139 protein-coding genes and 1 tRNA gene (2 of these 140 cut by a window edge) are annotated in these 107491 nt (G+C 69.8%); 26 read left to right on the forward strand and 114 right to left on the reverse strand.

Going from position 1 to position 107491, the window contains the following annotated elements; genetic code table 11:
* Positions 1–430 carry the 5' portion of a M50 family metallopeptidase gene (locus ACFZA2_RS01425; RefSeq protein WP_391399631.1) on the reverse strand. Its footprint begins 887 nt before the window's first position, so 430 of the gene's 1317 nt are visible here — the first part of the coding sequence; its start codon is at positions 428–430; the stop codon falls past the left edge of the window.
* An 88-nt stretch (positions 431–518) separates the two neighbouring features.
* On the opposite strand from ACFZA2_RS01425, the gene ACFZA2_RS01430 reads away from it, so the two are divergent.
* Entirely contained in the window at positions 519–2183 is a 1665-nt protein-coding gene (locus ACFZA2_RS01430; protein WP_391399634.1) for a Mur ligase family protein, read from the forward strand.
* 180 nt (positions 2184–2363) lie between these two features.
* Here the strand turns inward: ACFZA2_RS01430 and dxr are convergent, their stop codons facing one another.
* Both dxr and ACFZA2_RS01440 read right to left on the reverse strand, forming a co-directional pair.
* The gene (gene dxr / locus ACFZA2_RS01435) at positions 2364–3446 is read right to left on the reverse strand and encodes a 1-deoxy-D-xylulose-5-phosphate reductoisomerase (RefSeq protein ID WP_391399637.1); all 1083 of its coding nucleotides are present in this window, start codon (positions 3444–3446) and stop codon (positions 2364–2366) included.
* Positions 3447–3526: 80 nt separating this feature from the next.
* Positions 3527–4486, reverse strand: a complete 960-nt coding sequence (locus ACFZA2_RS01440; RefSeq protein ID WP_391399640.1) for an FKBP-type peptidyl-prolyl cis-trans isomerase — start codon at positions 4484–4486, stop codon at positions 3527–3529.
* A 205-nt stretch (positions 4487–4691) separates the two neighbouring features.
* Between ACFZA2_RS01440 and ACFZA2_RS01445 the strand changes: the two genes are divergently transcribed.
* From ACFZA2_RS01445 to dhaM, 4 genes are all read left to right on the forward strand, one after another.
* Positions 4692–5393, forward strand: coding sequence for a lysophospholipid acyltransferase family protein (locus ACFZA2_RS01445; protein ID WP_315994577.1), 702 nt, complete (start codon positions 4692–4694; stop codon positions 5391–5393).
* Between the two features lie 89 nt (positions 5394–5482).
* A complete protein-coding gene (gene dhaK / locus ACFZA2_RS01450) occupies positions 5483–6478 on the forward strand; it encodes a dihydroxyacetone kinase subunit DhaK (RefSeq protein WP_391399643.1) in 996 nt (331 codons plus the stop codon).
* Entirely contained in the window at positions 6475–7119 is a 645-nt protein-coding gene (gene dhaL / locus ACFZA2_RS01455; RefSeq protein ID WP_391399646.1) for a dihydroxyacetone kinase subunit DhaL, read from the forward strand. Before dhaK ends, dhaL begins: the two co-directional genes overlap by 4 nt.
* A complete protein-coding gene (dhaM, locus tag ACFZA2_RS01460; protein WP_391399649.1) occupies positions 7116–7865 on the forward strand; it encodes a dihydroxyacetone kinase phosphoryl donor subunit DhaM in 750 nt (249 codons plus the stop codon). The genes dhaL and dhaM overlap by 4 nt, the downstream gene beginning before the upstream one ends.
* Before the next feature lie 36 nt (positions 7866–7901).
* On the opposite strand, the gene ACFZA2_RS01465 is transcribed toward dhaM, so the two are convergent.
* The gene (locus ACFZA2_RS01465; protein WP_315993161.1) at positions 7902–8867 is read right to left on the reverse strand and encodes a sugar-binding domain-containing protein; all 966 of its coding nucleotides are present in this window, start codon (positions 8865–8867) and stop codon (positions 7902–7904) included.
* Between the two features lie 112 nt (positions 8868–8979).
* Between ACFZA2_RS01465 and ACFZA2_RS01470 the strand changes: the two genes are divergently transcribed.
* From ACFZA2_RS01470 to glpK, 3 genes are all read left to right on the forward strand, one after another.
* Positions 8980–10719: an FAD-dependent oxidoreductase gene (locus tag ACFZA2_RS01470; protein ID WP_391399652.1), complete on the forward strand. Its 1740-nt coding sequence runs from the start codon at positions 8980–8982 to the stop codon at positions 10717–10719.
* Positions 10720–10840: 121 nt separating this feature from the next.
* Positions 10841–11596 (forward strand): MIP/aquaporin family protein, encoded by a 756-nt coding sequence (locus ACFZA2_RS01475; RefSeq protein WP_315993163.1) that lies wholly within the window; start codon positions 10841–10843, stop codon positions 11594–11596.
* 84 nt (positions 11597–11680) lie between these two features.
* Complete coding sequence (gene glpK, locus ACFZA2_RS01480) at positions 11681–13192, forward strand: glycerol kinase GlpK (RefSeq protein WP_363392738.1); 1512 nt, start codon at positions 11681–11683, stop codon at positions 13190–13192.
* A 231-nt stretch (positions 13193–13423) separates the two neighbouring features.
* Here the strand turns inward: glpK and ACFZA2_RS01485 are convergent, their stop codons facing one another.
* Both ACFZA2_RS01485 and ACFZA2_RS01490 read right to left on the reverse strand, forming a co-directional pair.
* Entirely contained in the window at positions 13424–13903 is a 480-nt protein-coding gene (locus ACFZA2_RS01485) for a hypothetical protein (protein WP_391399657.1), read from the reverse strand.
* A 46-nt stretch (positions 13904–13949) separates the two neighbouring features.
* Positions 13950–14420 carry an OsmC family protein gene (locus tag ACFZA2_RS01490; protein WP_391399660.1) on the reverse strand — a complete coding sequence of 157 codons (471 nt, stop codon included), beginning with the start codon at positions 14418–14420 and terminating at the stop codon, positions 13950–13952.
* 136 nt (positions 14421–14556) lie between these two features.
* On the opposite strand from ACFZA2_RS01490, the gene ACFZA2_RS01495 reads away from it, so the two are divergent.
* Positions 14557–15540, forward strand: a complete 984-nt coding sequence (locus ACFZA2_RS01495) for an asparaginase (protein WP_391399663.1) — start codon at positions 14557–14559, stop codon at positions 15538–15540.
* A gap of 70 nt (positions 15541–15610) precedes the next feature.
* Here ACFZA2_RS01495 and ACFZA2_RS01500 read toward each other — a convergent pair whose 3' ends face one another.
* The 17 genes from ACFZA2_RS01500 to prmC form a co-directional block, all read right to left on the reverse strand.
* Positions 15611–17143, reverse strand: coding sequence for an APC family permease (locus tag ACFZA2_RS01500; RefSeq protein ID WP_391399666.1), 1533 nt, complete (start codon positions 17141–17143; stop codon positions 15611–15613).
* 46 nt (positions 17144–17189) lie between these two features.
* Positions 17190–17963, reverse strand: coding sequence for a PP2C family protein-serine/threonine phosphatase (locus ACFZA2_RS01505; RefSeq protein ID WP_391399668.1), 774 nt, complete (start codon positions 17961–17963; stop codon positions 17190–17192).
* Positions 17964–18081: 118 nt separating this feature from the next.
* Entirely contained in the window at positions 18082–19062 is a 981-nt protein-coding gene (locus tag ACFZA2_RS01510; RefSeq protein ID WP_391399671.1) for an aldo/keto reductase, read from the reverse strand.
* A gap of 77 nt (positions 19063–19139) precedes the next feature.
* Positions 19140–19829: a DUF5684 domain-containing protein gene (locus ACFZA2_RS01515; protein WP_391399674.1), complete on the reverse strand. Its 690-nt coding sequence runs from the start codon at positions 19827–19829 to the stop codon at positions 19140–19142.
* Between the two features lie 110 nt (positions 19830–19939).
* A complete protein-coding gene (locus ACFZA2_RS01520; RefSeq protein WP_391399677.1) occupies positions 19940–20689 on the reverse strand; it encodes a YaaA family protein in 750 nt (249 codons plus the stop codon).
* 68 nt (positions 20690–20757) lie between these two features.
* Complete coding sequence (locus tag ACFZA2_RS01525; protein ID WP_391399680.1) at positions 20758–21018, reverse strand: F0F1 ATP synthase subunit epsilon; 261 nt, start codon at positions 21016–21018, stop codon at positions 20758–20760.
* 1 nt (position 21019) lies between these two features.
* Positions 21020–22468, reverse strand: coding sequence for a F0F1 ATP synthase subunit beta (gene atpD, locus ACFZA2_RS01530; protein ID WP_391399683.1), 1449 nt, complete (start codon positions 22466–22468; stop codon positions 21020–21022).
* A gap of 22 nt (positions 22469–22490) precedes the next feature.
* A complete protein-coding gene (locus ACFZA2_RS01535; protein WP_391399686.1) occupies positions 22491–23393 on the reverse strand; it encodes a F0F1 ATP synthase subunit gamma in 903 nt (300 codons plus the stop codon).
* A gap of 26 nt (positions 23394–23419) precedes the next feature.
* Positions 23420–25051, reverse strand: a complete 1632-nt coding sequence (atpA, locus tag ACFZA2_RS01540; protein ID WP_136587853.1) for a F0F1 ATP synthase subunit alpha — start codon at positions 25049–25051, stop codon at positions 23420–23422.
* A gap of 62 nt (positions 25052–25113) precedes the next feature.
* Positions 25114–25902, reverse strand: a complete 789-nt coding sequence (locus tag ACFZA2_RS01545) for a F0F1 ATP synthase subunit delta (protein WP_391399689.1) — start codon at positions 25900–25902, stop codon at positions 25114–25116.
* Entirely contained in the window at positions 25902–26459 is a 558-nt protein-coding gene (locus tag ACFZA2_RS01550) for a F0F1 ATP synthase subunit B (RefSeq protein WP_315993177.1), read from the reverse strand. Before ACFZA2_RS01550 ends, ACFZA2_RS01545 begins: the two co-directional genes overlap by 1 nt.
* Positions 26460–26493: 34 nt before the next feature.
* A complete protein-coding gene (gene atpE, locus ACFZA2_RS01555) occupies positions 26494–26727 on the reverse strand; it encodes a F0F1 ATP synthase subunit C (RefSeq protein WP_043360904.1) in 234 nt (77 codons plus the stop codon).
* A gap of 44 nt (positions 26728–26771) precedes the next feature.
* Positions 26772–27584, reverse strand: coding sequence for a F0F1 ATP synthase subunit A (gene atpB / locus ACFZA2_RS01560; RefSeq protein ID WP_391401482.1), 813 nt, complete (start codon positions 27582–27584; stop codon positions 26772–26774).
* Positions 27585–27796: 212 nt separating this feature from the next.
* Positions 27797–28285 (reverse strand): hypothetical protein, encoded by a 489-nt coding sequence (locus tag ACFZA2_RS01565; RefSeq protein ID WP_391399694.1) that lies wholly within the window; start codon positions 28283–28285, stop codon positions 27797–27799.
* A complete protein-coding gene (locus ACFZA2_RS01570) occupies positions 28282–29457 on the reverse strand; it encodes an MraY family glycosyltransferase (protein ID WP_391399697.1) in 1176 nt (391 codons plus the stop codon). The genes ACFZA2_RS01565 and ACFZA2_RS01570 overlap by 4 nt, the downstream gene beginning before the upstream one ends.
* Positions 29454–30212 carry an L-threonylcarbamoyladenylate synthase gene (locus tag ACFZA2_RS01575; RefSeq protein ID WP_315993180.1) on the reverse strand — a complete coding sequence of 253 codons (759 nt, stop codon included), beginning with the start codon at positions 30210–30212 and terminating at the stop codon, positions 29454–29456. Before ACFZA2_RS01575 ends, ACFZA2_RS01570 begins: the two co-directional genes overlap by 4 nt.
* Positions 30213–30263: 51 nt before the next feature.
* Entirely contained in the window at positions 30264–31157 is an 894-nt protein-coding gene (prmC, locus tag ACFZA2_RS01580; protein WP_391399701.1) for a peptide chain release factor N(5)-glutamine methyltransferase, read from the reverse strand.
* Positions 31158–31319: 162 nt separating this feature from the next.
* On the opposite strand from prmC, the gene cysK reads away from it, so the two are divergent.
* From cysK to ACFZA2_RS01595, 3 genes are all read left to right on the forward strand, one after another.
* Positions 31320–32258, forward strand: coding sequence for a cysteine synthase A (cysK, locus tag ACFZA2_RS01585; protein ID WP_315993182.1), 939 nt, complete (start codon positions 31320–31322; stop codon positions 32256–32258).
* 1 nt (position 32259) lies between these two features.
* The gene (gene epsC / locus ACFZA2_RS01590) at positions 32260–32829 is read left to right on the forward strand and encodes a serine O-acetyltransferase EpsC (RefSeq protein ID WP_391399705.1); all 570 of its coding nucleotides are present in this window, start codon (positions 32260–32262) and stop codon (positions 32827–32829) included.
* 192 nt (positions 32830–33021) lie between these two features.
* Complete coding sequence (locus ACFZA2_RS01595; protein WP_391399707.1) at positions 33022–34422, forward strand: amidase; 1401 nt, start codon at positions 33022–33024, stop codon at positions 34420–34422.
* A 3-nt stretch (positions 34423–34425) separates the two neighbouring features.
* Here ACFZA2_RS01595 and ACFZA2_RS01600 read toward each other — a convergent pair whose 3' ends face one another.
* The 14 genes from ACFZA2_RS01600 to ACFZA2_RS01665 form a co-directional block, all read right to left on the reverse strand.
* Positions 34426–35022, reverse strand: a complete 597-nt coding sequence (locus tag ACFZA2_RS01600) for a GrpB family protein (RefSeq protein ID WP_391399710.1) — start codon at positions 35020–35022, stop codon at positions 34426–34428.
* Between the two features lie 64 nt (positions 35023–35086).
* Positions 35087–36163: a peptide chain release factor 1 gene (gene prfA, locus ACFZA2_RS01605; RefSeq protein ID WP_391401485.1), complete on the reverse strand. Its 1077-nt coding sequence runs from the start codon at positions 36161–36163 to the stop codon at positions 35087–35089.
* 32 nt (positions 36164–36195) lie between these two features.
* Positions 36196–38424 (reverse strand): transcription termination factor Rho, encoded by a 2229-nt coding sequence (gene rho / locus ACFZA2_RS01610; RefSeq protein ID WP_391399713.1) that lies wholly within the window; start codon positions 38422–38424, stop codon positions 36196–36198.
* A gap of 153 nt (positions 38425–38577) precedes the next feature.
* Complete coding sequence (gene thrB / locus ACFZA2_RS01615; protein ID WP_391399716.1) at positions 38578–39510, reverse strand: homoserine kinase; 933 nt, start codon at positions 39508–39510, stop codon at positions 38578–38580.
* Positions 39507–40589 (reverse strand): threonine synthase, encoded by a 1083-nt coding sequence (gene thrC, locus ACFZA2_RS01620; RefSeq protein ID WP_315993188.1) that lies wholly within the window; start codon positions 40587–40589, stop codon positions 39507–39509. Before thrC ends, thrB begins: the two co-directional genes overlap by 4 nt.
* Position 40590: 1 nt before the next feature.
* The gene (locus ACFZA2_RS01625; protein WP_391399719.1) at positions 40591–41913 is read right to left on the reverse strand and encodes a homoserine dehydrogenase; all 1323 of its coding nucleotides are present in this window, start codon (positions 41911–41913) and stop codon (positions 40591–40593) included.
* Complete coding sequence (gene lysA / locus ACFZA2_RS01630; protein WP_391399722.1) at positions 41910–43340, reverse strand: diaminopimelate decarboxylase; 1431 nt, start codon at positions 43338–43340, stop codon at positions 41910–41912. The genes ACFZA2_RS01625 and lysA overlap by 4 nt, the downstream gene beginning before the upstream one ends.
* Before the next feature lie 173 nt (positions 43341–43513).
* The gene (locus ACFZA2_RS01635; RefSeq protein ID WP_391399725.1) at positions 43514–45745 is read right to left on the reverse strand and encodes a M60 family metallopeptidase; all 2232 of its coding nucleotides are present in this window, start codon (positions 45743–45745) and stop codon (positions 43514–43516) included.
* Positions 45746–45946: 201 nt separating this feature from the next.
* On the reverse strand, positions 45947–46723 hold the full coding sequence (locus tag ACFZA2_RS01640; protein WP_391399728.1) for a DUF2993 domain-containing protein: 777 nt from the start codon (positions 46721–46723) through the stop codon (positions 45947–45949).
* Between the two features lie 3 nt (positions 46724–46726).
* Positions 46727–48391, reverse strand: a complete 1665-nt coding sequence (locus tag ACFZA2_RS01645; protein WP_391399730.1) for an arginine--tRNA ligase — start codon at positions 48389–48391, stop codon at positions 46727–46729.
* Positions 48392–48467: 76 nt separating this feature from the next.
* Entirely contained in the window at positions 48468–49277 is an 810-nt protein-coding gene (locus tag ACFZA2_RS01650) for a transglutaminase family protein (protein WP_391399733.1), read from the reverse strand.
* 78 nt (positions 49278–49355) lie between these two features.
* The gene (locus tag ACFZA2_RS01655; RefSeq protein ID WP_391399736.1) at positions 49356–49823 is read right to left on the reverse strand and encodes a hypothetical protein; all 468 of its coding nucleotides are present in this window, start codon (positions 49821–49823) and stop codon (positions 49356–49358) included.
* Complete coding sequence (locus tag ACFZA2_RS01660) at positions 49820–50968, reverse strand: serine/threonine-protein kinase (protein ID WP_391399739.1); 1149 nt, start codon at positions 50966–50968, stop codon at positions 49820–49822. Before ACFZA2_RS01660 ends, ACFZA2_RS01655 begins: the two co-directional genes overlap by 4 nt.
* Before the next feature lie 33 nt (positions 50969–51001).
* Positions 51002–51256, reverse strand: coding sequence for a DUF6458 family protein (locus ACFZA2_RS01665; protein WP_108319361.1), 255 nt, complete (start codon positions 51254–51256; stop codon positions 51002–51004).
* A gap of 172 nt (positions 51257–51428) precedes the next feature.
* On the opposite strand from ACFZA2_RS01665, the gene ACFZA2_RS01670 reads away from it, so the two are divergent.
* The 3 genes from ACFZA2_RS01670 to ACFZA2_RS01680 all read left to right on the forward strand — a co-directional run bounded on the left by ACFZA2_RS01670 (position 51429) and on the right by ACFZA2_RS01680 (position 54428).
* Positions 51429–52538: an ATP-binding protein gene (locus ACFZA2_RS01670; RefSeq protein ID WP_391399742.1), complete on the forward strand. Its 1110-nt coding sequence runs from the start codon at positions 51429–51431 to the stop codon at positions 52536–52538.
* 167 nt (positions 52539–52705) lie between these two features.
* Positions 52706–52903, forward strand: a complete 198-nt coding sequence (locus ACFZA2_RS01675; RefSeq protein WP_315993198.1) for a DUF2188 domain-containing protein — start codon at positions 52706–52708, stop codon at positions 52901–52903.
* Between the two features lie 325 nt (positions 52904–53228).
* Positions 53229–54428, forward strand: a complete 1200-nt coding sequence (locus tag ACFZA2_RS01680; protein ID WP_391399745.1) for a tyrosine-type recombinase/integrase — start codon at positions 53229–53231, stop codon at positions 54426–54428.
* Here ACFZA2_RS01680 and ACFZA2_RS01685 read toward each other — a convergent pair.
* Entirely contained in the window at positions 54413–54631 is a 219-nt protein-coding gene (locus ACFZA2_RS01685) for a DUF3263 domain-containing protein (protein WP_391399748.1), read from the reverse strand. The genes ACFZA2_RS01680 and ACFZA2_RS01685 overlap by 16 nt on opposite strands.
* A 71-nt stretch (positions 54632–54702) precedes the next feature.
* Here ACFZA2_RS01685 and ACFZA2_RS01690 point away from each other — a divergent pair, with 71 nt between their 5' ends.
* The 4 genes from ACFZA2_RS01690 to ACFZA2_RS01705 all read left to right on the forward strand — a co-directional run bounded on the left by ACFZA2_RS01690 (position 54703) and on the right by ACFZA2_RS01705 (position 56427).
* Positions 54703–55134 (forward strand): hypothetical protein, encoded by a 432-nt coding sequence (locus tag ACFZA2_RS01690; RefSeq protein ID WP_391399751.1) that lies wholly within the window; start codon positions 54703–54705, stop codon positions 55132–55134.
* 55 nt (positions 55135–55189) lie between these two features.
* A complete protein-coding gene (locus ACFZA2_RS01695) occupies positions 55190–55471 on the forward strand; it encodes a hypothetical protein (RefSeq protein WP_391399754.1) in 282 nt (93 codons plus the stop codon).
* A gap of 237 nt (positions 55472–55708) precedes the next feature.
* On the forward strand, positions 55709–55984 hold the full coding sequence (locus ACFZA2_RS01700; RefSeq protein WP_391399756.1) for a hypothetical protein: 276 nt from the start codon (positions 55709–55711) through the stop codon (positions 55982–55984).
* Positions 55981–56427 (forward strand): hypothetical protein, encoded by a 447-nt coding sequence (locus tag ACFZA2_RS01705; RefSeq protein ID WP_391399759.1) that lies wholly within the window; start codon positions 55981–55983, stop codon positions 56425–56427. The genes ACFZA2_RS01700 and ACFZA2_RS01705 overlap by 4 nt, the downstream gene beginning before the upstream one ends.
* Positions 56428–56549: 122 nt before the next feature.
* Here the strand turns inward: ACFZA2_RS01705 and ACFZA2_RS01710 are convergent, their stop codons facing one another.
* The 12 genes from ACFZA2_RS01710 to ACFZA2_RS01765 all read right to left on the reverse strand — a co-directional run bounded on the left by ACFZA2_RS01710 (position 56550) and on the right by ACFZA2_RS01765 (position 63621).
* Complete coding sequence (locus ACFZA2_RS01710; protein WP_391399762.1) at positions 56550–57200, reverse strand: serine O-acetyltransferase; 651 nt, start codon at positions 57198–57200, stop codon at positions 56550–56552.
* A 97-nt stretch (positions 57201–57297) separates the two neighbouring features.
* A complete protein-coding gene (locus ACFZA2_RS01715) occupies positions 57298–58692 on the reverse strand; it encodes a hypothetical protein (protein ID WP_391399765.1) in 1395 nt (464 codons plus the stop codon).
* Entirely contained in the window at positions 58689–59123 is a 435-nt protein-coding gene (locus tag ACFZA2_RS01720; protein WP_391399768.1) for a hypothetical protein, read from the reverse strand. The genes ACFZA2_RS01715 and ACFZA2_RS01720 overlap by 4 nt, the downstream gene beginning before the upstream one ends.
* Position 59124: 1 nt before the next feature.
* The gene (locus tag ACFZA2_RS01725; RefSeq protein WP_391399771.1) at positions 59125–59688 is read right to left on the reverse strand and encodes a hypothetical protein; all 564 of its coding nucleotides are present in this window, start codon (positions 59686–59688) and stop codon (positions 59125–59127) included.
* Positions 59681–59866: a hypothetical protein gene (locus ACFZA2_RS01730; protein ID WP_391399773.1), complete on the reverse strand. Its 186-nt coding sequence runs from the start codon at positions 59864–59866 to the stop codon at positions 59681–59683. Before ACFZA2_RS01730 ends, ACFZA2_RS01725 begins: the two co-directional genes overlap by 8 nt.
* Positions 59867–59877: 11 nt before the next feature.
* The gene (locus tag ACFZA2_RS01735; RefSeq protein WP_391399776.1) at positions 59878–60774 is read right to left on the reverse strand and encodes a hypothetical protein; all 897 of its coding nucleotides are present in this window, start codon (positions 60772–60774) and stop codon (positions 59878–59880) included.
* Positions 60771–61208 (reverse strand): hypothetical protein, encoded by a 438-nt coding sequence (locus ACFZA2_RS01740; RefSeq protein WP_391399779.1) that lies wholly within the window; start codon positions 61206–61208, stop codon positions 60771–60773. Before ACFZA2_RS01740 ends, ACFZA2_RS01735 begins: the two co-directional genes overlap by 4 nt.
* 135 nt (positions 61209–61343) lie before the next feature.
* Positions 61344–61616, reverse strand: a complete 273-nt coding sequence (locus tag ACFZA2_RS01745; RefSeq protein WP_391399781.1) for a hypothetical protein — start codon at positions 61614–61616, stop codon at positions 61344–61346.
* Positions 61617–61658: 42 nt separating this feature from the next.
* Entirely contained in the window at positions 61659–61940 is a 282-nt protein-coding gene (locus tag ACFZA2_RS01750) for a hypothetical protein (RefSeq protein WP_391399784.1), read from the reverse strand.
* The gene (locus ACFZA2_RS01755) at positions 61940–62434 is read right to left on the reverse strand and encodes a hypothetical protein (RefSeq protein WP_391399787.1); all 495 of its coding nucleotides are present in this window, start codon (positions 62432–62434) and stop codon (positions 61940–61942) included. Before ACFZA2_RS01755 ends, ACFZA2_RS01750 begins: the two co-directional genes overlap by 1 nt.
* A 3-nt stretch (positions 62435–62437) precedes the next feature.
* Positions 62438–62848 (reverse strand): hypothetical protein, encoded by a 411-nt coding sequence (locus tag ACFZA2_RS01760; RefSeq protein WP_391399790.1) that lies wholly within the window; start codon positions 62846–62848, stop codon positions 62438–62440.
* Positions 62848–63621, reverse strand: a complete 774-nt coding sequence (locus ACFZA2_RS01765; protein ID WP_391399792.1) for a hypothetical protein — start codon at positions 63619–63621, stop codon at positions 62848–62850. Before ACFZA2_RS01765 ends, ACFZA2_RS01760 begins: the two co-directional genes overlap by 1 nt.
* Before the next feature lie 67 nt (positions 63622–63688).
* On the opposite strand from ACFZA2_RS01765, the gene ACFZA2_RS01770 reads away from it, so the two are divergent.
* A complete protein-coding gene (locus ACFZA2_RS01770) occupies positions 63689–64099 on the forward strand; it encodes a DUF732 domain-containing protein (RefSeq protein ID WP_391399795.1) in 411 nt (136 codons plus the stop codon).
* On the opposite strand, the gene ACFZA2_RS01775 is transcribed toward ACFZA2_RS01770, so the two are convergent.
* The 54 genes from ACFZA2_RS01775 to ACFZA2_RS02040 form a co-directional block, all read right to left on the reverse strand.
* Positions 64096–64779, reverse strand: a complete 684-nt coding sequence (locus tag ACFZA2_RS01775) for a hypothetical protein (RefSeq protein WP_391399797.1) — start codon at positions 64777–64779, stop codon at positions 64096–64098. The two genes, ACFZA2_RS01770 and ACFZA2_RS01775, sit on opposite strands and share 4 nt — an antisense overlap.
* On the reverse strand, positions 64779–65885 hold the full coding sequence (locus ACFZA2_RS01780) for a hypothetical protein (RefSeq protein ID WP_391399800.1): 1107 nt from the start codon (positions 65883–65885) through the stop codon (positions 64779–64781). The genes ACFZA2_RS01775 and ACFZA2_RS01780 overlap by 1 nt, the downstream gene beginning before the upstream one ends.
* 8 nt (positions 65886–65893) lie before the next feature.
* A complete protein-coding gene (locus ACFZA2_RS01785; RefSeq protein ID WP_391399802.1) occupies positions 65894–66664 on the reverse strand; it encodes a hypothetical protein in 771 nt (256 codons plus the stop codon).
* Complete coding sequence (locus ACFZA2_RS01790) at positions 66664–69345, reverse strand: phage tail tape measure protein (RefSeq protein WP_391399805.1); 2682 nt, start codon at positions 69343–69345, stop codon at positions 66664–66666. Before ACFZA2_RS01790 ends, ACFZA2_RS01785 begins: the two co-directional genes overlap by 1 nt.
* 15 nt (positions 69346–69360) lie before the next feature.
* Positions 69361–69699: a hypothetical protein gene (locus ACFZA2_RS01795; protein WP_391399808.1), complete on the reverse strand. Its 339-nt coding sequence runs from the start codon at positions 69697–69699 to the stop codon at positions 69361–69363.
* Between the two features lie 26 nt (positions 69700–69725).
* Entirely contained in the window at positions 69726–70325 is a 600-nt protein-coding gene (locus tag ACFZA2_RS01800) for a hypothetical protein (protein WP_391399811.1), read from the reverse strand.
* Between the two features lie 85 nt (positions 70326–70410).
* Complete coding sequence (locus ACFZA2_RS01805) at positions 70411–70917, reverse strand: hypothetical protein (protein WP_391399814.1); 507 nt, start codon at positions 70915–70917, stop codon at positions 70411–70413.
* A gap of 44 nt (positions 70918–70961) precedes the next feature.
* Positions 70962–71165, reverse strand: a complete 204-nt coding sequence (locus ACFZA2_RS01810) for a hypothetical protein (RefSeq protein ID WP_391399817.1) — start codon at positions 71163–71165, stop codon at positions 70962–70964.
* Between the two features lie 11 nt (positions 71166–71176).
* Positions 71177–71581 (reverse strand): hypothetical protein, encoded by a 405-nt coding sequence (locus tag ACFZA2_RS01815; protein WP_391399820.1) that lies wholly within the window; start codon positions 71579–71581, stop codon positions 71177–71179.
* An 11-nt stretch (positions 71582–71592) separates the two neighbouring features.
* Positions 71593–72042 carry a hypothetical protein gene (locus tag ACFZA2_RS01820; RefSeq protein ID WP_391399823.1) on the reverse strand — a complete coding sequence of 150 codons (450 nt, stop codon included), beginning with the start codon at positions 72040–72042 and terminating at the stop codon, positions 71593–71595.
* Positions 72035–72460, reverse strand: coding sequence for a DUF6093 family protein (locus tag ACFZA2_RS01825; RefSeq protein WP_391399826.1), 426 nt, complete (start codon positions 72458–72460; stop codon positions 72035–72037). The genes ACFZA2_RS01820 and ACFZA2_RS01825 overlap by 8 nt, the downstream gene beginning before the upstream one ends.
* Positions 72457–72843, reverse strand: coding sequence for a hypothetical protein (locus tag ACFZA2_RS01830; protein WP_391399829.1), 387 nt, complete (start codon positions 72841–72843; stop codon positions 72457–72459). Before ACFZA2_RS01830 ends, ACFZA2_RS01825 begins: the two co-directional genes overlap by 4 nt.
* Before the next feature lie 2 nt (positions 72844–72845).
* On the reverse strand, positions 72846–73220 hold the full coding sequence (locus ACFZA2_RS01835; RefSeq protein ID WP_391399832.1) for a hypothetical protein: 375 nt from the start codon (positions 73218–73220) through the stop codon (positions 72846–72848).
* Between the two features lie 69 nt (positions 73221–73289).
* On the reverse strand, positions 73290–74303 hold the full coding sequence (locus ACFZA2_RS01840; RefSeq protein WP_391399835.1) for a major capsid protein: 1014 nt from the start codon (positions 74301–74303) through the stop codon (positions 73290–73292).
* 12 nt (positions 74304–74315) lie between these two features.
* Positions 74316–74705 carry a hypothetical protein gene (locus tag ACFZA2_RS01845; protein WP_391399837.1) on the reverse strand — a complete coding sequence of 130 codons (390 nt, stop codon included), beginning with the start codon at positions 74703–74705 and terminating at the stop codon, positions 74316–74318.
* Positions 74706–74707: 2 nt separating this feature from the next.
* Entirely contained in the window at positions 74708–75373 is a 666-nt protein-coding gene (locus ACFZA2_RS01850; protein WP_391399840.1) for a hypothetical protein, read from the reverse strand.
* A 133-nt stretch (positions 75374–75506) separates the two neighbouring features.
* On the reverse strand, positions 75507–76796 hold the full coding sequence (locus tag ACFZA2_RS01855; RefSeq protein WP_391399842.1) for a hypothetical protein: 1290 nt from the start codon (positions 76794–76796) through the stop codon (positions 75507–75509).
* Positions 76777–78195: a phage portal protein gene (locus ACFZA2_RS01860; RefSeq protein ID WP_391399845.1), complete on the reverse strand. Its 1419-nt coding sequence runs from the start codon at positions 78193–78195 to the stop codon at positions 76777–76779. Before ACFZA2_RS01860 ends, ACFZA2_RS01855 begins: the two co-directional genes overlap by 20 nt.
* Positions 78196–78205: 10 nt before the next feature.
* On the reverse strand, positions 78206–78724 hold the full coding sequence (locus ACFZA2_RS01865; protein WP_391399848.1) for a terminase: 519 nt from the start codon (positions 78722–78724) through the stop codon (positions 78206–78208).
* A 148-nt stretch (positions 78725–78872) separates the two neighbouring features.
* Positions 78873–79931 carry a terminase gene (locus ACFZA2_RS01870; RefSeq protein ID WP_391399851.1) on the reverse strand — a complete coding sequence of 353 codons (1059 nt, stop codon included), beginning with the start codon at positions 79929–79931 and terminating at the stop codon, positions 78873–78875.
* Complete coding sequence (locus ACFZA2_RS01875; protein ID WP_391399853.1) at positions 79912–80247, reverse strand: hypothetical protein; 336 nt, start codon at positions 80245–80247, stop codon at positions 79912–79914. Before ACFZA2_RS01875 ends, ACFZA2_RS01870 begins: the two co-directional genes overlap by 20 nt.
* A 319-nt stretch (positions 80248–80566) precedes the next feature.
* Entirely contained in the window at positions 80567–80809 is a 243-nt protein-coding gene (locus ACFZA2_RS01880) for a hypothetical protein (protein ID WP_391399856.1), read from the reverse strand.
* 533 nt (positions 80810–81342) lie between these two features.
* The gene (locus ACFZA2_RS01885; RefSeq protein WP_391399859.1) at positions 81343–81501 is read right to left on the reverse strand and encodes a hypothetical protein; all 159 of its coding nucleotides are present in this window, start codon (positions 81499–81501) and stop codon (positions 81343–81345) included.
* Positions 81502–82151: 650 nt separating this feature from the next.
* Entirely contained in the window at positions 82152–82499 is a 348-nt protein-coding gene (locus tag ACFZA2_RS01890) for a hypothetical protein (RefSeq protein WP_391399862.1), read from the reverse strand.
* A 147-nt stretch (positions 82500–82646) separates the two neighbouring features.
* Entirely contained in the window at positions 82647–82913 is a 267-nt protein-coding gene (locus tag ACFZA2_RS01895; RefSeq protein WP_391399865.1) for a hypothetical protein, read from the reverse strand.
* Complete coding sequence (locus tag ACFZA2_RS01900) at positions 82910–83185, reverse strand: hypothetical protein (RefSeq protein ID WP_391399868.1); 276 nt, start codon at positions 83183–83185, stop codon at positions 82910–82912. Before ACFZA2_RS01900 ends, ACFZA2_RS01895 begins: the two co-directional genes overlap by 4 nt.
* Positions 83178–83669 (reverse strand): HNH endonuclease, encoded by a 492-nt coding sequence (locus ACFZA2_RS01905; protein ID WP_391399871.1) that lies wholly within the window; start codon positions 83667–83669, stop codon positions 83178–83180. The genes ACFZA2_RS01900 and ACFZA2_RS01905 overlap by 8 nt, the downstream gene beginning before the upstream one ends.
* The gene (locus ACFZA2_RS01910) at positions 83666–84298 is read right to left on the reverse strand and encodes a hypothetical protein (protein WP_391399874.1); all 633 of its coding nucleotides are present in this window, start codon (positions 84296–84298) and stop codon (positions 83666–83668) included. The genes ACFZA2_RS01905 and ACFZA2_RS01910 overlap by 4 nt, the downstream gene beginning before the upstream one ends.
* The gene (locus tag ACFZA2_RS01915; protein WP_391399877.1) at positions 84295–86013 is read right to left on the reverse strand and encodes a DNA cytosine methyltransferase; all 1719 of its coding nucleotides are present in this window, start codon (positions 86011–86013) and stop codon (positions 84295–84297) included. Before ACFZA2_RS01915 ends, ACFZA2_RS01910 begins: the two co-directional genes overlap by 4 nt.
* Positions 86010–86456 (reverse strand): hypothetical protein, encoded by a 447-nt coding sequence (locus tag ACFZA2_RS01920; protein ID WP_391399879.1) that lies wholly within the window; start codon positions 86454–86456, stop codon positions 86010–86012. Before ACFZA2_RS01920 ends, ACFZA2_RS01915 begins: the two co-directional genes overlap by 4 nt.
* Positions 86453–86938 carry a hypothetical protein gene (locus ACFZA2_RS01925; RefSeq protein ID WP_391399882.1) on the reverse strand — a complete coding sequence of 162 codons (486 nt, stop codon included), beginning with the start codon at positions 86936–86938 and terminating at the stop codon, positions 86453–86455. The genes ACFZA2_RS01920 and ACFZA2_RS01925 overlap by 4 nt, the downstream gene beginning before the upstream one ends.
* Positions 86935–87300: a hypothetical protein gene (locus tag ACFZA2_RS01930; protein ID WP_391399884.1), complete on the reverse strand. Its 366-nt coding sequence runs from the start codon at positions 87298–87300 to the stop codon at positions 86935–86937. The genes ACFZA2_RS01925 and ACFZA2_RS01930 overlap by 4 nt, the downstream gene beginning before the upstream one ends.
* On the reverse strand, positions 87297–87530 hold the full coding sequence (locus ACFZA2_RS01935) for a hypothetical protein (RefSeq protein ID WP_391399887.1): 234 nt from the start codon (positions 87528–87530) through the stop codon (positions 87297–87299). The genes ACFZA2_RS01930 and ACFZA2_RS01935 overlap by 4 nt, the downstream gene beginning before the upstream one ends.
* Positions 87531–87540: 10 nt before the next feature.
* Positions 87541–88821, reverse strand: coding sequence for a DnaB-like helicase N-terminal domain-containing protein (locus ACFZA2_RS01940; RefSeq protein WP_391399890.1), 1281 nt, complete (start codon positions 88819–88821; stop codon positions 87541–87543).
* The gene (locus tag ACFZA2_RS01945) at positions 88818–90308 is read right to left on the reverse strand and encodes a DNA methyltransferase (protein ID WP_391399892.1); all 1491 of its coding nucleotides are present in this window, start codon (positions 90306–90308) and stop codon (positions 88818–88820) included. Before ACFZA2_RS01945 ends, ACFZA2_RS01940 begins: the two co-directional genes overlap by 4 nt.
* Entirely contained in the window at positions 90305–90787 is a 483-nt protein-coding gene (locus ACFZA2_RS01950) for a hypothetical protein (protein WP_391399894.1), read from the reverse strand. The genes ACFZA2_RS01945 and ACFZA2_RS01950 overlap by 4 nt, the downstream gene beginning before the upstream one ends.
* Positions 90784–91074 carry a glutaredoxin family protein gene (locus tag ACFZA2_RS01955; RefSeq protein ID WP_391399897.1) on the reverse strand — a complete coding sequence of 97 codons (291 nt, stop codon included), beginning with the start codon at positions 91072–91074 and terminating at the stop codon, positions 90784–90786. Before ACFZA2_RS01955 ends, ACFZA2_RS01950 begins: the two co-directional genes overlap by 4 nt.
* Complete coding sequence (locus ACFZA2_RS01960) at positions 91071–91313, reverse strand: hypothetical protein (RefSeq protein ID WP_391399900.1); 243 nt, start codon at positions 91311–91313, stop codon at positions 91071–91073. The genes ACFZA2_RS01955 and ACFZA2_RS01960 overlap by 4 nt, the downstream gene beginning before the upstream one ends.
* Positions 91255–92121: a hypothetical protein gene (locus tag ACFZA2_RS01965; RefSeq protein ID WP_391399902.1), complete on the reverse strand. Its 867-nt coding sequence runs from the start codon at positions 92119–92121 to the stop codon at positions 91255–91257. The genes ACFZA2_RS01960 and ACFZA2_RS01965 overlap by 59 nt, the downstream gene beginning before the upstream one ends.
* Positions 92118–92552 (reverse strand): hypothetical protein, encoded by a 435-nt coding sequence (locus ACFZA2_RS01970; RefSeq protein WP_391399905.1) that lies wholly within the window; start codon positions 92550–92552, stop codon positions 92118–92120. Before ACFZA2_RS01970 ends, ACFZA2_RS01965 begins: the two co-directional genes overlap by 4 nt.
* The gene (locus ACFZA2_RS01975; protein ID WP_391399908.1) at positions 92552–93013 is read right to left on the reverse strand and encodes a hypothetical protein; all 462 of its coding nucleotides are present in this window, start codon (positions 93011–93013) and stop codon (positions 92552–92554) included. The genes ACFZA2_RS01970 and ACFZA2_RS01975 overlap by 1 nt, the downstream gene beginning before the upstream one ends.
* Positions 93014–93179: 166 nt before the next feature.
* Positions 93180–93494 (reverse strand): hypothetical protein, encoded by a 315-nt coding sequence (locus tag ACFZA2_RS01980; protein ID WP_391399910.1) that lies wholly within the window; start codon positions 93492–93494, stop codon positions 93180–93182.
* Positions 93491–94051, reverse strand: coding sequence for a hypothetical protein (locus ACFZA2_RS01985; RefSeq protein WP_391399913.1), 561 nt, complete (start codon positions 94049–94051; stop codon positions 93491–93493). Before ACFZA2_RS01985 ends, ACFZA2_RS01980 begins: the two co-directional genes overlap by 4 nt.
* The gene (locus tag ACFZA2_RS01990; protein ID WP_391399915.1) at positions 94048–95073 is read right to left on the reverse strand and encodes a hypothetical protein; all 1026 of its coding nucleotides are present in this window, start codon (positions 95071–95073) and stop codon (positions 94048–94050) included. Before ACFZA2_RS01990 ends, ACFZA2_RS01985 begins: the two co-directional genes overlap by 4 nt.
* On the reverse strand, positions 95073–95933 hold the full coding sequence (locus ACFZA2_RS01995) for a PD-(D/E)XK nuclease-like domain-containing protein (RefSeq protein WP_391399917.1): 861 nt from the start codon (positions 95931–95933) through the stop codon (positions 95073–95075). Before ACFZA2_RS01995 ends, ACFZA2_RS01990 begins: the two co-directional genes overlap by 1 nt.
* On the reverse strand, positions 95930–96205 hold the full coding sequence (locus ACFZA2_RS02000) for a hypothetical protein (protein ID WP_391399919.1): 276 nt from the start codon (positions 96203–96205) through the stop codon (positions 95930–95932). Before ACFZA2_RS02000 ends, ACFZA2_RS01995 begins: the two co-directional genes overlap by 4 nt.
* Positions 96205–96504 (reverse strand): hypothetical protein, encoded by a 300-nt coding sequence (locus ACFZA2_RS02005; RefSeq protein WP_391399922.1) that lies wholly within the window; start codon positions 96502–96504, stop codon positions 96205–96207. Before ACFZA2_RS02005 ends, ACFZA2_RS02000 begins: the two co-directional genes overlap by 1 nt.
* 5 nt (positions 96505–96509) lie before the next feature.
* The gene (locus ACFZA2_RS02010; protein ID WP_391399925.1) at positions 96510–97142 is read right to left on the reverse strand and encodes a hypothetical protein; all 633 of its coding nucleotides are present in this window, start codon (positions 97140–97142) and stop codon (positions 96510–96512) included.
* On the reverse strand, positions 97139–97651 hold the full coding sequence (locus tag ACFZA2_RS02015) for a hypothetical protein (protein ID WP_391399928.1): 513 nt from the start codon (positions 97649–97651) through the stop codon (positions 97139–97141). The genes ACFZA2_RS02010 and ACFZA2_RS02015 overlap by 4 nt, the downstream gene beginning before the upstream one ends.
* Before the next feature lie 85 nt (positions 97652–97736).
* A complete protein-coding gene (locus ACFZA2_RS02020; RefSeq protein ID WP_391399931.1) occupies positions 97737–97877 on the reverse strand; it encodes a hypothetical protein in 141 nt (46 codons plus the stop codon).
* Positions 97878–98015: 138 nt separating this feature from the next.
* Positions 98016–98291, reverse strand: coding sequence for a hypothetical protein (locus tag ACFZA2_RS02025; RefSeq protein ID WP_391399934.1), 276 nt, complete (start codon positions 98289–98291; stop codon positions 98016–98018).
* Positions 98291–98566, reverse strand: a complete 276-nt coding sequence (locus ACFZA2_RS02030; protein WP_391399936.1) for a hypothetical protein — start codon at positions 98564–98566, stop codon at positions 98291–98293. Before ACFZA2_RS02030 ends, ACFZA2_RS02025 begins: the two co-directional genes overlap by 1 nt.
* Entirely contained in the window at positions 98563–98775 is a 213-nt protein-coding gene (locus ACFZA2_RS02035) for a hypothetical protein (RefSeq protein WP_391399939.1), read from the reverse strand. The genes ACFZA2_RS02030 and ACFZA2_RS02035 overlap by 4 nt, the downstream gene beginning before the upstream one ends.
* Positions 98772–98945, reverse strand: coding sequence for a hypothetical protein (locus ACFZA2_RS02040; protein ID WP_391399942.1), 174 nt, complete (start codon positions 98943–98945; stop codon positions 98772–98774). The genes ACFZA2_RS02035 and ACFZA2_RS02040 overlap by 4 nt, the downstream gene beginning before the upstream one ends.
* A 93-nt stretch (positions 98946–99038) precedes the next feature.
* Between ACFZA2_RS02040 and ACFZA2_RS02045 the strand changes: the two genes are divergently transcribed.
* Both ACFZA2_RS02045 and ACFZA2_RS02050 read left to right on the forward strand, forming a co-directional pair.
* Positions 99039–99446, forward strand: a complete 408-nt coding sequence (locus ACFZA2_RS02045; RefSeq protein ID WP_391399945.1) for a helix-turn-helix domain-containing protein — start codon at positions 99039–99041, stop codon at positions 99444–99446.
* Positions 99447–99459: 13 nt separating this feature from the next.
* Positions 99460–99897 (forward strand): ImmA/IrrE family metallo-endopeptidase, encoded by a 438-nt coding sequence (locus tag ACFZA2_RS02050; protein ID WP_391399948.1) that lies wholly within the window; start codon positions 99460–99462, stop codon positions 99895–99897.
* Positions 99898–100006: 109 nt separating this feature from the next.
* Here the strand turns inward: ACFZA2_RS02050 and ACFZA2_RS02055 are convergent.
* From ACFZA2_RS02055 to ACFZA2_RS02065, 3 genes are all read right to left on the reverse strand, one after another.
* Positions 100007–100079 (reverse strand) — tRNA-Arg (locus tag ACFZA2_RS02055).
* A 124-nt stretch (positions 100080–100203) separates the two neighbouring features.
* Positions 100204–100374 carry a hypothetical protein gene (locus ACFZA2_RS02060; RefSeq protein WP_391399952.1) on the reverse strand — a complete coding sequence of 57 codons (171 nt, stop codon included), beginning with the start codon at positions 100372–100374 and terminating at the stop codon, positions 100204–100206.
* 80 nt (positions 100375–100454) lie between these two features.
* Positions 100455–100904, reverse strand: a complete 450-nt coding sequence (locus ACFZA2_RS02065) for a hypothetical protein (RefSeq protein WP_391399955.1) — start codon at positions 100902–100904, stop codon at positions 100455–100457.
* Positions 100905–101004: 100 nt separating this feature from the next.
* On the opposite strand from ACFZA2_RS02065, the gene ACFZA2_RS02070 reads away from it, so the two are divergent.
* On the forward strand, positions 101005–101400 hold the full coding sequence (locus ACFZA2_RS02070) for a DUF5684 domain-containing protein (RefSeq protein ID WP_363392803.1): 396 nt from the start codon (positions 101005–101007) through the stop codon (positions 101398–101400).
* A gap of 55 nt (positions 101401–101455) precedes the next feature.
* On the opposite strand, the gene ACFZA2_RS02075 is transcribed toward ACFZA2_RS02070, so the two are convergent.
* From ACFZA2_RS02075 to ACFZA2_RS02090, 4 genes are all read right to left on the reverse strand, one after another.
* Entirely contained in the window at positions 101456–101758 is a 303-nt protein-coding gene (locus ACFZA2_RS02075) for a hypothetical protein (RefSeq protein WP_391399958.1), read from the reverse strand.
* 263 nt (positions 101759–102021) lie between these two features.
* Positions 102022–102378 (reverse strand): hypothetical protein, encoded by a 357-nt coding sequence (locus ACFZA2_RS02080; RefSeq protein WP_391399961.1) that lies wholly within the window; start codon positions 102376–102378, stop codon positions 102022–102024.
* A 69-nt stretch (positions 102379–102447) separates the two neighbouring features.
* Positions 102448–102585: a hypothetical protein gene (locus tag ACFZA2_RS02085; RefSeq protein WP_315993204.1), complete on the reverse strand. Its 138-nt coding sequence runs from the start codon at positions 102583–102585 to the stop codon at positions 102448–102450.
* Between the two features lie 38 nt (positions 102586–102623).
* Entirely contained in the window at positions 102624–103178 is a 555-nt protein-coding gene (locus tag ACFZA2_RS02090; RefSeq protein WP_391399964.1) for a MarR family winged helix-turn-helix transcriptional regulator, read from the reverse strand.
* 114 nt (positions 103179–103292) lie between these two features.
* Between ACFZA2_RS02090 and ACFZA2_RS02095 the strand changes: the two genes are divergently transcribed.
* The 3 genes from ACFZA2_RS02095 to ACFZA2_RS02105 all read left to right on the forward strand — a co-directional run bounded on the left by ACFZA2_RS02095 (position 103293) and on the right by ACFZA2_RS02105 (position 104348).
* Positions 103293–103670 (forward strand): hypothetical protein, encoded by a 378-nt coding sequence (locus ACFZA2_RS02095; protein ID WP_391399967.1) that lies wholly within the window; start codon positions 103293–103295, stop codon positions 103668–103670.
* A 1-nt stretch (position 103671) separates the two neighbouring features.
* Positions 103672–104013 (forward strand): hypothetical protein, encoded by a 342-nt coding sequence (locus ACFZA2_RS02100; protein ID WP_391399970.1) that lies wholly within the window; start codon positions 103672–103674, stop codon positions 104011–104013.
* A 170-nt stretch (positions 104014–104183) separates the two neighbouring features.
* Positions 104184–104348, forward strand: a complete 165-nt coding sequence (locus ACFZA2_RS02105) for a hypothetical protein (protein ID WP_391399973.1) — start codon at positions 104184–104186, stop codon at positions 104346–104348.
* Positions 104349–104408: 60 nt separating this feature from the next.
* On the opposite strand, the gene ACFZA2_RS02110 is transcribed toward ACFZA2_RS02105, so the two are convergent.
* The 3 genes in view from ACFZA2_RS02110 to ACFZA2_RS02120 are tightly spaced (at most 9 nt apart) and all read right to left on the reverse strand, a layout consistent with a single transcriptional unit that may run on beyond the window.
* The gene (locus ACFZA2_RS02110; protein WP_391399976.1) at positions 104409–105479 is read right to left on the reverse strand and encodes a spore photoproduct lyase family protein; all 1071 of its coding nucleotides are present in this window, start codon (positions 105477–105479) and stop codon (positions 104409–104411) included.
* A 9-nt stretch (positions 105480–105488) separates the two neighbouring features.
* The gene (locus tag ACFZA2_RS02115; protein ID WP_391399979.1) at positions 105489–106313 is read right to left on the reverse strand and encodes a DNA-formamidopyrimidine glycosylase family protein; all 825 of its coding nucleotides are present in this window, start codon (positions 106311–106313) and stop codon (positions 105489–105491) included.
* A 2-nt stretch (positions 106314–106315) separates the two neighbouring features.
* On the reverse strand, positions 106316–107491 hold the 3' portion of the coding sequence (locus ACFZA2_RS02120) for a phytoene desaturase family protein (RefSeq protein ID WP_391399982.1). It continues 306 nt past the right edge of the window; 1176 of the gene's 1482 nt are visible here — the last part of the coding sequence; its start codon lies beyond the right edge, outside the window; the stop codon is at positions 106316–106318.

A 107491-nucleotide genomic window follows, 5' to 3' on the forward strand; every position in this document is an offset into this window, starting at 1 on the left:
ACAGCACGAACGCCAGCAGGAGGTTCATGATCGGGCCGCCGAGCATGACGATGATGCGCTTGTACACGGGCAATTTGTAGAAGACGCGGTCGTCGGCGGCGATGAGCGTCTCGGCGTTGGCGTCGCGGGCGTCCTGCACCATGGTGGCGAAGAAGCGCGAGCGCTTGGTGCCGGGCTCGGCGTCGTCGGGCGCCGGCGGATACATGCCGGCCATCGAGATGAACCCGCCGAGCGGCAGCAGTTTGAAGCCGTACTCGGTCTCGCCGATCCGCTTGGACCACAGTGTCGGTCCGAACCCGATCATGTACTGCCCGACGCGCACGCCGAAGAGCTTGGCGGGCAGCAGATGCCCGATCTCGTGCAGCGCGATCGAGATCGCGAGGCCGATCACGAGCACGAGCACGCCGATGAGGAAGGCGATCGCGGTCACCTTCGTGACGATACCGTCGGCAGCCTTTGAACGGCCCGTGCGGCCGCGATGCGGTGTCTGTGCGGCACCGGATGCGACAATGGATGCGATGCCCAGCGACGCCCCCTCGAACCTGCCCCCCGTCCTCCGTCCGGAGCGTCCGCCCCGCCGCGACCTCGCGGAACTGGCCCGCCGCTGGGGCGTGCGCACGGTCGGCGACGTCGACGGAACCGTCCTGACCGGCATCACGCTGGCCACCGCCGACCTGCGCGCGGGAGAGGCCTTCGTCGCGATCCGCGGAGTGAACCGGCACGGCGCCGAATTCGCGGCCACCGCGGCCGAGCGCGGCGCGGTCGCGGTCATCACCGACGACGCGGGCGCCGACATCGCCGCCCCCACCGGGTTGCCGATCGTCGTGGTCGACGACCCTCGCGCCCTGTTGGGCGACCTCTCGGCATGGGTCTACGGCACCGGCCCCGATGACGACCTCCCCCGCCTGCTGGCGACCACGGGGACCAACGGCAAGACGAGCGTCTCGCATTTGCTCGAGGGCATCCTCGGTCAGCTCGGCGTGGTGACGGGCCTGTCCTCCACCGCCGAGCGCCACATCGCGGGAGACGTGATCGTCTCGCGCCTCACCACCCCCGAAGCCTCGGAGTTCCACGCCCTGCTCGCGCTCATGCGCGAGCGCGGGGTCGAGGCGGTCGCCGTCGAGGTGAGCGCGCAGGCCCTCACCCGACACCGCGTCGACGGGCTGGTGTTCGACGTCGCCGGGTTCACCAACCTCACGCACGACCACCTCGACGACTACGCCGACATGCGCGAGTACTTCGAGGCCAAGCTGCCGCTGTTCCGCCCCGACCGCGCACGACGCGGCGTGGTGTGCCTCGACTCTCCCGCGGGTGCGGAGATCGCGGCGCGCGCCGAGATCCCGGTCGTGACCATCGCGACGCCCGCGATCGCGCACGACCCCGCGGCGGTGGCATCCGCCGACTGGACGGTCGACATCGTCGACGAGCGTCAGGAGGGCACCGAGTTCACACTGTCCGACGGCAAGGGACGCTCGCTCACCACGGTCGTGCCCGTGATCGGTCGCCACATGGCCGCCAACGCCGGCCTCGCGATCGTCATGCTGCTCGAGACCGGCTACACGTGGGAGCACCTGTTCAGCACCCTCGACGGCGAGCGGATCGACGCCGCCCTCCCGGGCCGCACGCAGCTGGTCTCGGGGGCGGACGGCCCCGCCGTCTACGTCGACTTCGGTCATTCCCCCGACGCGTTCGAGAAGACGCTCGCCGCGGTGCGACGCGTCACGCCGGGAAAGGTCGTCATGCTCTTCGGCGCCGACGGCGACCGCGACGCGACCAAGCGCCACGACATGGGACGCACGGCCGTTGAAGGCAGCGACATCCTCGTCGTCACCGACCACCACCCCCGCCACGAGAACCCGGATGCCATCCGCGCGGTGCTCGTCGAGGGCGCGCGGCGCGCGCGACCCGACGCCGAGATCCACGAGTTCACCCCTCCGGAGCGGGCGATCCTCGAGGCCGTGAAGCTCGTCGGCGAGGGCGACGCGATCCTGTGGGCAGGGCCCGGACACCAGGACTACCGCGACGTCCGCGGCGTCCGCACGCCCTACTCGGCCCGCGAGCTGTCACGACGCGCCCTGCGCGCGGCCGGTTGGGCCGTGCCCGACCCGCAGTGGCCCGTCCCCTACCCGGCCGACAGCACGCCGTCGTCCGACCCCGAGCGCCCGGTCGACTTCCCCGCCTGACCGGGCGACGGCAGCTCATCGCCTCCCACCCGCCCCGAGGGGGCCGAGCCCGTCGGAGCCACCGGAACCCGCGCAACGCCCTGCCCGACGCCAGGTGGCTGAGCCCGCCGAAGCCACCGGAACCCGCGTCACCCCGGTCCCTTCGACAGGCTCAGGGACCTCCGCATCCGGCGAGGGACGTCAGCGCGACGCGATGATCTCGTCGGCCGTACGGCGCGCCCACGTCTCCGCCTCGGCGAGGCTCTCGCGGGTGAGGGTCGTCGGGGGCTCGTGACGATCGACCACGCGCTCGATGAGGTCGACGATGCCGAGGAAGCTCAGCCGGCCCTCGTGGAAGGCGTCGACGGCCTGCTCGTTCGCCGCGTTGAAGACCGCCGGGAACGTCGCCCCCGCGCGCCCCACGCGCTTGGCCAGAGCGACGGAGCCGAAAGCCTTCTCGTCGAGCGGTTCGAACGTCCACTGCGACGCCGTGGCCCAATCCAGCGGCGCCCCGACGCCGCCCACACGGCGCGGCCAGTCGAGGCCGAGCGAGATCGGCAGCCGCATGTCGGGCGGAGACGCCTGAGCGATCGTCGAGCCGTCCACGAACTCGACCATGGAGTGCACGATCGACTGCGGATGCACGGTCACCGCGATGCGGTCGTAGGCGACGTCGAAGAGCAGGTGCGCCTCGATGACCTCGAGGCCCTTGTTGACGAGCGTCGCCGAGTTGGTGGTCACCACCCGGCCCATGTCCCAGGTGGGATGGGCGAGCGCTTCGGCCGGGGTGACGGCGCCGAGCTCGTCGCGCGAACGCCCGCGGAACGGACCCCCGGATGCCGTGAGCACGAGACGGCGCACCTCGTCCGACGCTCCCGCGCGCAGCGCCTGGGCGATGGCGGAGTGCTCCGAGTCGACGGGGACGATCTGGCCCGGCGCGGCGAGCGCGGTGACGAGCTCACCGCCGACGATCAGCGATTCCTTGTTCGCCAGCGCGAGGGTGCGGCCCTCCTCGAGGGCCGCGAGGGTGGGCCCGAGGCCCACCGATCCGGTGATGCCATTGAGCACGACATCGGCGTCGACGTCGCGGACGAGCTGCTCCGCTTCGACGGCACCGAGCGCGGTGTGCTCGACGTCGAAAGCCGCGGCCTGCGCCTCGACGCCGGCGCGGTCGGTACCGGCCGCGAGACCGACGACCTCGAAGCGGTCGGCGTTGGCGCGGATGACGTCGAGCGCCTGGGTGCCGATCGAACCGGTGGAACCGAGGATGAGGACGCGGCGCATCCCGTCAGCCTACTGAGCCGCCGCCCCGGGGCGTCGCGCGCCGCACGCGTTCGTGCGGGGCGCGACGCACCGGACGTCGCTTACTGCGCGGCGGGAGCGTGCTGCACGCCGAGGATGTCGACGACGAACACGAGCGTCGAGTTCGCCGGGATCGAGCCCTGCTCCTGGTCGCCGTACCCGTCGGCGGGCGGGATGACGGCGACGACCTGCGAACCGACCGTCTGTCCCTCGAGCGCCTTCTTGAAGCCCGGGACGACCGCGGTGGTCGCGAACTGGGTCGGCGCGCCCTTGTCCCAGCTCGAGTCGAAGACGGTCCCGCCGTCGTAGAGCACGCCCGTGTACTGCACGATGACGGTGTCGCCGGGGTTGACCACGTCGCCCGAGCCCTGGCGCAGGTTCTCGATGCGCGTCTCGGTGGGCGCGGGGGTGCTCGGAACGGTGACCGTGGGGGCACCGTTGTCGGCGAAGGTCACGGTCGGCATGCCGTCGGCCGGGGCGACCTCGGTGCCGTCCGCGCGCGTCGGGAGCTCCGCGATCGCGTCCGCCACCAGAACGTAGGCGGGAGAGCCTTCGCCGAGGATGCCGGCGGGGAAGGTCGAGACGGTGCGCGAGCCGACCGGCACGCACGACACGGCCGCGCCGAAGATCTGCTGGGAGTTGACGATCATGTCCATCCCGGACGGATCGGACGACAGCGAGTCCAGGACGACGTCACCCGTGCTGGCGTCGATCACCGTGTAATTGGCCTTGACGATGTCGCCGGCCTGGATCTCCTCGCCGCTGCCCTCGATCAAGGTGCTGCGCTGGATGTCGCTGGGGGCGAAACCATCGGGGCGCGTCACGGTGACAGGGCCCTCGAAGTCGCCCGACACCTCGAGCCCCGCGGGGACGTCGCCGGTGAACGGCGTCTGGCAGGCTCCGGCATCCGGGGTCGCCGTGGCATCGGGCGTCTGCGCGTCGGTGGACGAGCCGGAGCATCCGGCCAGCAGCAGCACCGCGACGGCGGCGACGGACAGGGAAGCGATCGGGCGAAAACGCACGGGAGACCTCTCGGAGGAAGATGGGAAGCCCCCATCCTCGCGCATCCGGCTTTGGCGCGGCTGGGAGAGCGCGGAGGAGGAGGGCGGCGACGCCGTGCGCGACGCACGCCGCCCCATGCACGCCCCGGCATGCGGCGGCTAGTAGCCTCGTCGAGTGAGTTCCGACCTGCCCGCCGAGACCCCCGCCGCCGCTCCGCCGCAGCAGATGGGCGCGGCCTACGGACTCGGACGATTCCTCATCGCGCCCCTGGCCCGCGCCGTCTACCGCCCGCACGTCGAAGGGCGGGAGAACGTCCCGCGCACGGGTCCGGTGATCTTCGCCAGCAACCACCTGTCGTTCATCGACTCGATCGCCATCCCGGTCGCCGCTCCCCGCCCCGTGCACTTCATGGCGAAGTCGGCGTATTTCGAGAAGTGGGCCTCGCGGCAGTTCTTCACCGCCATCGGGGCGATCGCGGTCGAGCGCGGGGCCGGGCAGAAGGCCCTCGACGCCCTCGATCAGCAGCGGGTTCTCCTCGAAGACGGTCGCGCCGTCGCGCTCTACCCCGAGGGCACGCGCTCCCTCGACGGCCGGCTCTACAAGGGCCGCACGGGAGTGGCGTTCCTGGCGTTGCAGACCGGTGCACCGGTGGTCCCGGTCGGCCTCATCGGCACCGACAAGGCGATGCCGGTCGGGGCGAAGTTCCCCAGCACGAGCGAGCGGATCACGGTGCGCTTCGGCGAGCCCCTCGACCTCTCGCCGCACGGTCCCGCGACCTCGGGGCGCGCGCGACGCGGCGCCACCGACGAGATCATGGCCGCCATCCACGCCCTGAGCGGCCAGGAGCTCGCGAACGCCTACAACGAGGCCCCGGCGCAGAACCCCATCGAACGCATCAAGCAGGTCCTGCCGCACGAACGCCTCTGATGCGCCTCCTCGCCCTTGACGCGACGCCCCCCGACGACCAGGGTCGAAACCGACGGCCCGAACCGTCGGAGCCACAACGAGGAGGCATCGTGAAGAAGTTCGTCAACGACCCGGGCGATGTGCTGGCCGAGGCCCTGCGCGGTATCCAGGCGGCTCATCCCGATCTTCGCGTGGATGCCGAGAATCGCGTCATCCTGCGCGCGGAACCGACCCGCGCGGGCAAGGTGGCCCTCGTCTCGGGCGGGGGCTCCGGGCACGAGCCGATGCACGGCGGGTTCGTCGGACGCGGCATGCTCGACGCCGCCGCCGCGGGCGAGGTGTTCACCTCCCCCACCCCCGACCAGGTGCTCGCCGCCACGCAGGCCGCCGACTCGGGCGCGGGCGTCCTGCACATCGTGAAGAACTACACCGGCGACGTGCTCAACTTCGAGATGGCCGCCGAGCTCGCCGCCGCCGAGGGCGTGCAGGTCGAGTCCGTCGTCGTCGCCGACGACGTCGCCGTGCAGGACTCGACGTGGACCGCCGGCCGCCGCGGCACGGGAACCACCGTCGTCCTCGAGAAGATCGTCGGCGCCCTCGCCGAGGAGGGCGCCGATCTCGCCGCCGTCGCCGCGCTCGCGCGCCGCGTCTCGTCCGCCGGGCGCTCGATGGGCGTCGCGCTGACCAGCTGCACCGTGCCCGCGGCCGGTCGCCCCACCTTCGACCTCCCCGACGACGAGATGGAGGTCGGTGTCGGCATCCACGGCGAACCCGGCCGCTCGCGCGTGAAGCTGGCATCCGCTCGAGAGGTCGCGAAGCTCATGGTCGAGCCGATCGTGCACGACTTCGGCGACGCGGTGGGGCCCGCGATCGTGCTGCTGTCGGGATTGGGCGCAACGCCGCTCATCGAGCAGTACCTCCTGTACGGCGAGATCGCGCCGCTCCTCGCCGAGGCGGGGGTCGACGTGCAGCGCGTGCTCATCGGCGACTACATCACCAGCCTCGACATGGCGGGCGCCTCGCTGACGGTCGTCAAGGCCGACGACGAGATGCTGCGCCTGTGGGACGCCCCCGTCGTCACCCCCGGCCTGCGGTGGGGCGCATGAGCGCCGCCTCCGTCACGACCGGCGACCTCGTCGCGTGGATCCGCGCCTTCCGCGACGCGGTGCAGCAGCACAAGGACGAACTGACGCGCCTCGACTCCGAGATCGGAGACGCCGACCACGGCTCCAACATGGCCCGCGGTCTCGACGCGGTGGTCGCCAAGCTCGACCCCGAGCCGTCCACTCCGACCGACCTGTTCAAGACGGTGGGCATGACCCTCGTCTCCACGGTCGGCGGGGCCAGCGGCCCGCTCTACGGCACCCTCTTCCTGCGCATGGGACCCGCCCTGGCCGAGGCCGACCCCGTGGACGCCGCAGCCCTCGGTGCGGCGCTCCGGGCCGGTGTCGAGGGCGTCATCGCCCGCGGCAAGGCCGAGGTCGGCGACAAGACCATGATCGACGCCCTCTCCCCCGCCCTCGAGGCCTGGGACTCCGCGGCGCGGGACGACGCGTCACCTGCCGTCGTCTCGCGCGCCGCCGCCGAGGCCGCCGCGCGCGGACGTGATGCGACCGAGCCGCTCGTGGCCCGCAAGGGCCGCGCGAGCTACCTCGGCGAGCGCAGTGCCGGACACCTCGACCCGGGCGCCGCCTCGGCGACGCTGCTGCTCGAGGCCCTGAGCGACACCCTGGCGGCCGCCGAGTGATCGGCATCGTCGCGGTCTCGCACAGTCGCGCCCTGGCGGAGGCCGCGGTCGAGCTCGCGCTGCAGATGGGCGGGACCGAACCCCCCGTCGTGCGCGTGGCCGCGGGCGGACCCGACGGCGACCTCGGAACGGATGCCGTGGCCATCGCCGCCGCGATCGACGAGGCGGATTCGAGCGACGGCGTGCTCGTGCTGATGGACCTGGGCTCGGCCCTTCTGAGCGCCGAGACGGCGCTCGAGTTCGTCTCCGCCCCCGACCGTGTGCGGCTCAGCCCCGCTCCGTTCGTCGAGGGTCTGGTGGCGGCGGTGGTCACGGCCGCCGGCGGGGCCGGTCTGGACGCGGTGGCCGCCGAAGTGCGCGGGGCGGGCGACGCGAAGCGGCGCCAGCTCGGCGACGACGACGCCTCGGCATCCCCTCCGACCACGCAGAGCACAGCGCCGTCGGCCGACACCGGACCGGCGGAACCCGACATGGCGTCGTTCGAGGCGCAGATCGTCAACCCGTCGGGACTGCACGCCCGGCCGGCCGCGACCTTCGTGAAGGCGGCGTCGCGCTACGACGCCGACGTGCGCATCGTCGATCTCGACACCGGCGGCGACGAGGTCTCGGGGCGCAGTCTGCTCGCCCTCATGGCGCTGGGCGTGCGGCAGGGGGCGCGCGTGCGCGTGAGCGCTTCCGGGCCGCAGGCGCAGCAGGCCCTCGATGAGCTGCGCGCGCTCATCGACGACGGCTTCGGCGAGCGCTGAGGGTCCGTCGGCGCGAGTCGGCCCGACGTCGCGCGGTCAGCGCGTGACGCTGAGCAGGCGTCGCGCGAGCGACTCCTCCACGACGAGCTCCGTCACCAAGCCCGCAGCGAGCGCCCCGCGCAGCCCGTCGAGCTTCGACAGGCTCGACACGACGCAGAAGCGCCGGGGGATGCGACGGACCGTGTCGAGATCGGGCCCGCTGGAGCGCGCGTTGAGCTCGGGGATGTCGCTCGAGCCGTCGGCGCGGTAGAACACCGTCGCGCAGTCGCCGACGACGCCCTCGCGCTCGATCACCGCGCGGTCGCGCTCGTCGAAGTAATCGCCGCTGTACACGTGCGAGGGCACGTCGGCATGGGGAGAGCCGAGTCCGAAGACGAACAGACCGACGCGCTGCTGGATCTCCAGGACCGAGCGCACGGAGCGCTCGCGCCACATCGCCTGCTTCGTGCGCGGATCGTCGAAGAGCGCCGGCACCGGGAATTGGTGCACCGACGACGACCACGCCGCCCCGAACTTCGACAGGATCTCCCCCGCATAGGGGATTCCGGAGGTGCGCACGTTCGCGGCACCGTTCATCTGCACGATATGGGTGTCGTGCACGTCCTTCTGCGGCACGTGGCGCGCCATGGCGGAGAGGGTGGATCCCCAGGCCACCCCGACCGTCATCGACGACTCGACCCGCTCGGCGAGGATGCGCGCCGCGGTGAGGGCGGTCCGCTCCAGACGCTCGGCCTCGGACGTGCGCGGGGGTGTGGGGACGATGTGCGCGGTGATGCCGAAGCGGTCCGCGATGCGTTGCGCCATCTGGCCACGCGCGTCGTCGGGCGGACTGATCGAGATCGTGACGAGCCCCACGTCGCGGGCGTGCTGCAGCAACCGCGACACCGAGGACCGCGAGACGCGCATCTCGTGCGCGATGGCATCCATCGTGAGGTCCTGCATGTAGTACAGCTGAGCCGCGCGCAGCGCGTCTCGGGAGCGCTCCTCCGCCTGCGTCGTCACCGTCTCGACACCTTCATGAACACCATTCTGCACGTTTGTTCAAGGGGCTTGCAACAACGTGCAGACGAGCGCATCCTGATCGTCGTACCAACAACGAAAGGTCGCAGTCGACATGTCGTCCCCCACTTCTTCGCCCCGCGCGGATGTCCCGGCGCTCCGCCCCGACGTCCAGGCGCTCCGCGACGCCGAAGACCTCGACGTCCTGATCATCGGTGGAGGCATCAACGGCCTCGCCACCCTGCGCGACCTGGCCCTGCAGGGAGTCAGCGTCGCCCTCGTCGAGCGCGGCGACTTCGTGTCGGGTGCGTCCTCCGCCTCCAGCCACATGGTGCACGGCGGCATCCGGTACCTCGAGAACGGCGAGTTCCGTCTCGTGAAGGAAGCGGTCACCGAGCGCAACGACCTGCTCAAGACGGCCCCCCACTACGTCAAGCCGCTCGAGACGACGATCCCGATCTACAAGACGTTCTCCGGCATCCTGTCCGCCCCCTTCCGCCTGCTGGTGACGCACGGACGTGGCAAGCCCAACGAGCGCGGCGCCCTGCTGATCAAGGTCGGCCTCATCATGTACGACACCTTCTCGCGCGACGGCGGATCGGTCCCCCGTCACAAGTTCCTGGGCAAGAAGAAGTCGCTTGCCGAGTTGCCCAAGCTCAACTCCGACCTCGCTTACACGGCCACCTACTTCGACGCGTCGATGCACGATCCCGAGCGCATCGCCCTCGACGTGCTGCGCGACGGCATCGAGGCGGGCGCCGGGCGCACGCGGGCGGTCAACTACGTCTCGGCCGTCGGCGCCGACGCGAACGGCGTGCGCGTGCGCGACGAGGTGTCCGGCGAGGAATTCACCGTGAAGTCCAAGGTGATCCTGAACACCGCGGGCCCCTGGACCGACCTGGCCAACGAGGCCATGGGACTGAAGACCCAGTTCATGGGTGGCACCAAGGGCTCGCACATCGTGCTCGACAACCCCGAACTGCTCGCCGCGACCGGGGGACGCGAAATCTTCTTCGAGCACTCCGACGGCCGCATCGTCCTCATCTACCCGCTCAAAGACCGCGTCCTCGTCGGCACCACCGACATCGACGCCGACCCGTCGAAGCCGGTCGTGTGCACCGACGATGAGATCGAGTACTTCTTCGACCTCATCGGCCACGTCTTCCCGACCGTCGGCGTCGACCGCTCGCAGATCGTCTACACGTTCTCCGGCATCCGTCCGCTCCCCCGCCACGACGACACCGCACCCGGCTTCGTCTCGCGTGACTACCGCATCGTCGAGGACGAGATCGCCGGGACCCCCGCGATGAGCCTCGTGGGCGGCAAGTGGACCACCTTCCGCGCCCTCGCCGAGCACCTCAGCATGAAGACGCTGCAGAAGCTCCGTCGCCCGCACCGCGTGAGCACGCAGGGCCTGTCGATCGGCGGCGGCGCCGGCTTCCCCGCGACGCCCGAGCAGCGTCGCCGGTGGATCTCGGCGCGCACGAATGCTCACTCGGCGGAACTCGTGGATGCCATGCTCGAGCGCTACGGCACGCGTGCCGACGCGATCCTCGACGTGCTGCCGGCCGATCCGACCCCGGTCGAGGACGCCCCCGGGTACTACCGCGAGGAGCTCGAGTGGATCGCGGCGAACGAGCAGGTCGTGCACCTGATCGACGTCCTGCTGCGCCGCACCCACCTGGCGTTCGTCGGCGGCATGACCGAGCGCACGCTCCGCGAGGTCGCCGAGGCCGTGGCGGGTCCCCTCGGCTGGGACGCCGATCGCGTCGACGACGAGATCAGCCGCACCACCGAGATCCTGCGCTCCGCGCACCGGGTCGACCTGGCTCAGGCCGGGGTCGCGCGAATCTGAGAGAACGTGCGGGCGCGCCACCTGTCGCGCGCCCGCACGACGCGCATAGGTTCGGAACACCGAGCCGCATCACCGCTCGAGCCGAAGGTGGCCGGGCGAGAAAAGAAAGGTCGATGACGACATGCAAGAAGTGAACCTGGGGCTGTACTTCCTCTCGGAGGTGGTCGGAACCGCGATGCTCATCCTCTTGGGCTGCGGCGTGGTCGCCAACGTGGCCCTCGCCAAGACCAAGGGCAACGCCGGTGGCTTCCTGATGGTGAACTGGGGGTGGGGCCTCGCCGTGTTCGCCGGTGTGATCGTCTCCGCCTACTCCGGTGCGCAGCTGAACCCCGCCGTCTCGATCGGTCTGCTCGTCGCGGGCAAGATCGCGTTCGTCCAGTTCCTCGTGGCCGTGGCGGCCCAGATGGTCGGTGCGATCATCGGCGCCGTGCTCGCATGGGCGTCGTACAAGCAGCACTTCGACGACGAGCCCGACCCGGCCAACAAGCTGGGCGTGTTCTCGACCGGCCCCGCGATCCGCTCCTACGGCTTCAACTTCCTCACCGAGGTCATCGCGACCTTCGTGCTGGTCTTCGTGATCTTCGGCTTCAGCGACTACGGCGTGGCCGACATCGGCGTCCCCGGTGGCATCGGCGGACTCGCCGCCGTCCCGGTCGCCCTGCTCGTCGTCGGTATCGGCGCCTCGCTCGGTGGCCCCACCGGCTACGCGATCAACCCGGCACGTGACCTCGGCCCCCGTATCGCCCACGCCATCCTCCCCATCAAGGGCAAGGGTTCCAGCGACTGGGGTTACGCGTGGGTTCCGGTCGCCGGCCCCCTCGTGGGTGGTTTGCTCGCGGGTCTGCTGGCCCCCGTGCTCCTCAGCCTCGGCAAGTAACTCCGTCGCGAGGGCGTCGCCCGGCGCCCCGCCTCCCCTTTCCTCTCTTCACCCGTTCACTGAACACGACAAAGGAGTCCATCCATGGCCGACTACGTCCTCGCCATCGACCAGGGCACGACCTCGACGCGCGCGATGATCTTCGACAAGTCCGGGAGCGTCGTCTCCGTCGGACAGAAGGAGCACGAGCAGATCTTCCCGCGTGCGGGCTGGGTCGAGCACGACCCCCTCGAGATCTGGCGCAACACCCAGGAGGTGATCGGCCTCGCCCTGAGCCGCGCCGACATCACCCGCCACGACATCGCCGCCGTCGGCATCACGAACCAGCGCGAGACCGCGGTGGTCTGGGACAAGAACACCGGCAAGCCCGTCTACAACGCCATCGTGTGGCAGGACACGCGCACGCAGTCGATCGTCGACCGCCTCGCCGACGGTGACCCCGAGCGCTACAAGAGCATCGTCGGCCTTCCGCTGGCGACCTACTTCTCGGGCACCAAGATCGTCTGGATCCTCGAGAACGTCGACGGAGCCCGTGAGAAGGCGGAAGCCGGAGACCTCGTCTTCGGCACCACCGACACCTGGGTGCTGTGGAACCTCACCGGCGGCATCGACGGCGGCGTGCACGCCACCGACGTCACCAACGCCAGCCGCACCCTGTTCATGGACCTCGAGACGCTCGAGTGGCGCGACGACATCCTGTCGGACTTCGGCGTACCCCGCTCGATGATGCCCGAGATCCGCTCCTCCTCGGAGGTCTACGGCACCGTCGAGTCCTCGTCGCTGCTGCGCGAGACCCCGATCGCCGGCATCCTGGGCGACCAGCAGGCCGCGACCTTCGGTCAGGCCGCCTTCGACCCGGGCGAGAGCAAGAACACCTACGGCACCGGCAACTTCCTCATCTTCCAGACGGGTGAGGAGATCGTCCACTCGAAGAACGGTCTGCTGACGACCCTCGGCTACAAGCTCGGCGACCAGCCCGCCCGCTACGCGCTCGAGGGATCCATCGCCGTGACCGGCTCGCTCATCCAGTGGCTGCGCGACCAGCTCGGCATCATCTCCTCGGCCCCCGAGGTCGAGAAGCTGGCCGAGAGCGTCGACGACAACGGCGGCGTGTACTTCGTGCCGGCGTTCTCGGGCCTGTTCGCCCCGTACTGGCGTCCCGACGCCCGCGGCGCGATCGTCGGCATGACCCGCTACGTCAACCGCGGCCACATCGCCCGCGCGGCACTGGAGGCCACCGCCTTCCAGTCGCGCGAGGTGCTGGATGCCGTCAACGCGGACTCGGGCGTCGACCTCGCCGAGCTCAAGGTCGACGGCGGCATGACCGCCAACGACGCGCTCATGCAGTTCCAGGCCGACATCCTCGGTGTTCCGGTCGTTCGTCCGGTCGTGGCCGAGACCACCGCCCTCGGTGCCGCGTACGCCGCGGGTCTGGCCGTGGGCTTCTGGAACAACCTCGACGACCTGCGCGCCAACTGGCAGGAAGACAAGCGCTGGGAGCCGAGCATGGACGACGCCGAGCGCGAGCGCGAGCTGCGCCTGTGGAAGAAGGCCGTCACCAAGTCGATGGACTGGATCGACGACGACGTGCGCTGATCCCGCCCCCACGAACGGAACCCCGTCGGCCCCGTGCCGGCGGGGTTCCGTCGTTCCCGCCCGCCCCACGGTCCCCTCGCCCGCACCCGCAGGCCCCCGAGGCCGCGCCCCGCAGGCCCCTCCGCCCGCCCCCTGAGGTCTCTGAGCCCGCACCCCGAGGTCCCTGAGTCCGTCGAAGGGACCGGTCCCCTTCCCGCACCCCGGCTCCCACGGCATCCGGATGCCGAGACCTCAGCGCCGAGGTTTGGGATAGGCCGCGCGCATCGCGTCCGACTGCAGGTAATCCGACACCCCGATGAGCAGGAGGGCGAACAGGATTTGCTCCGTCACCACCCAGAACGGGTACAGCCCGGGGATGGCCGCCAGCACGAGCGCCACCACCGGGAAGATGCGGCTGAACAGCTGCAGGCGCCGGAAGGCCCAGTACCACCCCGCGTGAGCACGCCAGAGAAAGTAGAACAGCGTCGTCGTGATGCCCAGCACCACCAGACAGCGCATCCACACCGCGAAGCCGACGTCCTGACCGCTCAGGCTCATCCACAGCGCCACGACGACCGTCGCGACCCCGAGGACGAACCCCGCGGCCAGCAGCGCCGTCATCGCGCGGAAGGCCCGGCGCACTTTCGGATCGTCGGACGCCGCGACACGATGATCGGCCTGCCGGCCCCCGGCGATCCGATCGAGACGGCGCAGGGCGGGTTCGAGCTGCATGCGCTCACTGTACGACGAGTAGCCCCGCCGCCGTCCACGGCGCCGCTCAGCCGACGGTGACCACCGGTTCGTGACGCACCGGGAAGTTGACCGAGTTCGCGATGAAACACCACTCACGGGCCTGACGGTGGGCGGCGGTGGCCGCCTCGACCATGGACTCCTCGGCGACCGTGACGCGCGGTCGCAGCACGACGTCGGTGAACGCTCCCCCGCTGTTGCCGTCCTCCTTCATCGTCCCTTCGGCGTCGTCCGCGTAGGACGTGACGACCACGCCAGTCGTGACGCACGCGTGCAGGTACGACAGCAGATGGCATTCGCTCAGCGCGGCCAGCAGCAGCTCCTCCGGGTTCCACTTCGCCGGATCGCCCCGGAAGGGCGTATCCGCGGATGCCGCGATCGCGGGCTTGCCGTCGACCTGCACGGTCACGGACCGGTCGTAGTCGCGGTATCCGCTCGTCCCGGTTCCTCGGTCGCCGGTCCAGGTCGCGCGCAGGCGGTAGTGATGCTCTCCGTACATGCCCCCAGTCTGCCCCGTCCCCGCGCGCGAGTCGCCGGAATCGGTCGCCGAAAACGTGTCGGAGGCGACATATCCTGGCGACTCGCACGGGCGGCCCGACCGGGGCGGAAGGGGGTCGGCGGGATACGATCAAGGGATGCCCACCACGCCCCCCGCCTCCGTCGAACTCGCCGTCGTCGACCGCAACGGCTTCGTCGAATCACGCCACGTCGGCGTCGCCGTCGTGCTCGCTCCCGACGGCACCGAGAAGCTCGCCCTGGGCGACGTGACGGCGGCATTCCTGCCGCGCTCGAGCATGAAGCCCCTGCAGGCCCTCGCGTGCCTGTCCGCGGGAGCCGATCTCGCCGACGAGCGCCTCGCGATCTCCATGGCCAGCCACTGCGGCACCGACCGCCACGCCCAGTTGGCGCGCGACATCCTGCAGTCGGCCGGGCTCACCGAAGACGACCTGGGCTGCCCCGCGGCCTGGCCCACCGACACGGCGTCGCGCGACGAGCTCGTCCGCGATCACGGCACCCCCTCCCCGCTGCGCATGAACTGCTCGGGAAAGCACGCCGCGATGCTGCTGACGTGCGTGGCCAACGGGTGGTCGACGGCCGACTACCTCGACCCGCAGCACCCCCTGCAGGTGCACATCCGCGAGGTGCTCGAGCGCCTCGTCGGCGAGCGCATGACCACGACGGCGATCGACGGCTGCGGCGCCCCCGTCTACGCGATGAGCCTGGTGGGTCTCGCGCGCGCCATCCAGCGCATCGCAACCTCCTCTGAGCGCTCGCCCTTCGCCCTGCACCGCAGCGCGGGAGCGCTCGTCCGCGCTGTCAAGGAGCACCCCTGGACGGTCGACGGCCCGGGTCGGCCCGACACCATCGTGATCGAACGACTCGGCGTGTTCTCCAAGATGGGCGCCGAAGGCGTCCAGGTCATGACGGCGCCCGATGGAACGACCGTCGCCCTGAAGATGCTGGACGGCTCCAACCGTGCGGGCTGGGCGGTGGCCCTGCGCCTGCTGGAGCGGGCCGGGGCCCTGTCCACCGAGGCCGTCGATGAGACGCTGGCGCTCCTGCCCCTCACGGTGTCAGGCGGCGCGGGTGTCGTCGGCTCGATCCGCGCCGTTGTCTGATCCATCGGCGCGCCGGGCGGGCATGCCCTTCGCCGCCCGACCGCCCGCGTGAGCGGCCCGGCTGCGCGCCTCAGATCCCGCCGTCGACCGACCGCGGATAGGCGATCGGCTCGTCCGGAACGAGCACCTCGGTCTCTCGGTTGAGACTCTCGGCACGGAAGAACGGCTTCGAGCCGGGGAACGCGAACCACACCACCATGAGCACCACGCCGACGGCGAGGGCCCCGATGCCGACGACGAAGGTGCCCCCGACGCCGAACAGCACCGTGTAGCCGTACTCGGGGTCGTACATATCGATGGCCGACTGGACGAATGCGTATGTCAGCATCAGGGCCCCGAGCAGCGGCAGGATGCCGCGATAGACGAGGTTCTTGCCTGACGAGAACAGTTCACGACGGTAGTACCAGACGCAGGCGTACCCGGTCATGGCGTAGTAGAACGCGATCGCGAGTCCGAGCGACAGGATCGAGTCCTGCAGGATGTTGTCGCTGATGAGCGTCATCCCCACGTAATAGACGCTCGCCACGATCCCCATGACCAGGGTCGAGAACGACGGCGTCTTGTAGCGCGGGTGCACCGACCGGAACCGCGCCGGCAGCGCCTTGTAGGCCGCCATCGCGAGCGTCCCGCGAGCGGTGGGGAGGATGGTCGTCTGCGTCGACGACACCGCCGAGATGAGCACGGCGACGATGAGCACCCACCCGAACGGTCCGAACAGCCCGTCCTTCAGCGCCAGGAACACGTCGTCCGCGTTCTCGGGGTTCGCAAGCCCCGCGCCGTCCTCCCCTACTCCGGCGTACATCATCGCGGCGACGGTCACGGTGACGTAGGTCCCCAGCAGGATGACGGTGGTCAGCAGCGCCGCGCGGCCCGGAATGCGCTTCGGGTCCTTCGTCTCCTCGTTCAGCGCGAGGCAGGTGTCCCACCCCCAGTAGATGAACAGCGCCAGCAGCACCGCCTCGGTGAAGCCGCTCCAGTCGGTGAAGCCCAGCGGGTTGAACCACGCGATGTCGAAGGGGGTGGGGTTCGGCGCCGTGCCGTCGAAGAACTTCCACAGCGCGAGCACGACGAACAGGGCGAGCACGAGGTACTGCACGCCGAGCAGGATGTTCTGGATCCGTTCGCCGATCTCGACGCCCCGGTAGCTGATGTAGGTCATCGCGGCGATGAACGCGACACCGGTCGCGGTCACGAGCGGCACGTTCTCGGCGAGCGAGCCGTCGCCGATGAGCGACCAGAGGTAGATGCCGGCGATCTGCGACAGATTGGCGAGCACGACCATGCCGGCCACGGCCACTCCCCAGCCCCCCATCCACCCGATCCACGGCCCGAAGGCCTTGGTCCCCCAGGTGAAGGTCGTTCCGCAGTCCGGGATCTCGTTGTTCAGCTCACGATAGGCGAAGGCGATGAACAGCATCGGCACGAATGCGATGACGAAGGCGATGGGCGCCTGCGCACCGACGGCCAGGACGACGAAACCGAGGGTGGCGACGAGGGAATAGACGGGGGCGGTGGATGCCAGACCGATCACGGTCGAGCCCCATAGGCCCAGCGTTCCGGAGGCGAGGCCCTTACCGGCCGTCCGTTCGGGTGCGGAGGTCATATGCCGAACGTAGAATCCGCGCCCAGGCGCGGTCAAGAGCGGATTGTCAGGCGGTGCGGCGCGCGACGTCGAGGACGACGATGGTCACGTTGTCTCGGCCGCCGTTCTCCAGCGCGGCGGCCATCATGGCGTCGACCGCTGCCGCGGGGTCGGCGTTGGCCGCGAGGAAGTGACGGATGCCGAAATCGGTGAGCTCCTTCGTCAGACCGTCGGAGCAGACCACGAATCGGTCGCCGTCGAGCACGTCGAGACGCAGATAGTCGGGCTTGACGCTGTCGCTCGGTCCGACGGCGCGCGTGATGACGTTGCCGTAGGGGTGGTTCTCGGCCTCTTCGGGGCTGAGTCGGCCGGCCGCGATGAGCTCCTGCACCACGGAGTGGTCGGTCGTCACCTGGACGATCTCCTCATCTCGCACCAGGTACACGCGGGAGTCCCCGATGTTGAGGGTCACCCAGTGCGGTTCCTCGGTGTGCGTCTCGAGATAGAGGCCCGTGAGGGTCGTCCCCGTCCCCTCGTCCGTCGTCTCGGGATGCGCGACGATGTCCTTCACGGCGCGAGAGAGGGCCTTCTCGATGTTCTTCGTCGAGACCGCACCCGACTCGACGACGGCACGCAGACGGTCGACGGTACTGGCACTGGCGATCTCGCCACCGAGGTGGCCGCCCATTCCGTCGGCGACGATGAAGAGAGGGTATTCCGCGAGGAACGCGTCTTGATTGACCTCGCGGCGACGCCCCGTGTCGGTGCTCGCCGCCCAGCGCAGTTCGAGAGAGCCGTCGCCGAGGGGGACGGTACGCGTGTGGGTGGTCACCTCGGGCACGAACGATCCTCCGGTTGGCCGACAGCTGCGCCGGCGGAACCGCGCGGCCCTGTCATCCTAGTCGACACGCGACCATCGCCAGCGGACGCGCCGGAGCGCCCCCTCCCCCGTGCCGCGTTCACCCCGCGGCGGGATCGGCCGGCAGCCCCAGGATGCCGTCGAGCTCGGCGAGATCATCGACACTCGGCGACCACGCCGTGGCGGCGGCGGCGTTCGATCGCACCTGCGCCGCGCTGGTGGCTCCGGCGATGACGCTGGAGACGAGCGGGTTCGCGAGGAACCACCCGAACGTCGCCTCGAGCATCGAGATCCCCCGCGCGTCGCAGTATGCCTGGTACCGCTCGAGGGCGTCCCACGGCGCGTCGCGCCAGAGGTGCGGGCGCTGGCGCATGATGCGGCTGTTGTCCGGACCGCCCTCGCGCGTGAACTTCCCGGTGAGCAGGCCGTTGTGCAGCGGGAAGAAGGGGAGGAAACCGAGGCCGAAGCGTCGGGCGGCGGGGAGCACCTCGCGCTCGGCCGCTCGCGCGAGGAGGCTGTACTGGTTCTGCGCCGACACGAACCGGACGCCCGCCGCCGCGGCATCCGCCTCGGCGATCTGCCAACCCGAGAAGTTCGAATGCCCGATGTATCGGATCTTGCCTTCGCGGACGAGATCCGCAAGCGCGTCCAGCGTCTCGTCGACGGGCGTCTCAGGATCGGGCGTGTGCAGTTGGTAGAGGTCGATCCAGTCGGTGCGCAGGCGCCGCAGCGAATCCTCGACGGCGCGCCGGATGTGCGCCCGTGAGCCCTTCGCGCCGCCGACGATCGCCGGCGCGAGGTCCGCGTGGCCGAACTTGGTCGCGAGGACGACCCGGTCGCGGCGCCCCTCCAGCGCCTCGCCCATGAGCGTCTCGGACAGGCCGAAGGAACGGCCGTAGATGTCGGCCGTGTCGAGGAATGTGACGCCCGCATCGAGGGCGGCGTCGAGGACGTTCCGCGTCCCCTCGAGCGTTTCGGTGGGCGTGCCCGCACGACCGAAGTTGTTGCACCCGAGGCCGACGGCGGACACCCGAAGTCCTGAGCGGCCGACGGGGCGAAGGGGCAGATCGGTGGGGGTCATGACTCCACGCTATCCCCGTGACGACACGAGGGGCTCCCCGCACACGGCGGAGAGCCCCTCGACGATCCGGACGGAGATCAGACCTGCGGACCGGCCGGGGGCGCCGGCGGCGGCGGCGTGCTGCCCGAGGCGGGCGGCGTCTGCGGCGGCGCGTACCCGGGGGCCGCCGGCGGGGCGTAGCCCTGCGCGGGAGGAGCGACCGGCGCCCCGTATCCGCCGCCGTTCTGACCCTGGACGTTCTGCGCGGGCTGCGCGGGGATGCCGTTCCAGAACGTCTTGTCGGCGAGGAACGACGAGCCCCACGGCGAGGGCGACGCAGCGGTGGGGTTCCAGCGGTTGCTGCTGAAGCCCAGGATGCCGAGGAAGATCCACTGGCCGAGGGGGCCGAGGATGAACAACAGCAGGATGGGCCAGTCGCGCCCGAACTTGGCGGCCACCCGGTACGAGATCATGATCAGCGCGACGACGATCGCAAGACCGGCGAGGAAGTTCAGGATCGGGATGGCGGACGCCACGGCGAGACCCAACAGGACCCACGGCGAGAAGTCACCCAGCTTGGCGTAGACGAGGGCGTTGTAGACGGGGACCCAGGCGCGCCACTTGCCCTGGACACCGGCCTTCTCGAAGACCTTCATGAGCAGGAACGAGCTGATGAGGTAGCCCAAGATGCTGAACAGGAAGATGAAGAGGTACACCACGGCCAGAACCGCCGCCTCGCCGGCACTGGTCGTCCCGTAGTCGGAGTAAGCGAGATTTGAGATAGTCACGTCGATCCTCTCGAGCGGCTCCCGTGGTCATGAGAGCCGGCGGGCGTCTCCCGCGCGTGTCATGCTAGCGAACCTGAGTGTTCGCTGACATCCCCCCGTCGACATCCGTCTCAGACTGCTAGGAGCATCTCCCGTTCACCCGAGAGGCGCACCGTCCACCCGTTCTCGCTTGCCCACCCGAGGAAGTCCTCGCGGCTGGACACCTCGGCCCCGCTGACGGCCAGCGCACGCACCAGCTCGCCCTTCGCATGCTTGTTGAAGTGGTTGAGCGCGCGGACGGCGCCCCCCTCCCCCTCGGTGACCACTCGCACGTACGCCGATGACACGTCCTCGGGCACGGGCCCGAGCGCCACGTACGCCTCCGAACGAAGGTCGAGGATGAACGACGCACCGGTGTCGGCGAGAGCCTCACCCACGGCGTCGGCCCAGACACGGCGGAGCGACGGCAGAGCGGGAATCGAGGTCCCCGCCGCCAGGCGGTAGGCGGGGATGCCGTCGAGAGCTCCCACCGGACCGAAGGGCGCGGAATGGATGACGACGTGCTCCGCGAGCCAGCCGCGGGCGTCGTCGTCGAGGCTGTCGGCATCCAGAGCGTCGAAGAGCACCCCGGTGTAGCGGTCGACCGCGGGCAGGGTGGGCGCCGACCGGAGCGCGGCGTTGTCGGCGATCTCGTGCCGACGCTTCGGGCTGAGCTTCAGCACGCGCGCCGCCGTGTCTTCGTCGACGCTCAGGGCGACGAGGGCATCGACCACGCTCTCGCGCTGCGGAAGGAGCGACGGCGCCCACAGCGACGACAGCGACAACGGTGCACCGTCGCCGCCCGGCTTCTTGGTCTCGGACGGCGGCAGCAGGACGAGCATGGATCCTCCGGAAAAAGGCGACGCGCGCCGCCCGATATCGGGCGACGCGCGTCAGCGATGAAGCGATGTCAGGAGATGAGGGCTGCGTTCCCGGCGACGATCGTCACTTCGTCGTTCGCCATCGAGAGGAAGCCGTCCTCGGCGTTGGCCAGGATCTTCGTGCCGTCGGCGCGGGTGATGCGCACCTCGCCCTGGGCGAGGATCGCGAGCACCGGCTCATGCCCCTGCATGAAGCCGATCTCACCCTCGACGGTCTTGGCCACGACGAGCGAGGCCTCCCCCGTCCACACCTCGGCGTCTGCCGACACCAGGCTCACGCGCAACGACATGTCAGCCGTTCTCCTTCTGGATCTGCGCCCACTTGGCCTCGACGTCGGAGATGCCACCGACGTTGAAGAACGCCTGCTCGGCGACGTGGTCGAAGTCGCCCTTGACGATCGCGTCGAACGACTCGATGGTCTCCTTGATCGGGACCGTGGAGCCCTCGACGCCGGTGAACTTCTTCGCCATGTAGGTGTTCTGCGAGAGGAACTGCTGGATGCGACGTGCGCGCGACACGACGATCTTATCTTCCTCGGAGAGCTCGTCGACACCGAGGATGGCGATGATCTCCTGCAGTTCCTTGTTCTTCTGAAGGATCTGCTTCACGGCGGTGGCCACGCGGTAGTGGTCGGCGCCGATGTAGCGCGGGTCGAGGATGCGGCTCGTCGACGTCAGGGGGTCGATGGCCGGGTAGAGACCCTTCGACGCGATCTCACGCGAGAGCTCGGTGGTGGCGTCGAGGTGGGCGAACGTGGTCGCCGGAGCCGGGTCGGTGTAGTCGTCGGCGGGGACGTAGATCGCCTGGAGCGACGTGATCGAGTGACCGCGGGTCGAGGTGATGCGCTCCTGGAGCACACCCATCTCGTCGGCGAGGTTCGGCTGGTATCCCACGGCCGAGGGCATGCGACCCAGCAGGGTCGAGACCTCGGAGCCGGCCTGCGTGAAGCGGAAGATGTTGTCGATGAACAACAGCACGTCCTGCTTCTGCACGTCGCGGAAGTACTCCGCCATCGTCAGCGCCGACAGGGCGACGCGCAGACGCGTCCCCGGCGGCTCGTCCATCTGGCCGAACACGAGGGCGGTCTTGTCGAAGACGCCCGCCTCTTCCATCTCGCCGATGAGGTCGTTGCCCTCACGGGTGCGCTCACCGACACCGGCGAACACCGAGACGCCACCGTGGTCCTGGGCCACGCGCTGGATCATCTCCTGGATGAGGACCGTCTTGCCGACGCCCGCACCACCGAAGAGACCGATCTTGCCACCCTGCACGTAGGGCGTCAGGAGGTCGATCGACTTGATGCCGGTCTCGAACATCTCGGTCTTGGACTCGAGCTGGTCGAAGCTCGGCGCCTTGCGGTGGATGCCCCAGCGCTCGGTGACCTCGATGGTCTCGCCCGGAGCGGCGTTCAGCACCTCACCGGTGACGTCGAACACCTTGCCCTTGGTCACGTCTCCGACGGGCACCGAGATGGGGCCGCCGGTGTCGCGCACGTCCTGGCCGCGGACGATGCCGTCGGTGGGCTTGAGGGCGATGGCGCGAACGAGGTCGTCACCGAGGTGCTGAGCGACCTCGAGGGTGATCTCGGTCGACTCGTCACCGATGGTGATCGTGGTCTTCAGCGCGTTGTAGATGTCGGGGATCGCGTCATGCGGGAACTCGATGTCGACGACCGGGCCGGTGACGCGCGCGACGCGTCCGACGACGGCCGCGTCGGTCTTCTCGGCGGTGAGGCTCATGGCTTCTTCTCTCCTTGGGAACTTACTTGCCGGATGCCAGGGCATCGGCGCCGCCGACGATCTCGGCGATCTGCTGCGTGATCTCCGCCTGGCGCGCGTTGTTGCGCAAGCGGGTGTAGTCGGTGATGAGCTTGTCGGCGTTGTCGCTGGCCGACTTCATGGCCTTCTGCGTCGCGGCGTGCTTGGCGGCCGACGACTGCAGCAGGGCGTTGAAGATACGGCTCTGGACGTACGTCGGCAGGAGCGCGTCGAGAACCGTCTCGGCGTCCGGCTCGAACTCGTAGAGCGGGTAGACCTTGGACTGCGCGGGAGCCTCATCGGCCTCGAGCACCTCGAGCGGGAGCAGGCGCACGGACTCCGGCGACTGCGTCATCATGCTGACGAAGCGGTTGTAGACGAGGTGGATCTCGTCGACGCCGCCCTCGTTCTCCCCACCGGCGCGGTACGCCTCGATCACGGCATCCGAGATCTCTTCCGCGGTCGAGAACTGCGGGGTGTCGGTGTCGCCCACCCACTGCGCGACGCTCGGCATACGACGGAACTGGAAGTATCCGACGGCCTTGCGCCCGACCAGGTAGTAGACGACCTCCTTGCCCTGCGAGCGGAGGAGCTCGGCCAGCTCAAGACCCTCACGGAGGATCTGCGAGTTGAACGCGCCGGCGAGACCGCGGTCGGACGTGAAGATGACCACGGCCGAACGGCGGATGTTCTCGCGCTCGGTCGTCAGCGGGTGGTCGACGGAGGAGTGCGTGGCGACCGCCGAGACGGCGCTCGTGACGGCCCGCGCGAAGGGCGATGCCGCGCGCACACGCGCCATCGCCTTCTGGATGCGAGAGGCCGCGATGAGCTCCATCGCCTTGGTGATCTTCTTGGTGGTCTGAGCAGAAGAGATCTTCTGCTTGTAGACCCGCAGTTGTGCGCCCATGATTTACGTCCTCGTGTCGCCGCTACTCAGCGACGGCCCTTGACGATTCGCTCCTGGTTGACGTCTTCGGCCTCCGCGGCGTCGACCTTCTCGGCGCCGACGACGCTCTGGTCCTTGCCGGGCTGGAACTCCTTCGAGAACGCGTCGACGTGCTTCTCGAGCTCCGCGAGCGTGTCGTCGCCGAGCACGTTGGTCTCGCGCAGCGTGTCGAGCACGGTCGAGTTGCGGCGCAGGTAGTCCAGCAGCTCGCGCTCGAAACGCAGCACGTCGGACACCTCGACCGCGTCGAGCTTGCCGTTGGTGCCGGCCCAGATCGAGACGACCTGCTCCTCGACGGGGTACGGCGAGTACTGCGGCTGCTTGAGCAGCTCGGTCAGGCGCGCACCGCGGGCGAGCTGACGACGCGAAGCCGCGTCGAGGTCGCTCGCGAACATCGCGAAGGCTTCGAGCGAGCGGTACTGAGCGAGCTCGAGCTTCAGGGTTCCGGAGACCTTCTTGATCGACTTGACCTGAGCGTCACCGCCGACGCGGGACACCGAGATACCCACGTCGACCGCGGGACGCTGGTTGGCGTTGAACAGGTCGGACTGCAGGAAGATCTGGCCGTCGGTGATCGAGATCACGTTGGTCGGGATGTACGCCGAGACGTCGTTGGCCTTGGTCTCGATGATGGGCAGACCCGTCATCGATCCGGCGCCGAGCTCGTCGGACAGCTTCGCGCAGCGCTCGAGCAGACGCGAGTGCAGGTAGAAGACGTCGCCGGGGTAGGCCTCGCGGCCCGGCGGGCGACGCAGCAGGAGCGACACGGCGCGGTAGGCCTCGGCCTGCTTCGACAGGTCGTCGAAGATGATCAGGACGTGCTTGCCCTCGTACATCCAGTGCTGGCCGATGGCCGAACCGGTGTAGGGCGCGAGGTACTTGAACCCGGCGGGGTCAGAGGCGGGGGCGGCGACGATGGTGGTGTACTCCATCGCGCCGGCATCCTCGAGCGCGCCCTTCACCGAAGCGATGGTCGAGCCCTTCTGGCCGATGGCGACGTAGATGCAGCGCACCTGCTTGTTGACGTCGCCCGACTCCCAGTTGGCCTTCTGGTTGATGATCGTGTCGATCGCGATGGCCGTCTTGCCGGTCTGGCGGTCGCCGATGATGAGCTGACGCTGGCCGCGGCCGACGGGGATCATGGCGTCGATGGCCTTAATACCGGTCTGCAGGGGCTCGTGCACGCTCTTGCGCTGCATGACGCCCGGAGCCTGGAGCTCGAGGGCGCGGCGGCCGGTCGTCGCGATCTCGCCGAGACCGTCGATCGGGTTGCCGAGCGGGTCGACCACGCGACCGAGGTAGCCCTCGCCCACGCCGACCGAGAGCACCTCACCCGTGCGGGTGACGCTCTGGCCCTCTTCGATGCCGGAGAACTCGCCGAGCACGACGACACCGACCTCGTTCTCGTCGAGGTTCTGGGCGAGGCCGAGCGTACCGTCCGCGAAGCGGATGAGCTCGTTGGCCATGACGCCGGGGAGTCCCTCGACGTGGGCGATGCCGTCGGCCGCGTCGACGACGGCGCCGACCTCGGTCGCCGCGGCGCCGGTGGGCTCGTAGGCGTTGACGAAGTCCTTCAGCGCGTCACGAATGACGTCGGGGCTGATAGAGAGATCTGCCATTGTCTTCCTTCGTTCGTGGGGCCCTCGGCCCCCAAGATCACGCCCGCTCGGGCGGAAAGTCTTCAGCCGGCGATCCGCTGGCGGAGGTCGGCGAGACGTGCGGACACGCTCGCGTCGATGACGTCGTCGGCGACCTGCACGCGCAGACCACCGAGCACGGTCGGGTCGATCACGGTGTTCAGCGTGACAGCCGAGCCGTAACGTGCGCTGAGAGCGTTCTGCAGACGGGTCTGCTGGTCGGCGCTCAGCGGTGCGGCGGCGGACACGGTGGCCACGATGCGCGATCGCTGATCGGCCACGATGCGCTCCGCGCGGCGGAGCAGGGCACGGACCCGACGACCGCGCGCGTGCTCGACGAGCGACGACACGATCAGGGCGGTGCCGGCGCTCGCGCGCCCATCGAGGAGGGTCGAGACGAGCGTGCCCTTCGCGGATGCGTCGCCGAGACGGCCACCGAGCGCGAGCTCCAGCTCGCCGTTGGAGGCGACCGTGCGCGAGAACGAGAAGAGCTCGGCCTCGATGTCACCGGTCTCGGCGACCGAGGTGGCCCGCACAGCGAGCTCCTCGAGTCCCTCCACGAACTCCGCGGCGCTGGACCAGCGCTGCTGAGCCGCGCGAGAGAGCAGCTCCACCGTGGCAGGCCGGTACGACGGACCGAACACGGCCGAGACGAGCGCCGCCCGGGCTCCCGCCGGCACCGACGAGTCGGACAGCGCGCCGCTCAGCTGCGCCGATCCGCTCACGGCGGCCACGGCAGCGAACAGCTCGCGTGCGACGTCGAGATCGACACCCGACGCGGAGGCCAGGGCCTCCGACGTCGCGGTCCGGGCCTGAGTGGTCGCGCTGCCCATTACTTGGCCGCCTTCTCGGAGGCCTCGAGCTCGGCGAGGAAGCGGTCGACCACGGCGTTGGCGCGCGCGTCGTCCGACAGGGTCTCACCGATCACGTTGCCGGCGAGGTCGACCGCGAGGGTACCGACCTCGGAGCGCAGCTGCACGAGGGCCGTCTGACGCTCGGCCTCGATCTGCGCGTGCGCGCTGGCGGTGATGCGGGCTGCCTCGGACGCAGCGGTCTCCTTGGCCTCGGCGACGATCTTGCGACCGTCCTGGGTTGCGGACTCGCGGATCTCACCGGCTTCGCGGCGCGCCTCGGCGAGCTGCGCGGTGTACTCCTCGAGGGCGGCCTCGGCCTGTCGCTGAGCCTCGTCGGCCTTGGCGATGTTGCCCTCGATGGCAGCACTGCGCTCGTCGAGCAGCTTCGCCATCCGCGGCAGGGCCACACGCCACACCACGAAGATGATGACGACGAAGCACACGGCCGACCAGATGATGTCGTACCACGCCGGGATCAGCGGGTTGTGCGCCTCTCCCGCGGGCTCCGCGGCGAGTGTGACAAGAGCGTTCAGCATCCTGTCTCCTTACAGTGAGTCGAGAGCGGCCGGTTCAGGTGAAGATGAAGCCGGTCGCGATACCGATGAAGGCGAGCGCCTCGGTGAAGGCGATACCGATGAACATCAGGACCTGCAGGCGGCCCGCGAGCTCGGGCTGACGGGCGACGCCCTCGATCGTCTTGCCGACGACGATGCCCACGCCGATGGCGGGGCCGATGGCGGCGAGGCCGTAGCCGATCGTGGCGACGTTACCGGTGACCTGGGCGAGAACCGTAGTTGCGTCCACGGGTTTTTTCCTTTCGTTGGGTGGCTCGGCGTGCGCCGGGCCGCTCAGTGCTCTTCTGCGACCGCGAGCTGGATGTAGACCGCGGTGAGGATCGCGAAGACGTACGCCTGGAGGAAGGCGACGAAGATTTCGAACAGGGTGAAGGCGAAGCCGAATGCGAGGGAGCCGGCGCCGAGCGCCGTCCACCAACCGCTGAGCCCGACCACGAAGAACTGGGTGGCCGAGAAGAACAGCACCAGCATGAGGTGGCCGACGACCATGTTCATCAGAAGACGCAGCGTCAGGGTGACGGGGCGGATGATGAAGGTCGAGAGGAACTCGAGCGGGACGATGATGATGTACAGCGGCCACGGCACGCCCGAGGGCAGCAACGCGTTCTTGAAGAAGCCGCCGGGGCTCTTCTTGATGCCGGCGTAGATGAAGGTGACGTACGCGACGATCGCGAGCAGCAGCGGCACGGCGATGACGCTCGTACCGGCGATGTTCAGGAACGGGATGACACCCGTGATGTTCATGAACAGCACCATGAAGAAGATCGTGGTGAGGATCGGCAGGAACCGCTTGCCGTCCTTGCGACCCAGGATGTCTTCGGCGATGTTCACGCGGACGAAGTCGAGGCCCATCTCGGCGATGCTCTGGAAGCGGCCGGGGACGACCTTCATGCGGCGGGTGCCCAGCACGAGGAAGAGGATCAGCGCGAGCGTCGCCAGCATCTGCGTGAGGTTGATGCGGGTGATCGCGAAGATCGTGCCCTCGAACAGGACCGCGTCGGGGAAGAACTCGGAGATGGAGGGCGGGTGGAACTCCGCACCCGCAGACGCGAAGTTCGTGATCAGGGTCGCAGCTTGAGTGGACAGCGCTGGCTCCAGCTTCGGGGCATCGGTGTGAACCGTTGCGACGATGGTCGGTGATGGTACCCGAAGTGCGAACCTGGAGAAGATTTCCCATCGCGGGCGGGTACTTATGCCACCCTATCAAACTCCCGGCGAATCCATGAGTCCGCGGAAGGCGATCGTCTCGCCGCCGGACTAACGTGCGCGACGGGGCGGGCGGGTGGGTTATGGGCCGGTCAGGCGCGCCGTTCGCCCGCTTCGGGGTCGGTGGGGAGCGTGATGTCGCTGACGCTGGGGATCCGCATGCGCAGGAGGACCACCACGTCGACGGCGAGGGACGCGATCACGCTGACGACCAGTGCGACGTAGAACACCACCGGATCGACCCAGTCCTGTCCGCGCAGCACGACGATCGCCACGATAAACAGGATGAGCTTCAGCAGCCACCCCCCGAGCACGATGCCGAAGAAGATGGGCACGTAGAGCGGGTCGCCGAACCACCGGTTCGCGACGAGGATGCTCGTCGCGGTGACGGCGAGGAAGATCGCGCTCACGGCCACCCCCGCGAGGGCGCTGCCGAGGCCGCCCGCTCCCCCGACGGCGAAGCCGACGACGCCGCCCACGACCAGGAGCACCGCGGTGACGACACCGCCCCACACCAGCGCGGTGCGCAGCACGGGCGTACTGGAGAGAGGTCGACGGGGGGCGGGAGAGACGCTGCTCATGAAGGGGACTCCGGTCGGGTGGGTCGGACGCGACGGGAGAGCCGCCGCAGACGATGCGTTGAGGGAAGGAGGGTCAGGACGGCGCAGGCGATGACGCCGGTCACGCCGAAGGCGATCCCGATGGCGTAGTCGCCGGGCCAGCTCTGCTGGGTACCGATGTACATGAGCAGGAACGCGAGGCTCACCACCGCGGTCCAGCTGTAGAAGATCAGGACGGCATCCCGGTCGGTGTGGCCCATGTCGAGCATGCGGTGGTGCAGGTGCTTGCGGTCGGGAGAGAAGGGCGAGCGACCGGCCCATTGGCGCCGTGCGACCGCGAGGCCGAAGTCCAGCAGGGGCAGCAGCACGATGACCACCGGCAGCAGGATGGGGATGAAGGCACCCAGGAGCTGCGAGCGGCCGATCTTCTCGGGGTCGAGCACCGCCGGGTCGAGCTGACCGGTGATGGCGACCGCCGAGCTGGCCATCAGCAGGCCGAGCATGAGGGCCCCGGCGTCGCCCATGAAGAGCTTCGCGGGCGTCCAGTTCATCGGCAGGAAGCCGAGGCAGGCGCCGACCAGGACCGCCGCGATGAAGGAGGCCAGGTTGAAGTACGTGCTGGCCCCGGTATCGCGTACCAGCAGGTAGGAGTAGGCGAAGAAGACGCCGTTGGCGATGAGGCAGACACCGGCGACGAGGCCGTTGAGTCCGTCGATGAAGTTGACGGCGTTCATGACGACGACGAGCGCGAAGACGGTGAGCAGGAAGCTCACCCAGCTCGATCCGACCGTGAGGGCGCCGATGGGCAGCGAGAGGATCTGCAGCTGCCCGAACCACGCGATGATCCCGGCGGCGACGAACTGCGCACCGAGCTTGATCATCCAGTCGAGATCCCACAGGTCGTCGGCCACTCCGACCAGGACGATGAGCAGCACCGCGCCCAGGAGCGAGAGCACCGGGACGGGATCGGTCCAGAAGATCGAGAAGTAGGGGTTCCGGCTCGACAGGGCGAAGGCGGCGACCACGCCGAGGAACATCGCGACCCCGCCCAAGCGGGGCGTGGGCGTCTTGTGCACATCCCGATCCCGGATGCCGGGATACAGCTTGAAGCGCAGGGCGAGCTTCCACACCACCCACGACAGCGCGAGCGTGACCGCCGCCGTGAAGAGGATGGTGAGGAGGTACTGGGTCACGGACCCGGAGCCTCGTCATCCGGGGCTGCGTCGTCCGGGGAGACGTCGGAGGGCGCGCCCGCCGGGGTCGGGGCGTCGCGGTCGTCGACCGGGTCGGGCTCGAGCAGATCGCCGAGCACCTCGCGGAGGCGTTCGCGGGAGACGGCGCCCTCGCGGAGGACGCGCACCACCGGCTCGGACCCGCCGACGAGCAGCGTGGCGTCGACGATGGTCGACGCGACCCCCGTCTCGCTCACACCGGCGTCGAGGTAGGCCGAGACGCTGTCGCCGAGCATGTCGCGCGCGGCGTCGATGTCGACGGCGGCCGGCATGCCGGTCAGGTTGGCGCTCGACACCGCGAGGGGGCCGGTCTCTTCGAGCAGTTCGAGGGTGAGCTTCTGCGCCGGCATGCGCACCGCGACCGTGCCGTGCGTGTCGCCCAGGTCCCACGACAGCGACGGCTGCGCGGGGAGCACGATCGTGAGGCCCCCGGGCCAGAACTCGCGGACGAGGTCGTCGACCGCGGGAGGAATCTCCGCGACCAGGGCGCGCAGCGTGCTCACACCCGCGACCAGGACGGGCGGCGGTTGCTGACGTCCGCGCCCCTTCGCTTCGAGGAGCCCCGCGACGGCGCGCGTGTTGAACGCGTCGGCGGCGATTCCGTAGACGGTGTCGGTGGGGAGCACGACGAGTTCGCCTCGGCCGATCGCCTGACGCGCGTGGCGCATCCCGGACAGCAGCTGCGACTCGTCACGGCAGTCGTAGACGGGTGACATGTCGCGCGCCAGTCTAGTCGCGCCGTGCGCGGCGCGTCGTCACCCGGTGCGTCAGGGGCGGATCGCGGTGGTCGCGCGGTCGCGCGTGGTCAGGTCGGGATGAGTGGATGCCGAGCGCCACCCATCGGCGGTGAGGAGGGCGCGGATCGCCTCCCCCTGCCATTCCCCGTGCTCGATGACGATCGTGCCGCCGGGGTGGGCGAGTCGGAGACCCACCCGGCTGAGCTCGCGAACGGCATTCAGGCCGTCGGGGCCGCCGTAGAGGGCGGCGGGCGGGTCGAACAGACGCACCTCGGGATCGCGGGGGATGGCGTCGTCGGGCACGTACGGCGGGTTGGACGCGACCACCGACACCGTCCCGTCGAGTTCGGGGAACGCGTCGGCGAGGTCGATGAACGCGAGCGAGAGGTTGTCGGCGCCAATGAGGGCGTGGTTCTGTTTCGTCCAGATGAAGGCGTCGACGCTGTTCTCCGCCGCGTAGACGCGCGCGTGCGGCACCTCGGTCGCCATCGCGAGCGCGATCGCGCCGCTGCCGGTGCCGAGGTCGACGGCGACGGGGGCGTCGGAGGCCGCCGCTCGTAGGGCGTCGATCGCGAGCTGGGCCACCATCTCGGTCTCGGGGCGCGGGACGAACACGCCGGGGCCGACGGCGAGCCCCATCGACCGGAAGGGGGCGCGTCCGGTGAGGTGCTGGAGGGGCTCGCGCGCGCAGCGGCGGTCGACGAGGGGCGCGAGGGCGGTGGCCGCCGAGTCGGGCATGCGGTCGCGGCGGATCGCCGCGGCCTGCACACCGCCTCGTGAGGACTCCAGCACATGGGCGACGAGCAGTTCGGCATCCACGTGGGGGTCGGGGACGCCCGCGCTGCGGAGGCGGGCTGCCGTGTCGCGGACGACGTCGGCGACCGAGGCGGCCGCGGGGGCGGGGAGAGGGGCGGTCTCAGGCATGACGGAAGCCCAGCCTAGTCGGGCGGTGTGCACGGTCCGGGCTCGCGTGGGGCCGACGGGTGCACGGGGGCGGGTCGTGTCGTCAAGCGGCGTCACACGAGCCGGCCCGTCGAAGGGCTCGCCTAAAATGATCGCGTCCCGACCGACGGCGAAAGGCGAGCCATGCCCGGCATCCACTCCGACATCACCTCTGCATTCGGCGACACGCCGCTCGTGCGGCTGAACCGCGTGGCGGAGGGCGCCGGCGGGCAGATCCTCGCGAAGCTCGAGTTCTACAACCCCGCCTCCAGCGTCAAAGACCGCCTCGGCATCGCGATCGTCGACGCGGCGGAGGCCTCGGGCGAGCTCAAGCCCGGCGGGACGCTCGTGGAGTCCACCAGCGGCAACACCGGCATCGCCCTGGCCATGGTCGGTGCCGCGCGCGGCTACAAGGTCATCCTGACCATGCCCGCCTCGATGTCGAAGGAGCGTCGCATCCTGCTCAAGGCGTTCGGCGCCGAGCTCGTGCTGACCGACCCCACCAAGGGCATGTCGCACGCGGTCGACGAGGCCAAGCGCATCGTCGCCGAGACCCCGGGCGCCGTGTGGGCCCGCCAGTTCGAGAACGAGGCCAACCCCGCCATCCACCGCAAGACCACCGCCGAGGAGATCCTGCGTGACACCGAGGGCGAGGTCGACTACTTCGTGGCCGGCATCGGCACGGGCGGCACCATCACCGGCGTCGGCCAGGTGCTCAAGGAGCGCAACCCCGACGTGAAGATCGTCGCCGTCGAGCCCGCCGACTCCCCCGTGCTCACCAAGGGGCACCCCGGGCCCCACAAGATCCAGGGCATCGGCCCGAACTTCGTGCCCGCCATCCTCGATCGCGACATCATCGACGAGGTGATCGACGTCGAGTTCGACGACGCGATCCGCCTGGCACGGGAGACGGCCGCGAAGGACGGCATCCTGGTCGGGATGTCGTCGGGTGCCGCCATCTGGGCGGCTCTCGAGGTGGCGCGGCGTCCCGAAGCGGCGGGCAAGAACATCGTCGTCATCATCCCCTCGTACGGCGAGCGGTACCTCTCGACCGCTCTGTACGAGCACCTGCGCGAAGACTGACGTGGGGGTCCTCTCCCGCATCCGAGAAGACATCGCCTCCGCCAAGCTCCGCGACCCCGCGGCGCGCGGCGGTCTCGAGATCGCGTTGCTGTACCCCGGGTTGCACGCCGTCTGGGCGCACCGCGTCGCGCATCGCCTGTGGTCGCGTGGGCTGCGCTTCCCCGCGCGCGCTCTCTCACAGGTCACCCGCTGGCTCACCGGCATCGAGATCCACCCGGGAGCGACGATCGGTCGACGCTTCTTCATCGACCACGGCATGGGTGTCGTCGTGGGCGAGACGGCGGAGGTAGGCGACGACGTCATGCTGTATCACGGCGTGACGCTCGGGGGTCGGCAGCGCGAGGGCGGCAAGCGTCATCCCACGCTGCACGACGGCGTCGCGGTCGGCGCGGGAGCGAAGATCCTGGGGCCGATCACCCTCGGCGCGCGCACCGTCGTGGGCGCGAACGCGGTCGTCACCCGAGACGCCCCGGCCGACAGCGTGCTGGTGGGCGTGCCCGCGAAAGCGCGCACGCGGCGCAGCGGCGAAGACACCCGCGCTCTGCTCACGACCCCGGAGTACTGGATCTGAGCCGCATCCTCGAACGCGGCGCGGGGACCGGTCAACGGCCGGTTCCGCGCCGCCCGACGCCGCGGGGCGCGCGGCCGGCGAACGGTCGGTTCCGCGACGCTCGGCGCCGGCGCCGCCCGCTCGTTCGCACGCCGAGGCGTCGGTGCACCTCCCGCCCGCTGCGGTGACCGGGGCTCGCCCTAGGCTCGAGACATGACCCGTCTGCACGATCTGTCGCTCGCCGCCCAGGTCGACGCCCTTCGACGCGGCGAGCTCGCGCCGACCGACCTCACCGCTCACTATCTCGACCGAGCAGAGCGCTTCGCCGACCTCGGCGCGTTCGCCGAGGTCTCCCCCGACGCAGCGCGGCAGCGCATCGCCGAGCTGCCGCCGTCGCCGCGCGGAGCGCTCTGGGGCGTCCCCCTCGCCGACAAGGACCTCGTGGCGCGGGCGGGAGTGCCCACCCGCTACGGCTCGCGCTCGCGCGCCGATCACGTGCCCACGGCGTCCGACCCCCTCGCCGCGGCCCTCGACGCCGCCGGCGCCGTGAACATCGGCAAGACGTCCACGTCGGAGTTCGGCCTCACCGGTTTCACCGAACCCCTCATCCACTCCCCGGCGCGCGACCCCTGGCGCCTCTCCGCCGGAGCCGGCGGTTCGAGCGGAGGAGCGGCCGTCGCGGTGGCCGCGGGCCTGCTGCCCGCCGCCGTGGGATCGGACGGCGGGGGGTCCATCCGCATCCCCTCGGCGACGGTCGGCGTCCTGGGCCTGAAGCCGTCGCGCGGGCGCCTGCCGCTCGGTTCCGGTTTCGATTCGCCGGACGGGTTGTCGGTGACCGGGCCGATCGCGCGCAGCGCGGAAGACGCCGGCCTCCTCCTCGATGCTCTGATCGATCTCGCGCCCTTCTCGTACGCCACGACGGCGCCGGGCGGCGGACCCTTCGTCGACGCGGCCCGGCGCGAGCCACGGGAGCTGCGCATCGGCGTCACGACCGTTTCACCGTGGGACGACGACGAGGACATCGCGCTCGATCCGGACGCCCGCGCGGCGGTCGAGGTGACAAGCGCCTGGCTGAGCGACGCCGGACACGCGGTGACGGATGCCGACTGGCATCCGTGGGGCTATGCGGAGCTGTTCCACGTGCTCTGGCGCGCCAGCGCCGCTCGCGTGCCGCTCACCGACGACGACATGGACTTCGTCGAGCCGCTCACCGCGTGGCTGGTGCGGGAGGGCCGACGGTTGTCGGCGCTCGACCTCCTGAACGGGCTCGCCGCCGCGCGGGCGTTCGAGCGCCGCACGATCGCCGACTTCTCGGCTTTCGACGCCGTGCTGACCCCGGCCCTCGCCCAGCCTCCCCAGCCCGTGGGGTCCTACGCCGGGCACTCTCCCCAACGCACCTTCGCGATGCAGGTCGAGTACGCGCCGTACTCGAGCTTCGTCAACGTCGCGGGCCTCCCGGCGCTGACGATGCCGGTGACCGCGGATGCCGAGGGCCATCCCGTGTCGGCGCAGCTCGTCGGCAGGCCCGGTGGCGAGGCGGTGCTGCTGTCGCTCGCGTCGCAGCTGGAGGCGCGACGCGGGCCTCTCCCCCACCCGCCCGCGTGGATCGACTGAGACCTATCCGGAGATCAGCCCCGCGGCGACGAACGCGCGGGCGTAGATCGCCCGGACGGTGGCCTGCTTGCGCTCGTTGTAGGCGCTCATGAGACCGTCCTCGGCGACCTCGCGCTTCACGCGCGCGTAGAGCGCCCGGTCGTCGGCATCCACCCGCAGATGGTCGCGGAAGAGCAGGTGGCGGGCGGCTTCCGGGCTGTCGGGCGGCCAGACGTGCAGGTGGACGGCGGGCTCGCTCGCGACCAGGAGCCGGTGCCCGAGCCACCACGGCTCGCGCACGCGCAGGGCGAAGCCCGCGGCCTCGAGGGCGGGCACGTACGCATCCTCGTCGTCGGTGTCGGCGACGGTGAGATCCACGTCGATCACGGGCTTCGCCGCCAGCCCGGGCACCGCGGTGGAGCCGACGTGGTCGACGCGTATCGCCCGCTGCCCGAGAGCGTCGTGGATGCGATCGCGCACCGTCGCGAAGGTCAGGGGCCAGGTGGCATCCGCGTCGACGATCTCGATCCGCCGTGCCTGCTCGGGCTCCCCCACCCACGGCGAAACACCGGGAGGCGGGGGTGCGTCGTCGAACGCGACGATGCGGGCGGCGGAGAGCACCCCTCGACCCTACGACAGACGAGTCGGACCGTCCGGTCGGCCATCGACGAGGGCGGTCGGCAGGTCAGCCGTCGGCGAGGGCGGCGAGTCGCGCCTCTTCGTCGGCGGTGATCGCCGATTCGATGATCGGGCCGAGAGCGCCGTCCATGACCTGGTCGAGGTTGTACGCCTTGAATCCGGTGCGGTGATCCGCGATGCGGTTCTCGGGGAAGTTGTACGTGCGGATCCGCTCGGAGCGGTCCATGCCGCGGATCTGCGAGCGCCGCGCGTCGGCGGCGACGGCGTCGCGCTCCTCCTGCTGCTTGGCGAGCAGCCGGGCGCGCAGCACGCGCATGCCGGCCTCGCGGTTCTGCAGCTGCGACTTCTCGTTCTGCATGGACACCACGATGCCCGTGGGCACGTGGGTGATGCGCACGGCGGAGTCGGTGGTGTTGACCGACTGCCCACCCGGTCCCGAGGAGCGAAAGACGTCGATCTTGAGGTCGTTGGGGTCGATCGCGACCTCTTCGGGCTCGTCGACCTCGGGGAACACCAGTACACCCGTCGTCGACGTGTGGATACGGCCCTGCGACTCGGTCGCGGGCACGCGCTGCACGCGGTGCACGCCGCCCTCGTACTTCAGGTGCGCCCAGACGCCCTGCGCGGGGTCGCTCGAGGAGCCCTTGATGGCGACCTGGACGTCTTTGTATCCGCCCAGGTCGGATTCGGTGCGCTCGAGCAGTTCCGTCTTCCACCCCATGGATGCCGCGTACTGCAGGTACATACGCAGCAGATCGGCCGCGAAGAGGGCGCTCTCCGCTCCCCCCTCGCCGCCTTTGATCTCCATGATGACGTCACGCGCGTCGTCCGGGTCGCGCGGGATGAGCAGGCGCCTCAGACGCTCCTGCGTCTGCGCCACGCGCTCCTCGAGGGCGGGGACCTCCTCGGCGAAGGCCTCGTCTTCACGGGCGAGTTCGCGTGCCGCGTCGAGGTCGTCGGACGCCGCGGTCCACGCTTCGTGGGCCGCGACGATCCGCGACAGTTCGGCATAGCGCCGGTTGACGCGCTTGGCGCGCGCGGCGTCCGCGTGCACGGCCGGGTCGGAGAGCTCCTCCTGAACGGCCTTGTGCTCCTCGAGCAGGCCGCGGACCGACTCGAACATCGCGGGCTCCGCCATCGCGCCAGCTCCCCCGATCAGCGGATGCTGTTGTCGTCTCCGCCGCGCGCGGGCGCCGGGATCGACTTCTGCATCTGCACGAGGAACTCGACGTTGGACTGCGTCTCCTTGAGCTTGCCGAGCACGACCTCGAGAGCCTGCTGCGGCTCGAGACCGGCCAGGGCGCGGCGGAGCTTCCAGGTGATCTTGACCTCGTCGGGCGAGAGCAGCATCTCTTCGCGGCGCGTGCTCGACGCGTTGACGTCGACGGCCGGGAAGATGCGCTTGTCGGCGAGCTGGCGGTTCAGACGCAGCTCGCTGTTGCCCGTGCCCTTGAACTCCTCGAAGATGACGTCGTCCATCTTCGACCCGGTCTCCACGAGCGCGGTCGCGAGGATCGTGAGCGATCCGCCGTTCTCGATGTTGCGCGCGGCGCCGAAGAAGCGCTTCGGCGGGTACAGCGCCGACGCGTCGACGCCACCGCTGAGGACGCGGCCGGAGGTGGGGGCGGCGAGGTTGTACGCGCGGCCGAGACGGGTGATCGAGTCGAGCAGCACGACGACGTCGCGACCGAGCTCCACGAGGCGCTTCGCGCGCTCGATGGCGAGCTCGGCGACGGTGGTGTGGTCTTCCGCCGGACGGTCGAACGTCGAGGCGATGACCTCGCCGCGCACCGTGCGCTGCATGTCGGTGACCTCTTCGGGGCGCTCGTCGACGAGCACGACCATGAGGTGAACCTCGGGGTTGTTGTGCGCAATCGCGTTGGCGATCTGCTGCAGCACGATCGTCTTGCCCGCCTTCGGGGGCGCGACGATGAGACCGCGCTGACCCTTACCCACCGGGGCGACCAGGTCGATGATGCGCTGCGTGAGCTTCTCGGGACCGGTCTCGAGGCGCAGGCGCTCCTGCGGGTAGAGCGGCGTGAGGTTGTTGAACTCGACACGGGCGGCTGCGTCGTCGACCGACAGCCCGTTGATCGAGTCCACCTGCACGAGGGCGTTGTACTTCTGGCGGCCCTGCTGCTCGCCCTCGCGGGGCTGCTTGATCGCACCGACGACGGCGTCGCCCTTGCGCAGGTTGTACTTCTTCACCTGGCCGAGCGAGACGTAGACGTCGCTCGGACCGGGCAGGTAGCCGGTGGTGCGCACGAAGGCATAGTTGTCGAGCACATCGAGGACGCCGGCGATCGGGACGAGGACGTCGTCCTCGCCGATCTCGGTCTCGAACTCGTCGCCCGTCGTGTTCTGCCCGCGGCGCTTGTTGCGCTGGCGGTTGCGGCTGTTCGCCGGACCCTGCTGCTGCTGGGCCTGCTGACCGTTCTGGCCGTTGTTCTCGCGCTGACCGCTCTGCGAGCTCGCGTCGCGCTGACCGCTCTGCGTCGGCGCCTCGGCCTCGTCGGAGGACGTGGAGGCCGCGGCGTCGTTCTTCTCGGCGGCGTCGGCCTTGTTGCGGTTGCGGTTGCGCGACCGGCTCCGACCGCGACCGCGAGCCGGGGTCTCGTCGGTCTGCTCGGCGGAGTCGCCCGCGTCGGCGGCCTGCTCCGACTGCTCGGTCACGTTCTCGTCGTCGGGCGCCGCGTCGGCGGCGACGTCGGCGGCGGTCGTGACGGGCGTGGCGGGCTCCTCGGCCGGGGCGTCGGCGGCCGGAGCCTCGGATGCCGGAGCCTCGGATGCCGGGGCCTCGGATGCCGTGGCCTCCGCGGCGGCCTCGTCGGAGGGCGCGGTGGTCTCGGTGTCGGCGGGCGCGCTGGCGGCCTCGGCCGCGGCAGCCTCGGCAGCGGCGGCCTCGGCAGCGGCGGCCTCGGCAGCGGCGGCCTCGGCGGCAGCCTTCTCCTCGGCGGTCGCGCTCTTGGCGCGGCGCGGCGCGCGCTTGCGGGGGGCGCGGGCGGGCTTCTCGGCCGGGGCCGGCTCCTCCGTGGCGGGCGCGTCGGCGGCGGCGTCGTCCGCAGCCGCAGCAGCGGCGGTGTCGGCAGCCGGCGCATCCGCGGTCGGCTCGTCCGCGGCCGGCGCGTCAGCCGACGGCTCCGCGGCGGGCGTCTCGACGGCGTCGGCCGGGAACAGCGCCTCGGGCTGCGCGTCGGCGGCGGCGGCGTCGGCCGGGGCGTCTGCGCCCTCGCCGTCGGTGGCCTCCGCCTCGGGTGCGTCGGCGGCGGGCGCGTCGGCCGCCGCGGTGTCGGTGCCGTCCGCCGCAGCCGTGGGCTGCTCCTCGGCGGGGTTCTCCGCGCTCTCGGGCGCGTCGACGGGCTGGGTCTCGGAGATGGACTCCACGAGTGCTCCTCAGAAAATGAAACGTGATCAGATCGCGCTTCGCCATGCAGAACGCAGACGAAGAGACACCAGCGGTTCGGAAGACTGCAGCCGATACCGGGTTCGCGATGTGTTGCGGATTTCGCAGGTGTGCAGAGGCTCAGATTCGCGAATTTACGCGGAACCCTCTGCGTTTTTCACTGTACCACCCTTGACGTCGACGGCGAGCATGAGGGCCTGCCACGGGGTGTCGACGACGGATGCCATAAGATCCGCCGCCGCGAGTCGCTGTCCGGGCCCGTCCGCGAGCACGAGCACGCTGGGGCCCGCCCCCGACACGACCGCCGCATACCCCTCGGCCCGCAGCGCCCGCACGAGCTTGTCGGTCTCGGGCATCGCCTGGGCGCGGTAGTTCTGATGCAGCTTGTCTTCGGTGGCCGCCATCAGCAGCTCGGGGCTCTGCGTCATCGCCGCGATCAGCAGGGCGGAACGCGAGACGTTGAACACGGCGTCCTCGCGGGGCACCTGCAGCGGCTGCAGGCTGCGCGCGACGGCGGTCGACATCGTGAAGCTCGGCACGAAGACCAGCGGCGAGACGCCGCGGTGCACGATGAGCTGCTTGTGCTGCGGGCCCTCGGCATCCATCCAGGCGATGGTCAGACCGCCGAACAGTCCGGGTGCCACGTTGTCGGGGTGGCCCTCCATCTCGGTGGCCAGGCGCAGGAGGTCGACGTCGCTGAAGGCGACCTCCCCCTCGAGCAGGCCCGTGGCGGCCAGGATGCCGGCCACCACGGCGGCACCGGACGAGCCCATGCCGCGCCCGTGCGGGATGACGTTGCGCGCGCTCAGCCGCAGACCGGGGAGGGTGCGGCCCACCGAGGCGTAGGTGTGCGCCATCGCGCGCACGACGAGGTGCGACGCGTCGCGGGGGACGTCGGCCGTCCCCTCCCCCTCGACCTCGATCTCGAGGCGGTCGCCGTCGAGCTGCTCGACGACGAGTTCGTCGTAGACGCTGAGGGCCAGGCCCAGGGTGTCGAAGCCGGGACCGAGGTTCGCGCTGGTGGCGGGAACGCGGACGGCGACCCGGCGACCGGGGCCTGAGCTCACGCGGTCACCGGCTGCAGGTCGAGCACGGAGGCGACCTCCGAGGTGGCGGCGTCGACCACGGTCGGCTCGACCGTCGTGCCGTCGGCCTTGCGCAGAGCCCACTGCGGGTCCTTCAGGCCGTGCCCGGTGACGGTCAGCACGACCTTCGCACCCGACGGGACGACGCCCGCCTCGGCACGGCTGAGCAGACCCGCGACGCTGATAGCCGACGCGGGCTCGACGAAGACGCCGACCTCGCCCGCGAGGATCTTCTGCGCCTCCAGGATGCCCTCGTCGTCGATCGCGCCGAACCAGCCGTCGGTGGCCTCGCGGGCCTCGAGAGCGAGCTCCCACGACGCCGGGTTGCCGATGCGGATCGCGCTGGCGATCGTCTCGGGGTTCTTCACGACCTCGCCGCGTACGAGGGGCGCGGACCCGGCTGCCTGCAGACCGAACATGCGGGGCACCTTCGTCGCGACGCCGCGAGCTGCTTCCTCGCGGTAGCCGCGCGAGTAGGCGGTGTAGTTGCCGGCGTTGCCGACGGGGATGAAGTGGAAGTCGGGGGCGTCGCCCAGCTGCTCGACGACCTCGTAGGCCGCGGTCTTCTGCCCTTCGATGCGGTCGGGGTTGACCGAGTTCACGAGGTGCACCGGGTAGTGATCGGCGAGCTCGCGCGCGATCTCGAGGCAGTCGTCGAAGTTGCCGCGGATCTGGATGAGACGGCCGTTGTGCGCCACCGCCTGGCTCAGCTTGCCCATGGCGATCTTGCCCTCGGGCACGAGCACCGCGGCGGTGATACCGGCGTGCGCGGCGTAGGCGGCGGCGGAGGCCGAGGTGTTACCGGTGGAGGCGCAGATGACGGCCTTGGCGCCGTGCTCGACGGCGCGCGAGAGCGCCACGGTCATGCCGCGGTCCTTGAACGACCCGGTGGGGTTCATGCCCTCGAACTTGACCCACACGTCGGCGCCGGTGCGGCGCGAGAGCGCCGGGGCGGGGATGAGGGGTGTGCCGCCCTCGCCGAGCGTGACCACGGTGGAGGCGTCGGTGACACCCAGACGGTCGGCGTATTCGCGGAGGACTCCGCGCCAGAGGTGAGCCATGTCAGTTCCCTTCCACGCGCAGCACGGAGACCACGCGCTCGACGACGCCGCTCGCGGCGAGACGCTCGACGGTCTCGCTCAGGTCCTGCTCGCGGGCCTTGTGTGTTCCGATGACCAGCCGGGCGGAACCGCCGGTCTGGGTGTTCTCGTCCGCCTCGATGACGGTCTGCTCGACGGTCGCGATCGACACGCGGCCCTCGCTCAGGATGCCGGCGACGGTCGCCAGCACGCCCGGCTGATCGTCGACCTCGAGCGTGATCTGGTAACGCGTGATGACGTGCCCGATCGGCACGGCCGGTAGGTTCGCGCGCGTGGATTCGCCCACCCCGACGCCTCCGGCGATGTGCCGGCGCGCCGCCGAGACGACGTCGCCGAGCACGGCGGAGGCCGTCTGCACGCCGCCGGCGCCCGCGCCGTAGAACATGAGGTCGCCGGCCGCCTCGGCCTGGACGAAGACGGCGTTGTTGGCGCCGTGGACGCTGGCGAGCGGGTGCGACCGATCGACGAGAGCGGGGTAGACGCGCACGGAGATGGACTCCGAGCCGTCGGCGGCCGTCAGACGCTCGCATACAGCGAGCAGCTTGATGACGTACCCGGCGTGACGAGCGGACTCGATCATCGCGGCGTCGACCGAGGTGATGCCCTCTCGGTGCACGGCATCCAGGGGAACCGTCGTGTGGAAGGCCAGGCTCGCGAGGATCGCGGCCTTCTGCGCGGCGTCGTAGCCCTCGACGTCGGCGGTGGGGTCGGCCTCGGCGTACCCGAGCTGCTGCGCCTGGGCCAAGACATCGGCGAAGTCGGCGCCCTCGGTGTCCATGCGGTCGAGGATGTAGTTCGTCGTGCCGTTGACGATGCCCATGATGCGCACGACGCGGTCGCCGGCGAGCGAGTCGCGCAGCGGACGGATGATCGGGATGGCACCGGCGGCGGCGGCCTCGTAGTACACCTCGGCGCCGACCTGGTCGGCGGCCTCGAAGACCTCGGAGCCGTGGGTCGCGAGCAGCGCCTTGTTGGCGGTGACGACGTCGGCGCCCGAGGCGATGGCGTGCAGCACCTGCGTGCGGGCCGGCTCGATCCCGCCCATGAGCTCGATCACGATGTCGCTGCCGACGATGAGGGTCTCGGCATCCGTCGTGAAGAGCTCGCGCGGGAGGTCGGCGTCGCGCTTGGAGTCGAGGTTGCGCACGGCGATGCCGGCGAGTTCGAGCTTGGCGCCCGCGCGGTCGGCGAGCTCGTCGCCGTGCTTGAGCAGCAGGTCGGCGACCTGCGAGCCGACGGCGCCGGCGCCGAGGAGCGCCACGCGGAGCGTGCGGTAGTCGGTCATGCGGTGTCTCCGTGGGGTGTTGCGGTGGGGGCGGATGCCGGGATGCCCGCGTCGCGCGAGAGCAGATCGTCGATGGTCTCGCCGCGCACGATCACGCGGGCCTGTCCCCCGCGCACCGCGACGACGGGCGGGCGGGGCGTGTAGTTGTAGTTGCTCGCGAGCGAGAAGCAGTAGGCGCCGGTGGCGGGCACGGCCAGCAGGTCGCCCGGTGTAACGTCGGCGGGGAGGTACTCGGCATCCACGACGATGTCACCCGACTCGCAGTGGTGGCCGACGACGCGCGAGAGCGCCGGGGTCTCGGAGCTCGTGCGCGAGACGATGCGCGCGGAGAAATCGGCGCCGTAGAGAGCGGGGCGGGCGTTGTCGCTCATTCCGCCGTCGACGCTGACGTAGGTGCGCTCGAGGTCCTCGGCGGCCATGACCGTCTTGACCGTCCCGACCTCGTACAGCGTCACCCCGGCCTGGCCGACGATGACACGACCGGGCTCGGTGGCGACGTCGGGCATCGGGATGCCGCGCACCGCGCACTCGTCGGCGATGGCGTCCAGGATGCCGTCGGCGATCTCCTCGATGGGCTTCGGGTCGTCGACCGAGGTGTACGAGATGCCGAAGCCTCCGCCGACGTTGAGGAGGGGGATCTCTCCCCCGGCCAGCAGGTCGGCGTGCAGGTCGACCAGGCGTGCGGCCGACTCGCGGAATCCGGATGAGTCGAAGATCTGCGAGCCGATGTGGGCGTGCAGGCCGACGAAGCGCAGGCTGGTGAGCTCGCGGATGCGTGCGACGGCTTCGGCAGCGCCCTCGAGCGAGAAGCCGAACTTCTGGTCTTCGTGCGCGGTCGCGAGGAACGCGTGGGTCTCGGCGTGCACGCCGGTGCGGACGCGCACGAGCACGGACTGCACGGCGCCGCGGCGCTCGGCGATCGCGGCCAGGCGCTCGATCTCGATGGGGCTGTCGACGACGACCGAGCCGATGCCGACCTCGACCGCGCGCTCCAGCTCGCGCGCGCTCTTGTTGTTGCCGTGGAAGCCGAGGCGCGCGGGGTCTGCTCCCCCGGCGAGGGCGACCTCGAGCTCGCCGCGCGTGCACACGTCGACGGAGAGTCCCTCGTCGACGACCCATCGCACGACCTCGGTCGACAGGAACGCCTTTCCGGCGTAGTAGACGCGAGCCCGGACCCCGTGACGCGCCGCCGCCGAGTCGAAGGCGGCGCGAGCGCGGCGGGCGTGCTCGCGCACCTCGTCCTCGTCGAGGACGTAGAGCGGGGTGCCGAAGCGGTCACGCAGATCGAAGACGGAGACGCCTCCGATCTCGACGGAGCCGTCGTCGACGCGACGAGCGGACGCGGGCCAGACGGGGGCGACGAGCTCGTTCGCTTCGGCCGGGGCGGTGAGCCACTCGGGCACGAGAGCGGAGTGCGAGGCGGACACAGAGGGACCAATCGGGTTTTGCGGCGACGCGACGGCCGCGGATCACGGCTGCCACCCCCGCGGAGAGTCACGCGGCGGGCAGCCCGATCAGTCTAGGGCACCGCGTATGCCGCTCCCTTCCCGTGTCCGGTGGCGCCGCCCCGCGTCCGCAGCCGCCGGGCTCCGGGCGGCCGTCAGACCACGAACCGCCCCCCGCGGATCGTCAGCGTCTGAGGCGTCGTGGACAGGGACCCGGTCTGCACGCTGTCCGCGTAGACGCGCACCCGGGAGGGCTCCGCGGCGTTGACGAGGAGACGATACCCGTTCGACACCGACATGCCGTCGAGCGCCGTCACGACCTTGTCGTGGGTGTCGTCCCCGTTCACGGTCACCGTGACGAGCGTCCGCCCCCGCGCGTTCTGCAGAGCGACCTGGTAGTACAGCTTCCCCTTGAAGTAGTAGTCGTGCGGGGCGACACCGGTCGAGGTGACCACGAGGCGCTTCCCGTCTCGGCTCATGCCGATCCATCCGGAACGGACGTCGTAGATGCCCACGAATCCGAGCGCCGAGGTGACGGTGACCGGAACCGTCCGCGACAGCGCCTCCTGCGTGGCATCCGATGACTGGAGGATCGCGAGAAGCCGCCCCTCCATCGAACCGACGTTGATCGCGACGGACTCGCGCGCGACGAGGGTGCTCGCCGACCCGGCGAGCGTCGACAGGCCGGTCACCTCGCCTGCCGACGTCGTCCGGTCGCCGAGGTACAGGCTCACGTTCGCCGTCGACAGTGCACCGATGGGGAGGTTGTACCCCACCTCCCGCTCGCGGTGCGCGTCGCGGGAGTCGATGGCGGTCCAGATCTGGTTCTGCAGCGCGGGATGCGCGCTCAACGTCGTCAGAACCGCTGACGTGATCGGAACGCCCCACGCGGTGAAGAACGGGCCGAGGTCGCGATCGGCCACCTGCGAGGCCACCTGGGCGAAGAGGTCCTTTTTGTCCTGGTCGGAAGAGGGCATCGACAGCCCGCGGATCCGTCGGACGCGGTACGCCTGATCGACCGCCGGATAGAACCCCTCGCCGAAGGACTGCCGGAGCTGATCGAAGAGAAAGAGCGGATAGAACGGATCCTCGTCCGTCAGCTGCGCGAAGCTCCGGTCCCCGACGGCCTGGGCGAAGTACCGCGCGATCCGGTCCTTGACCTCGGGCCACTCGTCCAGACGGTGGTGGCCGGTATGACGCTGTTGGAGGGCGAGCGAGGAGATGTTGACCGTCACCTCACCCAGTCCGCTCCACGTGTATGACGGGGTCTGGAACGTGTGTCCGACCTCGTGCCAGATGCCCCAGGAGTCGGAGTCGGCGAGCAGCGCCTCACTGGCACCCGTGTCGACCTGGAAGCACAGCCACTGACTCGTCGCGAACGCCCACCCCGCCCCACTGTCGGCGCCGCTGAAGTAGACGCGCCCGGGATGCTTGCGCGCCACCCCGACGGCGGCGTAACTGAGCCCGTAGACGTCGCAGGTCGAGGACAGCACGCGATCGAGCCGCGCCACGGTGTCGGCGGGATCCCACGCGACGTTCCGGGCGGCCATGTCGTCGATCACCCGTCGCTGAACGTCGACGAACACCCGGTCGCCGACGAGCGTGACGACGGGTGCCGACGACGCGGCCAGTCGGGAGGCGAACTCATCCGATGTCGTCCGGTCCTTCACCCACACGGGCTGCGCGGAGCCGCCCGACACCGTCAGCTCCACGGCCTGGTTGTCGGAGTGGTTGATGACGTAGACGATTCCGTCCTGGGCGGCGGTGATGCTCTGACTTCCCGTCGTCAGCGTCGTCACGGAGAGATCGGTGCCCGTGCCGCCGTTGAACGCCTTCCAGGGCCCGCGCGCGCCGATCGCGAGAGACAGGGTCGCCGGGGCCCCGTCCGGCACCTCCACCTGGAGCACCTGCTTCGTTCGCACGTGTCGTCCGGTGGGTTGCAGATCGCTGTGTGCGAAGCCCCGGTTCTCGACGGTCGCGATGTCGTCCTGGTACCCGTGCGCGAGCGCGAGGACGCGCGTCGAGGCGCCCGTTTCGTCGTGCCGGATGACGGTCGCCTCCCGCACCTCAAGCGCCGTGCTGGTCGCCCCCGAGGACGTGGATGCCGTGATGCCGAGGCTCCCGGGGGCGGCATCGGTGCGCACGCGCACCGACGTCGTGTACGCGCCCGAGGAGTCCGTGACGCCCGTCGGTCGTTCGATGATCGCGCGGGCGGGGTCGTCCAGCGAGAGGGACACGGCGTCGCCCGCGCGGGGCCGCCCATCCGGGCCGAGACTCGTGACCTGCACGGTCGTCGTCTCATCCGGGTAGGCGGACGCGCGGGACATCGTGAGCGTCACGCGGTCGGTCTGACTCGCCGCCGCGTGCGCGGGCAGCGCCGCACTCACGCTCAGAACGGGAATCGTCCACGCGCCCGCGGTGAGAACCCTGCGACGTGACACCGCGGACATGCCGACCTCCTCATGACGCGCCGCGGTCGCGGCATCCGTCCGTCGACCCCGACCATAGGCAGGCTCACGCCGGTCGGCGGTCGCGCTCACCGACGCGGAGGACGGGTGACGCGGTCGGTGATCGCGATGCGCGGCCGGTCAGCTGCAGGAGCCGTCGGCCTGAAGGGCGGGGTCGTTGAGAATCCCGCCCGCGAGGTCGAAGGCGGCCACGAGGCTCTGACCCTGCACCGTCGCGGAGGTCAGCGTGAGGCCGGCCGGCAGGCGATCGGCGATGCACAGGCTCTGCGGGCCGAGGACCGCGTCGGCCACGCCGCCGAACTGCGCGCGCAGCGTGTCGGCGTCGATGGTGTTGCCGCCGAGTTCGAACGACGTCGGGGTGAGGGTCAGGTCGCCGGACGCTGCGCCCGGGGTGACCGAGACGCCGACCGGGATGCCGACGCCGAAGAGCGACAGCTCGTTCGTGAAGGTGAGGTCGGGGGCGGCCATCGCCACCGTGCCCGACGGGAAGTCGGGGATCTGCGCGAGCAGCGTCCGCAACTGCTCCTCATCGAGACGCACCGAGGCCGATCCCCCGTCGGCAGGACCCTCACCCGACACCGGCACGCCCTGCATCTCCACGAGGACGTCACCGGTGATGGGGCCCAAGGTCACGTCGTCCGAGCTGACCGTGACGTCGTCGAGGCGCCCTGCGATCAGCTGCGGGAGCACGATTCCGCTCACCGACACGTCGAGGTTCTGATCGTCGGGCAGGCCGACGTTCTTCACGACCAACGAGCGGACCGTGTTCGTCACGAGGGAGCGTGCGATGAACTCGGCGGCCACCACGGCACCCGCCAGCAGCACGACGACCACGAGGAGGATCGCGATCCACCGACCTGAACGGCGGCGGGGGGCCACGGCATCCGCGTCCGTCATGGACTACATCCGCTCCGGAGCGCCGACGCCGAGCAGCGTGAGGCCGTTGCGGAGCACCTGACCGGTGGCGTCGTTGAGCCACAGGCGCGTGCGGTGCACCGACTCGACCGGGGCGTCACCGAGCGGGATGACGCGGCAGTTGTCGTACCACCGGTGGTACAGGCCGGCGAGCTCTTCGAGGTAGCGCGCGACGCGGTGCGGCTCGCGCACCTCGGCGGCGAACGCGACGACCCGGGGATACTCCTGCAGGGCACCGAGAAGCGCCGACTCGGTCTCGTGATCGAGAAGCTCCGGGGCGAACTCCGAGCGGTCGACACCCGAGTCGGCGGCGTTGCGTGCGACGTTGTGCGTGCGCGCGTGGGCGTACTGCACGTAGAAGACCGGGTTGTCGTTGGTGCGCTTCTGCAGGATCTCGGGGTCGAGCGTCAGCGGTGAGTCGGCCGGATACCGTGCGAGCGAGTAGCGCAGCGCGTCGGTGCCAAGCCACTGCTGCAGGTCGTCGAGCTCGATGATGTTGCCCGCGCGCTTGGACAGCTTGGCACCGTTGATCGACACGAGCTGTCCGATGAGCACCTCGATGTCCTTCTCGGGGTCGTCGCCCGCGGCGCCGGCGAGCGCCTTGAGACGGTGGACGTAGCCGTGGTGATCGGCGCCGAGGAGGTAGATCTTGTGCGCGAAGCCGCGGTCGCCCTTGTTGAGGTAGTAGGCGGCATCGGCGGCGAAGTACGTGTACTCCCCGTTGGAGCGACGGATGACGCGGTCTTTGTCGTCGCCGAAATCGGTGGTGCGCACCCAGACGGCGCCCTCGTCGTCGAAGACATGGCCCTGTTCGCGCAGACGGTCGACCGCCTCGTCGACGAGACTCGGCTGCGCATCGACGTGCGCGTGCAGCGTGCGCTCGGAGAACCAGACGTCGAAGTGGACGTTGAAGCGCTCGAGAGAGGCCTGGATCTCGCCCAGCTGGAAGCGATAGGCCAGTTCGGTGGCGACGGCCACCTGCTCGGCGCGATCGAGATCGCGCAGGTCGGGGCGCTCCGCCAGCACCCGCTCGGCGAGCGCTCCGATGTACGCCCCGCCGTATCCGTCGTCGGGGGTCGGCTCGCCGTGCGCCGCGGCCACGACGGAGCGGCCGAAGCGCTCCATCTGGGCGCCGGCGTCGTTGATGTAGAACTCGCGGACGAGCGTCGCACCGCTCGCGAGCAGCACGCGGGCGATGGCATCGCCGAGAGCCGCCCACCGGGTGTGGCCGATGTGCAGGGGTCCCGTCGGGTTCGCGCTGACGAACTCGAGGTTGATGGTGTTCCCGCGCTGCGAATCGTTCGTTCCGAACGCGGCGCCCTGCTCGACGACGACCTTCGCGAGCGCGCCGGCGGCAGCGGCATCCAGTCGGATGTTGATGAAGCCCGGGCCGGCGACCTCGACGCTCGCGACCCCGTCGACCGCCTCAAGACCGGCGGCGATCTCCGCGGCGAACTCGCGCGGGTTCGCTCCGACGACCTTCGACAGCTTGAGCGCCGCGTTGGACGCCCAGTCGCCGTGGTCGCGGTTCTTCGGCCGCTCCAGCGGGAGGTCGGCGGCGGTGATCCCCGCCGAGGAGCCCTCTCGTCGCGCCTCGGCGAGCGGGGCGATGACGGCGAGGAGGGCTGCGGAGAGGGCTGCGGGATCCATAACCCTGCAAGTCTAGGCGGAGCGGGGCGGGGCACCCTCCGTGACGACGAACCGCCGGAGGCGACCGCGGAGCGCGTCAGCCGATCTGCACCAGCGCGGCGTGGTCGTCGGGGGTCGTGGCATCCGGGGTCTCGTCGTCGAAGACCGCGTCGACGTGCAGGCGTTCCAGCCCCACGTATCCCCCGTGGTAGCTGAGGAAGGCGCAGTCGGCGGCGTCGCGCCCCGTCGCGATGCGGACGAGCGAGCGGCGATCCGCGAGACGGGTCGCGTCGACGACGTACCAGGCGCCGTCGATGTAGGCCTCGGCGACCGCGTGGAAGTCCATCGGCTCGAGGCCGGGGGCGTAGCACGCGGCATACCGCGCCGGCATGTCCATCGCCCGCAGGAGCGCGATGACGACGTGGGCGTAGTCGCGGCACACGCCCTGGCCGGTCATGAGCGTCGTGACCGCGCTGTCGGTGCCGAGGCTCAGGCCCGGGGTGTAGGTGACGGTGGATGCCACGAACGATGACACCGCGGTCAGCAGCTCTTCACCGGAGAGCCCGCGGAATTGGCGACGTGCCTGCGAGAACACCTCGTCGGACTGGCAGTAGCGGCTCGGGCGCAGGTAGGTGATGGTCTCGAGGTCGCTCGTGCGGGGGCTCTGCGCGGGACCGGCGACGACGGCGTCGTACCGCACCGTCAGGGGGCCCTGCTCGCCGGTGACGCGGTGAAGGCGACTGCCGGACTGGTCGACGATCTCGGTGGGCGTGTGCACGCGATCACCCTGCGAGAACGTCAGGTCCTCGCTCAGCAGAGGGACCCCCTGGGCGGCGGAGATCTGGAAGATGAGGTCGACGGATGCCCCGAGATCGAGGTCCAGTTCAGCGGTCACGCGGCGCGGCACCGGGCAATCCTCGCACGGTGCGCGGGCGTGGGGGCCATCCCCGCGCACCTGTTCCGCGAGACGCCGTCGCGGGCATGCTCACCCGTCCTTCTTGCCCGGCCCCTTGCCGTTCCCCGGCCCCTTCTCGTCGCCCGGCTTCTTGTCGGACGGGTCCCCGCCGTTCCCGCCTCCGCCGGTGCCATCCGTGCCGTCGTCGACGACGTCCTGCTGGTCGTCGGATGCGGGCTCGGTCGTCCGCACAGGCGTGGGCGTGGGCGTGGGGGTCGGGACCAGACCGGTGAGATCGGCACGGACGGTCGCGATGCGCGTCAGGATGGCGTCCGCCTCCTCGGCCGTGATCTCCCCCGCGTCGCGGCGGGCGGTGACCTCGGCCTCGAGCGCGTCGAGGCTCGCGAGCGCCGAGGCGTAGTCGCCGGCCGACGCCTGCTCCGCGATCGTCTGCACGTTCTGCTGCCACGCGGTGGGCGCGGCGGGCGGGGTGCAGCCGGCGAGGGCCAGGGCTACGGCCACGGCCACGACGCCGGCGAGGGAAGCGCGACGGATCATTCCCCGACCTCCTTCCACAGGTCGTCGACGTGCTGATCGAGCGGCTGGGGCAGTGCGGGCAGATCGGGCTCGGGGGCTCCCCCGGCCCCGGCTGCCACGGCGGCGGTCACTCCCCCCGCGGCGAGGACGGCAGCGACGACGGATGCCACCACCACGGCACGTCGAGACGGACGACGCCGCGAACGGGGCGCCGGGGATCCCCCCGGCGTCGAGGCGTCGAAGACGCGCGTCGGGGCGGCGGCTCCGGACGCCGCCGGCATACGCGCGGTCGTTCCCCCTCCCGGGGCGGGCACCGCCACGTTCGACAACGTGCGCAGCGCGACGATGACGCCCGCGGCATCCGGTCGTTCGGCGGGGTCGATGGCCGTCATCCGCTCGAGCACGTCCCGCCACCCGGAGGGGATGTGCGCGGGGATCTCAGGCGGGGAGACGAGCCGGGCGGCGAGCGCTTCATGCGGGGTGCGGGAGCCGAACGGGCGTGAACCGGTCAGGGCCTCCAGCAGCACGAGTCCGAGCGCGTACACGTCGCTCGGGGGTGCGGCCGGCATCCCGCGCGCCTGTTCGGGGCTCAGGTAAGCGGCCGTTCCGATCACGGTGTCGGCCCGTGTCACGCGGGTGGCCCCGACGAGCGAGGCGATGCCGAAGTCGGCGAGAGTCGCCCGCGGGGTCTCCCCCGTGTGCGCGGCGGGTCGCATCAGGATGTTCGACGGCTTCACGTCGCGGTGCACGATCCCTCGGCCGTGGATCACGGCGAACGCCTCCGCGACCTCGCGCCCGACGCGCGCGGCCTCGGGCCCGCCGAGACGACCCCGCGCGATGAGGTCGGTGAGCGTCGGGCCCGCGATGAGCTCCATCGCCAGATAGGCGGGCGTCGCGTCGAGCCGTGCGTCGTAGAGGGTGACGAGCGACGGATGCGAGAGCGAGGCGAGCAGGCGGATCTCCGACCGGACGCGGGCGGCGTCGGAGGGATCGGCACCGTCCCCGTCGATGACCTTGATGGCGAGGGTGCGCTCGAGAGCGGTATCGACCGCCTCGTATACGCGCGCGTAACCGCCCCGGCCGAGCAGACGGCCGAGGCGGTAGCGTCCGTCGAACAGGTCGCCCGCGGGCGAGTCGTCGGCGACGGTGCGCGTCGGTTCGGTCATGGGTGTACCTCCGGGGTGGCGACCCCGGGGGACTCAGACGAGGTCGTCGTTGGACGAGCGCGTGGTCGAGCGGGTGACCTGGGCGCCCCCCACTCCTTCGGTGCGGGTGACCGTATCGGTTTGCCGACGACGCACGAGCAGCACGACGCCGATCAGGAACACGACGACGCCGGCTCCCATCATGATGTAGCCGACCATGCTCAAGCTGACGTAGTCGTTGGGCAGGTTCACGGCGAAGGCGAGGATGGCGCCGATGACGAACAGCGCGATGCCGGCTCCGATGCTCATGGCAGATCCTTTCGAAGGAGGGTCTCAGCATCCCAACCGTCCGCGAAACAGCGGCAGGTCTTGACAAGAGGTCGGAATGGGCGATGCCCGATCCGGTGGACGCGTCTTTCACCCGTCCCCGACGCGGTGCCGCGACCCGCGACCATCCCGCGCCCCGGGAGACTGACCGACGATGTCCCGCGAACAGCCCCTCCCGAGTCGTGCCGGCGAAGCCGATCATCTCTATGTCGACGCCCTCGGGGTGACCGTGCGCATCGACCTCGACGGCGTGCCCCCCGCCGACCGCGTCTCGATCGGAGAAGCCTGGTCCGGGGCCCGGCACGACGAGGCCACGCTCGCTGCGGCGATCGTCTCCCCGCGCCCGCGCTTCCTTTCCGACGAGACCATGTCCGACCTGTCGACCCAGGTGACGCTCTCCGCCCTCTCCGCGCGGCGCGGAGACCTGTGGCTCGTCCATGCCGGCGCCATCGCCGACGACGACGGACGCGTCGTGCTGTTCTCGGGTCGGTCGGGGATGGGCAAGACCACCCTCATGTCGAGCCTCGCGCGCGACTACGCCTACGTGAGCGACGAGAGCGTCGGCGTCGCACCGGACGGGAGCGTCCTGCCCTACCGCAAACCTCTGTCGATCGTCGACGGTGCCGGCCGCGCCAAGAAGCAGGTGTCGCCCCGCGGTCTCGGGCTGCGCGATCTTCCGCCCACCCCGCTCCGCCTGCACGCCGTCGTGGTGCTCGATCGTCAGCCACGGAGCACCGAGGCCGCCCTCGAGCCCCTCGACATCGCGGATGCCGTGGCAGCGATCGCGCCGCAGTGCAGTTATCTCGCCGAATTGCCGCGTCCCTTGGAGACGATGATCGGACACGTCAGCGCGGTCGGCGGAGCGCTGCGTCTGCGCTACGCGGAAGCCGCGGACGTGCTCCCCCTCATCCGCGACCTGTTCGCCGCGCCCCGGCCGGCGTCACGCGAGCCGATCGTCTCGCAACGCGCCGAGGCCACGCGAGGCGCGAGCGGCTTCACCCGCACGCCGGTGGTGGATGCCGTGACTCTCTCGGGCGCGCGTCTCGCGCTGCTGCGCCGCACACCGGACGACGAGACGACGATCCACCTCGTCGACGGGATCGGACCGGTGCTCTGGCGGGCAGCCGACGGCGCCTCGTTCGACGACCTCGTGGCCGCCGCGGTGCACGCGCACGGCGAACCGCGCGGCGGAGACGCCCGGGATGCCGTCCGTGCCGCCCTGACGGCGCTGTGCGACGCCGGGCTGATCGCCGAGCGCCCCTGACGGACCCCGCGACGCCGTGCCGGGGCCTTCGCCGCCCGGCGTGGCCGCATCCGCCGGACACCGCCACGGGAGGTGACGTGAGGGGTGAAAGACCCTCTCGCGCGGACGCGCGCCATCGCGTGTCAACCCCGCACCGCGTGAAGAACCACCGGTGTCTGCTGGATGCCATGAGCCAGAACGATGTGACGACCAGATCGAACCGGGGCCAGTGGGAGAACGCGGTGGAGGGTCGACCCGAACTGTCGGCGAGCTTCTCCAGCAAAGAGGAAGCCGTCGACCAGGGGCGCGCCACTGCCGACGAACTCGGCTCGCGGCACCTCGTCGAGGACGCCGAGCCGACGGGCGCGCCGACCGACGAGGGCTGACGGCTCCGGAAATGAGCAGGGCCGCGGTCATCGACCGCGGCCCTCGTCACATGTGCCCCCGACAGGAATCGAACCTGCGACCTTTGGTACCGGAAACCAAGCAAGAACCCGCTATCGACTTGCGGTGCGTCATTTTCGACGTGTAGCGTCTCACCCATACAGTCCCGGACTATCCCAGACTGTCCGAGAATGGCTGCACCAAATGGCAGCACCACCCCGAGAGGACCAGCGGTGACAGACGTCGAACGCCTGAGAAGAAGAGCCGCGGTCAACGGAGACCGCGCCCCGCAGCAGAACCCCACCCCTCAGAGCTAGGACGAACCGCATGGCATCCATCTACCGCGACTCCCGCGGCTACTGGACCGCCACCGTCGAACTACCGCCCAGCGCAGACGGAACCCGGCGGCGGAAGTTCATCCGCCGGAAGACCAAGACAGAGCTGCGACTCGCGCTCGACGAGGCCGAAGCGCAGGTCCGCCGCACCGGCGACATCTCCACCTCATCCCCCACCGTGGAAGCGTGGGCGTCGTACTGGCTCACCGAGGTCGCAGCGAAGACCCGCCGCCCGAAGACGTACACGTCCTACCGGGCGATCATCGAGAACCACGTCATCCCCGTCATCGGGGGCGTGCGGCTCGACAAGCTCACGCCCGCCGCGATCCGCAAAGTGCTCGCGAAGATGGAGACCGCTGGCCTGTCCTCCACCTACCGGCGGAACACGCACGCCGTCATGGCCGCGATGTTCGCCGACGCGGAGCGAGACGAGAAGATCCAGCGGAACCCCACCGACCTCGTCGTCCGGCCGCGGCGCGCGGTCGTCGACCTCGAGGTCCTCACCGTCGCCGAAGCGCAGCGACTGCTGACCACGTTCGAGCAGTCGCCGGATGCGTTCATGTGGGCGACGTTCATCCTCACCGGCGCCCGCCGTGGCGAGATCATCGGCCTCGAGTGGGACCGCGTGCACGACGACGTCGACCTGTCCTGGCAGCTCCAGCGTCTCGACTACGCGCACGGATGCCGCGGCCGCTGCGGAGAGCCCCGCCCGTCGCAGTGCCCGAAGCGACGGTTCGACGTGCCTGACGGGTACGAGCACCGGCACCTGCACGGCGGGCTGCACCTGACCCGCCCGAAGTCGCGAGCGGGGTGGCGCACCATTCCCCTCGTCGACCCGCTGCAGTCGATCCTGCGCACGTGGCGGGAGACGGCGCCGGAGAACCCCTGGGGGCTGGCGTTCACGACGGAGTACCGCGGTGCGGTGACGCCGATCGACCCCGACCAGGCGACGAGCATGTGGAACGCCACCCGGGACGCCGCCGGCATCGACCGGCCCGTCCGCCTTCACGACCTGCGGCACACGACGGTCGACATTCTCGACGCGGCCGGCGTCGGCATGGACACCATCATGGACATCGTCGGGCACTCCACCCGGGCGATGTCGCGCGAGTACCGGTCGAAGGCGAATCGCGACCGGATCCGTCAGGCGATGCTCGACATGTCGGCGAGCCTGGGCTACGACGCGGCCTGACCCCACCGCGCACTGCGGCTCAGAATGCGGTCGCACAGCATCGGGTTCAACTCCCACGCCTCGAGAGACTGTGCGGCGTGCAGGAGCAGCTGGTAGTAACGGGCGGGCTTGATGCCGAGCTCGTCGACGATCGCGGCTTCCTTGCGGCTGGTGTGCTTCTCGTGGAGGCGTTCGAAGTCCAGGAGGTCGGGGACGGTGGGCATGGGGTGAGTCTCCCCCGGACCTCCGACATCGGCGGCACGCTAGCATCGACCGACCGAAGGGGGCCGGGTCGATGAGTGATTCCAGCGAGGAGCAGGTGGCGCCGCGGAGATCGTGGTGGGTGCTGTGGGTAGCCGGCGGCTTCGTCGCGGTGATCGTGGTCTTGGTCACCGTGTTCTCGACTCGGCCTGCTCCCCCGCTTCCCGCCGATGGCACGGCGGCGGAGTCGGCGCCGAGTAAGTACGAGCAGACGTGGTCGTCGCCGTACTCGGAGACGACGTGTGCGGAGTGGGCGGGCGAGATGACCCGTCAGCAGCGATTCGCGGCCGCGGCGGACATCCTCGCCGCAGCCTGGGCTCGCATCGAAGACAGCGACCGGTTCCCGCCCGATTCGCTCATCCAGCGATTTCAGGCTGGCGTCGATTCCGCATGCGACATCGACAGTGCGACGATCACCGACGTGACGTACCTCGTCTACCAGGCGGACCCGACGTTCCAGCCCTGAACGATGTCCGCGGTCTGACGTAGCCTGTTCCCTGGCCGGGGAAGGGGACCGGTCTATGGGTTCGACAAAGGTCAGCGACGAGATGCTGTCGCGCACGCTGTCATCCGTGCATCCGATGACACTCCCGCTGCAGGCATACGGGCAGCAGCCGGTCGAGTGGTTCTACCCGAAACGGCCCGTGTGGGCGTGGGTGCAGTGGCCGAACCGCGCCGCCGAACGCGTCGAGGCGTGGGCGATGGGATCGAACGACCGCATTGTCGTGCTCGAGGTGCCGTGCGACGGCGGCCACTGGCAGCCCGTCGTGTGGCGCAACGCCGTGACGGTGCGCACGTTATGACGCGACACCGCTTGCGCCTACAGCGAGCCGGGTGACCCGCATCTCCGTCCCCGCCCCGCTGAAACGCCGGCGGATGTCCGGGTGGGCCGCAATGGCACTCATCAACAGCGCCGCGCTCGCTGTGGCAGCGGGGACGTTCGCGGTTCTCACCGGTATCGACAGGCTCTTCGACATCCGCTAACCGGAACGAACTGCCGCCGGGCGGGAGATGTCGGCGGCCGCTCCTACGATGGACCCGTGCTGATCGGAACCATCCGCCCCGTCGAAACCCGCACCATCGAGGTCGAAGCGCACTCCCTCGCCGAAGCGCACGAGCTGCTCGAAGCGCAGTGCCCACCCGGGTTCGAGCTCGCAAACACCCCCGTCACGATGGGCAAGGGCACCACGCTGTTGACCGCGGTCGGGACGTTCATTCGCCGCGACGGCGCCCGCGACATCGAAGCCGCCGATCGGGCCGCGCTCGACGCGCAGGTGCCCGACGGGTGGGCGCTCATCACCATTCGGAGCGCATGATGTGGGACGTCTTGTTGGCGGCCGGCGTGGGCGCTCTTGTTTCGCTCCTCGGATGGGGGGCGAAAAACGCCTGGGAGGGCAGACGAAACATCATCAAGGCTCGACGCCAGTACGTGGCAGACGTGCTGGACAGCAACGCGATACAAGCGATTGACTCGTTCAGCGAGAATGCCTTCGATTTTCGCGCATTCTTCGCCACGACCCAGGCACTGCCCGTACCGCCGACGCTGGTGGACATCGAACTCGACGGCGAGCTCTCGGTCGCACGTCAGCTGATATCCGATCAGATCCGCGACTTGTACGATCTACGCGTTTCGGAGAACCAGGCCGGACAAGCGTTTTCAGACAGATTCGACGCAGAGGTGCTCGCGTTTCGGAAGCGCCTCATATCCTGGGCGCGAGGGAAGATCGGCGTCAATGACATCTTCCGGATGCTGCCCTAACGAAGAAAAGCCCCCGGCATCTCTACACCGAGAGGTGAGGGATGCCGGGGCATTTTCTATGCTGAGGGGCTATGGCAAAGCGTCAAGGGGCGAGCGCATCCGACAACTGGAAGTTCGCGGGGTTACTCGCGGTGGGCACCGGCGCGTGCGCGGTCGGCATTGCCGCGATCCGCGGTATCGGTCTGCTTGTCGGCATCGACTGACCCGGCCGGCATTCGCTCAGCCGATCCGCGCTTCGCGATGACCTTGGCTGGGGAGCCGGCAACGGTCACCCCCGCGGGCACGTCGCGGTTGACGACAGAGTTCGCGCCGATCACCGCTTCGTCACCGACCGTGATGCCGCCATACAGGACCGCGTTCGGGCCGATGTAGACGCGTTCGCCGATCTGCGGGACGCCGCCGTTTGCGATGCCGATGGTGACGCCGGGGTGGAGGCGCGTGCCCGCTCCTATCTTCGCGCGTGTGTTGACGACGAGGGTGCCGTAGTGCGCGATCGAGACGCCGGGGCCAGCGACCCCGGGAGGGAGAGTGATGCCGGTGCGCACGCCCACGGCCTGCATGCGGAATCGTGCCCAGAATCGCAGGATGCGAGCGGTGGCGCCGCGGCGGGTGCGGAGGTACTCCACACGGCGCAGCAGTCGCATGTACTTCACCACCGGTGCACGCCACTGGTCATCGAACCGCCACCGGTCCATCCCCGCCGCGGCGAGATCCGCCGCCAGGAAGTCTCGATAGTCGGCTCGCGTCTCGATCTTCGTCGCTGTGTTCGTCATCCCGCCCCCTTGCCACCTCTCAGGGTATCCACCTAGCGGGCGCACAGAAAGACGCCCCCAGCGTCCACCTCGGAGGAGGGGGCACTGGGGGCGTCTGTCAGGCGTAGTAGCCGGTGTCGACGTCGGCGAGGCTGTTCCCGATGCGGTGCCCGTAGAACAGGATCGTCACGTTGTCGAACATGTTCACCGAACGGTACAGCTGCACGTCGTGGCGGTTGGGTCCGCTGTTGGCGTTCGAGTCCATCGTCCGCATCATCAGGCGTTGCGTCGCCTGCGCGGTGCCGGCGAAGAGCGTCTGCTGCACCCACCCCTCGGCTTTCGACTCCCGCTTGTACAGCTCGGCGAAACCGATCGTCGGGTCGTTCGACATCTTCACGTGCCATGCGAGCTCGTAGACCTTGTCGAACTCCACCGGGTGACCGAGGGACCAGGGCCGGTCGTTGCCGTAGGTGGCGTTGCGCTGCCACATGAGCTCACGCCCGGACCCCGCACGGAAGCCGAGTTTCACCGGCGGAGAGGACTCGGGGTTGGCCGTGTAGAACTGGTTGATGTTCATGAACCCGGAGAACCCGTCGGGCATCGCCGGGAACGGCGTCATCCCTGCGGTGGGTCCGGTCCCGGAGGGGAACATGACGGCGAATCCCGCCCACACCTCGGAGTCGGCGTACAGCACCGGCTTCGCGGACAACTGGACGCGGGGGTTGGCAGTCGGCCCGATGGCCGTGTTCGGCACGTCGCACTTCAGCACCCGCTGGCCGCCGACCTTGAGCGGGTCCGTGATGAACGATGCCGTCTCAGCGTGGAAGACGACGTTGTACTCGGCGAGCGAGTTCTGCTGATACCCGTCGCGGAACGTGGGGTCCAGGCTCGCCGGAGTCGCGAAGTCGAGTGGCGCGATGATGATCTCTCGCACGCGCGCGGCCGAGCTGGTCAGCACGAGCCCGTGCAGCTTCGACGCAGAGAACAGCCCCGTTCCCCCGGGGCCGACGTTGTCGTACCAGTAGAGGAAGGGCGCGTCGTTTTTGAAGACGGTGTAGGAGTCGCCCACGACCTGCACGCGGATCGTGTCCGTCGCCGGATTGAACGCCATCGCCGCCGTCGCCCGACTGACGAAGTTCGTCGCGATCGACGTGAGAATCGACGTCGACGTCGTGCCGACGCGGACGTAGACATGGTTCGCGACGTCGATCGCGCGGACCACGATGCCCTGCCCGCCGGTCGTGGTCCCCGTCATCGAAGAGAACCGAACAGCCACGTCGACGTCGGTGACGCCCGGGTTCAGAACAGCCATCGCTCGAGTCGCGGCCGACGTTACCCCGGCGCCGAGCGCCGAGTCGACGATCATGGTGGACTTCTGCTGCAGCGCGATCCACGACTGGCCCGTGTTGGTCGAACCCCACCCGTCCCCGTTGTCTGCGGCGAGGGTGCGAGCGAACGGATCGCGGATCGTTCGGGAGCGCACCATGAGGGGGATGATATCGACGACGTTCACGTTGCCACGTACCCCTGCCACTTGGAGAACCCGGGCACCGCGACGATGCCGAAACGGTTGGCCTGGCCCGGCTTGGTGAGTAGGGGCGGCGGGGTCCCGTAGTTGGGCCACTCGATGTCGGCGGGCCAGGTGATCGACCGGGTACCGACGGAGTCCTGCACGATGGTGAGGATGATCCCCGCGCCAGGCGTGGGGTTCGGGAGAACGAGGCTGATCGACCGGTTGAGGGTGAGGGTGACGGACCCGTACTTCGTGACCATGTACGAGGCGGTGGTGACGGTGTCGTTGACGACCCCCACGTTCAGGAGGTTCGACACCATCGTGGTGAGCGCCGCACGCACGGTCGGGTCGGTGTTGACCAGCCCGGCCATGAGCGCCTGAATGCCCGGCGTGGTGATGACTGCCGCTTCAGTGACGAGACGCTTCGCCATGTCAGACCTCGTTCCTGTAGACGCGGATCACGACGGATCCGTCCGGCTTCAGCACCGGCTGCCAATCGATGCCGATGTCCCCGTTCTTGGCGGCGGGCGGGAAGGATGCGCCCCCGGTGAGATCCCATGGCACTGCGGCGCTGTACGCGGGCGGGGCGATGCCGTTGAAGCGCATGAGGTCCCCGTCGATCGCGCCTGTCCCCGCGGTGACGGCGTACGGGCCGACGTCGTACCGGTCGACGAGGCGTTCCCCGTCGAAGACGCTGACCGTCGTGACGTAGGTGTGCGTCGGCCCCAGCGCGGGGTCGAGCGGGTCGCCGGTCTGCGCGTCCACCCAGCCGGTCAGATCGGTTCGCGGCACCTCGATCACTGCTTCCTCGCCCACCGTCGGAGTGCGCACAGCTCCGGCGGGGAAGAATGCCTCGCCCGTGGCCTGCCACACCAAGGACCGCGACGCGACCGTCTTCGTCTCCGTTCGCAGCGGCGCCGTCGTCTCGAGCTTCAGGTCCCGCCCCCATGAGATGGTGCGGAGCGGGATGTACGGCGGGTATGGGGAGTCAGCCATCCGTCTCCACCTCCTCCGCGTTGAGCGCGGCGACGCGGGCGGGCAGTGTCGCGGCGAAGTCGAGCAGCTGGGCAGCGGTGAGAGCCTGCGCCGGCTCGGCGGGAATCGGGCTGAGTGTCTCGCCGTCGTCGTCGACCAAGACGGGCTGGACGACGACGTGGAGGATGCGGATGGTCACGGGGTCTCCGATCAGGTGTTGGCGGGGATCAGCCCGTACTCGATGAGCGTGCCGATGAGCTTGTTCACCCGGTCCTGCATCGACGTCGGATCGTTGCTGGTGAACTCAATGCGCGGCTGCCGCCCGGTGGGGGACTTCCCGAAGAACCCGAGACCGCCATTGCCGTGCAGCTCGAGGATCGGCACGTTGCTCTTGCCGTAGAACGCGGCCAGCGAACCCGGGTTGGTGACGGTCGAGTCGACCCGGACCACCATCATCGTCCCCGCGGCGTTCTTCGCCGTGACGAAATCGAAGAGGGACGCATCCGACCGCTGCGCGGCGAACATGCCGGTTCCGGTGGCGGTCGGGTGATTGTCGAGGTACAGCCCGACACCGCCGGCCTTATTCGCGATATGCACGGCGGTGGTGTTGCCGAAGTCGTTCCCGAATCCAGCCATGTACGGTCCCGTGAAACCCGGACCATTCGACATGTGCATCCCCGCGAAGGCGCCCGCGATGCCGGTCCATTCGAGGAGCGGTGCTGTGTTCGCGCCGACGCCGAGGATGCTCGCGCGCGGGAACTGCGCCCGCAGGGCATCCCGGACGGGCCCCGCGGTGTCGACGAGCGGCGCGATCGTGGACGCGACCTCCGCGCGCGGGAGGAGGAACGACCGGAGCGCCGTGTTCGTCGCCGACCCTTGCGCCGTGGAGTACGTCGCCACGGCGTTGTCGGCGGGGACTGCGTTGACGCCGGGGAGGCCGCGGGGCTGGTACACGTCGAGGAGGGTGATCTCCCCCACCTTGCGGGTGCGGAGGTACCCCTGCTCTCCGGCGGGGATGGACACGAAGTCGCCCGCGCTGACCGACCCGGGAGGGCCGACAGGACCGCGCATGTTGCCGATCTTGGTCACGCGAGAAGGCAGGCTCATGAGGGTTCCTTCCATCCGATGTCACCGGTCACGGTGTCGATGTACAGCCCGGGCGGGGTGTTGGCGGGCCACGGCGGGCCGTAGAAGATCGCGGACGCAGGGACGTCGCCCATCGTCTTGATGTCGCCACCCCCGGCGACGGCGGTGAACTCCCACTCCGACCCCCACCCGGCGATCTCCTGGCCGCCCTGCGTGGTGGTGAGCCAGTCGACGACGAGCCGATACCGGGTCTCGGGAGCCGTGTCGACGGTCGCGACGAGCTCCACCGTGCCCGTCCCCGCCCCGCTGAGGGCCACGGGGATGTCGCGGGAGGACAGCATCCCGTCCGGTCCCGACGCGTCGCGCACGGGCCGGATGCGGGCGCGCGGCACCGCACCGGGGAACGGTGACCCTGAGAAGTCGGTCACGCGCAGGGTGTAGGTGTACTTCGCCATGCGGCGGCGCTCCTCTCAGCCCTCACCCGGCGGGGTGACGGCGGCAGGGTGATGAGGGGGTGATAACCGGGTGACGCCGGGGTGAGAAGTAGACGGTGGCGGCCCCCAGGATGAGGACCGCCACCAGGAGAAGCATCAGGAGACGACGCGCTTGTTCGTGGCGCCGTAGACGCCGCCGCCGGTGAGGCCGGCGCCGACCGCGATCGCGGCGAGGATGGTGATCCACTCGCCGCCGGTGATGACGTTGTCGGCCAGGGCGGAGGCGAGTGCGGCCGCGCCGGAGGTGATGCCGGCGAGGGCGGCGCCGACGAAGGCCTTGGTGCTGCTGGTGACGACAACGGGCGGCACGGTCTTGTCGGCCAGGTCGATCGCGACGTCGGTGACGGTGGTGGGGTTGGGGTTGCTCATGCGAGGTGTCCTTTCAGACGGAGACCCGGCACGGTGCCGGGGTCAGGTGGGGTGGGTGTCTTCGTCGATGCCGAGCGCGCGGCGCATCCAGGCGTCGCGGTCCTTCTCGGCTCGGTTCAGCCGGTCGCGCAGGTCTTCCCACGCGCGGATGTCGATGTCGTCGGCGGGGACGGTGGCGGGGATGCCGACCTGCGGTGCGGGGTCATCCCCGCCGGGCTTGCGGGCGGCCTTGATGAGAGCGCCGATTGCGGTGACCAGCGCCGCGACGGAGCCGATGACGATGCCAGCAGCGGTCAGGAGCGCACCGATCTGGTCCGGCTGCATCAGCTCTCCTTCGGCTGTGCGAGCGCCTCCACGGTCGCGGTCTGACCGGTGCGCAGTGCCCGGTGGTACTTCCAGAGCTCCCACGTGATCTGCAAGACGCGGGCGAGCGCGGAGAACGCGATGACGCCGACCATGGCCTGCGTGAGCGGACTGTTCCCCCACCCGTACTCGCGGATCAGCGCCGCCCACAGCCCGCCGAAGCAGAGCGCCATGAGCATCGTCGCCACAGCCTCGAGACGCGACATCGCGACGATGAGCGCCCCACCGCGGGCGGTGACGACCTGCACCCCCACGGACGCGGCGATTGCGACGACGGCGACGACGAGCAGCAGCCACTGCCACACGTCGGCGAGGATCGGGCTGATCGCCTCGAGCGCGACGGGCTGATACCCCTCCGTCACGGAAAGGAAGGGGACGACGAAGGCGAGCAGCTGCGCGCCCGTAGCCCACGCGTTCGCGGGCGAGGTGAACCGCACCGGCTTGCTCGCGTCCACGGGTCACCCCTTCCGTCGAGGTACGAGCAGCGAGAACGCCGTCGCGAGGGTCAGCGCGGCCATGCCCGCGTAGATCACGAACGCGGTCCACACGAACCCGGGCGACTGGATGATCGGCAGCGACCATGCCACCCACGCGAGCGCGAGCAGCACGGCCGGCACGGCCGCGGCGAGTCGGGAGTGCGCGAGCAGCCCCAGCATGAGCACACCGAGGACGACCATCGTCAGGCCCCACGCGTGCGGCGGTGCCCACGCGAACGCCTGCCGGAACGACAGCACCCGCAGCAGGTCCGGCGCGGTGACGATGACCACGACGCCGTACGCCGTCGACACGATCGCAATAATCGCGGTGAACGTCTCGGCGAGCCAGATGTCGGTGAGCTTGTCCCGCCACGCCGTCGGGATGACGGTCATCAGCGGTGCCACATGTTGCCGGGGCGGACGCTCCCGTCGTCGGGGTTGAGCACGGCGAACTTGCCGTCGACGAACGCCCAGATGTTCAGGTCGCAGCCGTACGTCCGCAGGAGGATGGGCAGGCGGCTGAGCGGGACGTGGGTCCACTCGTCGTCGGTGCGGACGACGTTCTTGACCCACTCGGGGTCGTCGTCCTGGATGAGGTGGCGGAAGATGCCGGGGCCCAGGGTGGCCTTGACCAGCCCGTTGGGGCCGGCGTCGATGTTGAGTGCGAGCATGTCGTCCTCCTCGGACAGGGTGGGGCGGTTGGTGGTGCCGGGGTTGATGACGATCGACGCGAACGCGGGGACCGTGAACGGGTCGTAGTCGCCGATGTGCCAGAGCTCGCGCGGGGAGACGAAGTCGACGATGAAGCCGACGATGCGGCAGAGCGCGACGAACCGCGCCCACGCGAGGGACTCGTTGCCGGGGGCGAGCGCGCCCCAGTTGTTGACGTCGATCGCGGCGCAGTCGCGGCCCTGGTAGGTGAGGCCGTGGGAGGAGTAGCCGGGAACCGCGGCCCAGATGCCGAGCTCCTTGCGGTACTGGATCTGCACGTCGAGCGGGCGGTACCCGTTCCACCCGGGGGTGATGACGAGCCAGACGCCGTACTTCTCCCACGCGAGACGCTGCACTTCCCGCCAGCGCGCGGCAGTACCGACGGGGAGGTAGTGCTGGTCGGCGAGCTTGACGAGGTCGCTCAGCGGGGCGCGACCGTTCTCGTATCGGGGCATGCGTGGAACGTCCTTTCGTCGGTCCCGGGCATGGGCCACGGGCGCGGAGATGGATAGGGTGAGCGGCATGAAACGTGGACTCGTCGCCGCTGGCGCCGTCGCCCTTCTGCTGCTCACCGGATGCACGAGCACGGTGACGTCGGAGACGGTCACGGTCACGCCGGGCGCGTCGGGTACGTTCAGCGATGGAGGCACCACCGTCGAGGTGCAGCCGCTCACCGCAGAGACGCCCACAGCGACTGACGAAGAGGCGGTGTTCCTCGGCGCCGTGCGCGCGAAGCTCCGCCCCGACAACGTCATCCCGAAAGCCACCGACGAGCAGCTACTCGCGGCGGGCCAGGAGGCGTGCGAAGCGCTCGCTTCGGGGACCTCAAGCGACAGCATCAGCGTCATCGAAGGGGAACCGACGAACGCGATGGGCGGCTACTCCGACAGCGCGACGATCGTCACGGCCGCGCGCGCTGCGCTCTGCGATTAGGGCACGACGCGACTGACGAGACCGCTCGCATCGGCGACGAGCGCACTCGGGAAGCTCCCGGGAATGTCAGCAGTAGGCACTGACGGAACACCTGAGACGCGGATGCCGGACGGCCCCACCGAGATCGAGCGCCCGCCGGCGACCATCGTCACCCCGGATCCGTTGAACACGACGAAGCGGTCCCCGTCGTATAGCCCGAGGAACCCGGTGCCCGCGTTCACGGACCGGCCGCCGCCGAAGTCAATTTGACCACCGTTGACGTCCGGGTTGATGGTCATGCCGCCAGCCTTGATCTTCCCGTCCTCGAGGATGACGTTCCCGACGGTGATCTTGCCCTCGACGATGAGCTCGGCGAGGAGGCGCGTCAGCCCCTCGATAGTTGTCTCACCGCGCAGTCGCGTCGCCGCGAGCACGTCGAGCGTGTTCGTGATCTCGACCGAACCGTCGAGCAGCGTCGGCCCCGACCAGGAGAAGGTCCCCTCGCCCTCCAGCCGCCCGGAGACGTACGCGACGCCGACGACCCTCATGTTCGAGTCGGTGATGAGCAGGGTCGAGTTCTCTCGGAACTCGGTGGTGCCGCGGGACACGGACGCCGACCGCAGGGGGTTGGCGCGGAGCAGCTGCTCGAGCTCCTCGATGCGTCGCAGCAGGTAGGAGTAGTTCGGGTCGTCGGTTGCCATCAGATGACCTGCACTTCCGGGGTGACGAAGTCGGGACGCGACCGCGAGTCGAAAGAGAACGACGTCAGGTAGAGCTGCTGCGTGAATGGGCGCTTGTACCCGTCGCCGGAGTACCGACTGTTCAGGCGAGTGCCGAGGCGGATCGCGCTGGGCGGTATTGCACCGGGTCCTTCCCCGACCCGCAGCGATCCGATGTCGTTCTGCAGGATGGACGAGCGGTTCCGCCGCAGTCGCGCGCGGGCGATGCTGTCGAGGTCGAGGTCCTCACCCACCTCGTTCTGCGCGACGTCGCGGACGGCCACGGCCGGGCCGGGCTCGGCGCCCGCCTCACCGAACGGGCGTCGCTTGTCGTACCCCTCGCCCTTGACGAACTGACCGGTGCGCATGTCTCGCCCGTACTCGTGCATGACGACGTCGCCAGCGGGAGACGTGCGCACCGACAGCGGAAGATCGACGGTGGGGCCGGGCACGAGGGGGTCGCCGACGATGACGTCCCAGCGGAGCCAGCCGCGCGCGTCGAGCTTCGGGATGAAGGCGAAGTCCGGGCCGCCTTCGAGCTTCTGGAAGAAGTCGATGATCTGCTGAGCGGTGCGCCAGTCCTCGTTCGGGAAGTCCCTCGAGTACCCGCCCGCCTCACCCAGGTACGGCAGGTCGACGGGGAGCAGCCACGACTGCCCCGGCTGAGGGAACGGGTCGCTCGTGACCCGGTTCACGACGTCGCTGATCGCGCCGCGCAGGCTGCGCCCGTACACGCCGAACGTGGTGCTGAAGTAGGACCCCACCCCGAACGGGTACCGGTCCTGCAGGAGCGTCTCCGGCGTCCACGTGTCACACGACAGCACCTGCCGTCGAGGCGACCAGTGCTTGTCGACGATGAAGCCGCCGTACTTCGGCTCCCCGTCCCACATCTCGCACAGCACATGCCGCCACGGGATCGTCGAGTCCTCCCACTGCTGCTGCGTGAATGCCGTGGTGAACGGGATGACCAGGTCGTGTTTCCCGCTCCCCCGCTGCGAAAGGTGCATGTCCCACCGGCCGGGCGCGTGCACCGGGATGCTGAGCGGGCTGCCGTCGAAGCCGTCGAACAGCTTGTAGGTGATCCGCACCGCGCCTCCTAGGGGACCCAGGTGTCAGCCCAGGAGATACGCACCTCGCACCCGTTCGTGACGACGAACGTGAACGCCCCGCGGGGGATGTCGATGCGGTCGGATCGGGTCACGCCCGTGGTCTGAGGTGCCCCGCCGACCTCGAGCAGACCGGTGTCGCCGTAGTATCGGTGAACGCTGCCCGCGGTGATCGCGCGAGTGACGACGACCGCGGACTCGCGTGGGCCGTACAGGACGTATCCCCCAGCGCTGTTACCGCGCACCTCGGCGATGACGGGAGCGGGGTAACCTCCGCGGTTGCGGACGGGCACCTCGACGCCCCACGCGGTCATCTGCGTCTCCGCGGCGTAGATGCGCTGGTCCGGTGCGCGGAAGCGGATCGTGAACGCTGCGGTGCCGGTGGCGCGTATGGGGGTGATGGACCAGCCAGCGCCGCGGCGGACGGTCGTCGTGCGCCAGCGGCCGAACTCGGTCCACACGAGCGGCGTGCGGTCGGTCTCCTCGGAGAGGATCGCTCCGAGCTCGTCGATCATGGTGCCGAGCTGCCACATGCTCGCGGCGATGATCAGGCCGCGGAAGGTGACGATGCGTGGGTCTTCGCGGCGGTTGTCGGTGTCGTGAGCGCCGGGTCCGAAGCCGCGTGGGGCGTTCTCAGCGACGACCTCGCCGCCGGAGAGCAGCCCATCCACCTCGGACACGTAGTAGCCCGGTTCGGGCCCGAAGCCGCCCTGGAGGCGGATGCCCTGCAGGGCGGCTTCGAATCGCGCGTCGACTTCCATCACAGGCCCCCTCGCGCGAACTTCCGGTCGAACTCGTCGCGCACCAGCTCCTTCACCTCCGACCGGGACATGCCCGTGTTGTAGAGGTTGAAGTCGCCGGTGGACAGCGACGGCCCCGCGGCCGTGACGGCGACCTGCGGCGCTGCGGATGCCTGCGGACGCTGCCAGGCACCGAGGCGGTGCCCGACCTCGTCGAGGATCTGAAGGTTCTTGTCCCGGTACGCCGGGTCGGGGCTGATGTACGCCTCCCACGGGAGGTGCCCCTCGGCGAACTTGTGGATCCCGCCCGCCTGGCCCGGGTAGATCCCGGACGCGAACCCGCCGGCGGCGAACGCCTTCGGCTTCGCCTTCTCGTAGAACCCGCCCGAGAAGTTCGAGCGCGCCGTCATCCCGTTGGGGAGGGTGATGCTCGAGATGCCCTCCGCGGTGATCCGCAGCGGGATCTGCCGCCCGGAGTTGAGCGTCACGAACCGATCCACGGCGCCCTGCGCCTCGGTGGCGTTCAGCTCCACCGCGGTGCTGATCTGCCCCGGGATGAGCCCGAGACGGTCGGCGTACGCCTGCGCCTCGTCACCCGTGATGCCGAACTGCTCCAGCATCTCCACGAGCCGCTGCCGGCCGTCGGAGATGATCTGGTTCGCGGCCTCCTGGTCCCCGGTCTGCTGGATCGTCGCGGCCGACCATTCGAGGGTCGCGCGGGCGAGCCCGTCAAGGTTCGCCTCGTTGTCGCGTCCCTGCTGGATGGTGCGATCGAGGGTGGACCCGTTCTCGTCGATCGACCCCTGGAGGTCGTCGAGCGCCTGCTCGAAGCCGCGCGCGGCGGCGTTCGTGTCCATTTGCGCGGACCCGAAGCCGCGGATCGTGTCGGCGAGCTTGCCGATGTCGGTCTCGGTCGACGACGCCTGACCGGCGAGCCCGGCGAGGGCGCGCTCGTTCGCGGCGGTCGCCGCCTCCGCCTCGGCGAGGGCGTCGGTGCTGCCGACCATGGCCTCGCGGTAGTCCGCGTGCCGGGTCTTCGATTCCCCGAGCTGGGTGTTCATGTCGTCGACGGCGCGCATTGCGTCCTGCAGGCCGATGTCGAACCCGCCGGTGGCGAAGGACGCGTCCTTGAACCGCTGCACGATTTCGGTCGCGGCCTTCCCGCCCGAGTAGAGCGCGTCGGTCAGTTCCTTCTGCGTGACGCCGGCCTTCGACGCCTGCTCGAACACGCCCTGGTCGGCGAGCTTCTTCGCGATCATGGCCCGCGTGTTCGCGGTGACCACACCGGTCGTCTCATCGAGGGTGTCGGAGAACTCCTGCGCCCCGGCGCGCATCTCCGCCTGACGCGAGATCGCGGCGCCGATGACGGCCCCGAGGGCTGCGAGGGCGATGCCGACGCCGACACTCTGCAGCGCGACGGTCTTCATCGAGATGCCCGCGGCCGACACGGTCGCGCGGTACTCGGCCCACTTCGGAATCGCGAGCATCGTCGCACCCGTGGACAGGGCCACGGCCGCCGCCGCGGCGCCGATGAGCAGCGTCGCTGTCTGCACCGGCTCCGGCACGTCGTTGTACATGTCGACGAGCGCGGAGAGCCCCTGCACCATCTGCCGGAGCACATCGTTCGCGCCGGACCCGGTCTGGATCAGCGCGGTGTCGAACGCCCCCCCGAGTGCCTCGACGTCGCCGGCGAGGTTGTCGAGTCGGGCGCGCGCGGTCTCCGCGGCGTAGCCGCTGTCGTCGACCGCGCGGGTCCACTCGTCGACGCCCTCCGCGCCCGCCTGGTACAGCGCGGTGGCGGCGGTGACCGTCTCCCGGCCGAAGATGATGCCGAGCGACGCGTCGCGGGATGCGCCGTCCATGCCCTTGTACGCGTTCGAGAGCTGCCCTGCGGCGTTCTGCAGCCCGAGGAAGTTCCCCTGGGCGTCGTACATCTGCAGGCCGAGGCGCTCGATCTCGCGACGGGCTTCCTTCGAAGGCGACGTCAGCGAGGACAGCACACCACGGAGGGACGTGCCGGCCTGCTCACCGATAATGCCCTGCTGCGCGAACAGCGCGAGCACACCGGTCGTCTCCTCGAGGGAGACGCCCATCGCCGCGGCGACGGGGCCGACGAACTTGAGGCCGTTGGCGAGGTCGTCAACGGAGCCCATGGCCTTGCCCGCGCCGGCGGCGAGCACGTCGGCGACGTGCGCCGCCTGTCCACCGTCGAGGCCGAACTGGTTCAGCGCGGTCGAAGTGATCTCCGCGGCGCGCGCAACGCCGAGCTCCCCGGCCGCGGCGAGGTCGAGGGACCCGCCGAGCGCGCCGGAGAGGATGTCAGCGGTCGAGACGCCGGCCTTCGCGAGCTCCTCGATCGCCGCGGCCGACTCCGTCGCGGAGTAGACCGTGGACTCCCCCGCCTCCAGCGCGGCATCCCGCAGGATCGCCATGCTGTCCGCGGACTCGTGCGTGGCGGCCTGGACGGACGACATCTGCTGGTCGAACTCGGAGAACCGGGACACCGCGACGCCGAGTCCGACGCCGATCGCTGCGCCCATGCCGACGGCGGAGGCGCCGATCGCGTTGAACGCGTCCCGCTTCTGCGAGAGCTTCTCGATCTCGCTGCCGGTCTTCGCGGTCTTCTGCGCGACCGCGTCCATCCCGGAGATGTACCCCTGCGCCTGGAGGTAAAGACTGACCTTCACAGACCGGTCGGCCATGGCACCTCCGTGGGGTTATCGGTCGCGCCGCACCACCCCGAAGATCCGGGCCCGTGACGGGTGCTCCTTGAAGTCGGCTTCCCGCTCCTCGATCGCCGCGAGCGCGTAGTCGCGCAGCACGGTCGGCTCGTACCAGTGGGTGCCGTGGGGGTTCGCCGGGTCGGCGAGGGGCGACGTCGTCTCCGACAGCGGCAGGCCGAGGGCGTTCAGACCGGCCTCGTACTCCTCAAGCGCGGCGAGCATGTCGTACTGCTCCTGGTCGAACTCCGGCTCACGCTCGATGCGGTAGCCGAGGTGCCCGTCGGCGGTGGGCTCCGGGACCATGTGGTCGACCGGGGCCCACCCCCACAGCACGCGTGGTGCTCGCCCGAGGGTCCGAGCTAGTCGGAGGTCTCGGAGGAGTCGGGGGTCGTCGGCGAGGCGGCTCCGAAAAAAGCGACGTCCATGCCGCCGGCCGCACGGTTCACCTCGATCACGGCGTTGGCGATGCGGTCGTGCTCGCCGTCGGTGATCGTCTTGTCGATGCGGAACCACTGCGCCGCGGTGATGTCCTTGAGCTCGCCGTCCTTCTTGGACACGAACTTCGCGCTGTTCTTCGCGGCGTGCATGAAGAACTTGGTGGGGTCGTAGACCTCCTGGCGGCCCTTGCGGGGCGGGCAGGACAGCATCCACTGGTTGTAGGTCACGCGGTCGACGCCGAAGATGCGCAGCACGATCGACTTCGACGCGATGCGCTGCTCGATCTCGTGCACGGCGGCGTTCGCGGCATCGAGGTCCCGCTTCGCCTTGGCGATGCCACCGTCACTCGCCATCGGTGCGTCGGGGCTCAGCTTGCCCGCAGAGGCGTGAGCGCGGGCGGCGTCCTGGACCTTCTTCATGGCCTGGTCGCGCTCGGCGAGCAGGGTGAGGTCGAGGCAGATGGCGACGTCCTTCTCGGGGAGGCGTCGTTCGTCGAGCAGGTCGTCCAGTTCGTCGGACATGAGGGGTTCCTTCCACGTTTCGCCACGGGTGCCACGGTGAACCGGTGGGGGCCGCCCGTGGCAGCGGTCCCCACCGGGGTCTGGGTCAGGCGACGAGCTTGTGCAGCCCGGTCCACTCGCCGCGGACGAACGCCTTCTGCTGGATGCGGTCGAGCGCGTTGTCCTCCATCGGGACGACGTTCTGCTCGCCCATGAGGACGGGGACGGCCTCGTACCAGTCGCCGATCGCGAAGTCGTCGTCGTCCTCGTTCTTCTGCAGGAAGTGCACGAGGATCAGCGACGTGCCCTCTTCGAGCTCGATGCGGGCGACGTCGGAGGTCGGGTCCTCGAGGTTGAAGGTGTACTGCAGCATCAGCTGCCGGCTCTTCGCGCCGGGGATCTCGAAGTCCTGCGACGAGCAGTACGGCTGATGTGCGACGGACGCCTGCTCCTTCGTGGGGGCCCAGCCGCCGGAGCGGGTGAGGTAGCACGAGATGTTGATCGCGCTGTCGATGTCGGACATCTTGAGGGCGTTCAGGTTGGCCGCGGTCTGGATGGCGACGACGCGGCGGGTGCCCATGCTCGGCACCGCGGTGGGGGTGGTCAGGGACATGTCTTCTCCTTGCTGGTGCCACGGGGCGGAAAGGGTGGGTGCGGTTACTCCGCGGTCTCGCTGGTGCGCTTCGCGCTCGCCTTCGGGCGGGGGCCCTTGACGTTGTGTCGGGGCGCGCGGGGTGCGTTCGCCTCGGGCCACTTCTCGGGGTCGAGCGGTTCGTGCTTGTCGGTGTCGACGCGGTGCGACAGGACGTCGTACTCGTGGCCGGTGGCCTTGTCGCGCACACGCGTGTACTTGTGGCCCATCGGGGCACCTCCTACGCGGGGATCGAACGCAGCACGAAGCGGTTCACCGCGATGTGCTTCGGGGGCGTCACGTCTCGGTCGAGGGTGACGGGCTGACTGCCGGCGGGTTCCATGCGGAAGCACCGGCGGCCGGGGATGGTCGGCTTGAACTGGAGCAGCTGTGCGAGCACGCGTCCGGCGCGCCAGGTGGCTTCCCAGTCGGTGTTGCCGACGCTGTGGATGGTGAAGGTGACCTCGACGTCGCTGATGGTGTCGACGTAGTTGTGCGCGGCGTACACCCCGGTGTCGTGGTGTACGTTGACGAACTGCTCGGGGTCGCCCGTCACGTCGCCCTCAAAGACGGTGTCCGCCAGCTCGGGGTCCTCGCGCAGGCGGGCGGTCACCGCGTCGACGTGCGCCTCGATGAGAGTGCGCACCTGATTCGGGCTCACAGGAGCCCTGCCGCACGGTGCGTGTCGTCGACGGCCTTCGTGACGCCGCGTTCGAGCTCGTCCTGGTGGGCTTGGAGAGCGCCATGCATGATGCCCTGCGGCGGGTTCTTCACCGACCCGTACTCGATGAGATTGCCGAGCGCGCCCTGCGGCCGCTCCTTGTCGGGGCCGATCTCCACCTCCAGGTCGTACGTGCCGCGACCGCCGATGAACGCGCCGAGCGCGCCGCCGCCGTGCGCATCACCGACGAAGTCGTAGGTGATCGACCCGGGGAAGCGGGGCGCGTGCGCGAGCCCTGCCGCGTTCTCGCGGGCGGTGTCGCGGATCGCGACGGCCGTCACCTCGAGGGCGGGGCGGAGGTACTCGGCGGAGACGTGGCCGGCGTTGCGGAGGTCGACCGCGAGGCGGCTGAAGTCGCTCGCGTCGATCCCGAAGTCGTCAGGCATGCGAGGTCACCTCCACGGGGAGCCGGCGGGCGGTGGAGTGCGTCTGCACGTGCCCGTCGCGGACGCGGAACTCGGTCCCGACGGACTTCGGGTCCCACGGGTTCGCGGTGAGCGTCCCGACGTCGTCGACGTGCACGTCCGAGGAAGTGCCCGCGACGATGTCGGGGTGCTCGGCGATTGGCAGCCACAGCCGCATCTGCCGGTCGGTGACCTGCTGACCTGCGGCGTCCTGGTCCTGCGGCTGGGCTCCGTCGGCGCGCAGCCGGGCGGGGCCCTCGTAGATCAGCGACCAGGTGTACTCCTCGCGGCCCGTCTGCGGGTTGCGGGTCTTCGTCGCGCTGCGCCGACGGATGCGCACCGTCGACTGCATCAGCGACTCCGCGACTGCGCGGCCACGTTCAAGCACGCCGGGGTTCACGTCTGCCCCAGGCGGATCGAGAACGCCCCGCGGCGGCGCCGTGGGAGCAGCTTTCCGATCTCCGCGTCGGTGACGTAGATCGAGCCGGTCGGGTCGGCCTTGTCGCGTCGGCGGTCCTCGCGGTAGTCGTCGAGCGCGACGGACTCGGAGGACCATCCCTCCGGGTTCAGCAGGTAGCGGCGCACCATCTCCGCGACGGTGGAGACGTAGACGCTCCGCCACCGCTCGTCGTCGACGGGCTCGGTGACGCCGCGGAGGCTGAGCTGCAGGATGAGCTCGGCCTCCGCGTCACCGATGCGCGTCTCAGCGACGGAGGTCTCGGCTGGCGTGAGCGGGCGCCACCGGGCCGCGATGTCGTCCGCGGTGACGTCCGGCCACGCCATGCTCACTCCACCGGGATGCCTGCGCCCTTGAGCGCCTCGATGATGTCGGTCTTGGTCGCGCGGGCGGGGATGTCGATCTCGAACCCCTTGACCTTCGCGGCCGCGGCGCCGTACGCCCGCCAGGCGTCCGCACCGGACCCGGCACCACCGCGAGGGGGCAGGGTGGGCATCGTCGCGTCAGACGAGCCGGTGGCGTCGCTGGCGACCTCTTCCGGGGCGTTGTCGCTCTCCGTGGTGTCGGAGTGCGCGGCGGCGCGGACGTGGTCGCCGACCTCGACGCCCTTCGGAATGGTGTCGCCGGCGCGGAGGATGATCGGCTGCCCGGTCTCCCCCACTGCGACGACGACGCCGTCGAGGTCGTCACGGATTTTCGCCATGCTGTTGTCCTTCCGTGGGAGCGGGGCCCGGCGCGTGATGCGTCAGGCCCCGCTCGTTCGGTGCTCGGGTCAGAGGACCTTGGCCGCGAGGCTGAGGTTCGCGTTCGCGAGCACGGGGAGGGCGATGGCGTCCGAGATGACCTCGGCGATCATCGGGGGCTTCTCGCCCCGGTAGACGCCCGCGACGATGCCGGGCTGCTCCGACTCCTCGATGCCGTACCGCTCGTCGGTCGACGTGAGGGTCTGACCCCAGAACGTCGCGCCGAGCTCGGTGTCCTCCCACGCGTCGGTCTCGACCGGCGCGGGCAGGAGGATCAGCTTCGTGTCGTCGAGCACCTTTCCCGAGCGGGTGCGGCGGTCGTACTTGACGATCTGCGGCAGGCCGGCGCCGGTGATGATGTCGCGCACGTCGGTCTCCGTCGACGCGCGGGACGCACCGTTGTTGAGCTGCACGCGGAACTGGTCGCCCGACGACAGGGCCGTGAACACCTTCGAGGACATGAGGATCGAGCCGGGCTCGACACCGTTGGTGTCCAGGTAGATGTCGCGCAGCGCCTGCAGGTAGGCGAGGCGGTCGACGTTGCTCGCGGACCAGAGGCTGGCCGCGGTGACGTCGTGCTCCGACTTGCGGCCGAAGGCGTCGTCGGCGCCGAGCTCGGGGATCGTGGCCTTGCCGGTGGCGAGGACGATGCCGCGGAGGCGCTCGACGCGATCGGCGACGGCCTGCACGACCTGACGCGCGGTCGCGAGGATGGAGGCCTCGAGCTGCGTGTCGGGGGCGTTGCGGGTGCGGAGCTGCTCGTACTCGGAGATGGGGATCTCCTGGCCGACGGCGGCGAGCTCGAGGATGGTGCGCTTGCGCGGGGTGCGGGCGCCCTTCTCGATCTCGGCGTCGAAGGCGCGGAACTGCGCCTCCTCGACCAGTCCGGCCTCACCGGCGAAGAAGCGCACGACGATGTCGGCGACCTCGCGGTTCGGCAGGAAGCGAGCCAGGGTGCCCCGGCTCTGCTCGTACTCCTCGAGGGAGCGGCGGATGTACCCGGTCAGCGTGGCCGGGTCGACCAGGTCGGTCCAGAGTGCCATGGTCTACTCCCTTCAGACGTACTTGATGAGCGAAGCGAGCTTCGCGGCGGCGGGCTTGGCGAAGTTGCTGTAGAACGCCGCGATCTTCGCGACCTTCACACGACCGTGGTCGAGCAGCGGGACACCGAAGTCCTTGTCGTCGACGACGACCTGGTCGGTGAGGATGTGCCCCTCGAGGACACCGGCGCCGGCCGTGGTGCCGGCCGTGGTGTCGTAGGGGACGAGCAGGCCGCCGACGAGGGCGACGGGCGTGCCCGAGCGGATGAACCCCTCGGGGTAGTGGGTGCTCTTGGTGAAGGCCGAGATGTCGAGGATCTCGGTCCGGGCGTTCCGGATGCCGTGGCTGGAGTCGAGCCACGACATGTCACCGGAGCCGTAGGTCTCCTGGCGGAGCTTGGGCATGATCAGTCCTTTCCAGACTTGTTCTTGGAGTGCTTCTCGTCGTAGAGGTCACGTCCCGACTGGACGCTGCCGCCGGTGGCGTTGGTGTCGCGGTTGCCCTGTCCGGGGATGGGGCGGCGCCGCGGCTCGGTGGTCTCGACGGCGGTCGAGTTGTCCTCGACCCACTGCTTCAGCGCCTCGGTGTCGACGTTCTTGCCGTCCTGGCTGACGAGCGTCTTCCGGTCGAGGGCGAAGAGCTTCGAGGCGGGGACCGTGCGTCCTTCGAGCGCCTTGTCGAGCTGGTCGCCGACGCGTTCGAGGGCGAGCTCGAGACGGTCCGCGGCGCGGGCCTCCTCGATGCGCTTGTCGACGTCCTCCTGGGAGAGGGGCGTCGGCTTGCCGTCGTCGTCCTTCGGCTTCGGCGCGTTGGCGGCGCGGAACTTCTCGGCGTCGGTCTTGTACGCGTCGTAGTCCGGGAACTTCGCGCGCTCCTCCTCGCGGGCCTTCTGCTCGGCGCGGCGTGCCCGTTCGGACACGATGCGATCGAGCTCCTCCTGCGACTCGGGAGCCTTGAACTCCTTCGGCGCTCCTCCCCCGGCTCCGTTCTCCCCGTCGAAGTAGCGGAGGAAGGGGCGGTGGTAGGCCGGAGCGAAGGAGCAGCCGAGCTGACCGAATGCGTTGCGCTTCATGGTGGGATGTGACCTTCCGTTTATCGGGCCCGTCGGCCGCCGTTTAAGGCCCGTCGGCCATGCCGCGAAACGCTCGCGTAGCGCCTCCACCGGATGCGGTGGGAAGAAGGATGAGCGACGCCGGTCGACGTCTTCAGATGAGTCCGAGCGACCGCGCGAGACGCCGCACGGACCGCGGCGTGCCACGCTCAGAGAGCCGGCGCACCTCGCGCGCCAGATCCTGCTCGAGCTCGACGAGCCGGGTCGCGGTCGCGGGAATCGGCGCCGCGAACACATCGGCGCTGCTGAGCCCGACACCACGCGGGACGTTCCCGGTGGTGCGGGCGTACTGGAGGCGGTAGTTCGCGTCGTACAGGCGACGCTCGGCCGCGGTCATCGTCGCCCGGTTCAGCGGGTCCCGCTGGCCGATCTGCGCGGCATCGAACCGTGACGCGCGGCGCGTGGTGGCCGTCCGACCGCCGATCGTGACCGTGCCCCTGCCGCGACCCGCAGCGAGGATCTGCGCGTCCGTGCGCACGCCGGGCGCGCGCGCGACGGTCACCTGCCCGCGGTCGAGGATGTACCCCTCCCGCTGCATCAGCCGGATCGCGTTCGTGCGCGTCCCGGCGACGCGGTAGATGTCGTCGACGGTCATCCGCGACGGGGTGCCGTAGCGGGCGGCGCCCTTCGCCGTGGCGAGGCCGCGCTGGTTGATGTTTACGACGCGGTAGATGTCGGCGCCGTCGCGGATCGCGCGCGCCTGCGACCGTCCGAAGGTGCGCTCCTGCGCCTCGGGGGTCATCGAGCGGAACGTCTCGTACGGGTCGACTCTCATGTCGCCGGCGACCGACTCGGACGCGGGGATGTGCTGGCAGTCGCAGCGCGGGTGCCGGCGGAAGCCCTCGTTCCACCGGTACCAGCGGCCCGCGAGGATGATGCACCGAGAGCACGACGGCGGGTTCAGCATCCGCGTGTAGCCGTTCAGGGTGGGCCGCTGGATTATGTCGGCGCCGTAGACCTCGCGGCGGGTGTCGGCGAGGAGCGTGAGCGTCGCCATGCTCATCCACCGCGAGCCCTGCGCGAGCGCGGCATCCGGGGTCAGCCCGCGGGCGACGGCCGATTTCGTGTCGTACACCGCGCCGTCGAGGAGCGCGCCGACGTCGCGTCCGTCGGGCGCCGAGCGGAGGAACGCCGCCGGAGCGAGAGTGCCCACCGCGTCGTCGATCTGACCGGTCTCGGCCAGCGCCGCGGCCGTGTAGCCGAGTGCGTTCACGACGGCGGCGGTGCGGCCCTTCTCGACGAGGTCGAGCGTCTGCGGTCGGATACGCGCCCACGCGGTATCGAAGTCGTCGTCCATCCGGCCCCACAGGGCGACCGCGGCGGCCGCGGTGGTCGTCGAGATGCCCTGCTGGATGCGGTACTGCTCAGCCGCCGATACCAGCACCGTTCACAGCTCCGCCCTCCGCGCGCGACGCGGCGTCCTGCAGCGCCCGGCTCGCGGCCTCGATCTGCGGGTCGGTGGTGACGTTCGCGTCCCAGTCCGCCATCCGCTCCTGCTGGATGTCGGTGTACCCGAGGTCCTGACGGGCCTGCTCGATCGGGAGGATCGACCTGCCCGCGTTGTCCTTCGTGGTGACGAGCTTCATGATCGCGTCGGCCTTCTGTGCCACGGTCGGGGTCGACGGGTCGCGCCAGATCGTCTCGATCTGCTTCGGTCGTGCGTCGTCCTCGCGGCCCATGTTCATCAGGACGAGGCGCTGCACCTGCTCCCACCGGGTCGACAGGGTCCGCTGCTTCCGCTCGGCGCGCTTCACCAGCTGCGCCTCCGACGCACGTATTGCGTCGGCCGACGGCGGGTTGTCGCCCTGGAATAGCAGGTAGTCCGCGGGGATGCCGAGCTGCATCGCGACGATCTGCATGATCAGCTTGATCGACTCGTGGAAGTTCGACAGCGACGCCTCGGGGAACTGCCCGAACTTCGCATCCTTGTTCTCGGTCGACCACATGCGGCCGGCGATCATCGAGTACGTGTCGAGCGCCTCGCCGGTCTCGTCGACGAAGTCGTCCTCGTTCAGCCCGGTCGCGAAGCGTCGCGGGAGGGCGTGGAACTCGGCCGACACCATCATGTCGGAGGCGAGCTTGTTCAGCGCGTCGAGGGGGCTGACGATCGGGTGGAACACGGAGCGTCCGAGCCGCTGGTCGAATTTCCCGGGCCGGTTGCGGCCGAGGATGCGCGGGTCGTTCATCAGGGGCACGAGGGAGCAGAGGTTGTTGCCGTTGTCGTCCTCGCGGGAGTCCTCGATCCACGTGCCGCGCTGGAGCCGCCAGGTGATCCACCCGTTCTGGTGGTGGAAGGTCATCCACCGGGTCTTGTCGAGGTCGGTCCACCGCTTCACGCCGTGCTTCACGCGCTTCGTGCGCGGGTCGTCCTCGTGGATCGCGTCGAACGCAGACTCGAGGGTGATGACGGGGGCGTCGTCGTCCGACTCCCCCGGGCCGACGGTGGCGTACGCGCGGCCGAGCGCGAGGCTCTCGCGGTGCCCCTGCTGGGACAGGTCGGGGCCGTCGTTCTCATGCCACACGTCCCACAGCTCGTCATCGGCCTCGGCGCCGCGGCCAATGCGGAATCCCTCGACGTCGAGCCGGTTGTCGTAGACGTCGACGGCGAAGAGGGCGAGGTTCAGCACGATCGGCGAGAGACGGTAGCCGAGCTCCTGCTGGAGGACCGGGGCGAGGAACTTGAGAGGCTGCTCACCCTCAAAGTAGAGGTCGTTCTTCTCGAGCATCGGCTTCTGCCGGTTGATCGCTCGGGACAGTCGCAGCGCCTCGTCCAGTTCCGTCACGGCAGCTCTCCTATCTGCTGCGCCAGACGCGCACCTTGGCTCTCGGTTTCGGGGGTGTCCAGCCAGCGGCGAGCGAGTCGCGCACGGCGGCGTTCGCGAGGATCGAGCACATGGCGAGGTCGATCTTCTGCGTCTCGTTCGGCTTCCCGAGGATGTACTTCTGACCGGGCTTCGCGACCTTCTTCGCGTTGCCCATGTGCAGTTCGGTGATAGGGCACCCGTCCTGCGTGATTCGCCCGTTCGCGAGGTCCGCCTCGAACCGGCGGATCTCGTCGTACATACGGGAGACGGAGTTGGTGGGCCACTCAACGACGTGCTCGTCGCCGTGGCGGAGCGCCCACGTCTCGATGTCGGTGTTCCAGTCCTCCGGGTCGCAGTACATGCGCACGACGGTGAACCGGGCGAACAGCTCGTCGACGGCTGCGTCGACCTCACCGTGCGGGATGCGGTCGCCATGCTGCTTCGGGTCCCAGAACGACGGCCGATCTTGGTCGGGACCCCAGCGAGGCGTGAAGGCGAAGCCGGTCATGGTCTGCGCGCGGAGACCTGTCCAGTCGTTGTTGATCGAGCCGTCGAGCTAGAACCCGATGCAGATGGCAGTGCCATCCGGCGGGTTCGGCAACCACGGTCGCTTCGTCGCCTGCATCGGGGACCTCCTTACCTGCCCACAGGGGCGATCATGCGGCTACGCGGCCCAGCGATGCGTACGCGCCTTCCCAGGCGCCTTCGGGGAGCCACGTACCCATGCCGCGCACGAGCTTGTTCCCGTAGAACCGTTCGGCCTGGGCGGGGTCACGCTCGAGCAACTCAGCGGCGAGCGCTTCGATGTCGTCGAGGTCCACGTGGTCGGCGCCGGCGTACACGTAGGCGTGGATCTTGCGGCGCTCGCGCTTGTTCTTGTAGCTGAGGTTGGCGGGCGGCTGGCGGAAGAACTTGAAGAGGTCGGTGACGCGCGACTCGAAGGTGCTGCGCGCGGTCGACTCCTCGGCCGGGTCCCAGGCGTTGGTGAGCTCGAACCCGCGGCCGCCCATGGCGGTGGTTCCTCGCACCATGGTGTCGGCAACCTTCACGAGGCCGTTGGCCTTCGTGTAGATGCCGGTCTCGTCCTGGATGAAGCCGGTGGTCGGGTTGCCGAGTCGTGACAGGGCGCTCGACGTCACCTTGTCGATGCGCCCGTCATCACCGATGCGTACGAACGACTCGCCAGCGCGTACGCGCTCCGAGAGTGGGCCGTTCTTGATCATCTGCAGCATCGGCTGCCAGGTGTTGTCCACCTGGTCGTCCGACGTCGCCATGAGCTGCACGAGAGGCGTCGGCCACGGCATCCCCATGGGCTCGCCCGGCTCGTACTCGTACACGAAACCGCAGTCGCACGCGTAGGTCTGGCAGTCGAACGTCTCGCCCCCACCCGCCCATCCGGCGAACAGGTCGGGACCGAGCGCCATCGTGAGCGCCTTCGACGCCGCCCAAGGCGACTTCCCGATCTTCTGCGGACCAACCACCAGCGACCGCCGGTTCTCGAACGCCTGCGCCTTGACGGGGTTCTCCGGACGCCACGGCGTCCGCGGGCGCACACGAGCGTGGTTCGCGGTACACCAGAGTTGCCAGTCCGCCTCGACGAACGGCTCCCCCTTGTGGAAGCCGTCGGGGATTGGGCAGTGCCACGAAACCCACGACGACTGCAGGAAACCCAGCGTCGGGAAGTCGATGACGAACTCAGCTGTCGGGTCCGACATCCTCCACTGCCCTCAACCTTCTGCGCGGGTCGGGGATCACTTTCCGCTTCGCCTCAGTGGTGGCTGACACCGCAGCCGACGAGGTCGAAACCGGTGCCGCCGACGTCGAGATCCGATACCCGGCTGCGAGCAGCGCGGTGTGCGTGATGAGCAGCGCATTCTGCTGCTGCAGGAGCAGCGTTCGCCGCGCCGCGGTGATGCCGAGCTCTTCCGCCTCGCAGAAGGTCCGGACGTACATTCCGACCTCATCGATCGACCCCTGCTCTTCCCACACGACAGCCTGCGGACGCTTCCACTGGCGACGCCAGACGACCATCTCCCGCGCCGTCGCCTTCGTCAGCGGCCATGCCGGTGCCGCTCCCTTCCTCTGCCGAGGCAGCGTCCGGATGAGCCCAGCTTCGATCCGTACTGCTTCTCGAAGCGAGCCCGCATCAGGAGCCGGACCAGACCCAGCGCGCGCACCACCACGGGGCATCCCGACCACCTCCCGGTGAAATCTTTGAACCCGCTCGCGGCCTTTGCCACCTCCCCGGCGGTCCTGGCTGGTGGGGGCCTCGGGGGGCCTCCCCCCACCCCCTGAGGGGTCACCTCAGGGCGGGTCAGGGGGTGTCCGTGGGGGGTGCTGTGCGGCTGTCTCAGGGCGTGTGGTGCGTGGTGTGTGCGATGTGGTCTTCGAGGGCCTGTGCGCGCGCCACCCACTGTGTGTGGCCTTGGCGTAGGCCGGGGAGTCGCTCGGTGAGGTCGCGTCCTCTGTCCGTGTGCTCTCGGTCGTGGTCACTCATGTCGGCGTACTCGGTGAGCTGGGACTCGAACATGGCGACGAGCATGCGTGCGGTGACGAGTTGCTTGGCGGGGTCACGCTCTGGTGCTGTGCTCATGGGGTCCCCCTTCACCTGTGTGCGGTGCGGCCGCCTTCGCTTCGGTTGCAGGCGGTGTGCTCGGGTCCGCGGTAGCTGCGACGGTCCGGAGTGTGTCCGAGGTCCCACGGTTCCCCGGGGTGGATGAACGGGTCGTGGGGGCGTTGGCAGTTGGGGTTCGCGCAGCGGACTTTCCCGGTGGCGACTTCGGTTTCCCATGCCGCCCGGGTGCGTTCGTGATCGGGGCCGTACCCGCGTTGCTGTCGTGTCCCTCGGCGTTGCTCTTGCTCGCGCTGGTGGGTGGGGCAGCGTGTGCCGGTGGTGAGGGTAGGGCAGCCGGGGTGGGCGCAGACCTTGCGGGCCATCAGACGCGCCCGTCCGTGTCGACGTTCCCCTCCGTGGGGCGAGGCTCAGGCGTGGGGAGCGCGCAGCCGGCGTCGTCGCATCGGCAGGTCATTAGGGCTGCTCGAGCTCGGGGTCGCAGCACAGCGCGGCGGCGAGCGGGCTCGAGTAGCGGGACCCGCAGGTCGTGCACTCCGGCATGTCCGCGGCGTTCATACGATCCCCCGGGCGACGAGAGCCGCCATGATCTCGGCGCCGGTGACGAGGCCGAACCCGCGCGGTAGCTTCCCATACGCTCGGGTCGGGGTCTTCGGGATGTGGATGAAGCGGATGCCAGCGCGTTTGCGGGCCTTGCGAGCTGCGTTGCTCATGTGGTGGCCTCCGTGCGGGGGTGGGAGCGGGGCGGGTCCGGCTCGGGGTGGCGACGCGGGCTGGTTACCGCAGCACCCGAAGTTGTCGAAAGGCCCGCCCCGCGCGAAGGAGCCCGAGGCGTTGCTTGTCGCTATGGCCATCGGGGGCCATTCATCCGGGGCGGCTCGGGTGTCTGGGGGAAGGCAGAAGGCCGGACTGCACGAGCACGTCCCCTCGGGATGAGGTGGGGGTCGACGCTCAGCGGTCCGGCCTTCGTAGTCCTGCGTGGGAGGCGCTCCATCACCGCCAGGACTTGCCGATATTGAACATAGGGTCTGTCACGTGGTCAAAGTCAACTTCTAGTCTCAGATCGTCTCGGGCGGGGCGTGGGGAGTCCTGCGGCGTGGTCTGCGCGGAGCGCGGCGAGGCAGTCGACGCAGGTGACGAGCGACCAGTCCCGGGCGGGTGTGGACTTGCGGCCGCAGTGGCCCCGGCCTGGTTCGTGGCCGGGGCCGTGCTGGTCATCCTTCGCCACCGGGCTCCCGTTCACTCGGTTGAGGATGGACGGGACAGTCGCGCGGGCGGACGCCGCACACGCAGACGACTGTCGCGTGCGCGGGGCATCCGCACCACGCATGCGAGCAGTCCCACATGCATCGGCAGCGGTAGCTCATGACGGATCACTCGATTCGGGCACCTTGCCGCACGCTATGCATTGCCCGATCCGGCATCCGTAGTCCGCCCAGTCGGTCTCCTCGGTCGCGGGCACGTGGCCGCGCTTGGTGTCCTCGCACCCCACCCATTGCATGTGCAGCGCAGGCGTTCGGCGATGCTTCTCGTACGCCTCGGGGCGGATGCCCATCAGGTCTAGCTCTCGGTCACGCCAATCGGCCCAGCGATGGTGCGCGAACTCGTGCTCGATCTCTCGGTATTCGTACCCGCCCTCGATAGCGCACATCGTGATGCCCTGGCGCTTGAGCGACTCGGGAGTCTCGCCACAGTTCAGGCACTCAGCCACGGTCTGCACCCCCATCCGCGTGGTCTACGTAGGCGGCGTGGTTGCGGCGTTGCGGGCACTCCATGAGGCATCCGCAATCGCACCCGTCCCAGCAGCATTCGCAGTAGAACAGGAAGCGAAGTAGCCGCTCCATCGGGTGAATTCCCATCACAGGCCCCCATTCGGGTGGTTGGTGGTCCCGAGCTTGCGGTTGCGGGCTCGAGTTGCGCGCGCCAGGCTGGTGCGCCGCTGCTCCTGGTTGCGGAGCGCGATGGACGCAGCGGCTGCCTCGGCGCGGCGGGTGCCCTCGTGCACCATGAGTCGGGCGGTGACCAGCTCGCGCTCGTAGGTGGGTAGAGTCTGCACCTCCCGCAGCATCGCGTGGATGGGTTCGTCCTCAGTGGCGTGGATCTCGAAGACGGTCTGGACGCTCATGGGGTCTCCTTCTCGGTACTGGGTGTCCATCGGCCGGCGTCGGCTCGGCGGACGGTGGGGCGGAGGGCGAGGTCGGCGCGGAGGATGCTGCGCCAGTGGGCGAGGAGCACGTCCTCACGGACGACGCGGACCCGCTGGCCTTCGCGGATCCCCCACCCCATGCGCATGCCCTTCTTCCGCCACCGCCAGAGGGTGCGGACGGAGCGGCGGACTCGGGCGGCGGCTTCGCGGTAGGTGAGCAGTGGGGTGCCGTCCTCGTCGAGGTCAGCCATCGGGGTCAACCTCGAAGAGCGGGCGGGCGCCGTTGACCTCGTCGTCGCGTGCCTTCGCTCGGGCGTCGTGCTCCGCCTTGCGTCCCGCGATCTGCGCCTTCGTCACCTCGACGTGGCAGGGACGGCAGAGGGTCTCGAGGTTGTCCTGGTGGTTCCAGCACCCCCACCCGTACCCCTTCCCGACGCGGGGCTCGATGTGGTTCACCTCGAGGATGGAGCGGAGGTTGTGGTCGACGTCGTCGGGGCGGCCGCACTTCACGCACTTGTGGCCGTCGCGACGCTTCGCCGCCTTCCTCGCCACGTTCCAGTCGTGATGCGGTGCCTCCACCCGTGAGCACTCGAACGAGCACCACCGCTTCTGGCGGCCGGTGAGGGCCTTCCCGCAGTGGTCGCACGCCCCCGCGGTGTTGCGGTGCGGCAGGAGCACATCCGCCAGCGAGCACGGTTCGGTCTGCGGCCAGGGTGCGGTGTCGAGGGCGCTCACTGCGTCACCTCCGCCGGCGGGCGCCACTCCGGCAGGGTGACGATCGCGGCGCGGCTGGGGAGCAGGTCGGCGTCGTACCGTTCGCCGCAGACGATGCACTGCTCGGTGTGCTCCACCTGACCGTCCCGCCCGATGGACCATTCCGCGTAGACGGCTGCGTCGGGTTCGCCGCAGAGGAGGCATTGGCGGGTGTGGGTGCGGAGGCGGCGGGGTTCGATGCGGTAGCGGGCGAGGAGCCGGCGGATGAGGTCGAACAGGTGGTCCGCTGCGATGTCGGCTGCGTCGCTCGGGGTGAGCTGGGCGATGCGTTCCTCGTTGCCGGTCAGCCACGCGGCGATCGTGTAGGCCGCGTCCCCTGCTTCGTTCCACGCCTGGGAGGCGCGGAGGCGGGCGGTGAGGGCGTGGGGGGCGGGGCGGATGGCGAGGGCGATCTCGTTGCCGTAGGCGGTGAGGGCGTCCCAGAGGGTGTCGGCGTCGACCATCGCGTCGAGGCGGAAGGGGACGGTCTGTTCGCGGCTGGTGTCGACGCGATCGCGGTCGTAGACGGCGGCGCCGAGCATCACCATGCTGTCCCGGAGGTGGGCGATGATGACGGGCGTCTGCGACAGCAGGTAGGCGTAGGCGGTCATGCGAGCACCGCCAGGAGGAACTCGGCGACGGCGTGGCCGAGGTCGCGCGCGGCGGGCGGGGTGACGGCGTTCCCGGCCTGCTTGACCTTGTCTCGCTTCGACCCGACGAGGTGATAGTCGGCGGCGAAGCCCATGCCGAGCTGGATCTCGTGGGGCTCGAGCATGCGGAAGCCGGCGTCGTCGACGTCGAGGCTGATCGGCGCGCCCGGCTCGAGCAGAGACTGATGCCCGCCCGTGGTGAGGGTGCGCAGCGGCTCCGTGGCCGGGGTCGTCATCTCGGCGCCGCCCAGGTTGTTCCGCATCACGAGCGCGTGATGGTTGCCCTCAGCGCTCACCGTGTCGATCGGGTGCGTCGTCGGCTTCGCGACGCCGTGGTTGCGGAGCGGGACAACGAGACCTGCGCTGTCGACCGTCGTGACCGTGCCCATCGGATCGGTCGTCGGCCGCGAGGTGCCCTTCGAGTAGTACGGGACGAGCAGGCCAGTCTCGTTGCGCGTCGACTGCGTGCGCAGGGGCTCGGCGGTCGACGCCGCGCTCTTGCCGTCGCGGCCCTCGACAGGTACCAGCAGCGCCTGGCCAGCGCCGTCGGCGACGACCGTCGGCAGCGCCTTGGCGAGCGTCTGCGTCCGGTCGCGCTCACGGAACTGCGCGAGGAACGCCGGCGGCATCGCGAGGCCGTGCTCAGCGGTGCCCGTCTGCGCCGGGATGGGCGCGTCGAGGTCGCTGACGCGCAGGTAGCCCGAACCGGTCGTGACGCCGTCGTAGGTGTTCCCCGCGGCCTTCGCGATGATCGGCGCCCAGTGGCGTTCGATGCCGCGGCGGATGCGCTCACGCGTCTTCTCGGCGAGGGGCTTCGCGCGGTCGCCGATGCGCGGTGCGGGCAGCGACCAGTCGATGATCGACTCGGCGGCCAGCCACCCGGGCTCGATTGGCGTCCAGCACGTCGGGCAGCGGTAGACGTACTGCGCGCGGTAGCGGCCCCACGACTCCTTCTTCTTGAACGCCTGGACGGCCTGCACCTCGCCGTGCTCTGCGCACAACGCCATCGGCCGGGTCCACTTCCCGACGTCGGGGCCCTGGCGGTCCTTCGACACGAGATCCTCGCGCCACATCACGACGTACATGCGGTCCCGGGACTGCGGCGCGGGCAGCCCGCCGATCTGCGCGTGCATGCTGTTCAGCCACACGAGCTGCATCCGGTAGCCGAGCGCGCGCATCGCCATCTGCCACGCGTCGAACTGGTCCCACCGGTACGCGTCGACGACGTTCTCGAGGATGATCGCCATGTACCGGTGGTGCTCGGCGAAGCGGGGAATGTCCCACATCGTGGCGCGCGAGCGGTTCGCGGCCTCGTCGGGCAGTGGGCGGGTGCCGTCGAGCTCGAACAGTGCCTGGTCCTGCTGACGCTGGCGCTTGACGCCCTTCGCGATCGAGTGGTTCGTGCACTCCGGCGACCCCCAAAGGACGTGCGTCTTCGGGAAGTAGGCCGGGTTCACCTGCGAGATGTCGGCCTGCGAGTGGTCCGTGTCGGGGTGGTTGATCTGGTGCGACTCGATCGCGAGCGCCCAGTGGTTCGCGGCGATGACGACGCGGTAGCCCGCCTCGACGAGACCCGACGACGAGCCGCCGGCACCGCAGAACAGGTCGGTGACGGTGAGGCCGTTCCAGGGCACGGTAGGGCGCGCGTATCCGGCCGGCGAGACGATCGCGCTCACGAGAGCCCTCCCGCCTGGTGGGCTTCTACCTGCAGCATGACGGTGGCCCAGGCGATGAGCGCCGCGACCATCGGCTCCCAGGCGTCACGTTCACGGATGCCGTCGAAGACGCCGAGGAGGCCGGGGTTGTCACGGTTGAGGGTCATGCTGACGATGAGCTCGACGTCTCGTTCTGCGGGGGTGGCGTCGGGAGAGGCGGCGGGGGCGAAAATGACCTCGCGGCCCGTCATCGCCCGGACGCGGGCTGCGGCGCGGTGCTGCACGTCGGAGCCGAGGGAGGCGATGGCGGTGACGAAGGCGTCCTCCCCCAGGCTGTCGCCGGTGGCGTTGTGGTCCTCTGCCCAGGCGTGGATGCCCTGGAGGTCGGCCTGGAGGAGCAGGTTGGCGAGGGTGGCGACGCACGCGTTCGTCCAGGGGGCGGTGGAGCAGTAGTCGCCGTTCACGATCGCGTCCCGTCCTGAATCGGGGCGCACTTGGCGCCGTCGCGGTTCTTGAGGCACGTGCCGTTCGGGTCGTGCACGTGGTCGTGCGTTGCGAGGGCGTCGATGCTGCCGCGGCCGTCCCAGGTGAAGATCTCCGTCTGGTGGCAGCGGTGAGTGCACGGGACCATCTGGTCGCGGGTGTCCATCGTCTGGCCGTCGCAGTTCCGGCACTTCCCGTCGCGGCATTCGGGGTGGATGGCCCAGTCGATGTCGAAGCCGTGAGCGACGGTGGTGTGAGTGCGGGCGGCGAGGTCGACGATGCAGGTGTCGCGCGCCTGAGCGAGCACCTCGGCGATCTCCTGGATGAAGTCGGCGGCCTCCCTCATCGTGAGCGAGGTGGTGGCCTGTGCCCCGGTCAGCGGGTCGGCGACGGTGATCTGCACGTCGTACTGGTCGCCGAGCTCGACGCTCGCGACCGTGGTGGGGATGTCTCTCTGGATCACAGTCCCAGCCCCTCTCGGATATCCGGGCGGATGAACACGCGTTCGTCGATGCCAGCAGGTCCGTACCCCGGCACGGCCGGGACAGTTTCGGAATCGAGAAGACCTTCCATGAGCGCCGCCGTACGGGCGTCGTAGGCGGCGTCCTCGAACCCATTCGTTCCGGGCAGGCTGGCCAGCGCGATGAGGTTGGCGATGCGCTGCTGCTCGACGAAAGCGAGCGTCGCGTGCACCTGCGCCAGCGCGATGTTCTCACTGACGGTCGGCTCATCCCGCGGAGTGGTCGTCACCTCATCGTCGAATGCGTTCTCGGCGGCGCGAACGAACTCGCGCGCCCAGCCGACGTGGTCGATTCGTTCAGTCATGCCTTCGTCTCCTCGTCTTCGAGTCCGAGTTCGATGCGCACCTGGCGGCGCAGGTCGTTCTTCCGGGCGACGCGGGCGCGCGCCTCGGGGGTGGCGGAGCGGTTGGCGGTGTCGTGCGCGAGCGCGGACTGGCTCATGCGGAGCGCGTTGAGGCGGTTCGCGAGCCACAGTTCGCGGGCGATGTCGGCGAGCAGATCGACGATCCGCGGGCCCTTGCTGGTGGGTGCCATGGGGTGCCTTTCAGAGGGAGTTGGTGGGTGCCCAGGGCCAGAGCTGGCCGGGGTTGGTCTTGTCGCGGCGGTGGAGCTTCTCGGGCCACGCGCGTTGGTCGCGGTCGCCTCGCCACCGGGAGACGGTGAAGGTGCGGCGGCCGTTGGTCAGGTCGTTGTCGGGTGAGATACCGAGGCCGAACTCGGGCCAGCCGAGGAGTGCGGAGGATCCGCGGGGGCGGAGGTCGCGTTCTCCTCGGCGGGAGACGGTGTGGCCGGCGTGCGCTTCCATGAGGAGGGCGACGTCACGGTCTCGAACGGAGTCGAGGGCGGCGATGACGGGGGCGGCGTCGTCGTCGTTGTTAATGGACCTGGGGACGAGCTTGTAGAGCGGGCCGATGAGGACGAGGTCGGGTTTCGATTCGTCGACGAGGCGGTGGACGCGTCCGAGGTCCTGGGGGCGGGTGATGTCGATCTGCTTGGTGAGGCAGCGGAGGTCGAGGGAGTCTCGGGGGTCTCGGCGACCGAGCTGCGCGGCGTTGTCGGTCATCTCGCGGACGGCGCGGCGCCACTGCTTCTCGCTGTTCTCCGCGTCGATGACGAGCACCTTGACGGGGTCGATGGGTGAGAAGCGGAACGGGTGGATGCCGGCGGAGGAGAGGATGGCGACCTGGCGGAGGAAGGTGGACTTGCCGCCTCCTTCGGCGCCGGTGAGGACGAGTCGGTCGCGGCGTTCGAGGAGGCCGGGGATGGCCCAGTCGTACGCGTCGATCGACGGGTCGACGTCGAGGACTTCGCGGAGGGTCTTCGCTCTCTCGTCGACGGCGACACGTGATCCGTCTCTGAGCTCGCGGAGATCCTCGAGCGCGCGGGCGATCGCGACGCCGGGGTCGGCGGCGTTGGCTGACAGGCGGGTGCCGATGTCGGTCAGAGCACGCCGTGCGGAGTGCTGTGCGACGATCTCCGCGTAGTAACCGGCGTTCGCGGCCGTGGGCACCACCGAGGTGAGTTGGTGGAGGTAGTCGGCTCCTCCCGCGCGCTGCAGCTCCCCCGTGCGGATGAGTTCGTCGGTGACGGCGACGACGTCGGTCGGGTGACCGGCAGCGTGCAGCGCCTGGACGGCGTCGAAGATGAGCTCGTGCCGCGGGGTGTGGAAGTCGCGACCTCGGAGAAGGCCGAGGACCTCCTCGGTGGCGCGGGGGGTGAGCATCATCGCGCCGATGACGGACTGCTCGGTGTGCAGCTCCTCGTCGACCTTCGCGGAACCGTCGGCGTACGGGTCGTCGGGTGGGGTGTCGTCGTAGGTGGTCATGCGGTTTCCTCCCAGTCGCCGAAGAGTCCCGGGTGCAGCGGCTTGCGCACGCGAGCGAGGATCAGGGGCAGGTGCGCCTCTTCGAGCTCGATGAGGTCGACCTCCATGCCCTCGAGCAGCGCGGCCTCACCGGTGGTGCCGGACCCGGCGTACAGGTCGAGGACGCGACCGCCGGGGCGGGTGACGAGGCGCACGAGCCACCGGATCAGCGCAAGCGGCTTCACCGTCGCGTGCACCGTGCCCTCCACGTTCGGACGCTCCGACGTGGGAGCCTTCGCCTCGTACCGGAACGTCGGGAAGAATCGTGACGCACCACCCTCGTCGTCGTGCCCGGTCCGGGGTACATCGCGAGCCACCCACGCGTCGTCGTTCAGGACGCCGAGCGCTTTCGTGCTCAGACCGCCGCTGCGGCTCTTCGTGACGCCGCTTTGAAGGTCGAGCGCGGCCGCCTGCGAACCATCGAGCAGAACGTTGGTGGGCCAGCGCCCTCCTTCGTGCGGGGCCGACCCCTCGCGTGATCGTTCGTCGGTTCCGTAGACGCTGTTTTGCCGTGCGCCCGCTTTCTGCACGCTGGCGTACTTCTCGGCGAGCTGCGAGTCCGTGGCGGGCGTGCGGTTCGCGTCGATGTTTAGTGCGCCCGTGCCGTGCATCAGCACGTTCGCCGCAACGGTTCCGCGTAGCGGCTTGCGGGCCACGACGATGGGCTCGAAGGCGGGCTTGAGCGCGGTGCCCCAGCCCTCCCACTCGCGAGCGGCGTCGGTAGCCGCGGGTCCGTACTCCTTTCCGGAGTGACCGAGCCCGATGACCGTGCCGTCGCCGCGGCGATCGTCGGTCGCGCCGATGATCGCGCGCTCGTCGACGGAGTACCCAAGCAGGTTCGCGAGGGCATCGCGGTACTCCGGCCCGGGCGTGATGAACTCGACCGCTCGACCCTTCGCCCGTGCACGGCCGTCCTCCCAGTTCCCGACCGACGCGGCGGAGCAGCCGACGGCGGCGGCGACATCCTCGCGGGACATGCCAGCGCGCTCTCGGGCCGCGCGAAGCGTGCGCGCTTGCGTCTCTGGTGACGCGCCGCCGGTCTTGTCAATCGCGGCCGCGACGTTCATCGACTTCGGGAACCCGGAGCCGTAGAGCCACGCGATCGAGTCGCGCATCTCGAACCCGGCGTCCTCGATCGCGACGGCCATGCGGTGCCAGGTGCGGGATCCGCCGAAGGCGAGCAGGTGTCCGCCGGGCTTGAGCACGCGGAGGCACTCGCGCCACACGTCGACGTCGTACGCGATGCCGGAGGAGTCCCACCCCTTGCCCATGAAGCCGAGCTCGTAGGGCGGGTCGGTGACGATCGAGTCGTAGGTGCCGTCCGGGATTAGCCGATCGGGGTGGTAGCCGAACGCGTGGGGGTAGCCGAGCGCATCGGCGCGCAGGATGTCGAGGTTGAAGCCGTGCCACAGGCGCAGGCCGGCGTCCTCGTAGTGCGGGGCTATCATGCGAGCGCTCCTTCGATGCGCGCGACGATGTCGTCCTCGAGGTGGCGGAGGCCGAGCGCCCCGCGGTACGGGATTGGCTGGGCCAGCGCCCGCGGGTTGGCGAGGACGAGGTGCTGGTACCAGCCCTCGGGTGCGGGGCCCATTGCCCAGGTGGAGCAGTGGCGCCGGCATCCGTCGGGGTGCTCGTGGCAGTGGTTGTCCATGCGGCCGCACCCGTCGATGACCGAGGCGCTATGCACGTCGACCAGGTCGACGACGCCGATGATTCCCCCGTAGTGCAGGACGGTGTCGGTCTCGCCGCCATGAGCGGCCACGTGCGCGCGGCTGGCGGCGTTGTCCTTCTCGAAGGGCGCCAGGCCGGCGTGGATGGCGACGGCCCCGCGGTAGTCCCCGGCGATGTTGCGAACGCGGTTCTCGACGTCCTTCCCGCCGTGGATGATCGCCCACGCCCACGGCTGGCGAACAGTGAGGATCCTCATGCCTTTACCTCCTGCTGGTGGTCGGCGCGCCACGCTTCGATGACGCGGTCGATCTCGGACGGCATGAACCCGGGCACGGCGATGCCGCGGTACTCGGTGATCGGCGCGGACGAAAAGCCGAGGCGGACGAAGTGGGCGAGGTCGTCGGCGTGCGCGGGAGCCGTAATGTCGGCCTCGACGTATGGCACGCCGGCGGCCTCGAGGCGGAACTTCACCATCCGGCACTGCTGACACGCGGGCTTCGTCCACACGATCACGTCCCCCTCATGCGGCTGGGTGCGGGTCATCGGCTCAGCCCCATCCACGAGTCCTCGGCTGGCAGACGGTCGACCGTGGCGCGGCGGATGTCTGCGGGCCAGAGGGCGCGCGACTCGTTCCGGTAGTGCGCCTCGGCGACGTCCATCGCGTCCTCGAACGGCACGTCGGCGAGGAGCTTCGTCCACGCCTCCACCTGCAGGTCCGTGACCTCACGCCCCTGCAGTGATGCTCCGAACACCAGCAGCAGGGCCACTTGCGACTTGTCCATCGGTCTTCCCTTCGTTCTTGTAGCGCTCGAGGAGCGCGAGGTTGTTGTCCTGTCGTTGCTGCGCGACCGACCCGGCGCGCGGGAGTGGTGGCGCGGACGTCCACCGCTCTTGGTTCAGCCAGGTGGTGAGGCCGGGGACGTACTGCACGTCCGCTGTCGGCCAGGTGCGCCAGACGGCGACGTCGCGCCGCACGGCAGCGATGAGGTCAGGGAGCTTCGACGGGCCGCCGATCGCGCGCACCGCCCCTCGGAGGGAGGACTCGACCTTCTTGCGGGTGCCGCGCCTCGGCGACGGCCAGAGATCCCAGACGACGTCGAGGGCTTCGAGCACCGCGTCCCCTCTGGGGACTACAGGGGTGTCTCTTGTCTCTGATGTCTCTATAAGAGGAACATCTGGCGATTTCGCCAGTTCGATCTGGCGATTTCGCCGCTTCGATCCGGCGGTCTCGCCATCTGGCGAATCCGCCACATGGGAGTAGACGGGTGCGTAGCTGCGCTTCCGGGAGAAGCCGTGCTGCTGCTCGGCGAGCAGGAAGCCACCGTCGACGAGCTTCTCCACGGCTCGCCGCGCCTGCTCCGGAGTGAGCCCCGTCTCGTCGGCGATCTCCGGGTACGTCGCGGCCCACCAGTGGGTGCCGTCCTCCGTCTGATGTGCGACTCTCGCGGAGTCAGCGCGCCAGTCGATGCGCGTCCACACGAGCGCTTCATTCGCACCGCCGAGGCGACGCACGAGCGCCGCGCGCACCTGCATGAAGTCCTTCGCGGTGGCCTCCTCGAACGGGACGCCACCCTGTCTCTCGACGCTCACCGCGTCGCTCCTCTCATCGCCAGCAGCCCGGCTTCCGCCGCCCACTGGTCCCACTGCTCGCCGTAGACCTCACGCATCCGCGCGAACGCGTCCACCGCGGTGATCACCACGACGCCACCCGTGCTCGTGAGAAGTCCCCACCGGCCGCGGGCCGCGTTGAACATCGGCACCAGCCCGGGGTTCTTCACCCACTTGCGGACCTTCCACCCGAAGGCGAGGCCCTTCGCCAGCAGGTCCGACTCGAAGCGCATGTTGCAGCGCGAGCACGCCGTGTTGAGCTCGTGCGGCAACGGCCGCACCTTCGACCCGCCGCCGCCGACGGACTGCCGGTGGTTCATCTCCAGCGGGTACGTGTGCGTCGCGCACGACACGCACTGCGACCCGTCGCGCCGCAGCACGAGCCCGCGGACGTGTGTCGTCGGGGCGACCATCACGCACCCCCGTGCTGGTAGGTGAGGCCGACGAGCTTCCCGATCGACTGCAGCCGCATCGAGTGCTCCTTGAGGAGGTTCCCGGCGCGGCGGGCCTCCTCGTACGCGACGACCGCGGCGTCGTACATGCGGCGCTCGTCCTTCGTCGCCAGGGTCACGCGCGCCGAGCGCTCCCGCTCCGGGTATTCGGCGACGTCGAGCACGGCCTGCGCGCGCGCCTCGTCCCGCTCCGCCGAGCACAGCCGCATGTGCGCCTGCGCCTTCTTGATGACGACGACCATCCGCTCCGCCCACCGCGACACCTCGTTGAGCTGCCGCACCACCTCGTCGGGGGTGAGCACCTCGTCGGTGTCCAGCGGGTGAGCCACCGACCGGGCGTCCTTCGTGTACCCCTCGATCGACGCGATGTCGACCGGCTCCCCCGTGGGCCAGACGAGCGTGGCCTCGATTACCTGGCTCATGCCGTCCTCCCCTTCCTCGCGTTCACCGCGATCTCCAACTGCCTGTCCGGGCTGACCAGCCCCGACCACTTCTCCGGCCACAGCACCCCGCGAAACGTGTTCGTCCGCCGGTGCAGCCGCACCTCGTACGACCCGAGGTAGGCGACGAACCCGTCAGCCCACGTCCTCACCGGCGGCCCCTGTCGTCGAATGCGCCGGCGGCGCGCACCATGACGTGCTCGTCCAGCGCCCGCTCCACCTGCAGCGGAGCGTCGTCGTCGGTGTGCGTGAGGACGTGCACCGAACCGGGGAACACGACCGACGGGGTGGGCATGGTCTGCACCACGCCCTCGACGCCCTCCGCCACGACGACCCGGTCACCAGGCAGCAGGTACCGCGCCTCGATGAGCCCGGGGATCATGCCCCGCATACGCCGCTGGTCGACGCCGAGGATCGCCCCGTCCCGGGTGCGCGCGAGCGGCACGCCCTCACGCACACTCATGCCGACGCCTCCGCGTTGACCTGGCGCCCCGCAGTGATGTCACCCGAGCGGGCGTCGATGTGCAGACCGCCGGACCAGAAGCGCACGGGTTCGCCCTGCGCTTCCCATCGGAGTCTCGTCTCCGGGCCAAGGCTGGTGATCGTCAGGAACCACAGCTCGCCCGCCTTTGCGCGCGTCCACGGTTTCGGCTCCGGGTGAGCATCGAAGTAAGCGGCTGCCGCAGGGTCGAACTGCCCACCTACGCCGTCCACGCCATCGCGGTTGAGGTAGTAGCGGGATACGCCGGTCCTCTCGTTCCATACGCGGATGGCGCCACTCGGCGGCGTGGTGTTGAGCCGGTCCGGGTACACGACGTAGTCGGGGTTCGCGGCCCAACGCCACCGGCCGATGCGTTCGTCAGCCTCCGCCTCGAAGAACTCCCGCAGTGCTTGCACCTGGCTGGACGAGACTGCCGACTCACGGGCAACCGTCCGGTCCTTCCACAGAAGCTGCAGACCCGCATCCGGCTCCACGACCTCACGCACCCCGTATTCGTTGCTGGCGATGAAGTCGTTCACGGCTGCACCTCCACCCCGGGAGTGGCGATGGCGAGTGCCTCGCGCCCGGCTGACGCGCTCCCACCCGTCTCGGCACCGTCGACCGCAGCCCGAGCCTCCGGGGCGCTCTCAGGCGCTTGCAGCTCGTGCTTCCGAACGTCCTTCGCCTCGATCAACTCCGGCTCCTTGCCGAGGCCCGCACGGTTCACGTCCGCCCACACCTTCTGCAGCTCCGCGAGGTTCCGCGCGGCCTGCACCGCCGCGACCGCATCCTCCAGACCGGAGTCCGCGACGATGCCGGAATGCACCCGCTCCCCCACGCCCTGCGCCAGGCCCAGCAGGTCCCAGAACCACGGCAGCGAGAACTCCGGGATCAGACGCGGCTTCGGCAACGCGATCCGCGCCGACCGGACACCCGTCAGCAGGAAGTGACCCCGCTCCCGCATCTCCACCACCGCGGACGCATCGAACGGGAGGGTCTTGTGACCCTGGATCTTCCACTCCTTCTCCGACGTCGGCTGCCCGTTCCGCATCACCATCACGTTGTCCAGCCGTGCGGTCACCACGACCGGCCCCTGGTGACGCAGGAGGGGGTTCATGATCCCCGCCCACTGCGCGGCCGCCGCGTTCCAAAGGTCCGGCGTCACCGAGTAATCCCCCGTCAGCGGGTCCTGCCGACCCTTCGCCTTCCGGTTCGCGACCGCCTGCGCGTTGTCGACGATCAGGTTCCACGCCCGCGTCGCCGAGTCGAAGACGATCAGCGTCGGCTTCCCATCGACCTGGGGCTCCGAGACCGCGTCCTCCACGGCGCCGCGGATACCCGCGTAGGTGCCGTCGTGCAGGACGATGTCGAAGTCCGCACCCGGGATCGCCTGGTACTCGTCCGGGTCGTCCTCACCGACGCCGATGTACAGCGTCCGACCGACCAGCGGCGACGTCGAACCGTGCAGGGCCGTCCACGTCTTCCCCGCCTTCTCCCGACCGCCGAGCAGCACCACCGGCCACGACGGCAGCCCCGTCGGCTTCCTCGTCTGCAGCACCATCAGGCCACCGCCCCCGTCAGACGCGCCACGTCAGCGAGGTAGTACGCGGGAGGCTCGATCTCCGACGCCTCCCCCTCCTCGTCATCCGCGCCCGGCCACACCCCGAACTCGACGCACGACTGGAACACCTCGATCGCTCTGCGCATCCGCGCGAACCCGCCGGCCTGCCACCCCTCGCCGAGCTTCACCACCCGCACCTCATGCGGCGCGTCCTTCTCCACGAAGATGAGCTGCACCGGCTCCGCGTCGATGTCGAGCACGAGCTGCACCAGCAGGCGGTACACCTCGCCCTGCACGTCGTACCCGAAGTCCTGGATGACGGACCGCAGCTTGTGCTCCCGCACGTCCGGCGTCGTCTTCACATCCGCCACCAGCGCACCGGTGAGCACGTCGAGGCGACCACGCAGAGGCACACCCGTCTCCGGGTCCAACGCGAACAGCGACACCTCCGTGTAGCGCGGGCGCTCCAAGATCGCGCGGGCCTTCGCGTTCGCCAGCACAGCGTCCGCCATGCCCCGCACCCGCAGGAACGTGTCCCGCTTCAGCGGAACCTGCCCGTTGGCGCGCGCCTCCGCGACGAACTCCTTGGCCCTCGTCGTCGACAGCGCACCGTTGGACGCGAGCATCTCGTCCGGCACCTCCACGATCGGCTGCCCGACACCGAGCACCAGCGCGTGCGCCGCGTGCCCCACGTCGAACGCCGGCTTCTCGACCCGCTCGTTCCGGGACTGCATGTAGTGCTTCGGAGACCGAAGGATCTGCTTCATGCCCGACGCCGACAGCGCGGGGTGAGCGTGGTAGTCCTCCTCCGGCATCCCCTCGACGAGGGTCGTACCCTCCTGCGGCGGCCACTCGGTCATCGGAGCTCCCCGTCCTCGATCACGTTGCGGAACGTGGGCTTCCCGTAGATCGGCCGCAGCGGCGTCGTGACACCGTCAGCACCCCGCACCGGGGGCATGTCGCCGACGATCGGACGCGACGACAGCAGCCGCAGACGCAGCGCCAAGAACAGATCGCGTGCGGACGGCGCGTACTGCGCCTCGATGCGATCCCGCGCGGTGCGGGCCTGACCCTTACGACGAGCCGCCAGGCGGGAGCGGATCCCATAGCGGTTCAGGTCGACGCCGCCCATCAGGCCACCGCCTCGTCGTCGCCGAGGTCGAGGGCCTCGTCGTGCACACGGGCCTGGTACGCCCGCTCGAGGATGCCCTGCACCGTCACCCGGTCCTCATCCGACAGCACCGGCTCGATGCGGGCGAACCGCACCTCCGGGTACGCGTCGTCCCCGTCGGGCAGGTGACGGACCGCGCGGCGCACGATTGTGATCGCCACCACGTCCTCGGGCTGCGGGTCCATGAAGTGCTCGAGCAGGGGCTCGAGTCCGTTCAGGTCGTCAGCGGGCTTCTTGCTGGACCACTTGATAGCCGACATCTGTCTCATCCCTTCGATCTGGCGGGCACGAGCGGCCCACCCACCGGCCACGCGACCTTCGCGTGCGCCGAAACCTGCGCGGCCGAGTACTCGACCGCCATGCCGAGGAAGTGCGCCCCGGCTTCCGCGAGCGCCACAGCGTCCGCGATGTTGTGATCCGCGACGTCCGCGCCCGTCACGCGAGCGCGCACCGCCGCGAGCACCGGAGCCTTCGCCTGATCCGACGACTGCCCCTTCTTCCGCCGCGGCATCCCCTTGCCCCACGCGAGCACCGCACGCGTCTGCGGGTCGATCAGCACGACCTCCTCACCCGTCGGGGTGCGGGGCACGAGCTGGTCGATCAGCATCCACCGGAGGCCCGACCGCTCATCCGCCTTGCCGGAGAACTTCGCTCCGGGAGCCGGCCCTTCGAGAACGACGAGGTCGACCCGCTCCGGCACGTGCGCGAGCACGGCCCGCGTCATCACCCGGAGACGACGTCGCTCCGACGCCGGAGTGGAACGGCTGGGCGCGGGTGCCTTTGCTTGAGCGGTCCCCCAGCGCACGGCCTCCACCTGACCCGCACCACCGACGCCGAGGTCGACCCGGGCGACACCCGTCGTGGTGAGCGACGTGTCGAGGCCGATGACGACAGTCACGGGCGGGCCTGTCGGGTTAGCGCCCAAGCCTCGGCCGCGACGTCGGAGAGTATGTGCTGGCCGAGCACGTCGCGAAGCGTGATGTGCCGGACGTGGTTGATGCCGTCGCCCTCGCTGTCGACGACGAGCTCGCCGAGCGCGGCGGGGAAGGTGTCAGGTATCTCCTCGGCGTCGGTGACCGTCCCGCGCGGGCGGACCTCACAGGCCGCAGCGAGGGCGGCGGCCGCAGGGATACCCGACGCGATGAGACGGTCGGCGATGCCGAGGTAGTAGCGCCACGCCTCGTCGCGGAAGATCTCGTCGGTCTCGCTGGGCCACTTGCGCTCGTAGTCAAGGGTTGGCTCGTCCGCGGCGCAGACGGCCTTCGCAACCGCCTCGCGGACGTCCTCGGCGGGCGGGGCCGTCAGCGCCGAGACGAGCTCGCGCAGCGCAACCTTGCAGCCTGCATCGGTCCAGTTGTCCAGAGCGTGCTGGGCGTCGCGCAGAGCCTCAGCGATGGTGGCGCTCATGCGATCACCGCCAGGCCGACCACGGCCAGCACACTCACTGCCGCGCCGAGCACGCCCACACCGATGACGGCGAGCTTCTCGCGGTTCATCGCTTGCCACCGCGCTTCGCCTTGCGACGACGGGCCACGGCCGCACGGTGCAGGACCGCCTGCCGGTCGGCCGCCGCCTGACGGGCGCGTTCGTTCTGCCGGGAGATGTACTCCAGGACGATCGGATCAGGATTCACTTCGACTCCAGGTGTTTCGGGCAGCACAAGACATCGGCCATGTGCCGCAGAGGAAGGTGGGGGGATGGTGGTTCGACTACCGGGGGCGCCATCGGCGACCATCGCCGGCATCAGAGAGGGCGAACGCCCCCGGCAGGGTCAATGAGGCTGCGGTACCTGCGCCCAGCCTTCGTAGGTGTCTTGCCAGCCGCGTTCGCGCCAGCAGGCTTCGCAGAGCCGTAGGCCGTCGATCTCGGCGCGGCTATTGAACGTCGCCGACTTGGCGACTGCGAGCAGCCATTCGCCCGAGAAGACTTTCAGGCAGTCATCGCACTGGACGGACCAGGGGTTCGTGCTCTTGATCCCGTGCACCTTCCCGGGGATATCGGGGAGGACGGTTGCCGAGGGTGTAACCGTGACGGTGCTCGTGGGCATCACGCCACCTCGCTCAGGTGCGCAGCCTCGGGAGCGTGGCACTCACACCAGCACTCGTCACACGCACCGTGATGCTCATCCCTACAGTCGAGCGTCAGGTACGGCGCAGACACGTCCACGACGAACGCGATCGTCAGACCCAGGCCGAGCAGCAGCGCCACCGTGAACGCGACCCACACGTTCACACCGGCCAGCAGCACCAGCCCGTAGAGGAAGCCGAAGCACACAGACAGGGCGGCAACCGGGTGCTTCTCCGCCAGGATCAGGCCGCTCATGACCGGACCTTGGGTGCGCGCGCCTCGGGCAGAGCGCGAAGGAATCTCTCTCCCTCGGCTCTGAGGATGAGCGCCTTCCGTCCGCTGTACTTCGCGATGAGCTCGTCGTTCGCGATGTGCCGGAGGATCTGCGCGTACGAGAGGGACACTGCCTCGGCGAACTCTTCGAGCGAGTACGCCAGCTTGTCCAGCTTCGGAGCGTCGTTCACGCAGTCACCCCCGGGAACATGTCGGCGGTCGTGAAACCACGAAGGCCGCCGGCCGTCAGGAACTCGCGCACCGACATGTCCCCATCGACGGGACGTGCGGCAGCGGAGTTCGCCTGACGGCCGGCGGCCGGGGCGGGAGTCGGAGCGTCTGCTCTTCTCAGGTAGGTCATGTTCGCAGTATTGCACCTCATTTATGAAGTACGCAACTATCCCTGACGTGCCCGGAGTCGCTCATGCGGTCCCAGACTCCTAAAGTGGGGTGCATGGCCCGCCCCAAGAAGACCCCGCACCCGTTCGACCGACACCTCGGAAACGCGGTCAGGGCCATGCGCTCGCGACGACAGATGACGCAGAGCCAGCTCGCCGAAAAGGCCGGCATCCCCCTGTCGAACTACCAGCGGCGAGAGGACGGAGCGAACGAGACCACCGTCGCCGAACTCGAGCGCATCAGCGCTGCACTCAACATGAGCTCCCGCGAGATCGTCGACATGGCCCTCATCGACTACAACGGCGGAGGCAGCGCGGAGGACGGACTGCGCAAGCTCGTCGAGTCAGTGTCGGAGGCCCCACGTACCGTCACCGAAGCGGACAACGTGACCTACCTCGGACACGTGACCCCCGGCCTTCGCGACGCGGCGAACACCGACGAGCGGCCGGCCAAGGACGACTAGCGGGGAGGGGACCATGCGAGAACTACTCGCTCACGCGGCACGGCTCGGAGTCTCCGTGCACGTCGCACACCTCCCTGAGCCCTACAACGGGTTCTACGACCATGAGAACCAGCGAGTCATCTACGACTTCAAACTCGCCCCCATCGAGCGAGATTGCGTTCTCGCGCACGAACTCGCCCACGTGTACCTCGGACACCACGACCGCGGCGACGAGACGGCAGAAGCTGCGGCAGACGCTTACGCAGCGGCACTCCTGATCGACCCCGAGCGGTACGCCCAGCTCGAGACCATCGGACTCAACCCCGAGGAGGTCGCAGAGGAACTCGGCGTGACGGTGAAGCTCCTTCGCGCCTTCGTCGAGAATCACCTCACCCGGGTGCGCGGCGCCGCCTACACGCAGTCCCGCATGGGCGCGGGACAATTTCGACACGCCGCACGGTGGGCCACCTGACGAGATGGCTGCACCAATGGCTGCACCAGCTCTACGCTGCATCGCCGCCGGAAACGCGAAAAGGGCCGCGATCCCAGTCACTGACTAGGATCGCGGCCCTGAATTCTTGTGCCCCCGACAGGATTCGAACCTGCGACTTCTGGTACCGGAAACCAACGCTCTATCCCCTGAGCTACGGAGGCGGACCGGTCCAGGCTATCACCGCACCGGCGGCGGTCCCGACGGCCGGGCGTCGCTTTGTACGGCTCCGCGGGCACGGCCACGGACCGACGACGCGGAGCGCGACGCCGATCCGTGGCATCCGGATCACTCGTCGCCGATGACGCCGATGCCGCTCGCCTGGTGATCGGCGTTCGGGTCGTCGGTGGACGGCGCCTTCGAGGCCTCTTCGACGTCGTTCTCCTGGCTCGGCTTGACCGTGGGGTCGTCTCCGAGGTCGGACGCGTCGTCGGCCGGGGTGTGCTGCGGGTCGCTCATGGTGTTCCCTTCGTCGAGATCATCAGCGTCGCAATCCGCCCCGGCCCGGCGCACCGGGTTGACCGGGGTGGCGCGTCGGCCTAGTGCCGGAACATCCCCCGGACCCGTCGGGAGATCGGAAGGTGAAGCAGCACCTCGCGCCCGTCGACATCGACGGTGACGACCGACCCGCTCAGCCCTCGACCGGGCACGGGGGCGACGTCGGAGCGCACGTAGGCCTCCGCCACGTCCACGTAGACGGCGAGCAACTGCGCGCTCTGGTCCTTCGACGACGACGCGTCGACGAGCTGCATGCGGTGACCCGTGTCGGTCTCGACCGAGAACCACCGCGAGCCGGGGGTCGATACGAGCGCCCACCGCGGCCCGCGCGAGAAGCGGGCCCATGCGGCGCCGTCGCGCAGCTCGGTGGCGACGTCGAGATCGGCCTGGGCCACGACGAGGACCTCCAGCATCGCGAGCGCCTCGGCGGCCGTGACGTAATCGGCGCGGTCGGCGCTCAGCCCGCCCCACTCGAACTTGCGCTCGCCCATTCGGCCGCCTCCTCGTTGAGAGCGTAAACCCGCCCGGCCGTGGCGTGCCGTGCGGGCGCCCAACCTGAGCGTCGGCTGGGAGAACCCCTACGATGAGCGCATGCTGACCTCTTCGCCCTCGTCGATCACCGACCAGACTTCGATCTTCGCGCTGAGCGCCACGAACTCCCTGATCGCCCTCGCGATCTACGTCCTCATGGTGGTCGCGCTGTGGCGCGTCTTCGCCAAAGCCGGGCACGCCGGGTGGCTCGCGATCATCCCGATCGTCAACCTCGTCGTCATGGTGCGCATCGCCGGCTTCTCGGGGTGGTTGACCCTGCTCTACCTCGTGCCGATCGTGAACCTCGTCTTCCACGTGATCGTGCACATCCGCGTGGGCCGGGCATTCGGCCACGGGTGGGTGTTCTCGCTGTTCCTGCTGGTGATCTTCTACGTCATCGGATATCTCGTCATCGGCTTCAGCGACGACAAGTACCGTCCCGAGCGCCTGGCCTGACAGAACCGGCCTCCGCGGACCGACCCGAGCCGAACGGCTCGACCGGCGCGCAGGCTCAGGAGAAGCGCAGGCGGTCGTCGGGGTGGAGGCTGCGCAACGGCACCGATCCATCGGCGATCGCTCGCAGAGCGCGAGGACTGACCTCCAGCTCCGCCGACACGCGTTCCACTCCCGCCCCCGACGACAGCGCGCTGCGCAGCGCCGCCTCGGCGGCATGGGCGGCCTCGGCGACGTCGTCGGCGGAGCTCCGCACGAAGGCGGCGAGTTGCGCCTGCGCATGACGGATACTCCGGCGCTGACGTTCTCGACCGTCCGCGGCGTCGGTCGTCGGGGCGATTCGCAACTGGTCGGGCGACATGATCTCCACTCCGGGGGAAGCGTCGGGCTCGCGCGGCTGCGAGCACTCCTCCAGCCTCACCGACGGCCGGCCGTCGCACATCATCCCTGAGGACTATTTCCCGACGGTGAACGGCGGATGCCACGAACGCACCGTCGGGATGACGCCACCCGGTTCCGTCGCCCTTCACGGCAACGATCTCGTCCAGCGTGTAGACCCGGTCACCGCCCCGGTGCCATCCGCCATCCTCGAGTCGAACGGATCGTGCGCCTGGCCGGCAGCGATCAGGCCTGCGTGGGCTGGTCGAAGTCCCAGTCGATGGGCTCGTCGACATCCTCGTCGGACGTCGGTTCGACCGCCCTGAGGTGCGGGCGCGGGAACAGTCGGTGATTCTTCAACTCGGCGGCCGCGTGAGCGAAGTCCGGCTCCTCGTCGTGCCAGTCGACGGGCGCGGAGAGCACATCGTTGCCCACACCGATCACCAACTCCGCCTGAGCGACCTTCTTGTCATCGGTGACGATGGGGATGCTGACCGCCTCGGCCTGCCCCTCCTTCGCCACTGCCGCGGTCAACTCCACGAGCGACGCGGCGACGTCGTCGGTGGTCATCACGGTTTCGCCGGCATAGGTCACGCAACGCATGGGTCCACTCTGCGGCCGACGAGGGCCGGGCGAGGGCGGGTTGCCCCGGCCGCGCGCGTGGGGTACGGGTCAATCGCGGCGTTGCGCCGAACGGAACATCGACTCGTCGAGTTCGAACCAGACCGCGCGAACGGTGTCGAACTCGGCGAACGGTTCCGGCTGAGGATCGGTCAGGGAGAGGCGGTAACCGCGAGGAAGGTCGTCCACGTGCTGTCCGTCGCGCGGTCCGCCGACGAGCACGTAGATCACGGCGAATCGACCGCCCGCTTGTCGACCGCGACGCCGTCGACAGCGTCGCTCATGCGTTGCAGGAAGGCGACGACGGCCGCGGACTCCTCGGGCGTCATGTCGATCACGGCCGCGAGCATGCGGTCGTGCATGTTGCCGAGGGTCTGTCGCACTTCTACGTCGGCGCGCGGGGTGGCCTGAATGAAGATGCTGCGGCGGTCCTCGGGATTCGCCGCACGCGTGATGTGGCCGGACCGCTCGAGGCGATCCAGGATCGCCGTGGTCGACGCGGTCGAGAGACCGAGGTAGCGGGTCAGCTCTCCGGGGCGAACGCGCCGGGTGGCGTCGCGGAGCAGATAGCGCAGGACGAGGAGCTCGTTCTCCCCCATCGCCATTGAGTCGCGGGTGCGGCGTCGCATGGCGACCTCGGCCGCCCGGTAGATGCGCAGCGCTTCGAGAACGGCCTTGCTCCGGCGTCGGCGATCGGTCGGCTCGTCGCCGTACCAGTAGGTGACCTCTTCGGTAGGTCCCGTGCTCGTGAGTCCGCGGGACGTGGTTTCGACGTCGGTCATGACACACTCCTCCCCGCTCGTCAGCCGACTATACCTCGTTAATAATAGTTAGACAAACTAGTTACTAAGCGAGTATGTTCTACACACAGCTAATCGCTCACGAAGGGAGTTCCCATGGGCCACTTGTTCTACGGCACGTCGACCGAACCGATCCGCATCCCGGACCGTCTCCTCTCGCACCTCAAGGTCGTGACCACGACCAAGCTCCGCCGCAGCGAGAGCTTCACCCTGAGCTGGACGCACGTCGACGGCACCCCCGGCCGCTCCACCCTCTGGCTGCAGCCGGCCATCCCCCTGCGATTCGTGTTCGATTCGGCGGAGCCCGAGACCCTCGACGCGACGACGCTGAAGAGCATGGCCGAGATGGCGAACTCCTCAGCGGGACTCGTCGTCGACCTGCGCGTCGAGATCCCCGAGGCCCACCCGACCCGTGTGACGCCCGCGCGCGTCGCCACCCCGGCCCGCCGCCGCTCGCTCTCGGTCGCCGCCTGACATGAGCGCTCCCACTCTTCCCGTCGTGCCGACGCTCGCCCCTGCCCGCGTGCTGTGGGCGAAGGTCGACACCGGCTTCTGGGTCGCCCACCGCGGCGGCGAATACGACGGCTGCGTTGACGCGGTCGCCGGCGGATTCGTCTCCCGCGACGCGCACGGCATCCCCATCGGACGCTATGACAGCCTGGACGCCGCGAAGGCGTCGCTGCGCTCGACGATGCACCCCGCCAACGTGTCGCGTCGCCGGCGCGCCGAGCGCGCCTCGGTGGTCGCAGCGACCGTCGTCGGGGGCACCGCCCTCGCGTTCGCCCTCACCGCGGGCGCCCTGGCGCCGTACCTGTGAACGACGTGAACGATGTCGAGCTGCGCGACGACGCCGACGACTTCGAGGACGCGGCGAGCGCCGAGTTCGCCGCTCGCTACGGCGTCACTCCCCTCTGATCGCCGTCGACCCCCTGGACGCCGCGGTGCTGACGTGACAGCGTCGGCGATTCACCAACGGATGGAGACCCCATGACGATCGACGACGGACACCCGGACAGCGCGAACACGGGCGACGCGCCCGACGAGCAGTCGAACGGCGCGGGCAGCGAGTCGCCCGAGGAGGGTGCGGCCGCGCAGCGCGACGCCGACGAGGCCGCGACCACGGACGACTCCCCCACCGGCGACATCGGCTGAGACCGCCTGGGCGGCCGGCGCGGCTCCCGACGGGAGCGCGCCGGCCGCTGCGTCCGCGCGTCAGAAGGCGTAGCGCACCCGGCAGTACGGAAGCTTCCGGGCGATGAGATCGGTGAGAGCCGCAACACTCTGCGCCTTGAGGGGATGCCGGTAGCGGACGTTGACCGCGCCGTTCTGCGAGCGCTTCTCCTCTTGCGCGGCGGGTGTCCACAGCAGCTCCTCCCCCTTGGGGTGCCAGCCGAGGTTCACCTCGTGCAGGCCCTCGTTGTGCGTGAGAAAGATGACCTCGCACGCCAGCTGGGCCTTGGCCCGCGCATGCAGTGCCGCGTCGAGCTGATCGAACAGCTCTTCCCAGTCGGCGAGCCACGTCGGGGTGAGGATGACCGGCGAGAAGTTGACGTGCACCTCGTACCCGGCATCGACGAAGTCGTTGATCGCAGCGATGCGCTCCGCCATCGGCGAGGTGCGTAGATCGGTGACGCGCGCCGTGCCCGCCGGCATGAGCGAGAAGCGGATGCGTGTGCGGCCCGCGGGATCCCACTCGAGCAGATCGCGGTTGACGAACTTCGTCGCGAACGACGCCTTCGCGGTCGGCGTCATGCGGAACAGATCGCACACGTCGCGGACGTTCTCGCTGAGGAGCGCGTCGACGGAGCAGTCGCCGTTCTCGCCGATGTCGTACACCCAGGCGTCGGGGTCGCTTTGGTTCGGCTCGGTCTTGGGCCCCCGGGCCGCGACGTGGCGCGCGAGGTGACGTGTGATCTGGTCGATGTTCGCGAACACCGTGATGGGGTTGCTGTAGCCCTTGCGGCGCGGAACGTAGCAGTAGGAGCACGCCATCGCGCAGCCGTTCGACAGCGACGGCGCGATGAAGTCCGCCGAGCGGCCGTTCACGCGCGTGGTGACGCTCTTCTTCACGCCCAGAACGAGCGCTTCGGTCTTGATGCGCACCCAGCGGGCGACGTTGGTCTCATCGCCGTGAACCTCGGGGATCTGCCAGTGCGAGGCGACCGGAACGATGTCGGCGTCGGGCCAGCGCGCGACGATCTCCCGTCCGCGCTCGAGTTCGAGCGCGGCGTCCTCCGCGTAGATGCGCGTGACGCGCAGAAGATTCTCCCGTTCGACGGCCATCGTTCCGTTCTACTCCGGGGTTCCGACATCGGCGTGCGCCGGCATCGGCTGACACCGCGGGCACCACCACGTGCGGCGCTGCTCCGGGTCGTTCGCCACCTCGTCGCGCACGCGGACGCGCGTTCCGCAGCGCAGGCACGGACGCCCCGCGCGGCCGACCACCCAGTGCGAGGCGCCCCGACGACGATCCCCCGTGGTGACCTGGTACATCCCCGGGACCGTCGCCGACACGCGCAGGCATCGAGCCGCGAGCGTCACGAGGGCGTCCAGATCGATCGCACCGATCGGCGCGAAGGGGTGGATGCCGCGCAGGAAGGCGAGCTCGTTCACCCAGAGGTTGCCGAGCCCCGCCACCCGACGCTGGTCGAGGAGCGCTGCCACGAACGGGCGATCGGGGCGTTCGGCCAGCCGACGCACGGCCTCCGCGGCATCCCAGTCCGCGCGGAGCGGATCGGGACCGAGGTACCCCACGACGTCGCGTTCGCGCGCTGTCGGCACGACCTCGACGACCGGCAGATCCAGTCCCCACACCTCGCGCCCGTCGTCGAGTCGCAGGCGCACGCGGGCCTTCTCCCGGACCGCGGTCGGAAGGGATCTGCCGGCTCGCGTGATGGTCCACGATCCCTGCATGCGCAGGTGCGTGTGCAGCGTGTCACCCTCATCGAAGCGCGTGAGCAGGTGTTTTCCGTGGGTGTCGTAGCCGACGATCGTGCGGCCGGCGAGGGAGAGACCGGCGGCGTTGCCGGAACGCACCTCCCCATCGGCCACGCGGGCGCCGGTCGTCGCGGCATCCAACCGCTGACGGAGGCGATAGACGCTGTCGCCCTCCGGCACGGCTAGCGCGCCGCGGGGAGGAGCTGGTCGCCGCGGGGGGCGAGATCGGGACGCAGGCGCGTGCCGAACTCGTGGCGCAGGGCGCTCAGCGCGGCCTGCCACCCGGCCAGACCGTGCACGCCGGGCCCCGGACTCGCCGACGAAGAGCACAGGTACACGCCCTTCATCGGGGTGCGCCAGGGGTCGGGGCTGTACACCGGCCGGCCGAGCAGCTGCGTCAGGGTGGGGGCACCGGCGGAGATGTCACCGCCCGGGAAGTTGGGGTTCCACGTGGCGATGTCGACCGCGGTGCGTGAGCTCGAGGCGAGGATCGTGTCGCGGAAACCCGGCGCGAAACGCTCGATCTGCCGCACGATGGCCTCTTCGCGGTCGGCCGGACTCCCGGACGGCACGTGCGTGTACGCCCACAGCACGTGCTTGCCCGCGGGCGCGCGCGTGGAGTCGAACAACGTCGGCTGAGCGGCGAGGACATAGGGGGCGTCGGGGAGCTCGTCGCGCGCGACCGCGTTCTCGGCCGCGGCGATCTCGGCCCGGGTACCGCCGATGTGGACGGTCCCCGAGCGCGCGACGTCGGGATCGGCCCACGGCACCGGCTCGGACAGCGCGAAGTCGACCTTCGCCACGCCCCCGCCGTACCGGAACCGCTGCAGCGCTCGGCGGTATGCCGCCGGCATCCGGTCTCCGGCGAGGCGGATCAACGCTCGCGGGGTGGTGTCGAGCAGGACCGCACGCGAGGAGGGGAGCTCGTCGAGCGAGGTCACCTCGACCCCCGCGTGCAGGACGCCGCCGTGCGCACGGATGTCGGCGATCATCGCGTCCGCGATCGCCTGGCTGCCGCCGACCGGGATCGGCCACCCGCGACCGTGCCCGTAGGTGGCCAGCACGAGACCCGCTCCCCCGGCCGCGAGGCTCGGCTGGTGAAGGATCGTGTGCGCGGACACGCCCGTGATCATGCTCGGCACGGCCTCCTCGCGGAAGCGCGCGTTCCACCACGGACCGCCCTGCTCGAGGGCCCGGATGCCGAAGAAGAACGCCGCGAGAGGGTCGCCGGGGATGCGCAGCAGCGCATTCCCCGTGAAGTCGGCGACGCCGCGCAGATGATCGACGAGCGGGCGCATCAGCCGCTCGTAGGCGGGCCCGTCGACGCCGAGACCGTCGGCGGCGCGCGCGAGATCGCG

The organism is Microbacterium sp. NPDC007973 (assembly GCF_042958465.1).
Taxonomy (GTDB): Bacteria; Actinomycetota; Actinomycetes; order Actinomycetales; family Microbacteriaceae; genus Microbacterium; species Microbacterium galbum.

Coding starts and splice junctions, on each gene's coding strand:
- ACFZA2_RS01680 (WP_391399745.1), top strand. CDS start 53,229: ATGGCATCCATCTACCGCGACTCCCGCGGCTACTGGACCGCCACCGTC.
- dhaL (WP_391399646.1), top strand. CDS start 6,475: ATGAGCGCCGCCTCCGTCACGACCGGCGACCTCGTCGCGTGGATCCGC.
- ACFZA2_RS01500 (WP_391399666.1), bottom strand. CDS start 17,143: ATGACCTCCGCACCCGAACGGACGGCCGGTAAGGGCCTCGCCTCCGGA.
- ACFZA2_RS01485 (WP_391399657.1), bottom strand. CDS start 13,903: ATGCAGCTCGAACCCGCCCTGCGCCGTCTCGATCGGATCGCCGGGGGC.
- dxr (WP_391399637.1), bottom strand. CDS start 3,446: ATGCGCCGCGTCCTCATCCTCGGTTCCACCGGTTCGATCGGCACCCAG.
- ACFZA2_RS01975 (WP_391399908.1), bottom strand. CDS start 93,013: ATGAGCCAGGTAATCGAGGCCACGCTCGTCTGGCCCACGGGGGAGCCG.
- ACFZA2_RS01760 (WP_391399790.1), bottom strand. CDS start 62,848: ATGACCGTCATCCCGACGGCGTGGCGGGACAAGCTCACCGACATCTGG.
- ACFZA2_RS01805 (WP_391399814.1), bottom strand. CDS start 70,917: ATGTCCCTGACCACCCCCACCGCGGTGCCGAGCATGGGCACCCGCCGC.
- ACFZA2_RS02040 (WP_391399942.1), bottom strand. CDS start 98,945: ATGACCTACCTGAGAAGAGCAGACGCTCCGACTCCCGCCCCGGCCGCC.
- ACFZA2_RS01535 (WP_391399686.1), bottom strand. CDS start 23,393: ATGGGCGCACAACTGCGGGTCTACAAGCAGAAGATCTCTTCTGCTCAG.
- ACFZA2_RS02000 (WP_391399919.1), bottom strand. CDS start 96,205: ATGGGCGGCGTCGACCTGAACCGCTATGGGATCCGCTCCCGCCTGGCG.
- ACFZA2_RS01645 (WP_391399730.1), bottom strand. CDS start 48,391: ATGGATCCCGCAGCCCTCTCCGCAGCCCTCCTCGCCGTCATCGCCCCG.
- ACFZA2_RS02100 (WP_391399970.1), top strand. CDS start 103,672: ATGAGCGCTCCCACTCTTCCCGTCGTGCCGACGCTCGCCCCTGCCCGC.
- ACFZA2_RS01545 (WP_391399689.1), bottom strand. CDS start 25,902: ATGGGCAGCGCGACCACTCAGGCCCGGACCGCGACGTCGGAGGCCCTG.
- ACFZA2_RS02075 (WP_391399958.1), bottom strand. CDS start 101,758: ATGTCGCCCGACCAGTTGCGAATCGCCCCGACGACCGACGCCGCGGAC.
- ACFZA2_RS01980 (WP_391399910.1), bottom strand. CDS start 93,494: ATGAGTGTGCGTGAGGGCGTGCCGCTCGCGCGCACCCGGGACGGGGCG.
- ACFZA2_RS02050 (WP_391399948.1), top strand. CDS start 99,460: ATGCGAGAACTACTCGCTCACGCGGCACGGCTCGGAGTCTCCGTGCAC.
- ACFZA2_RS02030 (WP_391399936.1), bottom strand. CDS start 98,566: ATGAGCGGCCTGATCCTGGCGGAGAAGCACCCGGTTGCCGCCCTGTCT.
- ACFZA2_RS01640 (WP_391399728.1), bottom strand. CDS start 46,723: ATGACGGACGCGGATGCCGTGGCCCCCCGCCGCCGTTCAGGTCGGTGG.
- ACFZA2_RS01625 (WP_391399719.1), bottom strand. CDS start 41,913: ATGACCGACTACCGCACGCTCCGCGTGGCGCTCCTCGGCGCCGGCGCC.
- ACFZA2_RS01525 (WP_391399680.1), bottom strand. CDS start 21,018: ATGTCGTTGCGCGTGAGCCTGGTGTCGGCAGACGCCGAGGTGTGGACG.
- ACFZA2_RS01895 (WP_391399865.1), bottom strand. CDS start 82,913: ATGAGCGTCCAGACCGTCTTCGAGATCCACGCCACTGAGGACGAACCC.
- ACFZA2_RS01880 (WP_391399856.1), bottom strand. CDS start 80,809: ATGAGCACAGCACCAGAGCGTGACCCCGCCAAGCAACTCGTCACCGCA.
- ACFZA2_RS01970 (WP_391399905.1), bottom strand. CDS start 92,552: ATGGTCGCCCCGACGACACACGTCCGCGGGCTCGTGCTGCGGCGCGAC.
- ACFZA2_RS01765 (WP_391399792.1), bottom strand. CDS start 63,621: ATGCCCCGATACGAGAACGGTCGCGCCCCGCTGAGCGACCTCGTCAAG.
- ACFZA2_RS01885 (WP_391399859.1), bottom strand. CDS start 81,501: ATGAGCAACGCAGCTCGCAAGGCCCGCAAACGCGCTGGCATCCGCTTC.
- ACFZA2_RS01960 (WP_391399900.1), bottom strand. CDS start 91,313: ATGGACAAGTCGCAAGTGGCCCTGCTGCTGGTGTTCGGAGCATCACTG.
- ACFZA2_RS01935 (WP_391399887.1), bottom strand. CDS start 87,530: ATGGCACCCACCAGCAAGGGCCCGCGGATCGTCGATCTGCTCGCCGAC.
- ACFZA2_RS01705 (WP_391399759.1), top strand. CDS start 55,981: ATGATGTGGGACGTCTTGTTGGCGGCCGGCGTGGGCGCTCTTGTTTCG.
- ACFZA2_RS01690 (WP_391399751.1), top strand. CDS start 54,703: ATGAGTGATTCCAGCGAGGAGCAGGTGGCGCCGCGGAGATCGTGGTGG.
- ACFZA2_RS01930 (WP_391399884.1), bottom strand. CDS start 87,300: ATGACTGAACGAATCGACCACGTCGGCTGGGCGCGCGAGTTCGTTCGC.
- glpK (WP_363392738.1), top strand. CDS start 11,681: ATGGCCGACTACGTCCTCGCCATCGACCAGGGCACGACCTCGACGCGC.
- atpA (WP_136587853.1), bottom strand. CDS start 25,051: ATGGCAGATCTCTCTATCAGCCCCGACGTCATTCGTGACGCGCTGAAG.
- ACFZA2_RS01445 (WP_315994577.1), top strand. CDS start 4,692: ATGGGCGCGGCCTACGGACTCGGACGATTCCTCATCGCGCCCCTGGCC.
- ACFZA2_RS01870 (WP_391399851.1), bottom strand. CDS start 79,931: ATGTCGGACCCGACAGCTGAGTTCGTCATCGACTTCCCGACGCTGGGT.
- ACFZA2_RS01660 (WP_391399739.1), bottom strand. CDS start 50,968: ATGACCGAACCGACGCGCACCGTCGCCGACGACTCGCCCGCGGGCGAC.
- ACFZA2_RS01495 (WP_391399663.1), top strand. CDS start 14,557: ATGCCCACCACGCCCCCCGCCTCCGTCGAACTCGCCGTCGTCGACCGC.
- ACFZA2_RS01900 (WP_391399868.1), bottom strand. CDS start 83,185: ATGGCTGACCTCGACGAGGACGGCACCCCACTGCTCACCTACCGCGAA.
- ACFZA2_RS01940 (WP_391399890.1), bottom strand. CDS start 88,821: ATGACCACCTACGACGACACCCCACCCGACGACCCGTACGCCGACGGT.
- ACFZA2_RS01490 (WP_391399660.1), bottom strand. CDS start 14,420: ATGTACGGAGAGCATCACTACCGCCTGCGCGCGACCTGGACCGGCGAC.
- ACFZA2_RS01475 (WP_315993163.1), top strand. CDS start 10,841: ATGCAAGAAGTGAACCTGGGGCTGTACTTCCTCTCGGAGGTGGTCGGA.
- ACFZA2_RS02045 (WP_391399945.1), top strand. CDS start 99,039: ATGGCCCGCCCCAAGAAGACCCCGCACCCGTTCGACCGACACCTCGGA.
- ACFZA2_RS01735 (WP_391399776.1), bottom strand. CDS start 60,774: ATGAGCCTGCCTTCTCGCGTGACCAAGATCGGCAACATGCGCGGTCCT.
- ACFZA2_RS01695 (WP_391399754.1), top strand. CDS start 55,190: ATGGGTTCGACAAAGGTCAGCGACGAGATGCTGTCGCGCACGCTGTCA.
- ACFZA2_RS01685 (WP_391399748.1), bottom strand. CDS start 54,631: ATGCCCACCGTCCCCGACCTCCTGGACTTCGAACGCCTCCACGAGAAG.
- prmC (WP_391399701.1), bottom strand. CDS start 31,157: ATGCCTGAGACCGCCCCTCTCCCCGCCCCCGCGGCCGCCTCGGTCGCC.
- ACFZA2_RS01835 (WP_391399832.1), bottom strand. CDS start 73,220: ATGGCGAAAATCCGTGACGACCTCGACGGCGTCGTCGTCGCAGTGGGG.
- ACFZA2_RS01800 (WP_391399811.1), bottom strand. CDS start 70,325: ATGTCCGACGAACTGGACGACCTGCTCGACGAACGACGCCTCCCCGAG.
- ACFZA2_RS02090 (WP_391399964.1), bottom strand. CDS start 103,178: ATGACCGACGTCGAAACCACGTCCCGCGGACTCACGAGCACGGGACCT.
- ACFZA2_RS01675 (WP_315993198.1), top strand. CDS start 52,706: ATGAGCCAGAACGATGTGACGACCAGATCGAACCGGGGCCAGTGGGAG.
- prfA (WP_391401485.1), bottom strand. CDS start 36,163: ATGTTCGAGTCGGTCCGCGGCCTGCTCGAGGAGCACAAGGCCGTTCAG.
- ACFZA2_RS01595 (WP_391399707.1), top strand. CDS start 33,022: ATGACCCGTCTGCACGATCTGTCGCTCGCCGCCCAGGTCGACGCCCTT.
- ACFZA2_RS02060 (WP_391399952.1), bottom strand. CDS start 100,374: ATGAGCGACCCGCAGCACACCCCGGCCGACGACGCGTCCGACCTCGGA.
- thrC (WP_315993188.1), bottom strand. CDS start 40,589: ATGGCTCACCTCTGGCGCGGAGTCCTCCGCGAATACGCCGACCGTCTG.
- ACFZA2_RS01830 (WP_391399829.1), bottom strand. CDS start 72,843: ATGGCGTGGCCGGACGTCACCGCGGACGACATCGCGGCCCGGTGGCGC.
- ACFZA2_RS01775 (WP_391399797.1), bottom strand. CDS start 64,779: ATGGCAACCGACGACCCGAACTACTCCTACCTGCTGCGACGCATCGAG.
- ACFZA2_RS01740 (WP_391399779.1), bottom strand. CDS start 61,208: ATGGCGAAGTACACCTACACCCTGCGCGTGACCGACTTCTCAGGGTCA.
- ACFZA2_RS01810 (WP_391399817.1), bottom strand. CDS start 71,165: ATGGGCCACAAGTACACGCGTGTGCGCGACAAGGCCACCGGCCACGAG.
- ACFZA2_RS02095 (WP_391399967.1), top strand. CDS start 103,293: ATGGGCCACTTGTTCTACGGCACGTCGACCGAACCGATCCGCATCCCG.
- ACFZA2_RS01750 (WP_391399784.1), bottom strand. CDS start 61,940: ATGCAGCCGGACCAGATCGGTGCGCTCCTGACCGCTGCTGGCATCGTC.
- ACFZA2_RS01955 (WP_391399897.1), bottom strand. CDS start 91,074: ATGACCCGCACCCAGCCGCATGAGGGGGACGTGATCGTGTGGACGAAG.
- ACFZA2_RS01945 (WP_391399892.1), bottom strand. CDS start 90,308: ATGATAGCCCCGCACTACGAGGACGCCGGCCTGCGCCTGTGGCACGGC.
- ACFZA2_RS01670 (WP_391399742.1), top strand. CDS start 51,429: ATGTCCCGCGAACAGCCCCTCCCGAGTCGTGCCGGCGAAGCCGATCAT.
- ACFZA2_RS01745 (WP_391399781.1), bottom strand. CDS start 61,616: ATGAGCAACCCCAACCCCACCACCGTCACCGACGTCGCGATCGACCTG.
- ACFZA2_RS01950 (WP_391399894.1), bottom strand. CDS start 90,787: ATGAGGATCCTCACTGTTCGCCAGCCGTGGGCGTGGGCGATCATCCAC.
- ACFZA2_RS01770 (WP_391399795.1), top strand. CDS start 63,689: ATGAAACGTGGACTCGTCGCCGCTGGCGCCGTCGCCCTTCTGCTGCTC.
- ACFZA2_RS01520 (WP_391399677.1), bottom strand. CDS start 20,689: ATGCTCGTCCTGCTGCCGCCGTCCGAGACCAAGAAGCCGGGCGGCGAC.
- ACFZA2_RS02005 (WP_391399922.1), bottom strand. CDS start 96,504: ATGTCGGCTATCAAGTGGTCCAGCAAGAAGCCCGCTGACGACCTGAAC.
- ACFZA2_RS01790 (WP_391399805.1), bottom strand. CDS start 69,345: ATGGCCGACCGGTCTGTGAAGGTCAGTCTTTACCTCCAGGCGCAGGGG.
- ACFZA2_RS01710 (WP_391399762.1), bottom strand. CDS start 57,200: ATGACGAACACAGCGACGAAGATCGAGACGCGAGCCGACTATCGAGAC.
- ACFZA2_RS01875 (WP_391399853.1), bottom strand. CDS start 80,247: ATGGTCGTCTGGCGTCGCCAGTGGAAGCGTCCGCAGGCTGTCGTGTGG.
- ACFZA2_RS01865 (WP_391399848.1), bottom strand. CDS start 78,724: ATGACCGGCTTCGCCTTCACGCCTCGCTGGGGTCCCGACCAAGATCGG.
- ACFZA2_RS01725 (WP_391399771.1), bottom strand. CDS start 59,688: ATGGCTGACTCCCCATACCCGCCGTACATCCCGCTCCGCACCATCTCA.
- ACFZA2_RS02025 (WP_391399934.1), bottom strand. CDS start 98,291: ATGCCCACGAGCACCGTCACGGTTACACCCTCGGCAACCGTCCTCCCC.
- ACFZA2_RS01840 (WP_391399835.1), bottom strand. CDS start 74,303: ATGGCACTCTGGACCGACCTGGTCGACCCGGCCACGCTGACCGGGTAC.
- ACFZA2_RS01820 (WP_391399823.1), bottom strand. CDS start 72,042: ATGCCTGACGACTTCGGGATCGACGCGAGCGACTTCAGCCGCCTCGCG.
- ACFZA2_RS01910 (WP_391399874.1), bottom strand. CDS start 84,298: ATGACCGCCTACGCCTACCTGCTGTCGCAGACGCCCGTCATCATCGCC.
- ACFZA2_RS02070 (WP_363392803.1), top strand. CDS start 101,005: ATGCTGACCTCTTCGCCCTCGTCGATCACCGACCAGACTTCGATCTTC.
- ACFZA2_RS01995 (WP_391399917.1), bottom strand. CDS start 95,933: ATGACCGAGTGGCCGCCGCAGGAGGGTACGACCCTCGTCGAGGGGATG.
- ACFZA2_RS02110 (WP_391399976.1), bottom strand. CDS start 105,479: ATGGCCGTCGAACGGGAGAATCTTCTGCGCGTCACGCGCATCTACGCG.
- ACFZA2_RS02080 (WP_391399961.1), bottom strand. CDS start 102,378: ATGCGTTGCGTGACCTATGCCGGCGAAACCGTGATGACCACCGACGAC.
- ACFZA2_RS01655 (WP_391399736.1), bottom strand. CDS start 49,823: ATGATCCGTCGCGCTTCCCTCGCCGGCGTCGTGGCCGTGGCCGTAGCC.
- ACFZA2_RS01550 (WP_315993177.1), bottom strand. CDS start 26,459: ATGCTGAACGCTCTTGTCACACTCGCCGCGGAGCCCGCGGGAGAGGCG.
- ACFZA2_RS01665 (WP_108319361.1), bottom strand. CDS start 51,256: ATGAGCATCGGAGCCGGCATCGCGCTGTTCGTCATCGGCGCCATCCTC.
- ACFZA2_RS02065 (WP_391399955.1), bottom strand. CDS start 100,904: ATGGGCGAGCGCAAGTTCGAGTGGGGCGGGCTGAGCGCCGACCGCGCC.
- atpD (WP_391399683.1), bottom strand. CDS start 22,468: ATGAGCCTCACCGCCGAGAAGACCGACGCGGCCGTCGTCGGACGCGTC.
- ACFZA2_RS02015 (WP_391399928.1), bottom strand. CDS start 97,651: ATGAGCGCCACCATCGCTGAGGCTCTGCGCGACGCCCAGCACGCTCTG.
- ACFZA2_RS01430 (WP_391399634.1), top strand. CDS start 519: ATGCCCAGCGACGCCCCCTCGAACCTGCCCCCCGTCCTCCGTCCGGAG.
- ACFZA2_RS01565 (WP_391399694.1), bottom strand. CDS start 28,285: ATGAGCAGCGTCTCTCCCGCCCCCCGTCGACCTCTCTCCAGTACGCCC.
- ACFZA2_RS01575 (WP_315993180.1), bottom strand. CDS start 30,212: ATGTCACCCGTCTACGACTGCCGTGACGAGTCGCAGCTGCTGTCCGGG.
- ACFZA2_RS01845 (WP_391399837.1), bottom strand. CDS start 74,705: ATGCCCAAGCTCCGCCAGGAGACCTACGGCTCCGGTGACATGTCGTGG.
- ACFZA2_RS01470 (WP_391399652.1), top strand. CDS start 8,980: ATGTCGTCCCCCACTTCTTCGCCCCGCGCGGATGTCCCGGCGCTCCGC.
- ACFZA2_RS01850 (WP_391399840.1), bottom strand. CDS start 75,373: ATGAAGCGCAACGCATTCGGTCAGCTCGGCTGCTCCTTCGCTCCGGCC.
- ACFZA2_RS01720 (WP_391399768.1), bottom strand. CDS start 59,123: ATGGCGAAGCGTCTCGTCACTGAAGCGGCAGTCATCACCACGCCGGGC.
- ACFZA2_RS01990 (WP_391399915.1), bottom strand. CDS start 95,073: ATGGTGCTGCAGACGAGGAAGCCGACGGGGCTGCCGTCGTGGCCGGTG.
- cysK (WP_315993182.1), top strand. CDS start 31,320: ATGCCCGGCATCCACTCCGACATCACCTCTGCATTCGGCGACACGCCG.
- ACFZA2_RS01785 (WP_391399802.1), bottom strand. CDS start 66,664: ATGGAAGTCGACGCGCGATTCGAAGCCGCCCTGCAGGGCATCCGCCTC.
- ACFZA2_RS01510 (WP_391399671.1), bottom strand. CDS start 19,062: ATGACCCCCACCGATCTGCCCCTTCGCCCCGTCGGCCGCTCAGGACTT.
- ACFZA2_RS02105 (WP_391399973.1), top strand. CDS start 104,184: ATGACGATCGACGACGGACACCCGGACAGCGCGAACACGGGCGACGCG.